General features: G+C 62.8%; 114 protein-coding genes, 3 tRNA genes, 2 pseudogenes and 1 riboswitch (1 of these 120 running past the window's edge). Of the genes and pseudogenes, 55 read left to right on the forward strand and 64 right to left on the reverse strand.

Annotated elements, in window-relative coordinates:
- The 5 genes from gluQRS to JJJ17_RS15150 form a co-directional block, all read right to left on the reverse strand.
- A protein-coding gene (gene gluQRS, locus JJJ17_RS15130) for a tRNA glutamyl-Q(34) synthetase GluQRS (RefSeq protein ID WP_200687877.1) crosses the window boundary here: on the reverse strand, window positions 1-423 show its 5' portion. The gene continues 429 nt to the left of window position 1, outside the view; only the first 423 of its 852 coding nucleotides appear in the window; the start codon lies at window positions 421-423; its stop codon lies beyond the left edge, outside the window.
- The gene (gene trmFO / locus JJJ17_RS15135) at window positions 405-1742 is read right to left on the reverse strand and encodes a methylenetetrahydrofolate--tRNA-(uracil(54)-C(5))-methyltransferase (FADH(2)-oxidizing) TrmFO (protein WP_200687879.1); all 1338 of its coding nucleotides are present in this window, start codon (window positions 1740-1742) and stop codon (window positions 405-407) included. The genes gluQRS and trmFO overlap by 19 nt, the downstream gene beginning before the upstream one ends.
- A gap of 99 nt (window positions 1743-1841) precedes the next feature.
- The gene (locus JJJ17_RS15140) at window positions 1842-2471 is read right to left on the reverse strand and encodes a 50S ribosomal protein L25/general stress protein Ctc (protein ID WP_200687881.1); all 630 of its coding nucleotides are present in this window, start codon (window positions 2469-2471) and stop codon (window positions 1842-1844) included.
- A gap of 126 nt (window positions 2472-2597) precedes the next feature.
- The gene (locus JJJ17_RS15145; protein ID WP_200687883.1) at window positions 2598-3764 is read right to left on the reverse strand and encodes an alpha-hydroxy acid oxidase; all 1167 of its coding nucleotides are present in this window, start codon (window positions 3762-3764) and stop codon (window positions 2598-2600) included.
- Window positions 3765-3820: 56 nt separating this feature from the next.
- On the reverse strand, window positions 3821-4087 hold the full coding sequence (locus JJJ17_RS15150) for a hypothetical protein (protein ID WP_200687885.1): 267 nt from the start codon (window positions 4085-4087) through the stop codon (window positions 3821-3823).
- Window positions 4088-4161: 74 nt separating this feature from the next.
- On the opposite strand from JJJ17_RS15150, the gene JJJ17_RS15155 reads away from it, so the two are divergent.
- From JJJ17_RS15155 to JJJ17_RS15180, 6 genes are all read left to right on the forward strand, one after another.
- The gene (locus JJJ17_RS15155; protein ID WP_200687887.1) at window positions 4162-4746 is read left to right on the forward strand and encodes a TetR/AcrR family transcriptional regulator; all 585 of its coding nucleotides are present in this window, start codon (window positions 4162-4164) and stop codon (window positions 4744-4746) included.
- 256 nt (window positions 4747-5002) lie between these two features.
- Window positions 5003-6919 carry a DNA primase gene (dnaG, locus tag JJJ17_RS15160; RefSeq protein WP_200687889.1) on the forward strand — a complete coding sequence of 639 codons (1917 nt, stop codon included), beginning with the start codon at window positions 5003-5005 and terminating at the stop codon, window positions 6917-6919.
- A 155-nt stretch (window positions 6920-7074) separates the two neighbouring features.
- Complete coding sequence (rpoD, locus tag JJJ17_RS15165) at window positions 7075-9048, forward strand: RNA polymerase sigma factor RpoD (RefSeq protein WP_200687891.1); 1974 nt, start codon at window positions 7075-7077, stop codon at window positions 9046-9048.
- A complete protein-coding gene (locus JJJ17_RS15170) occupies window positions 9038-9460 on the forward strand; it encodes a BLUF domain-containing protein (protein WP_200687893.1) in 423 nt (140 codons plus the stop codon). The genes rpoD and JJJ17_RS15170 overlap by 11 nt, the downstream gene beginning before the upstream one ends.
- A 117-nt stretch (window positions 9461-9577) precedes the next feature.
- The gene (gene rmuC / locus JJJ17_RS15175) at window positions 9578-11029 is read left to right on the forward strand and encodes a DNA recombination protein RmuC (RefSeq protein ID WP_200687895.1); all 1452 of its coding nucleotides are present in this window, start codon (window positions 9578-9580) and stop codon (window positions 11027-11029) included.
- A complete protein-coding gene (locus JJJ17_RS15180) occupies window positions 11026-11454 on the forward strand; it encodes a secondary thiamine-phosphate synthase enzyme YjbQ (RefSeq protein ID WP_200687897.1) in 429 nt (142 codons plus the stop codon). Before rmuC ends, JJJ17_RS15180 begins: the two co-directional genes overlap by 4 nt.
- Window positions 11455-11504: 50 nt before the next feature.
- On the opposite strand, the gene JJJ17_RS15185 is transcribed toward JJJ17_RS15180, so the two are convergent.
- On the reverse strand, window positions 11505-11708 hold the full coding sequence (locus tag JJJ17_RS15185; protein WP_200687899.1) for a dodecin family protein: 204 nt from the start codon (window positions 11706-11708) through the stop codon (window positions 11505-11507).
- A 197-nt stretch (window positions 11709-11905) separates the two neighbouring features.
- On the opposite strand from JJJ17_RS15185, the gene nrdR reads away from it, so the two are divergent.
- Window positions 11906-12370 (forward strand): transcriptional regulator NrdR, encoded by a 465-nt coding sequence (gene nrdR / locus JJJ17_RS15190; protein WP_200687901.1) that lies wholly within the window; start codon window positions 11906-11908, stop codon window positions 12368-12370.
- Between the two features lie 30 nt (window positions 12371-12400).
- On the forward strand, window positions 12401-13399 hold the full coding sequence (gene ribD / locus JJJ17_RS15195) for a bifunctional diaminohydroxyphosphoribosylaminopyrimidine deaminase/5-amino-6-(5-phosphoribosylamino)uracil reductase RibD (protein ID WP_200688077.1): 999 nt from the start codon (window positions 12401-12403) through the stop codon (window positions 13397-13399).
- Here the strand turns inward: ribD and JJJ17_RS15200 are convergent.
- The 3 genes from JJJ17_RS15200 to JJJ17_RS15210 form a co-directional block, all read right to left on the reverse strand.
- On the reverse strand, window positions 13370-15376 hold the full coding sequence (locus JJJ17_RS15200; protein WP_325168823.1) for a capsular polysaccharide biosynthesis protein: 2007 nt from the start codon (window positions 15374-15376) through the stop codon (window positions 13370-13372). The genes ribD and JJJ17_RS15200 overlap by 30 nt on opposite strands.
- Before the next feature lie 4 nt (window positions 15377-15380).
- Complete coding sequence (locus tag JJJ17_RS15205) at window positions 15381-16472, reverse strand: polysaccharide biosynthesis/export family protein (RefSeq protein ID WP_407673372.1); 1092 nt, start codon at window positions 16470-16472, stop codon at window positions 15381-15383.
- 131 nt (window positions 16473-16603) lie between these two features.
- Window positions 16604-17953, reverse strand: coding sequence for a capsule biosynthesis protein (locus JJJ17_RS15210; RefSeq protein ID WP_200687906.1), 1350 nt, complete (start codon window positions 17951-17953; stop codon window positions 16604-16606).
- A 155-nt stretch (window positions 17954-18108) separates the two neighbouring features.
- On the opposite strand from JJJ17_RS15210, the gene JJJ17_RS15215 reads away from it, so the two are divergent.
- The 5 genes from JJJ17_RS15215 to JJJ17_RS15235 all read left to right on the forward strand — a co-directional run bounded on the left by JJJ17_RS15215 (window position 18109) and on the right by JJJ17_RS15235 (window position 22376).
- Complete coding sequence (locus JJJ17_RS15215; protein WP_200687908.1) at window positions 18109-18711, forward strand: riboflavin synthase; 603 nt, start codon at window positions 18109-18111, stop codon at window positions 18709-18711.
- The gene (locus JJJ17_RS15220) at window positions 18708-19277 is read left to right on the forward strand and encodes a hypothetical protein (protein WP_325168825.1); all 570 of its coding nucleotides are present in this window, start codon (window positions 18708-18710) and stop codon (window positions 19275-19277) included. The genes JJJ17_RS15215 and JJJ17_RS15220 overlap by 4 nt, the downstream gene beginning before the upstream one ends.
- Window positions 19278-19434: 157 nt before the next feature.
- Window positions 19435-19923, forward strand: coding sequence for a transcription antitermination factor NusB (gene nusB / locus JJJ17_RS15225; protein ID WP_200687910.1), 489 nt, complete (start codon window positions 19435-19437; stop codon window positions 19921-19923).
- Window positions 19924-20568: 645 nt separating this feature from the next.
- The gene (locus tag JJJ17_RS15230) at window positions 20569-21516 is read left to right on the forward strand and encodes a DUF481 domain-containing protein (RefSeq protein WP_200687912.1); all 948 of its coding nucleotides are present in this window, start codon (window positions 20569-20571) and stop codon (window positions 21514-21516) included.
- Window positions 21517-21911: 395 nt separating this feature from the next.
- The gene (locus JJJ17_RS15235) at window positions 21912-22376 is read left to right on the forward strand and encodes an MmcB family DNA repair protein (protein ID WP_234464140.1); all 465 of its coding nucleotides are present in this window, start codon (window positions 21912-21914) and stop codon (window positions 22374-22376) included.
- On the opposite strand, the gene JJJ17_RS15240 is transcribed toward JJJ17_RS15235, so the two are convergent.
- Window positions 22357-22584: a DUF6324 family protein gene (locus JJJ17_RS15240; RefSeq protein WP_200687914.1), complete on the reverse strand. Its 228-nt coding sequence runs from the start codon at window positions 22582-22584 to the stop codon at window positions 22357-22359. The two genes, JJJ17_RS15235 and JJJ17_RS15240, sit on opposite strands and share 20 nt — an antisense overlap.
- A 103-nt stretch (window positions 22585-22687) precedes the next feature.
- Here JJJ17_RS15240 and JJJ17_RS15245 point away from each other — a divergent pair.
- Window positions 22688-22764 (forward strand) — tRNA-His (locus JJJ17_RS15245).
- Between the two features lie 40 nt (window positions 22765-22804).
- Here JJJ17_RS15245 and JJJ17_RS20710 read toward each other — a convergent pair.
- Complete coding sequence (locus JJJ17_RS20710) at window positions 22805-23362, reverse strand: excalibur calcium-binding domain-containing protein (protein WP_200687916.1); 558 nt, start codon at window positions 23360-23362, stop codon at window positions 22805-22807.
- Window positions 23363-23562: 200 nt separating this feature from the next.
- Here JJJ17_RS20710 and JJJ17_RS15255 point away from each other — a divergent pair, with 200 nt between their 5' ends.
- Together JJJ17_RS15255 and JJJ17_RS15260 are read left to right on the forward strand one after the other, a co-directional pair.
- The gene (locus JJJ17_RS15255; protein WP_200687918.1) at window positions 23563-23997 is read left to right on the forward strand and encodes a DUF883 family protein; all 435 of its coding nucleotides are present in this window, start codon (window positions 23563-23565) and stop codon (window positions 23995-23997) included.
- Between the two features lie 7 nt (window positions 23998-24004).
- Window positions 24005-24646: a phage holin family protein gene (locus JJJ17_RS15260; protein WP_200687920.1), complete on the forward strand. Its 642-nt coding sequence runs from the start codon at window positions 24005-24007 to the stop codon at window positions 24644-24646.
- A gap of 71 nt (window positions 24647-24717) precedes the next feature.
- On the opposite strand, the gene grxD is transcribed toward JJJ17_RS15260, so the two are convergent.
- The 3 genes from grxD to JJJ17_RS15275 form a co-directional block, all read right to left on the reverse strand.
- Window positions 24718-25089, reverse strand: coding sequence for a Grx4 family monothiol glutaredoxin (gene grxD / locus JJJ17_RS15265; protein WP_200687922.1), 372 nt, complete (start codon window positions 25087-25089; stop codon window positions 24718-24720).
- A gap of 68 nt (window positions 25090-25157) precedes the next feature.
- Entirely contained in the window at window positions 25158-25400 is a 243-nt protein-coding gene (locus JJJ17_RS15270) for a BolA/IbaG family iron-sulfur metabolism protein (RefSeq protein WP_200687924.1), read from the reverse strand.
- Window positions 25401-25518: 118 nt separating this feature from the next.
- Complete coding sequence (locus JJJ17_RS15275) at window positions 25519-25686, reverse strand: hypothetical protein (RefSeq protein WP_200687926.1); 168 nt, start codon at window positions 25684-25686, stop codon at window positions 25519-25521.
- A 280-nt stretch (window positions 25687-25966) separates the two neighbouring features.
- Between JJJ17_RS15275 and JJJ17_RS15280 the strand changes: the two genes are divergently transcribed.
- From JJJ17_RS15280 to JJJ17_RS15295, 4 genes are all read left to right on the forward strand, one after another.
- Window positions 25967-26935, forward strand: coding sequence for an MBL fold metallo-hydrolase (locus JJJ17_RS15280; protein WP_200687928.1), 969 nt, complete (start codon window positions 25967-25969; stop codon window positions 26933-26935).
- Between the two features lie 207 nt (window positions 26936-27142).
- Window positions 27143-27697: a thioredoxin family protein gene (locus JJJ17_RS15285; protein WP_200687930.1), complete on the forward strand. Its 555-nt coding sequence runs from the start codon at window positions 27143-27145 to the stop codon at window positions 27695-27697.
- Window positions 27694-28374: a phosphoglycolate phosphatase gene (gene gph / locus JJJ17_RS15290; protein WP_200687932.1), complete on the forward strand. Its 681-nt coding sequence runs from the start codon at window positions 27694-27696 to the stop codon at window positions 28372-28374. The genes JJJ17_RS15285 and gph overlap by 4 nt, the downstream gene beginning before the upstream one ends.
- A gap of 107 nt (window positions 28375-28481) precedes the next feature.
- Window positions 28482-28907 carry a TIGR01244 family sulfur transferase gene (locus JJJ17_RS15295; protein WP_200687934.1) on the forward strand — a complete coding sequence of 142 codons (426 nt, stop codon included), beginning with the start codon at window positions 28482-28484 and terminating at the stop codon, window positions 28905-28907.
- Between the two features lie 3 nt (window positions 28908-28910).
- On the opposite strand, the gene JJJ17_RS15300 is transcribed toward JJJ17_RS15295, so the two are convergent.
- The 7 genes from JJJ17_RS15300 to JJJ17_RS15330 form a co-directional block, all read right to left on the reverse strand.
- Window positions 28911-29255, reverse strand: a complete 345-nt coding sequence (locus tag JJJ17_RS15300) for an arsenate reductase family protein (protein WP_234464141.1) — start codon at window positions 29253-29255, stop codon at window positions 28911-28913.
- A gap of 155 nt (window positions 29256-29410) precedes the next feature.
- Window positions 29411-30718: a DUF3422 family protein gene (locus JJJ17_RS15305; protein ID WP_200687936.1), complete on the reverse strand. Its 1308-nt coding sequence runs from the start codon at window positions 30716-30718 to the stop codon at window positions 29411-29413.
- 12 nt (window positions 30719-30730) lie between these two features.
- Window positions 30731-32170, reverse strand: coding sequence for an NCS1 family nucleobase:cation symporter-1 (locus JJJ17_RS15310; protein ID WP_200687938.1), 1440 nt, complete (start codon window positions 32168-32170; stop codon window positions 30731-30733).
- 159 nt (window positions 32171-32329) lie between these two features.
- On the reverse strand, window positions 32330-33307 hold the full coding sequence (locus tag JJJ17_RS15315; protein ID WP_200687940.1) for a hypothetical protein: 978 nt from the start codon (window positions 33305-33307) through the stop codon (window positions 32330-32332).
- Between the two features lie 87 nt (window positions 33308-33394).
- Entirely contained in the window at window positions 33395-34837 is a 1443-nt protein-coding gene (locus JJJ17_RS15320) for an NAD(P)(+) transhydrogenase (Re/Si-specific) subunit beta (protein WP_200687942.1), read from the reverse strand.
- Window positions 34838-34850: 13 nt separating this feature from the next.
- A complete protein-coding gene (locus JJJ17_RS15325) occupies window positions 34851-36425 on the reverse strand; it encodes a Re/Si-specific NAD(P)(+) transhydrogenase subunit alpha (RefSeq protein WP_200687945.1) in 1575 nt (524 codons plus the stop codon).
- A 187-nt stretch (window positions 36426-36612) separates the two neighbouring features.
- On the reverse strand, window positions 36613-37365 hold the full coding sequence (locus JJJ17_RS15330) for a hypothetical protein (RefSeq protein WP_200687947.1): 753 nt from the start codon (window positions 37363-37365) through the stop codon (window positions 36613-36615).
- A 191-nt stretch (window positions 37366-37556) separates the two neighbouring features.
- Here JJJ17_RS15330 and pepN point away from each other — a divergent pair, with 191 nt between their 5' ends.
- A complete protein-coding gene (gene pepN / locus JJJ17_RS15335; RefSeq protein ID WP_200687949.1) occupies window positions 37557-40148 on the forward strand; it encodes an aminopeptidase N in 2592 nt (863 codons plus the stop codon).
- A 42-nt stretch (window positions 40149-40190) separates the two neighbouring features.
- Window positions 40191-41102 (forward strand): 1-acyl-sn-glycerol-3-phosphate acyltransferase, encoded by a 912-nt coding sequence (locus JJJ17_RS15340; RefSeq protein ID WP_234464142.1) that lies wholly within the window; start codon window positions 40191-40193, stop codon window positions 41100-41102.
- An 81-nt stretch (window positions 41103-41183) separates the two neighbouring features.
- On the opposite strand, the gene JJJ17_RS15345 is transcribed toward JJJ17_RS15340, so the two are convergent.
- Window positions 41184-42206, reverse strand: a complete 1023-nt coding sequence (locus JJJ17_RS15345; RefSeq protein ID WP_200687951.1) for a hypothetical protein — start codon at window positions 42204-42206, stop codon at window positions 41184-41186.
- Window positions 42207-42348: 142 nt separating this feature from the next.
- On the opposite strand from JJJ17_RS15345, the gene JJJ17_RS15350 reads away from it, so the two are divergent.
- The 5 genes from JJJ17_RS15350 (at window position 42349) to preA (ending at window position 47488) form a co-directional block, all read left to right on the forward strand.
- Entirely contained in the window at window positions 42349-42744 is a 396-nt protein-coding gene (locus JJJ17_RS15350) for a PepSY domain-containing protein (protein WP_200687953.1), read from the forward strand.
- A gap of 18 nt (window positions 42745-42762) precedes the next feature.
- Complete coding sequence (locus tag JJJ17_RS15355) at window positions 42763-43425, forward strand: response regulator transcription factor (RefSeq protein WP_200687955.1); 663 nt, start codon at window positions 42763-42765, stop codon at window positions 43423-43425.
- On the forward strand, window positions 43425-44720 hold the full coding sequence (locus JJJ17_RS15360; protein WP_200687957.1) for a sensor histidine kinase: 1296 nt from the start codon (window positions 43425-43427) through the stop codon (window positions 44718-44720). The genes JJJ17_RS15355 and JJJ17_RS15360 overlap by 1 nt, the downstream gene beginning before the upstream one ends.
- 100 nt (window positions 44721-44820) lie before the next feature.
- Complete coding sequence (locus tag JJJ17_RS15365; protein ID WP_200687959.1) at window positions 44821-46176, forward strand: NAD(P)-dependent oxidoreductase; 1356 nt, start codon at window positions 44821-44823, stop codon at window positions 46174-46176.
- A 13-nt stretch (window positions 46177-46189) separates the two neighbouring features.
- Window positions 46190-47488, forward strand: coding sequence for an NAD-dependent dihydropyrimidine dehydrogenase subunit PreA (gene preA, locus JJJ17_RS15370; protein ID WP_200687961.1), 1299 nt, complete (start codon window positions 46190-46192; stop codon window positions 47486-47488).
- A gap of 223 nt (window positions 47489-47711) precedes the next feature.
- Here the strand turns inward: preA and JJJ17_RS15375 are convergent, their stop codons facing one another.
- From JJJ17_RS15375 to JJJ17_RS15385, 3 genes are read right to left on the reverse strand one after another with little or no spacing between them, the layout of a single operon-like run.
- A complete protein-coding gene (locus tag JJJ17_RS15375; protein ID WP_200687963.1) occupies window positions 47712-49184 on the reverse strand; it encodes a carboxypeptidase M32 in 1473 nt (490 codons plus the stop codon).
- Window positions 49181-50329, reverse strand: coding sequence for a heme A synthase (ctaA, locus tag JJJ17_RS15380; RefSeq protein ID WP_200687965.1), 1149 nt, complete (start codon window positions 50327-50329; stop codon window positions 49181-49183). The genes JJJ17_RS15375 and ctaA overlap by 4 nt, the downstream gene beginning before the upstream one ends.
- Before the next feature lie 38 nt (window positions 50330-50367).
- Window positions 50368-51099: an RNA methyltransferase gene (locus JJJ17_RS15385; RefSeq protein ID WP_200688088.1), complete on the reverse strand. Its 732-nt coding sequence runs from the start codon at window positions 51097-51099 to the stop codon at window positions 50368-50370.
- A 57-nt stretch (window positions 51100-51156) separates the two neighbouring features.
- Here JJJ17_RS15385 and JJJ17_RS15390 point away from each other — a divergent pair, with 57 nt between their 5' ends.
- From JJJ17_RS15390 to JJJ17_RS15405, 4 genes are all read left to right on the forward strand, one after another.
- On the forward strand, window positions 51157-51771 hold the full coding sequence (locus tag JJJ17_RS15390; protein WP_200687967.1) for a thiamine phosphate synthase: 615 nt from the start codon (window positions 51157-51159) through the stop codon (window positions 51769-51771).
- A gap of 104 nt (window positions 51772-51875) precedes the next feature.
- Window positions 51876-53066 carry a hypothetical protein gene (locus tag JJJ17_RS15395; RefSeq protein WP_200687969.1) on the forward strand — a complete coding sequence of 397 codons (1191 nt, stop codon included), beginning with the start codon at window positions 51876-51878 and terminating at the stop codon, window positions 53064-53066.
- On the forward strand, window positions 53063-54397 hold the full coding sequence (locus tag JJJ17_RS15400) for a cytochrome P450 (protein WP_200687971.1): 1335 nt from the start codon (window positions 53063-53065) through the stop codon (window positions 54395-54397). The genes JJJ17_RS15395 and JJJ17_RS15400 overlap by 4 nt, the downstream gene beginning before the upstream one ends.
- Window positions 54394-54735 carry an MmcQ/YjbR family DNA-binding protein gene (locus JJJ17_RS15405; protein WP_200687973.1) on the forward strand — a complete coding sequence of 114 codons (342 nt, stop codon included), beginning with the start codon at window positions 54394-54396 and terminating at the stop codon, window positions 54733-54735. Before JJJ17_RS15400 ends, JJJ17_RS15405 begins: the two co-directional genes overlap by 4 nt.
- 150 nt (window positions 54736-54885) lie before the next feature.
- Here the strand turns inward: JJJ17_RS15405 and trmB are convergent, their stop codons facing one another.
- Together trmB and prpB are read right to left on the reverse strand one after the other, a co-directional pair.
- Window positions 54886-55605 (reverse strand): tRNA (guanine(46)-N(7))-methyltransferase TrmB, encoded by a 720-nt coding sequence (trmB, locus tag JJJ17_RS15410; protein WP_200688089.1) that lies wholly within the window; start codon window positions 55603-55605, stop codon window positions 54886-54888.
- A gap of 75 nt (window positions 55606-55680) precedes the next feature.
- The gene (prpB, locus tag JJJ17_RS15415) at window positions 55681-56592 is read right to left on the reverse strand and encodes a methylisocitrate lyase (protein WP_200687975.1); all 912 of its coding nucleotides are present in this window, start codon (window positions 56590-56592) and stop codon (window positions 55681-55683) included.
- Window positions 56593-56765: 173 nt separating this feature from the next.
- Here prpB and JJJ17_RS15420 point away from each other — a divergent pair, with 173 nt between their 5' ends.
- Window positions 56766-57413 (forward strand): GntR family transcriptional regulator, encoded by a 648-nt coding sequence (locus JJJ17_RS15420; RefSeq protein ID WP_200687977.1) that lies wholly within the window; start codon window positions 56766-56768, stop codon window positions 57411-57413.
- A 48-nt stretch (window positions 57414-57461) separates the two neighbouring features.
- Here JJJ17_RS15420 and JJJ17_RS15425 read toward each other — a convergent pair whose 3' ends face one another.
- The 8 genes from JJJ17_RS15425 to queA form a co-directional block, all read right to left on the reverse strand.
- Window positions 57462-58985 carry an MmgE/PrpD family protein gene (locus tag JJJ17_RS15425; protein ID WP_200687979.1) on the reverse strand — a complete coding sequence of 508 codons (1524 nt, stop codon included), beginning with the start codon at window positions 58983-58985 and terminating at the stop codon, window positions 57462-57464.
- A 36-nt stretch (window positions 58986-59021) separates the two neighbouring features.
- Window positions 59022-60506, reverse strand: a complete 1485-nt coding sequence (locus tag JJJ17_RS15430; RefSeq protein WP_200687981.1) for a tripartite tricarboxylate transporter permease — start codon at window positions 60504-60506, stop codon at window positions 59022-59024.
- Window position 60507: 1 nt separating this feature from the next.
- Window positions 60508-60993 carry a tripartite tricarboxylate transporter TctB family protein gene (locus JJJ17_RS15435; protein ID WP_200687982.1) on the reverse strand — a complete coding sequence of 162 codons (486 nt, stop codon included), beginning with the start codon at window positions 60991-60993 and terminating at the stop codon, window positions 60508-60510.
- A 60-nt stretch (window positions 60994-61053) separates the two neighbouring features.
- A complete protein-coding gene (locus JJJ17_RS15440) occupies window positions 61054-62004 on the reverse strand; it encodes a tripartite tricarboxylate transporter substrate binding protein (RefSeq protein WP_200687983.1) in 951 nt (316 codons plus the stop codon).
- Between the two features lie 278 nt (window positions 62005-62282).
- Window positions 62283-63716: a mannose-1-phosphate guanylyltransferase/mannose-6-phosphate isomerase gene (locus JJJ17_RS15445; protein ID WP_200687984.1), complete on the reverse strand. Its 1434-nt coding sequence runs from the start codon at window positions 63714-63716 to the stop codon at window positions 62283-62285.
- Between the two features lie 256 nt (window positions 63717-63972).
- The gene (lpdA, locus tag JJJ17_RS15450) at window positions 63973-65364 is read right to left on the reverse strand and encodes a dihydrolipoyl dehydrogenase (RefSeq protein WP_200687985.1); all 1392 of its coding nucleotides are present in this window, start codon (window positions 65362-65364) and stop codon (window positions 63973-63975) included.
- A gap of 109 nt (window positions 65365-65473) precedes the next feature.
- Window positions 65474-66799 (reverse strand): MFS transporter, encoded by a 1326-nt coding sequence (locus JJJ17_RS15455; protein ID WP_200687986.1) that lies wholly within the window; start codon window positions 66797-66799, stop codon window positions 65474-65476.
- Window positions 66800-66881: 82 nt separating this feature from the next.
- Window positions 66882-67931 carry a tRNA preQ1(34) S-adenosylmethionine ribosyltransferase-isomerase QueA gene (queA, locus tag JJJ17_RS15460; RefSeq protein ID WP_200687987.1) on the reverse strand — a complete coding sequence of 350 codons (1050 nt, stop codon included), beginning with the start codon at window positions 67929-67931 and terminating at the stop codon, window positions 66882-66884.
- A gap of 126 nt (window positions 67932-68057) precedes the next feature.
- Between queA and JJJ17_RS15465 the strand changes: the two genes are divergently transcribed.
- Window positions 68058-68333, forward strand: a complete 276-nt coding sequence (locus tag JJJ17_RS15465; protein ID WP_200687988.1) for a (2Fe-2S)-binding protein — start codon at window positions 68058-68060, stop codon at window positions 68331-68333.
- Complete coding sequence (bfr, locus tag JJJ17_RS15470; RefSeq protein WP_200687989.1) at window positions 68299-68784, forward strand: bacterioferritin; 486 nt, start codon at window positions 68299-68301, stop codon at window positions 68782-68784. The genes JJJ17_RS15465 and bfr overlap by 35 nt, the downstream gene beginning before the upstream one ends.
- A 259-nt stretch (window positions 68785-69043) precedes the next feature.
- On the opposite strand, the gene pheT is transcribed toward bfr, so the two are convergent.
- Window positions 69044-71431, reverse strand: coding sequence for a phenylalanine--tRNA ligase subunit beta (pheT, locus tag JJJ17_RS15475; RefSeq protein WP_200688090.1), 2388 nt, complete (start codon window positions 71429-71431; stop codon window positions 69044-69046).
- A 219-nt stretch (window positions 71432-71650) separates the two neighbouring features.
- On the opposite strand from pheT, the gene JJJ17_RS15480 reads away from it, so the two are divergent.
- Together JJJ17_RS15480 and JJJ17_RS15485 are read left to right on the forward strand one after the other, a co-directional pair.
- Complete coding sequence (locus JJJ17_RS15480; protein WP_200687990.1) at window positions 71651-73000, forward strand: DVUA0089 family protein; 1350 nt, start codon at window positions 71651-71653, stop codon at window positions 72998-73000.
- Window positions 73001-73153: 153 nt separating this feature from the next.
- Window positions 73154-73474, forward strand: a complete 321-nt coding sequence (locus JJJ17_RS15485; RefSeq protein WP_200687992.1) for a TM2 domain-containing protein — start codon at window positions 73154-73156, stop codon at window positions 73472-73474.
- A gap of 41 nt (window positions 73475-73515) precedes the next feature.
- Here the strand turns inward: JJJ17_RS15485 and JJJ17_RS15490 are convergent, their stop codons facing one another.
- From JJJ17_RS15490 to JJJ17_RS15515, 6 genes are all read right to left on the reverse strand, one after another.
- Window positions 73516-74028, reverse strand: a complete 513-nt coding sequence (locus JJJ17_RS15490) for a hypothetical protein (protein ID WP_200687994.1) — start codon at window positions 74026-74028, stop codon at window positions 73516-73518.
- A 34-nt stretch (window positions 74029-74062) separates the two neighbouring features.
- Window positions 74063-74410: a hypothetical protein gene (locus JJJ17_RS15495; RefSeq protein WP_200687996.1), complete on the reverse strand. Its 348-nt coding sequence runs from the start codon at window positions 74408-74410 to the stop codon at window positions 74063-74065.
- A gap of 82 nt (window positions 74411-74492) precedes the next feature.
- Window positions 74493-74939, reverse strand: a complete 447-nt coding sequence (locus JJJ17_RS15500; RefSeq protein ID WP_200687998.1) for an NUDIX domain-containing protein — start codon at window positions 74937-74939, stop codon at window positions 74493-74495.
- A 2-nt stretch (window positions 74940-74941) separates the two neighbouring features.
- On the reverse strand, window positions 74942-75979 hold the full coding sequence (locus JJJ17_RS15505) for a 5-(carboxyamino)imidazole ribonucleotide synthase (protein ID WP_200688000.1): 1038 nt from the start codon (window positions 75977-75979) through the stop codon (window positions 74942-74944).
- Window positions 75972-76457 (reverse strand): 5-(carboxyamino)imidazole ribonucleotide mutase, encoded by a 486-nt coding sequence (gene purE / locus JJJ17_RS15510; RefSeq protein ID WP_200688002.1) that lies wholly within the window; start codon window positions 76455-76457, stop codon window positions 75972-75974. The genes JJJ17_RS15505 and purE overlap by 8 nt, the downstream gene beginning before the upstream one ends.
- 55 nt (window positions 76458-76512) lie before the next feature.
- Window positions 76513-76731 (reverse strand): YdcH family protein, encoded by a 219-nt coding sequence (locus JJJ17_RS15515; RefSeq protein ID WP_200688004.1) that lies wholly within the window; start codon window positions 76729-76731, stop codon window positions 76513-76515.
- A gap of 169 nt (window positions 76732-76900) precedes the next feature.
- On the opposite strand from JJJ17_RS15515, the gene JJJ17_RS15520 reads away from it, so the two are divergent.
- The 3 genes from JJJ17_RS15520 to JJJ17_RS15530 all read left to right on the forward strand — a co-directional run bounded on the left by JJJ17_RS15520 (window position 76901) and on the right by JJJ17_RS15530 (window position 78387).
- Entirely contained in the window at window positions 76901-77515 is a 615-nt protein-coding gene (locus JJJ17_RS15520) for a hypothetical protein (protein WP_200688006.1), read from the forward strand.
- A 222-nt stretch (window positions 77516-77737) separates the two neighbouring features.
- Window positions 77738-78148 carry an Hsp20 family protein gene (locus JJJ17_RS15525; protein WP_200688008.1) on the forward strand — a complete coding sequence of 137 codons (411 nt, stop codon included), beginning with the start codon at window positions 77738-77740 and terminating at the stop codon, window positions 78146-78148.
- An 11-nt stretch (window positions 78149-78159) separates the two neighbouring features.
- Window positions 78160-78387, forward strand: a complete 228-nt coding sequence (locus tag JJJ17_RS15530; RefSeq protein WP_200688010.1) for a DUF1150 family protein — start codon at window positions 78160-78162, stop codon at window positions 78385-78387.
- 87 nt (window positions 78388-78474) lie between these two features.
- On the opposite strand, the gene JJJ17_RS15535 is transcribed toward JJJ17_RS15530, so the two are convergent.
- The 3 genes from JJJ17_RS15535 to JJJ17_RS15545 form a co-directional block, all read right to left on the reverse strand.
- Window positions 78475-78720 (reverse strand): hypothetical protein, encoded by a 246-nt coding sequence (locus JJJ17_RS15535; protein WP_200688012.1) that lies wholly within the window; start codon window positions 78718-78720, stop codon window positions 78475-78477.
- Between the two features lie 71 nt (window positions 78721-78791).
- The gene (locus JJJ17_RS15540) at window positions 78792-80231 is read right to left on the reverse strand and encodes an MFS transporter (RefSeq protein ID WP_200688013.1); all 1440 of its coding nucleotides are present in this window, start codon (window positions 80229-80231) and stop codon (window positions 78792-78794) included.
- A gap of 157 nt (window positions 80232-80388) precedes the next feature.
- Window positions 80389-82098: a bifunctional sulfate adenylyltransferase/adenylylsulfate kinase gene (locus JJJ17_RS15545; protein WP_200688014.1), complete on the reverse strand. Its 1710-nt coding sequence runs from the start codon at window positions 82096-82098 to the stop codon at window positions 80389-80391.
- Window positions 82099-82507: 409 nt separating this feature from the next.
- Here JJJ17_RS15545 and JJJ17_RS15550 point away from each other — a divergent pair, with 409 nt between their 5' ends.
- Window positions 82508-83407 carry a LysR substrate-binding domain-containing protein gene (locus JJJ17_RS15550; protein WP_200688015.1) on the forward strand — a complete coding sequence of 300 codons (900 nt, stop codon included), beginning with the start codon at window positions 82508-82510 and terminating at the stop codon, window positions 83405-83407.
- A gap of 65 nt (window positions 83408-83472) precedes the next feature.
- Here JJJ17_RS15550 and trxB read toward each other — a convergent pair whose 3' ends face one another.
- Window positions 83473-84471 carry a thioredoxin-disulfide reductase gene (gene trxB, locus JJJ17_RS15555; protein WP_200688016.1) on the reverse strand — a complete coding sequence of 333 codons (999 nt, stop codon included), beginning with the start codon at window positions 84469-84471 and terminating at the stop codon, window positions 83473-83475.
- A gap of 168 nt (window positions 84472-84639) precedes the next feature.
- Here trxB and JJJ17_RS15560 point away from each other — a divergent pair, with 168 nt between their 5' ends.
- Complete coding sequence (locus JJJ17_RS15560) at window positions 84640-85140, forward strand: Lrp/AsnC family transcriptional regulator (RefSeq protein ID WP_200688017.1); 501 nt, start codon at window positions 84640-84642, stop codon at window positions 85138-85140.
- A gap of 29 nt (window positions 85141-85169) precedes the next feature.
- On the opposite strand, the pseudogene JJJ17_RS15565 reads toward JJJ17_RS15560, so the two are convergent.
- From JJJ17_RS15565 to JJJ17_RS15620, 12 genes and pseudogenes are all read right to left on the reverse strand, one after another.
- A pseudogene (locus JJJ17_RS15565) lies at window positions 85170-85921 on the reverse strand (IS5 family transposase).
- 308 nt (window positions 85922-86229) lie between these two features.
- Window positions 86230-86305, reverse strand: a tRNA-Phe gene (locus JJJ17_RS15570).
- A gap of 69 nt (window positions 86306-86374) precedes the next feature.
- Window positions 86375-86551, reverse strand: a complete 177-nt coding sequence (locus JJJ17_RS15575; protein WP_200688018.1) for a DNA gyrase inhibitor YacG — start codon at window positions 86549-86551, stop codon at window positions 86375-86377.
- Window positions 86551-87606 (reverse strand): ribonuclease E/G, encoded by a 1056-nt coding sequence (locus tag JJJ17_RS15580; protein WP_200688019.1) that lies wholly within the window; start codon window positions 87604-87606, stop codon window positions 86551-86553. Before JJJ17_RS15580 ends, JJJ17_RS15575 begins: the two co-directional genes overlap by 1 nt.
- Window positions 87603-88181: a Maf family protein gene (locus JJJ17_RS15585; protein ID WP_200688020.1), complete on the reverse strand. Its 579-nt coding sequence runs from the start codon at window positions 88179-88181 to the stop codon at window positions 87603-87605. The genes JJJ17_RS15580 and JJJ17_RS15585 overlap by 4 nt, the downstream gene beginning before the upstream one ends.
- Before the next feature lie 49 nt (window positions 88182-88230).
- Window positions 88231-88449, reverse strand: coding sequence for a translation initiation factor IF-1 (infA, locus tag JJJ17_RS15590; protein ID WP_010397442.1), 219 nt, complete (start codon window positions 88447-88449; stop codon window positions 88231-88233).
- A gap of 88 nt (window positions 88450-88537) precedes the next feature.
- Window positions 88538-89674 carry a FliM/FliN family flagellar motor switch protein gene (locus JJJ17_RS15595; RefSeq protein ID WP_200688022.1) on the reverse strand — a complete coding sequence of 379 codons (1137 nt, stop codon included), beginning with the start codon at window positions 89672-89674 and terminating at the stop codon, window positions 88538-88540.
- An 85-nt stretch (window positions 89675-89759) separates the two neighbouring features.
- Window positions 89760-90116, reverse strand: coding sequence for a response regulator (locus JJJ17_RS15600; protein WP_234464146.1), 357 nt, complete (start codon window positions 90114-90116; stop codon window positions 89760-89762).
- Between the two features lie 136 nt (window positions 90117-90252).
- Window positions 90253-91110, reverse strand: a complete 858-nt coding sequence (locus tag JJJ17_RS15605; protein ID WP_407673370.1) for an ATP-binding protein — start codon at window positions 91108-91110, stop codon at window positions 90253-90255.
- Entirely contained in the window at window positions 91107-91988 is an 882-nt protein-coding gene (gene tatC, locus JJJ17_RS15610; RefSeq protein WP_200688026.1) for a twin-arginine translocase subunit TatC, read from the reverse strand. The genes JJJ17_RS15605 and tatC overlap by 4 nt, the downstream gene beginning before the upstream one ends.
- A gap of 1 nt (window position 91989) precedes the next feature.
- Complete coding sequence (tatB, locus tag JJJ17_RS15615) at window positions 91990-92505, reverse strand: Sec-independent protein translocase protein TatB (RefSeq protein WP_200688028.1); 516 nt, start codon at window positions 92503-92505, stop codon at window positions 91990-91992.
- Between the two features lie 9 nt (window positions 92506-92514).
- Window positions 92515-92772 carry a twin-arginine translocase TatA/TatE family subunit gene (locus JJJ17_RS15620; RefSeq protein ID WP_200688030.1) on the reverse strand — a complete coding sequence of 86 codons (258 nt, stop codon included), beginning with the start codon at window positions 92770-92772 and terminating at the stop codon, window positions 92515-92517.
- A gap of 184 nt (window positions 92773-92956) precedes the next feature.
- Here JJJ17_RS15620 and JJJ17_RS15625 point away from each other — a divergent pair, with 184 nt between their 5' ends.
- Complete coding sequence (locus JJJ17_RS15625) at window positions 92957-93574, forward strand: MarC family protein (RefSeq protein ID WP_200688032.1); 618 nt, start codon at window positions 92957-92959, stop codon at window positions 93572-93574.
- A complete protein-coding gene (locus JJJ17_RS15630) occupies window positions 93574-94140 on the forward strand; it encodes a retropepsin-like aspartic protease family protein (RefSeq protein ID WP_200688034.1) in 567 nt (188 codons plus the stop codon). The genes JJJ17_RS15625 and JJJ17_RS15630 overlap by 1 nt, the downstream gene beginning before the upstream one ends.
- A 7-nt stretch (window positions 94141-94147) precedes the next feature.
- On the opposite strand, the gene JJJ17_RS15635 is transcribed toward JJJ17_RS15630, so the two are convergent.
- Entirely contained in the window at window positions 94148-94777 is a 630-nt protein-coding gene (locus tag JJJ17_RS15635; RefSeq protein ID WP_200688036.1) for an FMN-binding negative transcriptional regulator, read from the reverse strand.
- A 304-nt stretch (window positions 94778-95081) separates the two neighbouring features.
- Window positions 95082-95184, forward strand: a riboswitch (TPP riboswitch).
- 55 nt (window positions 95185-95239) lie between these two features.
- Here JJJ17_RS15635 and thiD point away from each other — a divergent pair.
- The 6 genes from thiD to JJJ17_RS15665 are packed head-to-tail and all read left to right on the forward strand — an operon-like array spanning window position 95240 to window position 99506.
- A complete protein-coding gene (gene thiD, locus JJJ17_RS15640; RefSeq protein WP_200688038.1) occupies window positions 95240-96043 on the forward strand; it encodes a bifunctional hydroxymethylpyrimidine kinase/phosphomethylpyrimidine kinase in 804 nt (267 codons plus the stop codon).
- On the forward strand, window positions 96040-97029 hold the full coding sequence (locus JJJ17_RS15645; protein WP_200688040.1) for an FAD-dependent oxidoreductase: 990 nt from the start codon (window positions 96040-96042) through the stop codon (window positions 97027-97029). The genes thiD and JJJ17_RS15645 overlap by 4 nt, the downstream gene beginning before the upstream one ends.
- Window positions 96998-97195 (forward strand): sulfur carrier protein ThiS, encoded by a 198-nt coding sequence (gene thiS / locus JJJ17_RS15650; protein WP_200688042.1) that lies wholly within the window; start codon window positions 96998-97000, stop codon window positions 97193-97195. Before JJJ17_RS15645 ends, thiS begins: the two co-directional genes overlap by 32 nt.
- A gap of 3 nt (window positions 97196-97198) precedes the next feature.
- Entirely contained in the window at window positions 97199-97969 is a 771-nt protein-coding gene (locus JJJ17_RS15655) for a thiazole synthase (protein WP_200688044.1), read from the forward strand.
- A complete protein-coding gene (locus JJJ17_RS15660; RefSeq protein WP_200688046.1) occupies window positions 97966-98562 on the forward strand; it encodes a thiamine phosphate synthase in 597 nt (198 codons plus the stop codon). The genes JJJ17_RS15655 and JJJ17_RS15660 overlap by 4 nt, the downstream gene beginning before the upstream one ends.
- A complete protein-coding gene (locus JJJ17_RS15665; RefSeq protein WP_200688047.1) occupies window positions 98559-99506 on the forward strand; it encodes a HesA/MoeB/ThiF family protein in 948 nt (315 codons plus the stop codon). The genes JJJ17_RS15660 and JJJ17_RS15665 overlap by 4 nt, the downstream gene beginning before the upstream one ends.
- 8 nt (window positions 99507-99514) lie before the next feature.
- On the opposite strand, the gene JJJ17_RS15670 is transcribed toward JJJ17_RS15665, so the two are convergent.
- Together JJJ17_RS15670 and JJJ17_RS15675 are read right to left on the reverse strand one after the other, a co-directional pair.
- A complete protein-coding gene (locus JJJ17_RS15670) occupies window positions 99515-100414 on the reverse strand; it encodes a DMT family transporter (RefSeq protein WP_200688049.1) in 900 nt (299 codons plus the stop codon).
- A gap of 1 nt (window position 100415) precedes the next feature.
- A complete protein-coding gene (locus JJJ17_RS15675) occupies window positions 100416-102011 on the reverse strand; it encodes a peptide chain release factor 3 (protein WP_200688051.1) in 1596 nt (531 codons plus the stop codon).
- 199 nt (window positions 102012-102210) lie between these two features.
- Here JJJ17_RS15675 and JJJ17_RS15680 point away from each other — a divergent pair, with 199 nt between their 5' ends.
- Window positions 102211-103077, forward strand: coding sequence for a hypothetical protein (locus JJJ17_RS15680; RefSeq protein ID WP_200688053.1), 867 nt, complete (start codon window positions 102211-102213; stop codon window positions 103075-103077).
- On the opposite strand, the gene JJJ17_RS15685 is transcribed toward JJJ17_RS15680, so the two are convergent.
- Entirely contained in the window at window positions 103063-103638 is a 576-nt protein-coding gene (locus JJJ17_RS15685) for a uracil-DNA glycosylase family protein (protein WP_200688055.1), read from the reverse strand. The genes JJJ17_RS15680 and JJJ17_RS15685 overlap by 15 nt on opposite strands.
- A gap of 164 nt (window positions 103639-103802) precedes the next feature.
- Here JJJ17_RS15685 and JJJ17_RS15690 point away from each other — a divergent pair, with 164 nt between their 5' ends.
- From JJJ17_RS15690 to kdsA, 3 genes are read left to right on the forward strand one after another with little or no spacing between them, the layout of a single operon-like run.
- Window positions 103803-104456 carry an ABC transporter ATP-binding protein gene (locus tag JJJ17_RS15690; RefSeq protein WP_200688057.1) on the forward strand — a complete coding sequence of 218 codons (654 nt, stop codon included), beginning with the start codon at window positions 103803-103805 and terminating at the stop codon, window positions 104454-104456.
- Window positions 104440-106218 carry a capsule biosynthesis protein gene (locus tag JJJ17_RS15695; RefSeq protein WP_200688059.1) on the forward strand — a complete coding sequence of 593 codons (1779 nt, stop codon included), beginning with the start codon at window positions 104440-104442 and terminating at the stop codon, window positions 106216-106218. The genes JJJ17_RS15690 and JJJ17_RS15695 overlap by 17 nt, the downstream gene beginning before the upstream one ends.
- The gene (kdsA, locus tag JJJ17_RS15700; RefSeq protein WP_200688061.1) at window positions 106215-107057 is read left to right on the forward strand and encodes a 3-deoxy-8-phosphooctulonate synthase; all 843 of its coding nucleotides are present in this window, start codon (window positions 106215-106217) and stop codon (window positions 107055-107057) included. Before JJJ17_RS15695 ends, kdsA begins: the two co-directional genes overlap by 4 nt.
- 21 nt (window positions 107058-107078) lie before the next feature.
- Here the strand turns inward: kdsA and JJJ17_RS15705 are convergent, their stop codons facing one another.
- A complete protein-coding gene (locus JJJ17_RS15705; protein WP_200688063.1) occupies window positions 107079-108254 on the reverse strand; it encodes a BaiN/RdsA family NAD(P)/FAD-dependent oxidoreductase in 1176 nt (391 codons plus the stop codon).
- 94 nt (window positions 108255-108348) lie between these two features.
- On the opposite strand from JJJ17_RS15705, the gene JJJ17_RS15710 reads away from it, so the two are divergent.
- Window positions 108349-108423: transfer RNA gene (locus JJJ17_RS15710), tRNA-Gln, on the forward strand.
- Window positions 108424-108614: 191 nt separating this feature from the next.
- Complete coding sequence (locus JJJ17_RS15715; protein ID WP_200688065.1) at window positions 108615-110015, forward strand: site-specific integrase; 1401 nt, start codon at window positions 108615-108617, stop codon at window positions 110013-110015.
- A 1-nt stretch (window position 110016) separates the two neighbouring features.
- Here JJJ17_RS15715 and JJJ17_RS15720 read toward each other — a convergent pair.
- A pseudogene (locus JJJ17_RS15720) lies at window positions 110017-110132 on the reverse strand (IS5/IS1182 family transposase); the annotation flags it as partial.

Genomic DNA, 110132 nt, shown 5'->3' on the forward strand with positions numbered 1-110132 from the left:
ATCCGGGCCGGTCTCGTCCATTGGCCGATGGCGGCAGGTTCCGGGATAGATGAGGCCATCAGGACCGGCGGGCAGGGCGCCTTCCTGCGGGGCCGACAAGGCCGCGCGGATATCGCCGCGTCGGCAGGAACAGGGATAGCAAAGCGGGGCGAGTTGGGTCAGCGCGTCCTGATAGGCATCCATCCGGTCGGTCTGGCGCATGACCGGGTGCTGCCAATCGAGGCCCAGCCAGAGCAGGTCGTCATAGATCGCGGCCTCGTATTCCGGTTTGCAGCGGTCGCGGTCGATATCCTCGATCCGCAGCAGGAACTGGCCGGGACTGGCCTCTTGCGCCGCGATCAGCGCCGCATAGGCATGGCCCAGATGTAAAAGCCCGGTAGGCGAGGGCGCAAAGCGCGTGCGTCTTATTGCGTCGCCAGCCATGCCGCGAAATCGTCTTTGGCGCGTTGCGTATAGGCGGGGTAGCGGTCTTTTCGGCCTTTGCGGCCGCTGCGGGCTTCGTCCAGCGGCGGGAAAAGCCCGAAATTCACGTTCATCGGCTGGAAGGTTTTCGCCTCGGCCCCGCCGGTGATGTGGTTGACCAGCGCGCCCATCGCCGTCGTATAGGCCGGGGGGGCAAGGTCATGGCCCTTGGCCGCTGCCGCTGCCATTCGCCCCGCCAGAAGACCCATGGCGGCGCTTTCGACATAGCCTTCGACGCCCGTGACCTGACCGGCGAAGCGCAGGTTCGGACGCAGGCGCATCCGCATCCGGTCGTCCAGCAGCGTCGGCGAATTCAGGAAGGAATTGCGGTGGATGCCGCCCAGACGCGCGAAGCTGGCATTCTCCAGCGCCGGGATCATGCGGAATACCTCGGTCTGGGCGCCGTATTTCATCTTGGTCTGGAAGCCGACGATATTATAAAGCGTTCCCAAGGCATTATCACGGCGAAGCTGGACGACCGCATAGGCCTTTTCGGTGGGATTATGGGAATTGGTCAGGCCCACCGGCTTCATCGGGCCGTGGCGCAACGTCTCGCGACCGCGTTCGGCCATCACCTCGATCGGCAGGCAGCCGTCGAAATAGCCCGCCGTTTCACCCTCGCGGAATTCGGTCTTGTCGGCGGCCAACAGCGCGTCGATGAAGGCCTCATATTGATCGCGGTTCATCGGGCAGTTGATATAGGCGCGCTGTTCGGCCTCGGTCTCGCCCTTGTCGTAGCGGCTTTGTTCCCAGGCGACCGACATGTCGATGGTTTCGGCATGAACGATGGGCGCGATGGCGTCGAAGAAGGCCAAGGCCTCGGTTCCCGTCACCTTGCGGATCGCAGAAGCCAGCGCGTCAGAGGTCAGCGGCCCGGTCGCGACGATCCAGTTGCCGTCGGTCGGCAGATCGGTGATTTCGGCATCGCGGATCTCGATCAGCGGCTCGGCCCGCAGCGCCGCCGTGACCGCCTGCGAAAACGCCTCGCGGTCCACGGCCAGCGCGCCGCCTGCGGGAAGGCGGTGCTTGTCGGCCATCGCCATGATCAGCCCGCCCGCCGCGCGCATTTCCCAATGCAACTGCCCGACCGCATTCATCACATCGTCATCCGAGCGGAACGAGTTCGAACAGACCATTTCGGCGCAATCGCCGGTCTTGTGGGCGAAGGTTTCGACCTTGGGCCGCATTTCGTGAAGGATCACCGGAACGCCTGCGCGGGCGATCTGCCACGCGGCCTCGGAACCGGCCAGACCTGCGCCGATGATATTGACGGGCTGCATGAAACCTCCTCGGTGATCAGCGGTCAGATAAGTCGGCGGACCGCAAAAGGAAAGGGCGGCGCCAGCGGCACCGCCCCGGATCGTGTCAGCGGATGAAGATCACTCTTCGGTGGCTTCTGCCGCTTCTTCTTCGCTGTCGCCGTCATCGCTGGACCGCAGCGCCGAGGGGGCGGCGATGTTGGCGATGACGAAGTTGCGGTCGATGGTGGTTTTGCTGCCTTTGGGCAGGGTCACCTGATCGATATGGATCGAATCGCCGACTTCGTGGCCTTCCAGATCGACGGTGATGTGATCGGGGATGTCACCCGCGGTCACGATCAGTTCGACCTCGGCACGAACGGTCACCAGCGTGCCGCCCTTTTTCAGGCCGGGGCACTTGTCCTGATTGATGAATTCAACCGGGATGAACAGGTTCACCTTCGAGTTGCGACGCAGGCGCATGAAGTCGATATGGATCGGCAGATCCTTCACGACGTCTTTCTGAACGCCGCGGCAGATGACGCGAACGTCTTCCTGACCTTCGACCTTCAGGTTCCACAGCGTGGACATGAAGCGACCGGCGCGCAGCGTGGTCAGCAGTTTGTTGAAGTCAAACTGGATGGAGACCGGGTCTTTGTGGTCACCATAAACAATGCCGGGCACTTTGCCTTCGCGGCGAGCTTGGCGGGCGGCCCCCTTGCCTGTCCCCGCGCGTGCCTCGGCCACCAGATCTGGGATCTCTTTGGCCATGATATTATTCCTAATCGTTGGTTGGCGCCGCCATCCTCCAAGGGTGAGTAGCGGCAGAGCCGGGCCTATAGCCCAAGGCGGGCGATTTGTGAAGGGCGAATATGGACAAGGCGCTGTGAAGCGCGGTCAGGCGCCATATTCGGTCAGGAAATCCTGTGGCACCAGCAGATTGTGGAGGCCGAGATTCTTCACATCCCGTTCGCCGCACAGCGCCATGCTGATGTCCAGTTCCTTGCGGATCACCTCAAGCGCGGCGGTGACGCCAGCCTCGCCCATCGCACCCAGACCGTAGATATAGGCCCGCCCGATCCATGCCGCATGCGCCCCATAGGCCAGCGCCTTCAGCACGTCCTGACCGCTGCGGATACCGCTGTCCATGTGGACCTCGACCCGGTCGCCAACTGCCTCGACGATATGCGGCAGCATGCGGATCGAGGACAGCGCGCCATCAAGCTGCCGCCCGCCATGGTTCGACACGATGATCGCATCGGCGCCGAAATTGGCGGCAATGCGGGCATCTTCGGGGTCAAGAATGCCCTTCAGGATCAGTTTGCCACCCCACATATCGCGGATGCGCGCGATCTTGTCCCAGTCCAGCCGCTCATCGAATTGCTGCGAGGTCCAGCTCATCAGCGAGGACGGATCGGCGACGCCCTTGGCGTGGCCGACGATATTGCCGAAGAACCGCCGCTTCGTCTGCAGCATACCCATACCCCACCGCCACCGCGTCGCCAGATCCAGCAGTGTCGGCAGGGTCAGTTTTGGCGGGGCGGAAAGACCGTTTTTCAGATCCTTGTGCCGCTGCCCAAGGATTTGCAGATCAAGGGTCAGCACCAGCGCGCTGCAATTTACGGCCTTCGCACGCTCGATGATCGCGGCCAGAAAGTCCTGATCCTTCATGACGTAAAGCTGGAACATGAAGGGTTTTGTCGTGTTCTCGGCCACATCCTCGATCGAGCAGATCGACATGGTGGAGAGGGTATAGGGAACGCCGAACTTCTCGGCCGCGCGGGCGGCGTGGATTTCGCCATCGGCATGCTGCATTCCGGTCAGCCCGACCGGGGCAAGCCCCACCGGCATACTGGCGGGCAGGCCCGCGATGGTCGTCGCGGTATTGCGGTTCGACATATCCACCGCAACCTTCTGGCGCAGCTTCAGACGGGCGAAATCGCTGCTGTTCTCGGCGAAGGTCTGGCCGGTATAGCTGCCCGATTCCGCGTAATCGTAGAACATTTTCGGCGTGCGGGCGCGGTAAAGCTGCTTCAGATCGTCGATGCAGGTAATGACTGGCATGGTCCCCTCGTCCAGCTTGGTAAAAATTACTTACCAAATCTCGCGGGGCAGCACAATCACTGCGTCGGCTGCATCCTGCTGCGCGTGTCGGGTTCGATCACCGGGGCTTGCAGCGCGGCGGCACGGCGGCGCAGGGCTTCGGCGCGGGCGGTGGTTTCGGCATCGACGGCGGCGGGGGAGTTTGCGGCGGTCGTGGCGTGATCCGGCAATTGCGGATCGGCCAGAATTTCGTTTGTCGGCAATAGCTTGGGATATGACGCCTGATCGCGGTCGCAGGCGCTAAGCGGGATCAGGGCAAGGGCGAGCAGCGGAAGATGTTTCATGTCGCAAAGTTACGGCCTGTCCCGATCCTGGGCAACGGGCTTTTCGCCGGGCGCTTTGGCCGGTATCAAGCGGCATGGCGCGCACGCAGGGATCACGATCAGACGTTACCGGCCCGCTGCTGCGGCAGAAGGCGCTGAAGCTGTTTGCGCGGCAGGGATATGCGGCGGTCTCGATGCGGCAGATCGCGGCGGCGGTGGGCGTGCAGGTGGGCGCGCTTTACGCCTATACGCCCGACAAACAGGCGCTTCTGTTCGATCTGCTTTGCGATCACATGCAGCAACTTCTGGATGCGTGGCAAGATGAGCCTGCTGCCGATGCTTTGAAAAGGCTGGAAAATTTCGTCCGGTTTCATATCGGCTTCAGTCTGGACCACTCGGATCAGGTCTTCCTGTCCTATATGGAACTGCGCAATCTGACGCCCGAGAACTTTACCACCATCGCCGGGATGCGCGGGCAATATGAGTCCTCGCTAGAGACGATCTTGCGCGACGGTATGGCCGGCGGAACGATGCATATCGACGATCCGAAGCTGGCGACGCTGGCGCTGATCGCGATGCTGACCGGCGTTACGAACTGGTATCGCGAGGGTGGTCGGCTGGATCGGCAGCGGATCGGGGATGTTTATTGGGAACTGGCCCGCGGCGCCGTCGGGGCGTGAAGCAACACCTGCGGGCGTTGCAATGGGCGTTTGTGCAACGGAAAAGCCGGATGGGCCGGAAAGCCAGCGATTGCTGGGGTTCCGGGGGCACAGGGCGTGCACCGGGCATGCACTGGATGTGCACCGCCTGTACACAGCTTGCGAACGGTGGGTGTTGCGTGGACGGGAATGCGGCTGATCGGGCAATGGCTGGCCGGGGCGTGAGGCCCTGTTTCCCGCGCTTGCCCCGGCGCGGTTGCTGGCCGATAATCGCGCCATGAGTCTGCCCCCCGGTTTCCTTGACGAGCTTCGCAATCGTGTCCCGATCTCTCGTGTGATCGGAAGGAAGGTGGTTTGGGATCAGCGCAAGTCCAATCAGGCGCGGGGCGATTGGTGGGCGCCGTGCCCTTTCCATCAGGAAAAATCCGCCAGCTTCCATTGCGACGATCAGAAGGGCTTCTATTACTGCTTCGGCTGCCATGCCAAAGGCGATGCGCTGACCTTTCTGCGCGAGGCTGACGGGCTGGAATTCATGGAAGCGGTGAAGGTTTTGGCGGCCGAGGCCGGGTTGGCGATGCCCGAGCCTGATCCCCGTCAGCGAGAGCGGACCGACCGGCGCACCAAGCTGCTGGAAGTGACCGAGGCCGCCTGCCGCTGGTTCCGGCTGCAACTTCAAACCGGCGCTGCGGCAGAGGCGCGGGATTATCTGGCCCGACGCGGCCTTGATCGTGCCGCCGAGGATCGGTTCGAGATCGGCTTTGCACCAGATAACCGCACCGCTTTGACGCAGGCCCTGAAGGAAAAGGGCTTTGACGAGGCGATGATAGTCGAAGCCGGGATGTCGGCCAAGCCTGATGGCGGCGGCGCAGCCTATGACCGTTTCCGCGGTCGGATCATTTTCCCGATCCGGGACGGGCAGGGGCGGTGTATCGGCTTTGGCGGGCGCTCGATGGACCCGAATGCGCGGGCGAAATATCTCAACAGTCCGGAGACGCCCTTGTTCGACAAGGGGCGCAATCTTTACCACGTCGCGCCGGCGCGGGCGGCGGTGGCGAAGGGTCAGCCGCTGATCGTGGCCGAGGGCTATATGGACGTGATCGCGCTGGCCCGCGCCGGGTTCGAGGGCGCGGTCGCGCCGCTTGGCACCGCCATTACCGAGGATCAGTTGCGGCTGATGTGGCGGATCAACCCCGAGCCGGTGATCGCGCTGGACGGCGATGCGGCGGGGCAGCGGGCGGCACAGCGGCTGATCGATCTGGCGCTGCCGATGACCGGGCCGGGGCAGGCGCTGCGCTTTGTCATCCTGCCTGCCGGGCAAGACCCGGACGATCTGATCAAGGCGGCGGGGCGGGGCGCGATGCAGGCGCTGCTGGATCAGGCGCGGCCCTTGGTCGATCTGCTCTGGGCGCGCGAGATCGAGGGGCAGGTTTTCGACAGCCCCGAACGCAAGGCGGCGCTGGACAAGCGGCTGCTGGACGCGATCGGGCGCATTCCCGATGAACTGACCCGCCGCCACTATGCCGATGAGATCAAGCGCAAGACCTGGGAACTTCTGAACCGCTCGGGCCGCAATCAGTCTGCCCGCCCGAAACAGGGTGGGTCGGGGCGCAGCACCGACCGGCGCGGCGGCCCCTCGACGGGGTCGCGCGCGCCGCGCCCGGCCATCCATGTCGATACGACGCTGGCCGGGGAAACGCTTCTGGAAGGCGCAAGTCTGCTGATCTGCGCGCTGCGCCCGGAACTGGTCGCGGCGGTCGAGACGCGGCTGGAACGGCTGATCCCCCGCGATGCCGACCGCGCCGCGCTGTTGCATGATCTTCTGTCGCATGATGACAGCCCCGCTGGTCGCGAGGGCCTTGAAAGGCTGCGGAAGGACGCCCATCTGGGCCTGACCCCAAGCGTCATCTGTTCGCAAGAAGCCGACTCCGTCGCCGCGATCCTCAGCAATCTTCTGGATCGGCTGGAAGCGCAGCGGGCGGCAGGCGCGGAACTGGCCCGCGCCGAGGCCGAAATTCAGGGTGAGGCCGATGAGGGTCTGACCTGGCGGATGCAGCAAATTGCCCGCGCCCGGCACCGGGCCGAGCGTCCCGAACTGGAAACCACCGGCGATCTGAACGAGGATCGCGATGCCCTTTCGGCACAGCTTCAGGACTGGCTTAGCGGCGAAATCTGGCGCAAGCCGCCGCGACGGTGACGCGCAAAGGGGCAGGACATGGCGAATCACCCTATGGGTGGTCGCGAATCATCAGCTTTACCTGCCGTTTGACGCCACGGCTGGGAAGGTTACAAACAGGAAGATTTGCGGCGATTCGCTGATTCGCGAATCACCGACCCGAGAAGGAGCCCTGGATGGCCACCAAGGACGACGATACCGACAAGACGGACAAGGACGACAACGCCCATACGCTCGACATGAGCCAGGCGGCGGTCAAGCGCATGATCGCCGACGCACGCGAGCGTGGCTACATCACCTATGATCAGTTGAACGCCGTCCTGCCTCCTGAACAGGTCAGCAGCGAACAGATCGAAGACGTGATGTCGATGCTGTCCGAAATGGGCATCAATGTCATCGAGGACGAGGATGAGGCCGAAGAGGCCGAGGGCGGGGCCGTGGCCACGACCGGTTCCGGCTCGCGCGAGATTGCGGTTGCGACGACCGAAACCGAAAAGCTGGACCGCACCGATGACCCGGTGCGGATGTATCTGCGCGAGATGGGCTCGGTCGAGCTTTTGTCCCGCGAAGGCGAAATCGCCATCGCCAAGCGGATCGAGGCTGGTCGGAACACGATGATCGCGGGGCTTTGCGAAAGCCCGCTGACCTTCAAGGCCATTATCATGTGGCGCGAGGAGCTTCTGGAAGAAGAGATCCTGCTGCGCGACGTGATCGATCTGGAAACCACCTTCGGCCAGTCGCTTGACGACGAAGAGGGCGAAGAAGAAGAGCTGACCACCGAAGACAGCAGCTCCGAGACCTCGCAGCAGCGCGAAGAACTGGATGCCGACGGCAATCCGATGCGTTCCGAGGACGACGACGAGGATGATGACGGCAGCAACCTGTCGCTTGCCGCGATGGAAGCCAGCCTCAAGCCCAAGGTTCTGGAGACGCTGGAAACCATCGCCCATGGCTATGAGCAGCTTGCTCATATGCAGGATCAGCGGATGTCGGCGACGCTGAACGAGGATAGCAGCTTCTCGGTCTCGGCAGAGGCAGATTATCAGAAACTGCGCAGCCATATCGTCGGTCTGGTGAACGAGCTTCACCTGAACAACAGCCGGATCGAAGCGCTGGTCGATCAGCTTTACGGCATCAACCGCCGGATCGTGACCATCGACAGCGGCATGGTGAAGCTGGCCGACGCCGCCCGCATCAACCGCCGTGAATTCATCGACGCCTATCGCGGCAGCGAGCTGGACCCGTCCTGGGTGGACCGCATGTCCGATCAGGCTGGCCGTGGCTGGCAGGCTTTGTTCGAACGCTCGCGCGACAAGGTCGAGGAACTGCGCAGCGAAATGGCGCAGGTCGGCCAATATGTCGGCGTCGATATCGAGGAATTCCGCCGCATCGTGTCTCAGGTCCAGCGCGGCGAAAAGGAAGCCCGTCAGGCCAAGAAGGAAATGGTCGAGGCGAACCTGCGTCTGGTGATCTCGATCGCCAAGAAATACACGAACCGTGGCCTGCAATTCCTTGATCTTATTCAGGAAGGCAATATCGGCCTGATGAAGGCCGTGGACAAGTTCGAGTATCGCCGGGGCTATAAATTCTCGACCTATGCGACTTGGTGGATCCGTCAGGCGATCACCCGCTCGATCGCCGATCAGGCCCGCACGATCCGTATTCCGGTCCACATGATCGAGACGATCAACAAGCTGGTGCGGACCGGCCGCCAGATGCTGCATGAAATCGGTCGCGAACCGACGCCGGAAGAACTGGCCGAAAAGCTGCAAATGCCGCTGGAAAAGGTTCGCAAGGTGATGAAAATCGCCAAGGAACCGATCAGCCTTGAAACCCCCATCGGGGATGAAGAGGACAGCCAGCTTGGCGATTTCATCGAGGACAAGAACGCCGTTCTGCCGCTCGACAGTGCCATTCAGGAGAACCTGAAGGAAACGACGACCCGTGTTCTGGCCAGCCTGACCCCGCGCGAAGAACGGGTTCTGCGGATGCGTTTCGGCATCGGCATGAACACCGATCACACGCTGGAAGAGGTTGGTCAGCAGTTCAGTGTGACCCGCGAACGGATCCGTCAGATCGAGGCCAAGGCGCTTCGGAAACTGAAGCATCCGTCGCGCAGCAGAAAGTTGCGGTCCTTCCTTGACCAATGATCTTGATTTCGACGGCCTGGCCTTTCTGGTCTATCGCAGCTCGGCCGTCGATCGCCTGACCGAAACCGATCTGGACGACATCCTGCATGCCGCCCGCGACCGGAATCAGGCCTTGTCTGTGACTGGCTGCCTGCATTTTGAAGATGGTCTTTTCTTTCAATGGATTGAAGGACCGGCGCAGGCAGTTGGTGAGGTCTTTCAACTGATCGATGATGATCCGCGTCACAGCGATCTGACCGTTCTGGGGCAGGGGCCGCTGGACGCGCGGCGCTTTCAGAACTGGCGGATGCGTTATTCCGACCGTGAACACGGTTCGCTGATGGACTGGTTCGCCAATAGCGAGGTGGCAACGGTCGATCGCAAGGATTACGCGGGCGGCGTCGTCGCCTTCCTGACCGCAATCGCCGTCTGACGTCGTTCTTATTTTAGCGATTTTCCGGGCCCGGACCGCAGGAAATGGCGGCATCCGGGCTTGCATTTATAGCACAAAAAGTGAACACTTGGACCTGCGACCGGGATCGGAGACTTTATGCCGCAACAACTTGCCGAATGGCTTGGCGATGTGCAGAGCCTCAGGTTCCTGCTGATCTTCGCAGCGGCTGTGTCGCTGCTGCTGCTCTTTCTGTTTATCGGCCAAAGACGGGCGTGGCGTGACGCCGATGCGACCGTGGCTGCTGCGATGGCGCGCGAACATCAGCTTCTGGCCGATGCCCGCGCGCTGGAACTGCGCGCCGGTCAGCAAGAGGTCAGGTTGGACGGGCAGGGCGCAAGGCTGGCCGAACTGGCCGAGGAACGCGACGGTCTGACCGACGCTTTGCATCAATCGCGCCAAAGCCTGTCGCAGATGCAGACCGAACTGGCCCAGTCGCGGCTGCGTGCCGAAAAGGACGCCGAAGCGGCGGCGAAGGAAATAGCCACCTTGCGAGAACTGCGTGAGGAAATGACCGGCCAATTCAAGCTATTGGCGTCCGAGATCTTGCGCGTGCAGCAGGGCGACATGCAAAAGGCGCAGGGCGAGCAGTTGACGGCTTTGCTGAACCCGTTTCGCGATCAGGTTCATCGTTTTCAGACCGAATTGCAGGCCCGCAACAAGGTTCTGGACGAAGAAGGTGCGCGGCTGCGCGAGCATATCCAATATCTGCATCAACGCTCGGAGGATATTTCGCGCGAGGCGGTGAACCTGACGCGGGCGCTGAAAGGCGAAAAACAGCGGCAAGGTGCATGGGGCGAAATGGTGCTGGAACGGCTGCTGGAGGAATCCGGGCTGAACGCCGGCACCCATTACGACATGCAGCACAGTTGGACCGATGAGGACGGCAAGCGCTGGCGGCCTGACGTAGTGGTCAAGATGCCGCGCGGCAAGGTCATGGTGATCGACAGCAAGGTCTCGCTGAACGATTACGAAGCGGCGGTGAATGCCGATGACCCGGTCGAGGCGCAGGCGGCCCTGCGGCGGCATGTGGCGGCGATCCGCGCGCATGTCTCGACGCTGGCCGAAAAGGGCTATCACAGAATGGACGACGCCTCGGTCGATTACGTCCTGATGTTCATCCCGATCGAAGGCGCATTTTCCGAGGCGTTGCGCGCCGATCCCGGTCTTGCCAGTTTCGCGATGGAAGCGCGGGTCGGCCTGACCACGCCGACGACGCTGATGCTGACATTGCGGACGGTCGATCACATCTGGGCCGTTGAGCGCCGCGAAAGCAACGCCGCCGACATCGCCAAACGCGCCGGGCAGCTTTACGACAAAGTTGCGGGTTTCGTCGACTCGATGGACGCAGTGGGCCGCGCGCTGGATCAGGCCAGTCGGGCCCATGGACAGGCGGTTGATCGTCTCAGCCGCGGATCGGGCAATGTCATCCGGCAGGTCGAAATTCTGCGGGAACTTGGCGCCCGGAACCAGAAGCGCATCGCGATGGAGCATGATGGCGGCGACGTGCCGACGCTGGAGGCGCCGGACAGTTCAGAGGCCGCCGAATGATCAATACCTTCACCATTCGGACCGAAGGCCCTGCCTGCCACGACTTTACCCACGATGTTGCTGGATGGCTGGAAGGGATCGGCGCAGAGGACGGGTTGCTGACGCTGATGGTGCGCCACACCTCCTGTTCGCTACTGATACAGGAAAATGCCGACCCCGATGTGCAGGTTGATCTGCTGAACTGGCTGAACCGGATCGCTCCGCGCTCTGATCATCCGTCGATGGGCTGGATCACGCATCGCTACGAAGGCCCGGATGATATGCCCGCGCACCTGAAGGCTGCGGTATTGCCAGTAAGCCTGCAAATCCCGGTTCAGCGCGGACGGATGATGCTGGGGCGATGGCAGGGGATTTATCTGGTCGAACATCGCGACAGGCCGCATGATCGCGAGGTCGCTGGGCTATTTCAGCACACTGCATTGTAGTTAAAGGGGAATGCTGCGCGGCGGGCAGGGCCCGGCAGCGCAGCATCAGGTCAATCGTCAAGCACGAATGTGACCATCATATTGACACGATAGCCGGTGATCTTACCTTCGTCGCATTCGACGATCTGTTCCTTGATCCACGCGCCTTTAACGTGGCGCAGCGTCTCATTAGCGCGTTGCAGGCCATTCACCACGGCGTCTTCAAAACCCTTCTGGGACGTGGCGGAAATCTCGGTCACGCGGGCAATGCTCATCCTTTCCTCCATCGGTTTATGAACAGATGGCCAACGCCCCGCGCCTGTTTCAGTTCATTCCGTCTGGCCAAGCGGCGAAAGCGGCATTCGCGCCACATTTTAGCCCTATCACATCTTGTAGCCTGTGGATAACACTACCCAAACTGTGCCGCGCTACCTATAGTGGCTGTGAGTTTGGGGATCAGAGGGACAAGTGAATGCGCTGCCCGTTTTGCGGAAATGTCGATACGCAGGTCAAGGATTCTCGCCCGGCCGAGGATAACGTCGCCATCCGCCGCCGCCGCTTCTGCCCGGCCTGCGGTGGTCGCTTTACCACCTATGAACGGGTCCAGTTGCGCGATCTGGTCGTGGTCAAATCGAACGGCAAGCGCGAGGATTTTGATCGTGACAAGATGTCCCGCTCGATCCGGATCGCGATGCAGAAACGCCCGGTCGAGCCCGAACGGATTGAGCAGATGATCAGCGGTATCGTTCGCAGGCTGGAAAGCACGGGCGAAACCGACATTCCCTCGAAGATGATCGGTGAGATCGTCATGGAGGCTTTGTCGCGGATCGACAATGTCGGTTATGTGCGTTTTGCGAGCGTTTACAAGAACTTCCAGGACGCCGACGATTTCGATAAATTCGTCGCGGAACTGCGCCCCGGCGCCGCCAACGACTGAGCCGTGTCGAAGGCAGACGATTTTCGGCACATGGCCCACGCGCTGCGATTGGCGCGCCGCGGACTTGGGAATGTCTGGCCCAATCCGGCTGTCGGCTGCGTGCTGATCCGTGACGGGCGTGTTGTCGGTCGCGGTTGGACGCAACCCGGCGGACGCCCGCATGCTGAGCGGATGGCGCTGGATCAGGCGGGCGAATTGGCGCGCGGCGCGACCGCCTATGTGACGCTCGAGCCCTGCGCCCATCACGGCAAAACACCGCCCTGCGCGCTTGGTCTGGTTCAGTCGGGCGTGGCGCGGGTGGTCAGCGCGTTTACCGATCCCGATCCGCGCGTTGCCGGTCGCGGTCATGCGATCCTGCGTGAGGCGGGGATCGAGGTCCGCGAAGGGGTGATGGAGGCCGAGGCGCGAGAGTTACAGGCCGGATTCCTGTCGCGGATCACGCGCGGGCGGCCCTTTGTTACGTTGAAACTGGCCAGCAGTTTCGATGGCAGGATTGCTACCGCGAGCGGTGAAAGCCAATGGATCACCGGGCCTGCTGCGCGCGCGCATGTCCATGCGATGCGGGCGATCCATGACGCGATCATGGTTGGCGGAGGGACGGCGCGGGCCGACCTTCCGTCGCTGAATGTGCGCGGATTCAATCTGCCGTCTCAGCCGGTTCGGGTGGTGGTGTCGTCGCAGCCGCTGCCGGAATTGCCCGCCGAGGGACCGGATTTCGGGCCGCTTTGGCAAGTCTCGAGCGAGCCCTTGGTGATGCTCAAGGAGTTGGCAGAGCGTGGTTTGACAAGGGTATTCTGCGAAGGCGGCGGCGTTCTGGCGGCCGCGCTGTTACAAGCTAGGCTGGTCGATCAGGTGATCGGATATACGGCGGGCTTGGTTCTGGGTGCGGATGGTCGTGCCTCGGTTGGCACGCTGAATCTGTCCCACCTGACCGATGCGCCGCGCTTCGATCTGGTTGAGACGCGGCGGATCGGGCCGGATCTGTTTCATCGCTGGCGGCTAACGTCGCCAAATCCAGCTATGGCCTGACAGCGCGCCCTGCAGTTTCGCGAGCGCCCGCAGGCCGGGGCTTTGATCGGGCGGTCCTTCGATCAGCCGCTGGACGGCAATTTCTGGCGGGCAGGGCAAGCCGCTTTTCGGATCGTGATAACGCGGATAGGCTATGAGGCAGGCATAGGCCAGCGCGGCGAGGCTGGGCCGGGCGGTGCGGCGCGCCGGGATCGGGCCCAGATCGCGGGTCAGGCCCCAACCCGCATAAAAAGGCGCGCCCAAGGTCACCACATGAATGCCGCGCAGAAGCGCCTCGAAACCCAGGGTCGAGGTGATGGTCCAGACCTCATCGATCCGTGGCAGCAGCGTGACCGGGTTCGCGTTGCGGGCGACGTGATCGGCAAGTCGGGCCAGATCGGCGGGGGCGATGAGGCCGGGGCGCAGGCCGGCCTCGACATCGGGATGCGGCTTGTAGATCAGGATCGCGTTCGGATTGTCGCGGCGCACCCGTTCCAGCAGCGCCAGATTGGTCCGCTCGGCGCCGCCGCCCAGCAGGATCGAGGCGTCATCCTCGACCTGACCGGGGATCAGGATGCGCCTGCGCCCGTCGCGTTCGGGCAGCGGCATCGGATTGGTGCCGAGGTTGTATTTCGTCAGGCCCGCCTTGCTAATCGTCGCCAGAAGCCGCAGGGCGCGCGTTTCAGCCGCAGGACGAATCGGGCTGGAGATCAGCCGCTCGAGCCTGCTTTCGCGGGTCGGGTCGTAGTAGATGCCCAGATCGTCGGCGATCAGCGACAGCGGCGGGGTCAGCGCCGCGCCAAGCCCGCGCGAGCGCAGGAAACCGTCTTCGACGCGGATCGCCTGCGGCACCTCGGCCGCGCGTGAGGCCCATGTCAGCGTCACCTTCGGCGAGGGGTTGGCGGTGAAACGCAGATGGTTGCCGCCGAACGTGTCGGCGATGAAGCGGCGTTTCCACAGGCGCATGCCATAGGCCAGATGACCGTGGCGGTCCTGCTGCCACGCCCGCATCTCGGCCAGCATCTGGTTCGCGGCACCGTCGAAATCGGTCAGGCGGTCGTTGCAGGGATCATACCAGACCGGGGCGAGCAGGTGGCTGGCTGCGAAAATATCCTCGACGCTTGCCGGGCCGCGACGATCCGGGGGCAGGGGGTGCTGATCCTCGGTCAGGCCCCAGCCAGCATAGAAGGGCTGGCCGAAGATGCGGGGTTTATGACCGGCCAGAACAGCCTCGTATCCAAGCTGCGAGGTCATTGCATAGACCGCGGCGGCACCGTCCAAAAGCGGCCAGGGCGAGATGTTCGAGGTGCAGAATTCGTCGCCGGGGCGAAGATCGCTGGCGTCGAAATGGCCGGGACGCAGGCCCGCCGTGGTTTCCGGGTGGCTGCGGATGACGATGCGCTGGCCGGGATGGTCGGCGCGTGCGACATTCAGCATCGTCAGGAATGCGTCCCGCCCCGCGCCCATCAGCGAAGCATCGCAACGTGTCTGGTCGATCACCAGCACATAGCCGGGATCGGGCGGCGCGATGTCGCGGTCATGGGCGTTGTATTTGGAGAGGTCCAGCGCCTTGAGCCGCTTGATGCCGTCACGCGCGCGTTGATGCAGATCGGCGGTTGCGCCGGAACTCACCAGTTCCTCGATCAGCGAGGGGCGCGAAGGGTCAAAATGGACACCGACCGGATCGATGATCAGCCCGATCGGGCCACGTCTTGCCACCCGGCCCTTGGCGCGACCCGGCAGGACCGAGCGCAGGAAGGCATCCTCGATCGTGACCAGCGGATTGCCCCTGCGGGCGGCGACGGCGCGGCCGCGCCATGCGGTCGGGCTGGCGCCCCAGATGCCGACGGAATCGCCGGTGTCGGGCAGGCCGGTGCGGATCTGCCAACCGGCCAGTTCGACGATCCGCCGCAGCCGCGGTTGCAGCCAGAAGCCGCCGTTATAAACAAAAAGCCGCCGGAGATCGGCTCCGGCGGCTTCGGTATCTTTAGACGGCACGATGTCAGTTGCCGATGGTGGCCAGCGAATCTGCCGATGCCGCGCTGCCGGTGATTGCCTGCAGAACCTTCTGCCAACGGACATAGGGCGCCTCGGTCACATAGACGGAATCGCCGTCGCGGATCAGAAAGTCGCGGGCAAGGAACAGCCCGTTCGGGCGGGTCAGATCCAGCACATAGGCCATGCGCTGCGTGCCATAAACCTGCTTGCCCAGAACCCGGCTTGCCACCGCTTCCGGTTCATCGCGCAGCACGAAAACGCCGGTCGGGTCGGCGAGGTTCGAGTTGAGACCGCCAACCATGGCAATCGCCTCGACCGCGTTGATCATTTCGTTGCCAAGCGGCACCCGCGTCTGGCCGCCAAGCGCGCCAAGTGCGGTGAAGCTGCGCTGATCTTCCTCGACAAGGATGATGTCGCCGGGGCGCAGCGCGATGTCGTTCTGACCGGCGTAAAGATCGGTCAGCCAGACCTTGCCCATCTCGTTCCCGCGCTTGACGGTGACGACCGCAACTTCGGGTTCGACCGAGACGCCACCGGCGCGGGCCAGCATCGCCGAGAGCGAGCGGGTGGGCCGCTCGATCGGGAAGACACCCTGACCGTTCACCTTGCCCATCACCGAAACGGTGGCGCCGTCACCGGCGACGCGGGCGACGGTCACCTGCGGGTCCGGGGTCTGTGCGCTCAGCCGGTCGGTGATGATATTGCGCAGCTGTTCGGGGGTATTGCCGGCAGCCATGATGCGGCCCGCATAGGGCACGAAGATATAGCCGCCGCTATCGACCTGAATTTCCTGCAAATTGGTCGAGCTGTTGCCAAGCGAGGTCAATAGCCCGTCATCGACGTTTTCCCAGATCGACAGGCCCAGCACGTCACCGGGCCGGATCTCATCCGCGCCGACCTGTCCTGCGCGCTGAAAGCTGCTGGAGAACCCGTAAGAGGGGGCGAAATTCGCGGTGCGGGTCACATGGTCGTTGACGTAGATCACATGGGCATTGCCGCCCTTTTCGACGGCGCCCGAATAGATCTCGTTCTTGCTGGGGCCGGATCGTGGCAGGGCGCAGGCCGACAGCAGGGTCATCGCTGCAAGCACGGCCATCCGGGCCAGAGCGGCCCTGGGGGGGAAGACTGTCACCTCTCGAAACTCCTGTTTCTGGATTCCGGGCTTTGCCGCCCGGTTTGCACGTAATCTAGCGTCAGTAGCCCCCGGTTGCCACAACTTACTGGGGGTCATTCGATCCTATCGTCAATTTGCTGCCGATAGGTAACCCGGCCCGCTGCAAGCGATTCATACGGGTCTTCGCCCGCAAGGATCAGGTCGGCGACCAGCCGCAGGGCATGGGCGCGGGAACGGCGGGAATAGAAGCCGCCGGGAATCTGGCTGGTTTGCAGCAGATAATCGCGGAAAATCCGGTAGGAGGCGGGATCTGGTGGCTGTGGATCGGCCAGAAAGGACGCCAGATTCTGATCCGAGACGAGGCCCGGTTTGCTATAGACCGCGCGCCCCATGGCCTTGACCGGCAGCCCCCGCCACAGCGCCTGCTGCGCCGCGGTTGAGTTCACGGTCACGATGGAACGGGCATTGGCCAGCATATCGGCCAGTTTGCCGCCCCTGAAATAGTGGACACGACCGGCGATTCCATGCGTCTCGGCGCTTTTGCGGATGGCGAGACGATTGCGTGCGCGGCCATCCTCTAGCGGGTGGGCCTTGAACAGCAGGTGATGATGACGCGGGGCCGAGCGGGCAAATTCCGCGATCACTTCGTCCACGAACTGCGCATTCTTTGTATAATGCGAATGGCCCAGAAAGCTTGCGTCATGTTCAAGCTGCATCAGCACCAGCGAATAGGGATCGCCCGACAGCTTGAAACGGTGCCACTGGATCGCGCGGCGCAGGTTCGTCGGTGGCGACAGCAGGAAACGTCGCAGGTTCAGGCGAAACTCTTCCAGGACCGGGATGGCGCGGTGGCCGCGATATTCGCGATAGCGGCCATTCGCGATCAGGACCAGAAAGTGATACAGCGCGCCGTAGAATTTGTGGTGGCGCATGTCGCCCCAATGGGCCGGGGGACGGCGGATTTCGTTCGAGGTCTCCCGCAGCGTTGCCCGCATTTCGGGCAGGCCGATGCGCAGCAGCGCCGAATGGCCGTTAGAGCCGCCACGTTCGTAGCTGATCCAGTAGGGGCGCAGATACCCTTCTTCAAAGACATGCAGCCGCAGACCGTTATCACTGCAGATTTTGCGGGCGGCGGCGTGGATCGGGCGGAAATCGCCGTAAAGCACGATATCGGTGATGCCCTTTTCGGCGACGATGCTGCGCAGATGTTCAGGCCAGTCGGCGGCACTGCCGGTATGGGCCAGAAAGTTGCCCTTGTCCGACCAGAAGAATTCATCCCCGGCATTGAACCCGCAGCGCCACACCTTTGCTCCGGCATTGCGCAGCAAACGGCCAAGCCGGTCGAAGAATGGCCCATGCGGTCCCTGCAGCAGCAGAAACACCTTCCGTTCGGCGCGATCACCGGCTGTTCGGATATCTGTAGCCTCGACCGGATCGGGCTTGGGCCAATGGACCTGATTCATGATGAGGTGATCTAAAGGAACGAAGCTAAGATCTTATTAATCGCATGAATTACCCCTGATATCTACAAATACATTCGGGGCTGCTGCAGGTGGTGGCACGTCTTGCAGGATGGCGGGTGATCGCCTACCTGACCAGAAGACACAGGAGGTTTGGCATGTTCACCGGGATCATCACCGATATTGGCATCGTTCGCGCGGTCGAGATGCGCGGCGACATGCGGGCGCGGATCGGTTGCGGCTATGATATGGCGGGGGTCGATATGGGCGCCTCGATCTCTTGTGACGGCGTCTGTCTGACGGTTGTTGCCAAAGGCGATGACTGGTTCGATGTCGATATATCGGCCGAGACCCTGTCAAAGACGAATATCGGTGCGAATGGCTGGCAGAACGGCAAACGGCTGAACCTTGAACGCGCGTTGCGTGTCGGGGATGAGCTTGGCGGCCATATTGTCAGCGGCCATGTCGATGGCGTGGCGCGGGTGACCGAATTGCGCGATGAGGGCGACAGCCTGCGTCTGGTCTTCGAGGCTCCGGCGGATCTGGCGCGGTTCGTGGCCCCCAAGGGCTCGGTCGCGCTGAACGGCACCTCGCTGACGGTGAACGAGGTCGAGGGCAACCGTTTCGGCGTCAACCTGATCCCGCATACGCAAGAGGTCACCACCTGGGGCGATGTGGAGCTTGGCGACAGCATCAATCTGGAAATCGACACGCTGGCGCGTTACGTCGCCCGGCTGGCCGAGGCGCAGGCACAGGCATGATGGCCGGGATCGGGCATAATAACGGACCGCAGATCGAGGGCGCAGGCTGGCGGGCGCATTGCTGGCGGCAGGCGCGCGCCGCTTTGTTGCCGGTGTTGCCGGTCGAAGTGGTGCGGCTGCGGGTCAGGCGCGCGCAGGCGCTTGGGCTGGAATACAAGACCTATGCCGGTATCCGGGCCACCACGGGCCGCGATCTGATTGCCTTTCTGTTCTCGTCCAACGCGCTTGGCGTCTTTCGCGACGGCGCGCCGCTGGCAGCCGGACGTCCCGACCGGCTGGCTGCAAGCGCTGCCGATCTGCATCTGGCATCCGGGCCGGGGCTGAACCCTGCGGTGCTGGCGCAGCGGATCGGGGCAATCTCGGCACTGGAGATGCCGGGCTTCGGGACAAGCTGGTCGGTGATGCGGCGGGACGTAAAGGACTGGCTACGCGGGCAGGGGCTTAGCGGCGATGCAGTGCTGATGATCGGCGAGACCGCGCATGAGCAGGAACTGATGGCGGCGGGCGGTTTGGCCGGGTTCGTTTCGGGCGCGCGCTATTTCGGCGACAGCGTTCGGGCGTTGTGAACCGCCGGGCAGGGCTTGACGCGCGGCGCTTTTGCGGCCATTGCCGACGGCCTGTTTCAGCGAATGAGCCACGTTCACCGATGGCATCGTTTTGCGCTATGATCTACGAGACCGAATGGCCGGATATGGCCACGGATCAGGACGGAAGGGACCGGGCATGAGTGCCACGGATGACAAGGCCAAGGCAAAGAAGGATAACCGTCGCGCATTGAGCAGCGGCGCGCGCCTTTACGCGGTGCAGGCCCTGTTCCAGATGGAGGCGATGGGCCAGTCGGCTGATCGCGTCACCCGCGAGTTTCAAACCTGGCGCATCGGCGCCGAGGACGAAGAAGGCCAGTATGTCGAGGCGGATGATGCGTTGTTCAATCGCATTGTCGGCGATGCCGTGACCTGGCAGTCGAAGATCGATCAGGCGACGGATCGCGGGCTGGTGGCGAAATGGCCGATTGCACGCATCGATCCGGTGTTGCGCGCGCTGTTCCGCGCCGCGGGGGCAGAGTTGGTGATGCCGAAGACGCCACCGAAAGTGGTCATCACCGAATATGTCCGGCTGGCCGAAGCCTTCTTCCCGGAAGGAAAAGAGCCGAAATTCGTGAATGCGGTTCTGGATCACGTCGCCCGCGAATTGCGCCCGGACGCCTTCTGACCGCCAAGACCGCTTTCCTAAATATGAAAGGCCCTGCCGCAAGGCAGGGCCTTTGTCTTGGACGCGTCGGATAATCCCGCATTCCACGGAGCGTCGGATCGGCGGGATCATGGGCCACACACATTCCAGCGCGAAACGACTCGCGCTTCCCCTGAGGTATCTTAGCACGCCATATCGGCAGGGAACCGACATGACTTTTTAGACAATTGATGAACTGGCGGGTTTGCTAGATACCTTAAGCTGTGGTCGGAGACGGCCCGAACATCATCATGTCGTGTCTAATGTGCAACAATCAGGCCGGCGTGAATGTGTCATATTTCTGCCTATTAATTAATCAAACACGGGAATATTTCACAAATATCAAGAACGGAAAGCGAACTCTATAGTTTTGCGTTAACCATTTCATTCGCGTTATGAGTGCGTTCCAAGATCGCCTGATCGGTTCCGTTTTCAATCTTCACGCTCTTATGTCGGCATGATTCAGCGCATTCACGAACGGCGGGGAAACGCTCACTTTTTCGGGACTTTTTGCTATTAGGCCCCCCCCTTTGAACCCAAGGGGAGGCTGAATTATTTCCTCTGCAGCAGAGATGCTCTGGTGCCAGCAAGTGCCAGACAACTGAAACTCAGCTTCGTGAGGATAAAATGAAAAAAGTTACGCTGCTGACCGGCACCGCTCTCGTCTTGGCACTGTCGGCTCCGGCATTTGCACAAACCGAAATCGCGGCAGGCGCCGATGCGACCGGCATTTCGGCCATCAACGACCGCATCATCGATGTGGAAGACGCTGTTCAGGACGATTTCGACCGTGACGCAGACGCCGAGCGCTTTGGCCCGGCCGACCGTCGTCAGGGTCTGTTTGGTTCGGTCGCGCTGACCTATGCAGGCAGCACCGGCAACACCGACAGCCAGGACTTCTCGCTGGCCGGTCGTGTGTCGCACAACCAGGGCCCCTGGGCTCAGTCGGTTGGCATGCTGATCGAATTCGGTGAAGACGATCGTGGCAACAAGGACAAAGAAGAAGTGTCGGCCATCTATGACGGTCAATACTACTTCAACGACCAGTTCTACGCCTTCCTGTTGGGCCGCTTCACCGTTGACGGTCTTGCCAATGGCACCGCCGACTATGACGGTCAGCCGGACAGCGAAATCGCAGAGAAACTGGGCGATTACGCACGTGATGGCTTCATCGGCGTTGGTCCGGGTTACCGCGTAATCAACAACGAATCCACCACCTGGCGCGTCCAGGCTGGTATCGGCTACCGCTACACCCAAACGGGTGCGCAGAAGTCGGGCTGGACCTTTGACGAAAACGGCAACCGTGTTGATGTGACCGACTCGTCGGATAGCGGCGTCGGCTATATCGTGTCGTCGCGTCTGTACCATCGCTTCAACGACACGGTGTTCATCACCAATGACACCGACTACCTGTCGTCGAAAGACTCGGATGACGTAATCACCAACCAATTCGGTGTGAACTTCCAGATGTCGGACCAACTGGCCACTCGCGTCAGCTACACGACCGAATATCAGGAAAACCGTCCGATCCGTACCGACAACACGCTGGGCGTCTCGGTGGTTTACGGCTTCTGATCCAATCCCTCGGATCTCAAGTCTCTCTGGAAGGGCGGCCGCAAGGTCGCCCTTTTCCGTTTTTCCCGGCAGATCAGCGCATGAAAAAACCGCCGCTGCCATAGGGCAGGGCGGTTCTATCTTGTGGCGGGAACCGCAGCGACCGCGGCGGCGCGAAATTTCCCGAAAGCCTGGATTACCAGGTGGGCGCCAGGTAACGTAACCAGGGTCACGTCAGAGCCAGCCCCCTCGGAAAAGTTATAGGCCAGTGGAAAAATGGCCACGCGCGGGAAGAGCAGAAGCCCGCCTGCACCCAGAGATAAGCGGCAATCGGCGCCGTTTCAAGCAAGCATCATCGCAAGTCTCTCCGGGCAGGGCACTTGCAGGATGTTTCGTTTTCGTTCTATCCTTGGCGAATGGAACCGACCCTGCCACCCATGCCCGCCTTGCCGGGACAACGCCTTCAGCGCGGCGTGGCGCGGCTGCTGCGCAGTCTGGATCATGCGGTCCTGACCGAGTTTGTGCCGTCGCGCGGGCTGCGCGTCGATGTGATCAGCCTCAGCCCCAAGGGCGAGGTCTGGGTGATCGAATGCAAAAGCTGCCGTGCGGATTTTGCCAGTGACCGGAAATGGCAGAGCTATCTTGACTGGTGCGACCGCTATTTCTGGGCGATCGACTGCGATTTCCCGGTCGATCTGCTGCCCGAGGATGCGGGCCTGATCCTGGCCGACCCCTATGGCGGAGAAATTCAGCGCATGGCGCCCGAGGCAAAACTGGCTGGAGCACGCCGAAACAAAGTGCTGCGCGACTTTGCCCGCGCGGCGGCGTTGCGTTTGCAGGGGCTGACCGATCCCGAATCGATCAGCGCCGGGGTTTATTAGGCTTACCGCCCGACTTGCCTTTGCCGCCCATGCTGCGGGCGGCCTCGGCTGCGGCAAGCAGTTCCTCGGCAATCTCGGTCGCTTCTTCGGGGTCGAAATCCAGCGGCAAGTCGATGCCGTTGCCCTCGACATAGATACGCACCATGCCCTGATCGGTCGGCCCAACCTGCAGATTGGCGGCGGTATCGCTTTGGCTGTTGATGCTCACGGGCTTATCCTCATTCTCGCTGACGCTTTCTCTAGCGCGACGACGATTTCGCGGCAAGTCGGGCTTGCAACCACACCGATCCGGCGTTAGAGAACGCATCCGTGCCGCCTTAGCTCAGCCGGTTAGAGCGCTAGATTGTGGATCTAGAGGTCCCCCGTTCGAGCCGGGGAGGCGGTACCATCAAAACTCTCCCGCCCGAACTTTCTCCAAACGGTATCACTTAGCATCCGTATCTCTTATTTCCGCTCGCCGTGATGGTGTAGCGTCCGCCGCGTGGTCCGACATAGCAGCGTCTGGACGATCTCGGGGCAGGAGTGGCTCGTGTCGGTGCCGCCTGCACCGCGCGAGACCGTCTGTAGTTGCTCACGCTTGTTCGTAGAGTAGTGCCCCATTCACAAGCATTGCCGTCGCCGTCGCGGTCCAGCCCGTGCGGATCGGACACCGGCCCTCCCTCGTTCAGGAAAAAGCGCTGCGCCGCTGCCGAACTTGCAAAGTCGGAGCAGTTCTTGTCACCCGTCCGCGCTTCTGCTCTTGCATAGATAGCGCTGCCAACAGTGCCTCCGGTTCTACGCCCGATGTATTCATCGGCCAAAGGCGATTGGGTTGCGCCACGCACGCCGAGCTCGGCCTCGATCTCCATGATTTTTCGAGTGTCGTTCGTCCGCGATAGCTCGGCCCACAAAGTCGGTGTGGATAGATACTGAAAGCCGTCGGGTGCGGGCGGGCTGCCACACGCTGCCAACCCCGTAAGCGTCAAAGCAGCAAAGAATATTCTCATTGTTAACACTCCCCCAACAGAACTTCTGCACTATGGATTGCATTAACGATTCGTTAACTATTAATTCAAACGAATAGCCTGAAGGCAATTTCTTCACATATCAGTGCGACCTACTTCGTTTTTTTCTGTGCTGCGGAACAATGACCGATTGCGGGTGTTGAGGTCCCGAAGGTGAAGTTGACACCAGAAAGGACAAGAAAATGGCAAACCCCAAGGACACGGCAGAAAACCTGAAACGCGATGCCCGCGAAGTGGTGCGCGAGACCAAGGACGAGCTGCGCGACGGTGCGCGCCGTGTGGCCGATGACGTGCGTGAGACCGCAGATCGCCTGAGCAGCAATGCCAATGTGGATCGCCTGAAAGAGCGCGGTGCCGAACTGGCGCAAAGCGTGCGTGATACGGGTCGCGAATATGCCGAACATGCCCGTGAGGTCGGCGAGGAATATGCCGGTCGCGCCCGCGCCGAGGCAGAGCGTCTTTATGAGACCGGCCAGAAAAAGGCTCGCGATGTCGCGCATTATGCCGAAGATCGCTATGACGAGGTCTCGGATCTGGTGCGTCGTCATCCCGCTCAGGCGCTTGGCATCGCGGCGGGGGTCGGCTTTCTGGTCGGCCTGATTCTGGCTCGCCGCTGAGCAAGCAATGTTTGACTATGCGCAGAGACTGAAACTCGCACTGGGCGACACCGCCCGGCGCACCGGCCTGAAGGTCGGGGCAGGAGCGGTGCTGGTCGTCGGTCTGGGTTTTCTGCTGGCGGCTTTGTGGTCCTGGCTTGCGCATGATCTGGACTGGGGCCCAACGTTTGCCTCGCTGACGGTCGGCGGGGGCTTCATCCTGATCGCGCTGATCCTGCTTTTGATGGCGCGTAAGCCGAAGCATGTGATGCCCACCTCGGACGATCTGAAGCGAGAGGTCGAGGCAAGGGTGACACTGGCCAAGGAAGCTGCCGTCGAACGGGTCCGGGGCGAGGCGAACCGCGTTCTGGATATGGCCGGGAACAAGGCCACGTCGCTGATGGACGATGCCAGCTATCGGGCCAACAAGCTTGCCAGTGATGCCGAGCGTAAGGTCATGGGCGTGGCGCAGTCTGTCGGACTGACCTCGGACCGGCTGTCAGCGGCGGGCGACAAGGTCGCGCGCGCCAGTGACAGCAATGCCGGAAGCATGGCGAAGCTGCTTGGGGCTTTTGCGGTAGGCGTCACGCTGGCCGCCAAACTTCAAGAAAGGCGGCGTTCGCCGGGTCGCACACGTCGCGAGGATTATGACGAGGATGACTTCGTCTGATTGCCGATCAGAAACAGAAAGGGCCGCGTTTCGCACGCGGCCCTTTTTCTATGCACCGATCTGGAAGTTGTTCAGGCGTTGGCTTCGCGGATCTTTTCGGCGGCTTCCTTGTTATAGGCGACGCCTTTCTGATCGAACAGTTGATCCAGTTCGCCCGACAGCGTCATCTCGGTCACGATATCGCAGCCGCCGACGAATTCGCCCTTCACATAGAGCTGCGGAATGGTCGGCCAGTCCGAGAAATCCTTGATGCCCTGACGGATACCGTCATCGGCCAGCACGTTCACGTCCTGAAAATCGACGCCCATATAGTTGAGCACACCGGCCACGCGGCTGGAAAACCCGCATTGCGGCATTTCCTTGGTGCCTTTCATGAACAGAACCACGTCGCTGGTATCGACGATGTTCTGGATTTGCGTGTTCACCTCGGTCACTTCGCTCATCGCGTCAGTCCTTTGTTGTCTCTGCGGCCCGGTCTTGTGGGCTTGAATCGGTCTCGTAGGGCAGGGGTTCAGTCAGGCGCCTTGGTGGTCAGTGCCAAGGCGTGCAATTCGCCCGCCTTGCCGTCCATCTTGCCCTGCAGCGCGGCATAGACGGCCCGCTGCTGCTGAACCCGGTTTTGACCACGGAAGCTTTCATCGATCACCTCTGCCGAATAGTGGTTTCCGTCCCCGGCAAGATCGGTGATGGTGATCTGTGCATCGGGAAAGGCCGCGCGAATGAGGGTTTCGATGTCGTGGGCTTCCATCGCCATGGCTGAATCCTTGTTGCCGTTACGAATGATGTAGGGGATGCGCTCAGTGCTCGCAAGTCTGCGGCAAAACGGCCGCGCAGATTCTGCACGGCCGTTCGTCTTTATTGCCTGATCGGGGTCACTGTGCGGTGGCCGCACCAACTGTCCCGCCGACCACGGCGCCAACCGGCCCGGCCACAACCGCACCGCCAACGCCGCCGGTCGCCGCACGTTCGGTCGCGTTATCGCCGCAAGCCGCAAGCGTCAGGAACAAAACCCCCAGAACAGCCGTCGCATATCGTTTCATCCTCGTTATCCTTTCTGACAGCAAAGTGAAAATAGCTTCAGAAAGATGACGCCCGAAGCCGCCCGGAAGTTCCGCAGGGCAGGGTGGGCAGACAGCCCCGCGACATCGCATAAAAAATCTGATGGTTATGTTTTTTACAGAATATGTCTATATTAAAGTCAATTTTTGGACTATATATATACTATAGGTTATGAAAACAACTCTTAATTGTATGACCCATGTTCAGCATCCCGTGTTACATCCGGCCCATCGAAACAGGGTCATGCCCGGGAGGAGAAAGATGACGCTCACAAAGAAAACAGTCCGCACGATGTTGGCCGGGGCGATGCTGCTGATGTCGGCGGCGGCGGTCTCGGCGCAGGATTTCAAGGTGACGTTGCTGGGCACCGCAACCCCGGCGCCACGACCCGACCGCTTCGGACCTTCGACGCTGATCGAGGCAGGGGATCAGAAGGTTCTGATCGATGCAGGGCGCGGCGCGACGATCCGGCTGTGGCAGATGCGTATCCCGATCGGATCGCTGGACGCGGTTCTGCTGACGCATTTCCACTCGGACCACACCGGCGGCATGCCCGATCTGTGGCTGACCGGCTGGATCGGCACGCCCTATGGTGGCCGAAGCGAGCCGTTCAACGTGATCGGACCGGCCGGGACGCAGCAATTGATGGACGGCCTGAAGACCGCCTATGACGACGACGTTCAGATCCGTCTGGTGGATGAGGGCAACCCGGTCGAGGGGATCGAGATCGCGGTCGAAGAATTCACCGAAGAAGGCGTCGTCTATGATCGCGGCGGCCTGAAGGTGCGGGCGATTGAAGTCGATCACGGTGACCATATCTCGCCGAATTACGGCTATGTCGCCGAATATGGTGGCCGCAAGGTGGTGATCTCGGGCGACACCAAGTTCGATCCAAACACCATCGAGAATGGCAGGGGGGCCGACCTGATCATCAACACCGTCGCCACCGCCCATCCCGAAGTCCGCAAGCAAGAGCATGCAGGCCGCGTTCTGGCGCACCACATCTCGCCACAGGAAGCAGGCACGGTTTTTAACGAGATTCAGCCCAAGCTGGCCGTCTATACGCATATCGTGCGCCTGTCGGACAAAGAGCATCCCGAACCGACCATCGCCGATATCGTGAACGACACCCGCGAAACCTATACGGGTCCGCTGACGGTTGGCGAGGATTTGATGACCTTCGACATCCGCGCCGACGGCATCGCGACCTATATGGCCGCTGCGCGCTAAGGCTCGACCGAAAGAATTACGCGCCCGGTTCTCTGCTGTCGGAGAGCCGGGCGTTTGCATCCGCGTGGCAGAGCAGGCTGCACAACCGGCAGTATCAGTTATCTTGATAATCTGTATTATGGAATATAAATCTTAACATCGCAACTGGCCCGCCGGTTCTTGTCGCGTTAGGATCGCGCGGCATTGATGCTTCACCAGGAGGTTCTGATGGCGGTCTCACCACCAATCTGCGACTTTGGAGCGCCCTGGCACGATTTCTCGTTGCCCGGTGTCGATGGCACGATATGGACGCTGGATGACGTCAAAGGTCAGAACGGCACGTTGGTCATGTTCATCTGCAATCATTGCCCTTACGTCCAGTCGATCTTGGATCGCGTCGTCCGCGACGCCAAAGAGATGCAGAATGCCGGGATCGGCGTCGTTGCGATTTCGGCCAATGATGTCGCAGAATATCCGCAGGACGGCCCAGAGGAAATGCGCAGCGAGGCGCGACGGCGCGGCTTTACCTTTCCGTATCTTTATGATGAATCTCAAGAAGTTGCGCGGTCTTATGGAGCCGAATGCACACCGGATTTCTTTGGCTACAACGCTGAAGGTCAACTGAACTACCGTGGCAGGTTCGATTCCTCGACCCGAAAGGCCGGTCCAGAGGATGCGCGCAAGGAATTGCTAGAGGCGATGTTGTTGATTGCCCGAACCGGAACGGGGCCGGAAGATCAAATCCCATCAATGGGTTGCTCGATAAAGTGGAAAACTGCATGAATGTCTGTATGGCACCCTGCCCGGTCGTCTTCGATCTTGATGGAACGCTGATTGACAGCGCGCCGGATATCCATGCCAGCGTCAATGCGACCCTGCAGCAGTTTCAGTTGGACCCGCTGACGCTTGATCAGGTGCGCAGTTTCATTGGTGGCGGCGTCGAGGTGCTGTGGCAGAAGATCATCGCGGCGTTGCAGCTTCAACCATCGATGCAGGCGGATCTGATTGCCGCATTCATGAACCGCTACCACGACGCGACCGGGCTGACCCGGCTTTATCCCGGCGTTCGCGAAGCTCTGAGCGTGCTGGCCGATCGGGGTCATCCGCTGGGCATCTGCACCAATAAACCGGCGGCGGTGACAGCAACGATCCTTGATCATTTCGGCATCCGCGATCTGTTCGGGGTGATCGTCGGTGGCGACACGCTGCCACAAAAGAAGCCCGATCCGGCGCCGCTGCGGAAGGCCTTGCAGGATCTGGGCGCGCATCCGACCGCGCCGCAGGCGATCTATGTCGGCGACAGCGAATTTGACGCGGCCTGCGCCGAGGCAGTTCCGGTACCGTTTCTGCTGTTCCGGCTGGGCTATCGACAGACACCTGAAGAGCAACTGACCCACCGTGCCGCCTTCAACGAGTTCTCCGAATTGCCGGAATTGATCGCGACATTCGCCGAGGCGTGAATCCCTCTTGTCCAAGGCTTCCGCCTTGCGGCATGTTGCGCCCGGCGCGCTTGACATTCAAAGGCGCTTCGCCTCATTCGGAACAGCTTGCCAGCGGAAGGCTTCACATGGATCTTCGTCAACTCAGCCCCGATCTTGCGGTTTCGCCCCAAATCCAGCCCGAGGATGTGCCGGTTCTGGCGCAGTCAGGCTTCAAGGTTTTGGTGAACAATCGCCCCGATGACGAAATCGGCGCCATCGACCACGAGGTGATGGCCGAGGCGGCGCGCGCGGCGGGGATGGAATATCACTACCTGCCCTTCCATCCGGGCCAGATCACCCCCGACCTGATCGAAGGTTTCGGCGAAGCGACATCCGGCAAAGGCCCGGTCATCGCCTTCTGCCGGTCGGGCAATCGCTGCACGGTTCTATGGGCGCTCAATCAGGCGGGCAAACTGCCCGAAGCCGAACTTCTTCAAACAGCCGCCGATGCCGGCTACGATCTGACCGGAGTGATGCCGCTGGTCGCCTCGCTTGCCGGTAAAAACGCCTGAGGGTCAGGCTGGCACGTCCAGCGCGCGTTTTACATTCGCGGTCCAGCCCAGCAGCCGAAGATCGCCCGCAACAATCGCCGGGCGTTTCATCACGCTGGGCTTTTCGCCCATCATCGTCACCGGATCGGCGGCGCGCTGATCCTCGGACATGCCGCGCCATGTCAGGCTGGCGCGGTTGATGATCTTGTCGCTGAAATCATCGGCCAGGCTTTGGCGTTCGGCCTGCGACAGCGGCTCTTTCTGGACATCGCGAAACGCCACATTCCAGCCATGTGCCTCCAGCTCTGCCTGCGCCTTCTGGCAGGTCGAGCAATGGGCAAGTCCGAACATTTTCAAAGTCTTGGTCATGATATCCTCAGATCAGGGGAACAAGAGGAACGCCGCAGGCCGACAGGGCAAACAGGCTGGCAAGGGCGAAGAACAGGCGCATTCACGGCTCCGAAAAGAAGGTTTCGGGCTTTATGCGCGCCCTGCCCCGCCCCCACAAGTCACAAAGCCGCAGATTACAGATCCGCCCGGTCATGGCTGCTGTGCAGACCGCGTTTGACCCGGCGCATCCCCCACCACGCGAACAGCACCACCAGCGGCGTCAGCCCGGCGATCAGATAGGCCTTGTCGATCCCGCTGCGATGGGCCAGCGGATAAAGCGCATAGCCCAGCAGCCCGACCGCGTAATAGCTGATCGCCACGACCGACAGCCCCTCGACCGTGTGCTGTAGCCGCAATTGCAGATCGGCGCGGCGGTCCATCCGTTCCAGCAGTGACTGGTTCTGCGCCGATCGTTCGACATCAACCCGCGTGCGCAGCAATTCCCCGGCCCGCGTGGCGCGTTCCAGCATGGTTTTCAGCCGCGCCTCGGCCGATTTGACCGTCCGCATGGCGGGTTGATAGCGGCGGCGCATGAATTCGGTCAGCATCTGCCGGTCAAGGAAACGCTCTTCGCGCAATGCCTCGATCCGGTCCATCACGATGGCCTCATAGGCGGTATTGGCCCCGAAGCGGAAGGAATGCTGCACGGCCTGCGCCTCAAGCTCGCCGGACACGGCCAGCAATTCATGCAGCAGTTTATCGGCGGGCTGGTTGTCGTCGGTCATCGCATCGACAATCGCCGACAGGCGCGGATCAAGCTCGTTCAGGAGACGCGACAGCGACCGGGCGCGGCCCAGTCCCAGCATCGACATGGCGCGATAGGTTTCAAGCTCCAGCAGCCGGTGAACGATGCGTCCGATCCGGCCCTCGCCTGTATCCGGGCGGACAAAGACCGCGAAACGCATCCAGCCATCGGCATCGATGCGGAAATCCCCGGCGATCAGCGCCGCGCCTTCCAGCACCCAGACGACGGTCAGGCTTTCGCGGGCGAACCAGTCGCCGATCCGGGCCATCACCTCTGCCGGATCTTCGGGCAGAAGATCGATCTGCACCATCACCGCAGCGACCCGTTTGCCCGGCGCATTGGCCTGCCATTCCTCGGAAAAGATCGAGGCGGCGCTTGGGTCGAAAGGCCGGATCGGCAGACCGGGATTGGTGGCCATATAGGTCACGAATTCGGTATGGCTTTCCCATTTCAGATCATGGCGACCCACCCGCCCTTGATAGTGATGCTCTTCGGGGTCGGGACGCGGGCCGCCATGCCGGTTGGTCAGTTCGCTCAGATGCGCCATATCCAGCGAGCGGTCGCGGTTGGCGGCATCGTGCAGTTCCTTAAAGGCCACGAAAACTGCCGTGGCCGGAGCTTTGAAGCGCGGAGAGGGCCGGGCGTGAAGTTCATTGACCAGCGCGTAACGCAGGGGGTGTTCTGTAGCCGGGCCCAATCCATGCTCCTGTCATTCGCGGCGGGTCAGCACGATATACAGCACCCCGCCCAGCACCGCACCAATCAGCCAGCCGATGCCGGAAAGCGCGGCAAGAGCGGGCAGCCACACCGTTCCGATAGAGAACAGCGCCGCGATTCCCACTGCCACAATCGCCCGCGTGTTCCAACCCTGATCATAGTAGCAACTGCCCGACGGATCGGTGGTGAACAACTCGTCCATCGGCACCTTCTGTTTCCTGAGCACATAGAAATCGGCGATCAGGATGCCGTAGAGCGGGGCAAGGATCGCGCCCAGCGTCTCGACGAACATGGCGATCCCGATTTTCGAGATCAGCGCCACCCACAGCCCCCCGATAATGAAGGCAATCGCCGCAGTAATCAGCCCGCCCGTCCGGGCGCTGATTTTCGAGGGTGACAGGTTGGCGATGTCATAGGCCGCCGGGACGAAGTTCGCGACAAGGTTGATGCCGACGGTTGCGATGAAGAAGGTGAAGGCGGCAACCAGCGTCAGCGTCAGGTTGTCGACCCGCGCGACCAGTTCGGTCGGATCGGTCAGCCGTTCACCGAACAGCACGACGCCGCCAGCCGTGATGAACAGTGCGATGAAGGAAAAGAATGCCATCGACACCGGCAGGCCCCAGAAATTGCCGATCCGCATTTCCCGCTCGGTCTTCACGAAGCGAGAGAAATCGCCGAAATTGATCACCACGGCGGCGAAATAGGCGACCATCGTGCCAACCACCGCAATGAAGCCGAGGATCTGGTTCCGTCCGCCCTCTTCCGCCTGGAAGATGGTGCCGATCTCGGCCCAGATGCCATTGCCGACCTGCCACCAGATCATCAGCGCCAGCACGATCATCACCACATAGACGAACGGGCCGGCCCAGTTCAGGAACCGCCCGACCCAGTTGATCCCCATCAGGAACAACCCGATCTGGAACACCGCGACGATGACATAGGCGATCCAGTCCACCCCGCTCATCCCAAGGAAGCCCCCTGCCCCGGCGCCCGGCTCGATCCCGAACAACGCGCGGATCGCCAGCGCCACAGCGGTCGAGGCGAAATAGGTCTGCACCCCATACCAGAAGATCGCGACGATCCCCCGGATCAGCGCCGGAAACCGCGCGCCCTTCACCCCCATCGACAGCCGCGCCATCACCGCATAGGGCACCCCGTAGCGAACCGAGGGCCGGCCTGAGAGGTTCACCAGCCACATCACCAGAAAGCCCGAGAAAACGATCGCCGCAAAGGTCAGCCAGCCGTTCAGCCCGTAGCTGAGAAACAGCGACGCGGCGAGCGTATAGCCAAAAAGGCTTTGAATATCATTGTTCCAGACGTTGAAGATCTCGAACCAGCCCCAGCTTCGTTTTGCGTGGGGGACCGGGGCCAGATCGTCATTATAGAGCGACGGATCACCGCTCTGGATATGGGTGAAGTCCTGATGATCCATCTTGCGCGCTCCTGTTTCCTGATCGGAACAGTTCAGCGCGCATCGCCCGACCGATCAAGTATCACTGAAGCGTGATAACCGCTAAAGCAGAAGAAACAGTTTCTCTGCATCTTTCCTTGACTGGATGCTTTCGGACCGGGCTATGGGCGAATCGCGGGCCTATCCTGCCGGATCAAAGGCGCTTCGTCCAAAGCCCGCAGCCTCGAACCGTGCCCAGATCTGACTGTGCAGGTCGGGACTGTGGAGATCAAGGCAATGTTTTGTAAAATACCAGTAAAGATAGCGGGAAAAATCGTGATCCCCGGCAAGCTGCGCCTGCAGGGTCGGCCCGAAATCTTCCGGCGCGGTGATGGTTCCGGCCTGATGATGAAAGTCCGACCGCGCGAACAGGATCGCCGGGATGCCGCACATGAACCCCTCCAGCGCGACGGTAGAGTTCTGCGAGATCGTCACCGCCGAGGCTTGCAGGATGTCATAGACATTCGCCTCGGCGATCAGAATGCGCCGGTCACGCCGCGCCATGTCGCGCAGCAGCGCCAGATCATAGGCATCGCTGGCCAAGGGATGCGGTTTGACGATGACGCGCCGGTCGCCAGCCTGATCCATGACGATGGACAGCATCTCGAAATCGTCCATCCGCGCGGCCCCCGAGGATTGCGGATAGCTACCCTGCATGAACACCGCCAGCGCGCCCGCCGGAAAGCTGCGCCGATCCCCCGGCTGATCGTATTTCGAGCGGCGCTTGCGTGCGTATCGGTCTCGCAGCGTCTCGACAAAATCGCGCGCCTGATCCGGGTCGATCGCGTCCGGGTCAAAGGCCTGATCTCCAATCGAGGAGAAGGCTTTCACCCCCATCGGGTCCAGATGCCAGTATTCCCAGAAATAGGCGACACCGGCATTCAGCACGCCGGGTGCGGAAACAGATCTGTCGTCGATGATATGCAGGTTGCCATCCGCGAAACGGTCATCGGCTATGGTCCGCGTGCCCACGCGAATATCCCGGTCGCGTTGGCGAAGGGTCAGCGTAATCCCCTGACGCCGGGCCAGATCGTCGATCACGCGGTAGAGGCTCAGATGCCAGCCGTCCAATGCGCGGCCAAGATCGCTCTCTTTCAGATGAATGACGATCTGGGTCATGCACGCTCCGGCGTCGAGGCGATGTGGAAGTGACGATATGAAAACGGGCACGCGCGATGCGTGCCCGTTTCCTGAATTTGCGCCACCTTAGTCGATCATCGGCAGCAGCTTGTTGATCGAATCCTTGGCGTCGCCATAGAACATCCGGGTGTTCTCTTTGTAGAACAACGGGTTCTCGATCCCGGAATAGCCGGTCCCCTGCCCGCGTTTGCTGACAAAGACCTGCTTTGCCTTCCAGACTTCCAGCACCGGCATCCCGGCAATCGGGCTGTTCGGATCGTCCTGCGCCGCCGGGTTCACGATGTCGTTCGAGCCGATGATGATCACCACGTCGGTCGAGGGGAAATCGTCGTTGATCTCATCCATCTCCAGCACGATGTCATAAGGCACCTTCGCCTCGGCCAGCAGCACGTTCATATGGCCGGGCAGACGCCCCGCGACCGGGTGGATGGCGAAACGCACCTCTTTCCCTGCCGCGCGCAGCTTGCGGGTCAACTCGCTGACTGCGCCCTGCGCCTGCGCCACCGCCATGCCGTAACCCGGCACGATGACCACGCTGTCCGCCTCGTTCAGGGCTGCGGCGACGCCGTCTGCATCGATGGCGATCTGCTCGCCCTCGATCTCTGCCGCCGGGCCGGTCTCGCCGCCGAAGCCGCCAAGGATCACGCTGACGAAGTTGCGGTTCATCGCCTTGCACATGATGTAGCTGAGGATCGCACCGGACGAGCCGACCAGCGCGCCGGTCACGATCAGCAGGTCATTGCCCAGCGTGAAGCCGATGGCAGCGGCGGCCCAGCCGGAATAACTGTTCAGCATCGACACCACGACCGGCATATCGGCGCCGCCGATGCCCATGATCAGGTGCCAGCCGATGAAGAAGGCCAGAAGCGTGATCAGGATCAGCCAGAACACCGCCGGGCCGACGCCGGTAAAGTAAAGCACGCCCAACAGGATCGACAAAGCCAGCGCGGCGGCGTTCAGCATATGCCCGCCCGACAGCTTCTTCGGTTTGCCATCGACACGGCCCGACAGCTTGCCAAAAGCCACGACCGAGCCGGTAAAGGTCACTGCGCCGATGAAGATGCCCAGAAACACCTCGATCTTCAGCATGGCGATTTCGGCGGGGGTCTTGTGGGCCAGAACGGCGGCGAAGCCGTGGAAGTCAACGACCACGCCTTCGGCCTTGGCGCGCAGCACGCGACCCAGCTCGATCTGGGCGTTGAAGCCGACAAAGACCGCCGCCAGACCGACCAGCGAATGCATTGCCGCGACCAGTTGCGGCATCTCGGTCATCTGCACGCGCTGTGCCACGACCCAACCGATGCCGCCGCCGATGGCGATCATGATCAGCGACAGGAACCAATTGCCCGCGCCGGGCCCGAACAACGTGGCGGCAACCGCCAGCGCCATCCCGGCGATCCCGTACCAGATGGCGCGCTTGGCGCTTTCCTGACCCGACAACCCGCCCAGCGAGAGGATGAACAACACGGCGGCAATGACATAGGCCGCGGTGGTAAACCCGTATTCCATAGGTCCCTCTCCCTTACGATCTCTGGAACATTGCCAGCATGCGGCGGGTGACCATGAAGCCACCGAAGATATTGACGCCCGCCATCAGCACCGCCAGCGCCCCCAGCAACACCACCCACCAAGAGCCGGAACCGATCTGCATCAGCGCGCCCAGAATGATGATCGAGGAAATCGCATTGGTGACGGCCATCAGCGGCGTATGCAGCGAATGGGCCACGTTCCAGATGACCTTGAAGCCGATGAAACAGGCCAGCACGAAGACGATGAAATGCTGCATGAAGCTGAACGGCGCGACCAGCCCGATCAGCAACAGAACCACGGCGCCCCCGGCCAGCAACCCGACCTGACTGCGGGTTTCGGCCTGAAACGCGGCCAGTTCGGCGGCCTTGCGCTGTTCGACCGTCAGTTCCTTCTTCTTCTCTTTCGGCTTCTGTGCCGCAATCGCCGCGATCTTTGGCGGGGGTGGCGGCCAGGTCACGTCATGATCGTGGGTCACGGTCGCGCCCCGGATCACGTCGTCTTCCATGTTGTGATCGATCACGCCATCTTTCTTTGGCGTAAGATCAGTCATGAAGTGCCTGATATTGTTTCCATAAAGCTCGGACGCCTGCGTGCCCATCCGCGACGGGAAATCGGTATAGCCGATGATGGTCACGCCATTTTCGGTCACGAAACGCTCGTCCGGGATGGTCAGCTCGCAATTGCCGCCCTTTTCGGCGGCAAGGTCCACGATGACGCTGCCGGGCTTCATCGCCTCGACCATGTCGCGGGTCCACAGCTTCGGAGCGTCGCGACCGGGGATCAGCGCGGTGGTGATGACCACATCCATCTGCGGCGCAAGCTCGCGGAATTTGGCAAGCTGCTTTTCACGGAATTCCGGGCTGGACGGCGCGGCATAGCCGCCTGTCGCGGCCCCGTCCTGCGCCTGTTCTTCGAAATCAAGGAACACGAATTCGGCGCCCATCGATTCGATCTGCTCGGCCACTTCCGGGCGCACATCGAAGGCATAGACCTGCGCGCCAAGGCTGACCGAGGTGCCGATGGCCGCCAGACCCGCAACCCCTGCCCCGACGACCAGCACCTTGGCCGGCGGCACCTTGCCCGCCGCCGTCACCTGCCCGGTGAAGAAGCGGCCAAAGTTATTCGCGGCCTCGATCACCGAACGGTAACCGGCGATATTCGCCATCGAAGAAAGCGCATCCATCTTCTGCGCCCGGCTGATCCGGGGGACCATGTCCATGGCGATAGCGGTGACGCCCTTATCCTTGGCAAGCGCAAGCAATTCGGGGTTCTGGCCGGGATAGAAGAAGGAAATCAGCGTCTGGCCGTCCTTCATCTGATGCAATTCTTCTTCGGTCGGCTGACGCACCTTGGCGACCACATCGACCGCACCGATCAGCGCGGCGGCACCCGGTTCGACCGTCACCCCTGCTGCGCGATAATCATCGTCCGAAAAACCGGACCGGACGCCCGCGCCTCCTTCGACGAAAACCTCATGCCCCAGCTTTTGCAGGTGCGCGGCCGAAGATGGCGTAATCGCCACCCTTGCCTCACCCTCAAAAACCTCCGTCAACGCGCCTATCTTCATGGTCTGCGCCCTCGCTGGTTCCGATGTCGCAGATGCATAGCACTGCGCAACAAAGTTTCACAAGTGTGTGTTCGACCTATTCAGAGATTATAATGGAGTGATTGCTCTGCCTCAGGCAGCGCAACAAAAAACCGCCCGCAGATAGCTGCGGACGGTCTTGTCGCCGGGCCTTGCGGCCTTTGGCGGATCAGTTGGCCGGAGCCGGGGTCGTGGTGCTGTCAGCATCCGGTGCCGGAGTGGCCGGGGGCGTGGTGGCGGCGGGCTCTTCGACCGAGATCGCATCATCCACGGCATCGGCTGCATCGCTTGCAGCGTCCTGCGCGGCGTCTGCGGCATTGCCCGCTGCATCGGCAGCAGCGTCGGCGGCATTACCAGCAGCTTCAGCGGCGTTATCGACCGCCTCGCCTGCCGAAGTTGCCGCGTCATCGGCGGCAGCGCCTGCCGCATCGACGGCATTGTCGGCTGCGGTTGCAGCGTCGTCAGCGGCGGCACCAGCAGCGTCGGCGGCACTGTCAGCCGCAGCAGCAGCGTCATCCGCAGCAGCATCGGTCGCAGCGGCTGCATCATCAGCGGCAGCGTCGGTTGCGGCAGCGGCGTCATCGGCAGCGGCATCAGCTTCCGAGGCAGCGCTGTCAGCAGCGGCTTCCGCATCATCCGCAGCAGCTTCTGCATCGGCGGCGGCTTCTGCGTCGTCGGCTGCAGCCTCGGCGGGTGCGTCGGTGGTGGTCACGGTGGTGGTGTCGCCTTCGACGGCCACATCATCGTTGCCCATGAAGCGCTGCAGGACGAAATAGGCCAGGGCCAGCGCCAGAAGCACGCCGATGATCAGCGGCAAAGGCGAGGACCGACGCTCGACCGGCTCGACATAGGTTTCCTTGGAAACTGCCGGTTCATCGACCGGCGGAATGGGACGGTTCGGATCGTTCGGGTCTTGGGTCATTGCTGGCCTCCAGTTTTTCTCTTTGCAGACACCGGTTTAGCGTCTCTGTCGGTCTGCTTTAGCAAATGTGTCATGTCAATCATTCGCATATGCAGAACCACCCGACTTGCGACCCGGCTCTCAGGCGATTAACACCTTGCGAAAGCTCGGGTTCCGCCAAAGCGAACAGCTTTTTTCAGTTGGAGGATGCGATGAACCGCCCCGAAGGCCAGAATGCGCGATATCTTGCCGATTATCAGCCTTATCCCTTCATCCTGTCGCATACCGCGCTGGATTTCACGCTTGTCCCTGATGCGACGATTGTCAGGGCGACTTTAAGCCTTGCCCCGCGCGATGCTGCGACCGGTGTGGATCTGGTGCTGGATGGCGGCAAGGATGTGCAGCTTCTGCGCCTGACCATCAACGGCGCCGAGGCCGATCCGGCCCATGTGACCCGCGACGATGAGGCGTTGACCATCGCCGCCGCCGCCCTGCCCTCTGGTCCTTTCACCCTGGAAACAGAGGTGCAGATCGACCCGTCGGCCAATACCGCTTTCGAGGGGCTTTATATCTCGGGCGGCATGTTCTGCACCCAATGCGAGGCCGAGGGTTTCCGCCACATCACCTTCTGTCCCGACCGCCCCGATGTCATGGCGACCTTCGATGTGACCATCCACAGCGACAAGCCGGTTCTCTTGTCGAACGGCAACCCGGTCAGCCAGACCGAAGGTCACGCCGAATGGCACGACCCCTGGCCCAAGCCCGCTTATCTTTTCGCGCTGGTCGCGGGCGATCTGGTGGCGATCAGCGACAGTTTCACCACCCTTTCGGGTCGCAATGTCGCGCTGAATGTCTGGGTCCGTCCGGGGGATGAGGATCGCGCCGGGTTCGCCATGGAATCGCTGATCAAGTCGATGAAATGGGACGAGGATGTCTATGGTCGCGAATATGACCTTGATGTCTTTAACATCGTCGCCGTCGATGATTTCAACATGGGCGCGATGGAGAACAAGGGGCTGAACATCTTCAACTCGAAGCTGGTTCTTGCCTCGCCCGAGACTGCCACCGATCTGGATTACGAACGGATCGAAGGCGTCATCGCCCATGAATATTTCCACAACTGGACCGGCAACCGCATCACCTGCCGCGACTGGTTCCAGCTTTGCCTGAAGGAAGGGCTGACCGTCTTCCGCGATCAGCAATTCACCAGTGATATGCGCTCGGCGGCGGTGAAGCGGATCGAGGATGTCCGCACCCTCCGCGCCCGCCAGTTCCGCGAGGATCAGGGACCGCTGGCCCATCCCCCGCGCCCCGATCATTACGAAGAGATCAACAATTTCTACACCGCCACCGTCTATGAAAAAGGCGCCGAGGTGATCGGCATGCTGAAGCGGCTGGTTGGCGATGACGGCTACCGGGCGGCGCTGGACCTTTATTTCGACCGCCACGATGGTGACGCGGCCACGATCGAGGATTGGCTGAAGGTGTTCGAAGACGCCACCGGCCGCGATCTGGCGCAGTTCAAGCGCTGGTACACGGATGCGGGCACGCCGCGCCTGACCATGCGCGAGGACTGGGCCGAGGGCACCGCAGGCGGCACGCTGACGCTGACCTTCACCCAGGAAACCCCGCCGACGCCCGGCCAGTCCGACAAACAGCCACGGGTGATCCCGATTGCCGTGGGGCTGATCGGTCCGAACGGTGACGAGGTCGCACCGACCCGCGTGCTGGAGATGACGGAAACCGAGCAATCGTTCGCCTTCGACAATCTCGGCGCGCGCCCGGTGGTTTCGGCGCTTCGCGGCTTCTCGGCCCCGGTGGTGCTGGACCGCCAGATCGACGATCCGACCCGCGCCTTCCTTCTGGCCCATGACACCGACCCCTTTGCCCGGTGGGAAGCGGGCCGCGATCTGGCCCTGTCGGCGCTGGTCGCGCTGTCCCAAGGTCAGCCGGGCGGTGACGATTATATCGACGCCATTGGCCGCCTGATCGCCGATCAGGATGCCGATCCCGCCTTCCGCGCCCTTTGCCTTGCGCTGCCGGGCGAGGAAGAGGTGGCGACCCGCCTTTACGATCTGGGCGCGACACCCGATCCCGATGCCATCCACGCCGCCCGCGAAGGTCTTGCCCGCCGCGTGGCCGAGGCGCATCAGGATCTGCTGTCAGAGATCTATGACCGCATGGTCGTCTCGGGCAGCTATTCGCCCGATGCCGAAGCGGCGGCGAAACGGTCGCTGCGTATCGCGGCGCTGCAACTCTTGAACCGGATCGACAATGGCGAGCGGGCCGAGATCCTGTTCGGCATCGCCGGCAATATGACCGAGCGGATGGCGGCCTTGGCCTGCCTGATCGCACGCGGCCGCGGCCAGACCGCGCTTCAGGTGCTGGAAGAGGAATTCGGCGATAACCGGCTGGTCATGGATAAATGGTTCACTGTTCAGCCGATGGCCGCCCCGCCCGCCGATGCTGCGGCGATTGCGGCCAAGCTGGCGAAACTGCCCGGCTTCGACTGGAAGAACCCGAACCGCTTCCGCGCGCTGATCGGCGGGCTGACTGCCAATCATGCAGGTTTTCACGCGGCGGACGGCGCGGGATATGACTTCGTCGCCGACTGGCTGATGAAGATGGACAAGGTCAATCCGCAGATCGCCGCCCGCATGTCCACCGCCTTCGAGACATGGCCGCGCTATGATGAAACCAGACGCGCCAAGGCATTGGCGGCACTGGAACAAATCGCCGCGATCGAGGGTTTGAGTCGTAATACCCGCGAGATGGTCTCGCGGATGATCGCCGCCGGTCAATAGCGCCGCTTGTGGTCAGGAAATGGTCAAGGCAGAATATCCCTGATGGAAGACCGATACGCCGAGGCAAGGGCCGATATGCAGGCCCGACTTGACCCGCTGATCGCAGAGCGGGCCCCGTGGCTTTTTTCCGGCAAGGCCCATCACCGCGCCGCGCAATGGCTGATGATGCGCCTGCTGCGCTATCCGCGCACCCTGCAACTGGGGGCCGAGGTCCGCGATCTGCCGACCGCTGAAATCATGCGCCGCGTGGCGGATCTGATGGTGCGCGACGTGCAGGTGGAAGGGATGGAACATATCCCGACGACCGGCCCGGCGCTGATCGTTTCGAACCACCCGACCGGGATTGCCGACGGCATTGTCATGCATGCGCTGATCTCGCAGATCCGCGACGATCTCTTCGTCTATGCCAATCACGACATGATCCGCGTCTTGCCGCAGATGGTGGACCTGATCGCGGGCGTCGAATGGCGCGTAGAAAAGCGCAGCCATGCCAAGACCAAGGCGACGATGGATTACACCCGAGAGGCTTTGGGCGCAGGCCGGATCGGGCTGATCTTCCCCTCTGGCCGTCTGGCCAAGCGCACCGGCCTGACCTTGCACGAACGCCCATGGATGGCCAGCGCGGCAATGATCGCGCGCAAATTCGACGTTCCGGTGATCCCGCTGCGGATCCGGGCGCGCAATTCGCTGCTGTTCTATGCGCTGGACGCGATCCATCCGACCTTGCGCGATGTGACGCTGTTCAACGAGGTGCTGAACAAGGCCCGCCAGCCCTACCGGGTGACCGTCGGTGCGCCGCTTGATCCGTCAACCCTGCCGAAAGGCAGCGAGGATGCGATTGCGGTGATGCGTGATGCGGTGCTGGCCCTGCCCGCCCCCGGTCCCGACGCGGCGCGGCTGATGCAAGAGCGAGGCCGGGTGCGTCTGGTCAGAGGGTCGCAGAAGATCGCCTGAACCGCAGCGGCAGGTCATCCTGGCCTACATATTCAAAAGGGGCGGTTTCCCGCCCCTTTTTCTTCCGCACACGGGCCACATTCAGCGCGCGGATTCGCGGATGACCTCACCTTGCGGATCAAGCTCCAGCAGGACGGGTTCGCCATCCGGGTTGGTTGCCTCGAGAACGATGCGCGGACCCTGCGGACGCAGGAAACCGAAATCGCTGTAACCTGCCTCGGTCAGGGTCCGGTTCACATCGACCGGATCAAAGCTGGGCTCTGCCATCCGGCGATGCTCGCCGCGGCGACCTTCGCCCCGAGGCCCATCCCCGCGACGCCCTTCGCCACGATGACCATCCGGCCCGCCGCGTCCTTCGCGGTGCCAGCCATCGCCACCGCGCGGACCGTGATCGCCATACCGCCGGTCACCACGTTCGCGGTCACCCTCGCGGCCAAAGCGCAGAACCCGGCCCTCGGGATCGAAAACCGCGCCCATATCCTCGCCCTCGGCATCCTCGCCCTTGACCACGAACACGTCGCGCGCCTTGGCGACTTCCTCGATCAGCGAGAATTGCGAGAAGACATCGGAATCGCGAACCGCCTGCGGCAGGATCGAGCGGACCAGCTCATCCGGCACAGCGGCGTCCTCGAACTCGACGCCGATCAAGGCGTGGGACGGATCGAACTTGGCTTCCAGATCGTCGCCGCTTTCCAGCTTGCCCTTGACCTCGAAATGGTCGGGCCGGAATTCGATCTCTTCGAATTCGGCGAACAGAGCCATGATCTCATGGTTCCGAACCGCCTCGGGCAAAAGCTGGTCCAGCACCGATTGCGGCAGCGGACCACCTTCGGCCTCGATATCGATCACATTGCCCTGAAGGTCGATCTTTGCCTCGATCTCGACCCCGTCAGATGTGCGCCCCTCGACCTCGCGGATGCCGTGGCGTTTGGTCTTCACCTCCAGATCGGTCAGGTTCAGCCCGGTCAGCACTGCTGGCAAAGCGTCGGCGGGGGCCGTCGCATCCGGTGCCGGGGGTGGCGTCTCTTGTGCATATACAGCGCCGCCGGTCGCTGCGATCAGCGCCAGAACCGCCGCCGTGGTCGAGAGCTTGCCTGTCATCATTCCTTTACCCTTTCATCTTGCGGATACTGGCACTGCCAGACCCGGACGAATCGCTTTTACGCCACCCGACCCGAATGAAAGACAAACATGCCGTTTCGGTTCCGTTTGGTTTGTAACCCTTAGATTTCATCTCATGCGCCCGTTGATCCGCCCCATTTTGACCGTCCTGATGCTGGCATTGGCCGCCCCTGCAGCCCTGCCCGCCTTTGCGCAGCAATTGCCGCCGGAACCCGATGGCACCCTGCTGCCGCATAGCGACAGGTTCCGCCCGCTGCCCTTCCACGAGATCGCGACCCTGGTCGGCGAACGTTATGCAGGCCGGATGCTGGCCGCGCAGACCCGCCAGCCCAGCCCGGAAGAACGTGCATCGGGGGCGCAACTGGTCTATGAATTCCGCCTTCTGACGCCGCAGCGCAATCTGCTGATCATCCGCCTTGACGCCCGCACCGGACGGTTTCTGGATGTCGCCGGGCGCGGACAGATCAAGGCGCGGATCAGACCCGGTATCGGTGCTGGTGCAGTGGCGCGGGACAGATAGTGATAGGAATGGATCAGAATGCGGGCTTTGATCGTCGAGGATGATCCGGTGCTGGCCGGACAGATCGCGGGGGCGATGCAGGATGCGGGCTTTGTCACCGATCACGCGCTGACTGGCGATGACGGCGAATATCTTGGCTCGACCGAAACCTATGACGTGGCGGTCCTTGATCTGGGCCTGCCCGGCATGTCGGGGATCGAGGTGCTGACCACATGGCGCGATCAGGGCATCGCCATGCCGGTGCTGATCCTGACCGCACGGGGCGACTGGACCGACAAGGTCGCGGGTTTTCGTGCAGGGGCCGATGATTACGCCGTGAAACCCTTTCGGCTGGATGAGGTGGTCCTGCGCTGCCAGACCCTGATCCGCCGCGCCGCCGGGCATACCCGTCCGGTCATTCAGGCCGGAACGCTGCAACTGGACGGCCAGCTTGGCGTCATCACCCGCGACGGCGTCGCGCTGAAGCTGACCGCCTTCGAGACGCGCATTCTCAGCTACCTGATCCACCACAAGAACCGGATCGTCAGCCGCACCGAACTGGCCGAACATCTCTATGAGGCCGAAACCGACCGCGATTTCAAATCGATCGAGGTGGTGATCGGTCGCTTGCGCCGCAAAATCGGCGACGGCGTGATCGAGACGCGGCGCGGCGAGGGTTACGTGCTCCGGGACGCAGGCTGATGCGTTCGATCCGGGGGCGGCTGCTGCTTCTGGCGGCGGTCTGGATCACGGCGGCGCTGCTGGCCGCGTTCCTGTTCATCTCGGCCCTGCTGGAGGATTTCGTCACCGACCGTTTCGACGCCGAAGCCGGGGGGATCGCCGACGGCCTGATCGCGATGATCGAGGTCGATGATGATGGCCGGGTCGAACTGGACGACCGCCCTGCCGATCCGCGTTTCGATCTGCCCTTTACCGGCTGGTATTGGCAGATCGCGGCGGATGGGCGGGTGGTGGCACGCTCGGATTCGCTGCTCGACGGTCGGCTTGACGGCCCGGAGGGCGAGTTTCTGGGCGGTCACGGGCTTGGCGCGGATGGCGGTGTGCTGCGGGTGCTGCGGCGGGAACTGACGATCCCCGACAGCGATGCCCGCATCAGTGTGACAGTCACCGCGCCTCAGGATCAGATCGATGCAAGCCTTGGCCATATCAGCCGACCGCTGGCCATTGCGCTGGCGGTGCTGGGCATCGGCCTTGCCATTGCCAGCGTGTTGCAGGTGACCCTTGGCCTGCAAAGCCTTGACCATCTGCGCAACGATCTGGCCCGTGTCCGCGCAGGTAAGGCCGAACGCCTGACCCTGCCCGATGTCAGCGAATTGCGCCCCCTGACGACCGAGATCAATGCAAGCCTTGACCAGAATATCACCCTTCTGGCGCGATCTCGCCAGCATCTGGGCAATCTGGCCCATTCGCTGAAAACGCCGCTGGCGGCGCTGGCGAATGAATTGCCCGGCGATCACCACGGCCAGAACCTGATCACCCGCATGGATCGCCTGATCGGCTGGCACCTGCGCCGCGCCCGTTCCGCCGGGCCGCGCCTTTTGGGGCAAAGGACCGAAATCCGCCCGGTGATCGACGACATCCTTCTGGTTCTGCGCTGGCCAATGCAAGACAAGGGAATGACCGCCAGTGTCACCTGCCCGCCCGACGCCGTCTTCGCGGGCGAGCGGCAGGATCTGGAAGAGATGATCGGCAATCTCTGCGAAAACGCGGTGAAATGGGGCGAGACGCGGCTGCTGATCCGTGTCCGGCAAGACGACCGGCTGGAACTGCGGATCGAGGATGACGGCCCCGGCATGTCCGATACCGACGCCCCCCGCGCGCTGATCCGCGGCGGCAGGCTGGACGAACATGGCGCGTCAGGTTCGGGCCTTGGCCTTGCCATTGTGGCGGATCTGGCGGCGCTTCATGGCGGCGAATTGCGGCTGGAACGTGCGGATGCAGGCGGGCTTGCCGCAATTCTGGACTTGCCTGCCTGAAATCGCGGCCATCCTCGTCCCGAATAATTTTACCATTTGATAAAAAATTGAACCTGTGTCAGCCTGATTCTTACCAACAGGTGAGCCAGGAGACAGAAAAATGTCCCAAGCCCGACTGGCGCCCGGAGTAACCCCCGGACGTCTGACACCCGAAGAACTGGCGCTGAATTTCGTCGATGTCGCGCCGCCGCTTGATCCGCACGAGGCACGGGTCGCAGCCGACCGCTGCTACTTCTGCCACGATGCACCTTGCATCACGGCCTGCCCGACCTCGATCGACATTCCGCTGTTCATCCGCCAGATCGCAACCGGCACCCCCGATGCGGCGGCGATGACGATCTTTCACGCCAATATCCTTGGCGGCATGTGCGCCCGCGTCTGCCCGACCGAGAACCTTTGCGAAGGCTCCTGCGTCCGTATGGATGCCGAAGGCCAGCCGGTCGAGATCGGCGCACTGCAACGCTATGCCACTGACGGGCTGATGGCGAAACCCGGCCATCCCTTCCGCCGGGCCGAACCGACCGGCAAACGGATCGCCGTGGTCGGTGCGGGGCCAGCCGGGCTTGCCGCGGCGCATCGTCTGGCCGCGAAAGGTCATGACGTGGTGATCTTCGAGGCGCGACCGAAACCCGGCGGCCTCAACGAATACGGCATCGCCAGCTACAAGGCGGTGGACGGTTTCGCGCAGGCCGAGGTTGACTGGCTGATGGGCATCGGCGGGATCGAGTTCCGCCACGATCAGCGCCTTGGCCGCGACATCACCCTGAACGGGCTGCGCGGCGAATATGATGCGGTGTTTCTTGGCATGGGCCTTGGCGGCGTCAACGCACTGCGCACCGATGGCGAGGATCGTCAGCATGTCAGCGACGCGGTGGCCTTCATCCGCGATCTGCGGCAGGCCGACGACCTGACCGCCCTGCCCGTTGGCCGCGACGTGGTGGTGATCGGCGGCGGCATGACGGCGGTTGACGCGGCGGTGCAGTCGAAGCTGCTGGGCGCGGAAAACGTCACCATCGTCTATCGCCGCGACCAGTCGCAGATGAGCGCCAGCAGCCATGAACAGGAACATGCGACCAGCTCTGGCGTGCGGATCATCTGCAATGCGGCGCCGGTGGCCGTCCACGGCAATGGCTCGGTCGTCGAGGTCGAGTTCGCCTATACTCAGGACGGACCGGACGGGTTGAAACTGACCGAAGAACGCTTCCGCCTGAAAGCCGATCAGCTTTTCCGCGCCATCGGCCAGCGGCTTGAGGACGCACCTGACGGCATCACGCTGGAAGGCGGCAAAATCGCGGTCGATGATTATGGCCGAACGTCACTGGACGGTGTCTGGGCAGGCGGCGACTGCGCCTCGGGCGGGGACGACCTGACCGTTACCGCCGTGGCCGAAGGCCGCGATGCGGCAGAAGACATCGACGCCACCCTGACCGGACGCCCGGTCGAGATCCCCGGCTAAGGGAGGAAAAGACATGGCAGATCTGCGCACGAATTTCGTCGGCATCAAGTCACCGAACCCGTTCTGGCTGGCCTCGGCCCCGCCGACCGACAAGGAAGTCAACGTCCGCCGCGCCTTTCAGGCCGGTTGGGGCGGGGTCGTCTGGAAGACCTTGGGCAGCGAAGGCCCCCCCGTGGTCAATGTCAACGGCCCCCGCTACGGCGTCGTCTATGGCGCCGACCGCCGGGTGCTGGGCATCAACAATATCGAATTGATCACCGACCGCCCGCTGGAGGTGAACCTGCGCGAGATCAAATCCGTCAAGCGCGACTATCCCGACCGGGCGCTAATCATCAGCCTGATGGTCCCCTGCGACGAGGATTCATGGCGCGACATCCTTGCCCGGATCGAGGATACCGGCGCCGACGGCGTCGAACTGAACTTCGGCTGCCCGCATGGCATGGCCGAACGCGGCATGGGCTCGGCTGTCGGTCAGGTGCCGGAATATATCGAGATGGTGACCCGTTGGGTAAAGCAATATTCACGCATGCCCTGCATCGTGAAGCTGACCCCGAACATCACCGATGTCCGCAAACCAGCAGAGGCCGCGATGCGCGGCGGCGCCGATGCGGTCAGCCTGATCAACACGGTCAACTCGATCACTTCGGTCGATCTGGACCTGTTCGCGCCGCAGCCGACCATCGACGGCAAAGGCAGCCATGGCGGCTATTGCGGCCCGGCGGTGAAGCCCATCGCGCTGAACATGGTGGCCGAAATCGCCCGCAACCCGGAAACCCGCGGCCTGCCGATCAGCGGTATCGGCGGCATCACCACATGGCGCGACGCGGCAGAGTTCATGGCGCTTGGCGCAGGCTCGGTTCAGGTCTGCACGGCAGCGATGACCTATGGGTTCAAGGTGGTGCAAGAGATGATCTCGGGCCTGCGCGACTATCTGGACAGCCACGAAATGGAAATGTCCGACCTGATCGGGCGCGCGGTTCCGAACGTCACCGATTGGCAATATCTGAACCTGAACTACGTGACCAAAGCGGTGATCGATCAGGATGCCTGTATCAAATGCGGCCGCTGCTACGCCGCCTGCGAGGATACCTCGCATCAGGCCATCGCGATGAACCCTGGCCGGGTTTTTGAGGTGGTCGAGGAAGAATGCGTCGCCTGCAATCTCTGCATCGATGTCTGCCCGGTCGAGGATTGCATCACCATGCGCGAGCTTGAGATCGGCGAGTTGGACAAGCGCACCGGCGAGAAGCGCCGCGAATATGCCAACTGGACCACGCATCCCAACAACCCGATGGCGAAAGCGGCCGAGTAGGCTTTCCGGTATTTTTACAACGAAGAAGCGGCGAGGTTAAGGTTTTCTCAACCTCGCCGCTTTATATCCGGCTTTGCGGTACAGGCTGCGGAGCCGATGACCGCCAACGGAGAAGTCGCCCCGGTCTCGGCTGGCAAGGCCTACCTGTCTCCCCCATGCAGGAGAGGCCGGGGCGCGCGCGCGCACCCTCTGCCGTTTCTTCGTTGTCCAAATACCGAAAACCCTAGAGGCCGTAGATACGGCTGAATTTATCTTCCAGATAGGCCAGCAACGGTTCGGGCGAGACGCTTTCGCCGATGGCCTGTTCGATCAACTGCTTTGGCGGCAACAGTCCACCATGGCGTTGGACATTTTCGCGCAGCCATTCGACGCCGGGCGCGGCATCGCCTGCGGCAAGCGAGGTATCAAGCTCTGGCACCGCCTCGCGCAGGGCGCGGTTCAGGCAGCCGGCAAAGACATTGCCAAGGGCATAGGTCGGGAAATAGCCGAACAGGCCCACCGCCCAGTGAACGTCCTGCAACACGCCATTGGCCGGGCGATCCACCGCCACGCCGAAATCCTTGAGGAAACGGGCATTCCACGCCTCGACCAGATCTTCCGTATTCAGGCGGCCGCTGATCAGGTCACGCTCGATGTCAAAGCGCAGCATGATGTGCAGATTGTATTGCACCTCGTCGGCCTCGGTGCGGATATAGCCGGGGGTGACCCGGTTCACCGTGGCGTAGAAGGCGTCGGGATCGGCGATGTTCAGATCGTCGAAGGCGTCCGACATGCGCTTGAACAGCCAGCCGGTAAAGGCGCGGCCCCGGCCCATCTGGTTTTCATAGATGCGGCTTTGGCTTTCATGCACCCCCATCGACACACCCCGGCCAAGCGGCGTAAAGGCATAGTCGGGATCGATGCCCAATTCATAGCTGGAATGGCCGACCTCGTGGATGGTCGAATAGATGCAGTTGAACGGATCAGGCTCGACCACCCGCGTGGTGATGCGGCTGTCCTGCCAACGACCGCTGCTGAACGGATGCACCGCCAGATCCAGCCGCCCGCGCGTCCAGTCATAACCAAAGGCCGTGGCGCAGGTGCGGGCCAGACGAAGCTGGGTTTCCTGCGGAAAATGGCCGGTCAGTGGCGCGGGCTGGTTCTCGACGCCAAGAATATCCTCGCGCAGGGCGACAAGGCGCGGGCGCATCTGATCGAACAAAGCGGCGATTTCGGTGCCGGTAATGCCCGGCTCGTAATCGTCCAGCAGCGCATCATAAAGATCGCCGCCTTCGGCGACCGCCGCAGCCTCTTCCCGCTTCAGCATCAGCACCTGATCAAGCGTGGGAAGAAACTCCTCCGGCGCGTCCTTGGCCCGTGCTTCAGCCCAGATCCCCTGCGACAGCGAGGTCAGCCGTGCCAGTTCCTGCGCCAGCCGTGCCGGGATTTTGCTGGCACGGTTGAAGTCGCGCGCGATCAGATCCATCGCCCGGGTCTCGGCCTCGGTCTGCGGTTCCGCCACTTCCAGCCATTCGCCGATCCGCTCATCGGTGCGACGCTCGTGCAGGACCGCCTCGATCGCGCCCATTTCCTCGGCCCGCTGTTCGGCGGCACCGCGCGGCATGACCGTTTCCTGATCCCAGCCAAGCCGCTCGGCGATCGAGGACAGCGCCTCGGTCTGCCGCTGAAACGCGAGTAGATCGTTGATCGCTGTCATCGGATGGTCCCCCTGACCGAGGTTTCATGCGGATAGGCCGCATTGTGGCGGGCGCGGATGATCAGGACGAACATCGCCATCGCCCCGATCTGATGGCTGAGCGCAAGCCCGAGGGGCGAGGCATGAAGCACGTTCATGATCCCCAGACCCACCTGCACCGCCACCATCGCGATCATAGCGTTAAACGCCCCGCGCGTCACCGGATGCGGGGATTTTCGCCCACGCAACCAGACCACGATGGCAAAGATGGTCAGCAGATAGCCGGTCATCCGATGCACGAATTGCACAAGCGCCGGGTTTTCAAAGAAATTCCGCCAGCCCAGCTCAGCGTCCCAGATATATTCGGGGATCCATTCGCCACCCATCGTCGGCCAGCCGGTATAGGTCCGCCCGGCATCGATCCCGGCGACCAGCGCGCCCAGCAGGATCTGCACCATCGCCAGATGCATCAGGCCAGTCGACATTGAAAACAGTTTCCGCTCTCCCGCCCTGCGCGCGCGCAGGAGCTGCGCCTCGCTGCGGCCCAGCATCAACACATACCAGGTGATCAGGCCAAGGATCAGGAAGGCCAGCCCCAGATGGATCGCCAGCCGGTAAGAGGCGACGCGCACCATCCCCTCGACCAGCCCGGAACTGACCATCCACCAGCCGATTGCGCCCTGCAATCCGCCAAGCGCGCCAACCGCAACCAATCGCGGGGTCCAGCCGACCGGGATTCGCTTCGTCGCAAGAAAGAACAGAAATCCCCCGGCCCAGATCAGCCCGACCAGACGGCCCAGCAGACGGTGCGACCATTCCCACCAATAGATCTGTTTGAACTCGGCCAGCGACATGCCCGCGTTCACCTCGATATATTGCGGGATCTGCTTGTAGGCGTCGAATTCCGATTGCCATGCCGTCTCGTTCATCGGCGGCAGCGCGCCCGTCACCGGCGCCCATTCGACAATGGACAGGCCCGAGCCGGTCAGCCGAGTGGCCCCGCCCAGCACGATCATCGCCGCGACCAGCGCGAACAACACCATCAGCCACATGCGGATCGCCCGGCGCGCGCCCTTAGGTGCGGCGTCGATCATGCCGGTCGTCGCGGTTGGGCGGCTGCTGGCAGTCGGATCCGAAACTTCCTCGAAAACGGGGCGTTTGGCCATTGCTTGCTCCTTCACGTCGCGCGGAACTTAGGCTGCGCTCACTTGCGGGTCAATTGGCGCAGAAGGCCATGCAGCACCCGCACGTCGCCCTGCGTCAGCGTCAGGCGCGACCACATGTTGCGCAGGTTCAGCTTCATACTTGACGCCTTGGCCTCGGGGAAGAAAAACCCAGCTTCGTCAAGGCGTTCCTCGTAATGATCGCCCAGTTTCTCAATCTCGATCCGGTCGGCCATCACCTCGCCCGCGGCGCGACCAAGATGCGGCGAGGGTTCTGGCGGCAAAGTGTCGCGGCCCCATTCGTAGCCCATCAACAGCACCGCCTGCGCCAGATTGAGCGAGGGGAAATCCGGGTTCACCGGCACCGTCACAATGGCATTGGCGCGGGCCACATCGTCGTTTTCCAGCCCGGCGCGTTCCGGCCCGAAGATAATCGCGACCCGGCCCGGCTGACTGCGCGCCTTTTCCATCGCCGTGGCGGGCGTATAGACCGGCTTTGACAGATCGCGCCCGCGCGCCGTGGTGGCAAAGGCGAACTCGATCCCCGTCATCGCTTCGGCCAGCGTCGGGAAAATCCGCGCATGATCCAGCACCCGCCCCGCCGCGCCTGAGGCCATCGCAATCGCCTTGGGATTGGGCCAGCCGTCACGCGGATCGACCAGCCGCATCTCGGTCAGGCCGAAATTCAGCATGGCGCGGGCGGCACCGCCGATATTCTCGCCCATTTGCGGGCGGACAAGGATGATGACGGGCTTTTCAGGCGCATGTTCCATGCCCGCCGCATAGTCCTTCTGGCAAGGCGCGGCAAGCTGCGCTATTGCGACAGAAAGATGGAGACGCATGTGACCGACGCCCCGCAGCTTTACCTGATGACCCCCGCAGGGGCGCAAGCCTCGACCCTGTCGCCGATGCTGGGCGAAGTGCTGGACCGCTTTCCCGTTGCCTGCCTGCGCATTCGCGGCGGTGCGGAAGAAGACGAACTGGGCCGGCTGGCCGATCTGGCCCGCGAGATCGCCCATGCCCGCGATGTGGCGGTGGTGATCGACGACCATGTGCGGCTGGCACAGCGGCACGGCCTTGACGGCGTGCATCTGACCGACGGCGCACGCGGCGTGCGCGATGCCCGCAAAGAGCTGGGCGCGGATGCGATTGTGGGCGCCTTCTGCGGCGTGTCGCGCCATGACGGGATCAATGCGGGCGAGGCCGGGGCGGATTACGTCAGCTTTGGCCCGGTTGGGGACACAGCACTTGGGCGCGGCGGGCCTGCGCCGCTGGATCTGTTCCAGTGGTGGTCCGAAATGATCGAGATTCCCGTGGTGGCCGAGGGTGCGATTACCCGCGAATTGATCACCGGCCTGTCGCCGATCACCGATTTCATCGCCATTGGCGCCGAAATCTGGGCCGAGAAAGATCCGGCGAAGGCGCTTGAGGGGCTTTGGGGCTGAACAGCCCCGGTTTCGGACGATCCGCCCTGCTCTTCTGCCGCAAATTCGTGGCGGTTCAATGCTTTGCGATTGCGCGACTCTGACAAGGTTGCCAATCTGCGGCCATGACCCGCCCCTTTCGCCGCCTTGTTCTTTACCTGCCGGGCTTCGACCCCTTCCCGCCCCGCCGCTACCGCGAGCTTTACCGACGCGAGGCGGCTGCGCAGGCGGGCGTCTCGGGCTATGGGATGACGGTTGCGGGGGCGAAGATCGCTTCGGGCTTTGGCTGGCGCAGTCGCGGCAGCTTCCCCGAGGGCGAGGCCGAGACGCTGTTCGAGGTGCTGGTCTGGTCCGATCTGGTGCAGGCCTCGATGCGGACGGCGATCGCCGGAACCTATCTGCAGCTTGCCCGAACCGCCGCCATCTATATCGGCTCGGGGGCTTTCGGGCGGCTGATGCGGCTCAGGCGCGGGCCGATGCTGGCGGCGCTTTATCCCTTTGCGATCCTGCTGCTGCAGCTTCTGGTCGCGCTGATTGTTGGTGCCGCCGCAGGGTGGCTTGCGGCATGGGCGTTCAACGGCTGGGCGGGGCTGATCGTCGCGGCGGCGATGGCGGTGGCCGTGCTGATGCTGGCCCGTGCGCAGGATCACCGGCTTTACGCCTATTATCTGATGAACGATTACGCCTTCACCGCCGCCCTGCGTGGCGCCTATCCCGAAGCGTTGGAGGAACGGATTCGGGGTTTCACCGCCCGGCTGGAACAGGCATTGCAGGACCCCGAGATTGATGAGGTGCTGGTCGTCGGCCATTCCTCGGGCGCCTATCTGGCGGTCTCGATCCTTGCCGATCTGATCCGGGGCGGCCTGCCCCCGTCCCGCGCGACCTTGTCGCTGCTGACGCTTGGCCATGTGGTGCCGATGGCCTCTTTCCTGCCGGATGCGACACGGCTGCGCGCCGATCTGGCCTACCTGTCCGAGCGGTCGGAACTCTTCTGGCTGGATGTCACCGCCCCCGGCGATGCTTGCAGCTTTGCTTTATGCGATCCGGTGGCGGTGACGGGCGTGGCAGGCGAAGGGCAGCTTTGGCCGCTGGTCATCTCGGCCAGCTTCACCAATACGCTGTCGCCGGAGAAACAGCGTGAGCTAAGGAAACGCTGGTTCCGGCTGCATTTTCAATATCTTTGCGCCTTCGACCGACCCGGAGATTACGACTATTTCGCCATTACCGGCGGTCCGCTGACGCTGGCGCAGCGCTTTGCCGGGCGCAAACCCTCGCCCGGCCGGATCACCCGCGCCGTCGGGCCGGGCCTGCCATGATCCCGCCCCGCCCGCCGACGAACGAGACCCGCAACACCCTGCTGCGGTTGATCCTCGGCTTCCGACGCGATCTTCTGTCGGCCCTGCCCGCCCGGCTCTACCGCGCACGCATGGCCGAGTTTCGTAGCCCGCTGATCCACAGCTTCGTCTGCAACGATCCGGCGCTGGTCCGGCTGATCCTGCAGGAAAAGCCCGGCGATTTTCCGAAATCGCGGCGGCTGCGCGCCGGTCTGTCGCCGCTGATGGGCAATTCGGTCTTCGTCAGCAATGGCGAGGACTGGGCCCGCCAACGCCGCATCATCGATCCGGCTTTCGAGGGCGGCAGACTGCGCGAAATCTACCCCGCCGTTCTGGCCGCCGCCCGTTCGGTCACCGCCGAACTGCCCGAGGGCGAAGTCGATATCGAGCCCTTCGCCAGCCTCGCCACTGCCGATGCGATCTTTCGGGCGATGTTTTCGCTGCCCATCGAACATGACATCGCCGCCCGCGTTTTTCGCGCCTTCCGCGCCCATCAGGATGCGCAGCCGCTGGTCAATCTGGCGGCGATCCTGCCATGGATGCCGCGCTGGCATTCGCGCGCAACCCGTCGCACGGCGGGGGAAATCCGCAGCCTGATCCGGCAACTGGTCGATCAGCGCCTTGACGCCATCGCGGAGGGCACCGCCCCCGACGATCTGGCAACGCGCATTCTGACGACGCCCGATCCTGTCACCGGCGCGCTCTTTTCCAGCGCGGAAATGGTCGATCAGGTCGCCACCTTCTTTCTGGCCGGGCATGAGACCAGCGCCTCGTCAATCGCATGGGCCTTGTGGCTGCTGGCCGCCAATCCCGACTGGCAGGATCGCGTCGCGTCCGAGGCTGCGCTGCTGAGCGATGACATGGCAACGCTGGGCAAGCTGAAGGCCACACGTGCCGTCTATCGCGAAACGCTGCGGCTTTATCCCCCGGTGCCGATGTTCGTGCGCGAAGCGGCTGTCGCGCAGCGCTTCCGTGACAGGACGGTGCCGAAAGGGGCGCAGGTCGTTGTCTCGCCATGGCATCTGCACCGGCATGAGCGGTTATGGGACCACCCCGACGCCTTCGATCCGGCGCGTTGGGACACCACCGAAGGCAAAGCCAGCGCCCGCGACGCCTTCGTGCCGTTTTCAGCCGGTCAGCGCGTCTGTCCGGGCGCGGGGCTTGCCATGATGGAGGGGGTGGTGATCCTTGCCACCATCGTCGCGGCGTTTCGGTTGCAGCCGACGGAACAAGAGCCGGTTCCGGTAGCACGGCTGACAGTGCGCGGAAGCGACGGGATCAGGATCAGACTGGAGCGGAGGGAGCAAGCATGAGCCGCAAGACCGTGAACGAGATTTGCGCCGCCTTGCCGGGCGCCGAGCATAGCGACCCGTGGGGCGGCGGGCACGACTGCTGGAAGGTCGGCGGCAAGATGTTCGCGGTGATTGGCGCGATGAACGAGGCGGTCTCGGTCAAGACCGACAGCGTCGAGCTGGCCGAAATGCTGATCGAGGCAGGCCGCGCGACCCGCGCCGCATATATGCACAGGACTTGGGTTGCGATGCCGGTCGATGGTGATCCCGAAGAGCTGCGGCACAGGCTGGAAGGAAGTTATCGCATCATTCGCAATGCCTTGCCGAAGAAGTTTCAGGCAACGCTGGAGGATTTCTAGCGCGTTTCCCTGTTTGGCCTAACGATTGAAACAGAGAGCGGTGCCCGCCCGTCCGGGCGGTCGGGCACTGCCCGGCGTCGCCCAAGGGCAACTTGATTCCGGGCGGGCGCCTCACCTGCACCCGCGATCAGTCACGACGACCTTCCCGCCTTACCCCTGCCGCTTGAAGGTCACGTAATGCGGCACCCGGCCCTCGCGCAGGGCTTTTTGCTCATAGCGGGTGCTGATCCAGTCCTCCCACGGCTCAGCGACCGAGGAGAGCAGATCGAACCCGGCCAGCGGCACCTCTTCCAGTGTTTGCCGGACGTAATCGGGAATGTCGGTCGCCACGCGGAAAATGCCGCCCGGTCGCATCACCCGGGCCAGAGGCAGCAGATGTTCGGGCGTGACGAAGCGGCGGCGATGGTGGCGCGCTTTGGGCCAGGGGTCGGGATACATGAGGAATGCGCGCTCGATACTGGCATCGGGCAGCACATCCATCAGATCGCGCGCATCTCCGGGATGCACGCTGACATTCTCAACCCCCGCTGCACGGATCTTGCCCAAAAGCATGGCGACACCGTTGATGAACGGCTCGCAGCCGATGACGCCGACCTGCGGATAGGTCGCCGCCATATGGACCATATGCTCGCCGCCGCCAAAGCCGATCTCCAGCCATAGCGGGCGTTCATCACCGAAGAAGGTCGCGGTCGGATCGATCCGTTGGCGGTCGGGATTGTCCTGCACGGTGATGCCGCGCGGGCGGAGTTCGCCCAGATCCTCGGACAGATAGCCCTTCTGGCTTTGCCGCAGGGTCTTGCCATGGCGCCGCCCATAGAAATTGCGGCGCGGCGGATTGGGATCGAAGGGGGATTGAGGCGTATCGGTCATGGCGGCGGGATGCACCGCCAGCGCGGAACGGTCAAGGGCGAGATGCGGGTGAAACCGCATTCCCGCCCCACCCCGTCAGTCAACCTGCGGCAGCACGCTTTGCGCGATCGAGGCATCCAGCGCCTCGAATTCGTTCAGCCCGATCAGATCGTAAAGCTCTGCCCGGGTCTGCATCTCGGGCAGCATCGCGGTCGTCGCACCGTCGCGGACCAGCGTGGCATAGAGCTTTTCCTGCGCCTTGTTTGCGACCCGCAGCGACGAGACCGGCCAGATCACCATGTCATAGCCCAGTTCCTCGAACTCCTTCGCGGTCAGGGCCGGGGTGCGACCGAATTCGGTCATATTGGCCAGCAGCTTCACGCCGGGCAGACGCGCGCGCACCTCGCGGAACATCTCGACGCTGGTCAGCGCCTCGGGGAAGATCGCATCGGCCCCAGCCTCGACATACATCTGCGCACGGGCGACCGCGCCGTCGATGCCTTCGCTGGCGGCGGCATCGGTGCGGGCGATGATGACCAGATCGCGGCGGGCGCGGGCGGCAGCGGCGACCTTGGCCGCCATATCCTGCGCGCCTGCCAGCTTCTTGTCGTTCAGGTGGCCGCATTTCTTCGGCAGCAACTGATCCTCAAGATGCACCGCCCCTGCCCCGGCATCCTCGAACACGCGGACCATATGCATGACGTTCAGCGCCTCGCCATAGCCGGTATCGCCATCGACCAGCAGGGGCAGGCCCGAGGCCCGCGCGATCTGGCGGATGAAGAACGCCACCTCGTCCACGGTGATGATCCCCAGATCCGGCAGGCCCATGCTGGCCGTCATTGCCGCCCCCGACAGGTAAAGCGCATCGAAACCCGCCGCTTTTGCCTGCAAGGCCGCCATACCATTCTGGGCACCGGGAAGCTGCAGAATACCCGGTCGATCAAGCGCCGCGCGAAAGCGCGAACCGGCGGAAGTCGTGGGCAGGTCACTGGCGGTCAGATAGGGCATGGCATTCCCGTTCGCTGGAGGGTTAAACGTGGCGTATTGTTCGGAATCGTGTCGACAACATATGTATATATTGCCGGAAGTAAACTGTCATTCGGCTTGTTGCAGTTGATTGTGTCGACAGAATGAGCGAATTTAGTGGGGCGGATCACTTCGAACCGCCAAGGAGAGACAGGATGTCGCAATCGGATACGGTCTATGACGCGCTCAATCAGGCGATCCTGTCAGGCCATTACCGGCCCGGCGCGAAGCTGAGCGAGCCGGTCATCGCCGAAGAGATGGGGCTGAGCCGCGCCCCCGTGCGCGAGGCGATCCGCAGGCTGCAAGAGCGTGGAATGGTCAGCCATGCGCCCAATCAGGGGGTGCGTGTCGCCTCTCCTACCCTTGACGACTATCTGTCGCTGCTCGAGGTGCGCGAGGGGCTGGAGGGGATGGCCACGGCCATGGCGGCGCATGCGATGACCGACCGGCAGCTTGAGGAACTGGCGGAACTGGTTGAAGAGCATGGACGGATGCTGAGGGACGATCCGCAAGGCCCCTATCTGCAGGCCAGCCGGGACGAGGATTTCCATGTGCAGATTGCCTGCGCCTCGGGCAATCCGGTCCTGATCCATCTGCTTTGCGAGGATTTCTACCCCCGGCTGAAGCTCTGCCGGTTGCAGCACCAGGGTGTGCCGGGCCGTGGGCTGGCGGCGTGGCAAGAGCATCGGCGCATTCTGGCGGCGCTTCAGGATCGCGATGCCGAGGTAGCGGAGTTAATGATGCGGCGGCATATCCGCGCAGCGCGGGCGGCGCTGCTGGCCGCGCGCAGCGGGCGGGCTTGAGACAGGCTCAAACCCGGCCACCGGACGCTCAGTCGTAGTGACAGGCGATCACCCTTCCAGACCGTGATCGAAGATGCCAAGGCCGGTCGGCGCATCGGGAACCACTGCCCCGGCAGGGAGCGACGGGATCAGCAGATCAAGCTGCCCAGCCGACAGATCCGGCAGGCGATGGGCGGCTTCGGTGAAGACACGCAGCGCCTCGGCCCCGAGCTGATCCCCCACAAGCGTCTGAAGTTTGCCGACATATTGCGGCCAGCCCCACGGTGCTTTACCGTTCGGATGGGCATCGGCCACGCCACGCTCGCCCGCGATCTCGGTGCCGTCCTTTAGGCGGATGACGATGCGACCACCGAACTGCCGCTTGTCGGGGTCTTCCTCGTGATAGCGGCGCGTCCATTCGGGATCTTCGATGGTGGTGATCTTCTGCCAGATGCCGCGCGCCGCCGCAGCCCGTGCCCGCTCTTTCGTGTAGCTGTCAACATGGTGCCAGCGCCCATCCTCCAGCGCGACGGCAAGGATATACATGATGGAGTGGTCCAGCGTCTCGCGGCTGGCCTCGGGGTCGGATTTTTGCGGATCCTGCGCGCCGGTGCCGATGACGTAATGGGTGTGGTGCGAGGTCTCGAGCAGGATCGAGGCGACCTGATCCAGATCGGGGATTTGCTGGCCCATCTCGATGCAAAGATCGATCAGCGCCTGCGCCTGATATTCGGCCGAATGCGCCTTGGTATAGGTTTCAAGGATCGCACGCGGGCTTTCCCCCGGCTCGGGCAAGGTCACCTTGTAAGCATCGTCCTTGCCGCCCAGCATCCATGCCAGCACGGAATCCTCGCCCTCATAGATCGGCGACGGCGAACCTTCGCCCCGCATGGCGCGGTCGATGCATTCGACGGCCAGCTTGCCGGTAAAGCCCGGCACATAGGCCTTCCAGCTTGAGATCTCGCCCTTGCGGCTTTGCCGGGTCGAGAAGGACAGATGCACCGCCTGCCCGACCGCCTGATAGATGATCTCGGCCGGCAGGTTCAGCATTGCGCCGATCCCTGCGGTGGTCGCCGGGGCAAGATGGCCCGCATGGTCCTTTTTGTATTTGTGCAACGAGATCGCCTTCACCAGCGCGACGTGGATTTCGTAATGCACGGCAATCCCCCGCGCCAGATCCGCGCCCGACAGGCCCATCTGCTGCGCCACCGCGATCAGCGGCGAAATCGCGTCGCCCGGATGCGAATATTCGGCGGCAAGGAAGGTGTCGTGAAAATCCAGTTCCCGCACGGCGGTCGCGTTGGCCCATGCCGCCCATTCCGCATCGAAGCGCTGCCCCGAAATGCCATAAAGCGTCGCCCCGCCCTTCCTCGGATGGCCAAGCGCCATTGCGCGGGCCGAGGCCACCGGGCGCCGATTGATCGCCGCCAGCGCCACCGAGGCATTATCGACGATCCGGCAGGCGATCATCTCGACCACATCGGCGTCCAGCGGACCGGGATTGGCGGCATATTCGGCGATATGCCAGGCCAGTTGGTCCTCTCGTTTCAGCCGCGCCGAGGAGGGATGGACGCGAATGTCGTAGGTCTTCATCTTGTCGCACTTTCGTATAGGGCAGTTTCGTAAGTTTCAGGCATTGGCACGCAGCCGCCGCAGCAATGCGGGCGCCAGAAAGATCAGCGCCGCGATGGCAAGGAAGGTGATCGAAATCGGCGTCTCTACCAAGGTCATCGGATTGCCCTGCGCCGAGGCCAGCGCCGTGCGAAGCTGATATTCGGCCATCGGGCCAAGGATCAGCCCGATCAGGACCGGCGCAATCGGGAAGTCATAGACGCGCATGACATAGCCCGCGATGCCGATGATCAGCATCACGATCAGATCGACCTCGGACCCGGAAACGCCCCAGATGCCGATCAGCGCGAAGATCAGGATGCCCGCATAAAGCTGTGGCTTCGGGATCGACAGCAGCTTCACCCACAGACCGACCAGCGGCAGGTTCAGCACCAGAAGCATGACATTGCCGATATAAAGCGAGGCGATCAGCCCCCAGACCAGATCGGGATTGCTGGTGAACAGGAACGGCCCCGGTTGCAGGCCATAGTTCTGAAACGCGGCCAGAAGCACCGCCGCCGTCGCCGAAGTCGGCAGGCCAAGCGTCAGAAGCGGCACCAGAATCCCCGCCGCCGCCGCGTTGTTCGCAGCCTCCGGCCCGGCCACGCCCTCGATCGCGCCATGGCCGAAATCCTCGGGCTTGGGGCTTAACTTCCGCTCCAAAGTATAGCTGAGCATGGTCGGAATTTCGGAACCGCCACCGGGCAGCGCGCCCATCGGAAAGCCGATCACCGTGCCGCGCAGCCACGGTTTCCAGCTTCGCGAAAAGTCCTCTCGCGTCATCCATTTGCCGCTGACCTTCAACGGCGTCTCTCGCGCCTGACTGTAGCGAGAGGCGACGAACAGGATCTCGCCAATGGCGAACAGCGAGACCAGCACCACGGTCAGTTCGATCCCGTCCAGAAGCTCGGCTACGCCATAGGTCAGCCGTGGTTGGCCGGTCAGCTTGTCGATGCCGACGACGCCAAGGCCCAGCCCGATGAACAACGAAATGAAACCCCGTATCCGTGAGGTGCCCATCACCACCGCGACCGAGCAGAAGGCCAGCACCGTCAGCGCGAAATAATCGGCAGGCTTGAAGATGAAGGCCAGTTCCGCGACCAGCGGCGCAACGAAGGTCAGCGTCAGCGTGGCAAGCGTGCCCGCGACAAAGGAACCGATGGCCGCCGTTGCCAGCGCCGCCGCGCCGCGCCCGCTGCGGGCCATGCGATTGCCTTCCAGCGCGGTCATCATCGATCCGGCCTCGCCCGGCGTATTGATCAGGATCGAGGTGGTCGAGCCGCCATACATCGCCCCGTAAAGCACGCCCGCGAACATGATGAAGGCGGCGGTCGGCGCGATGGAAACGGTGACGGGCAGCAACAGCGCGATGGTCAGAGCCGGGCCGATGCCTGGCAGAACGCCGATCATGGTGCCAAGGGCCGACCCGATCAGCGCCCAGAGCAGGTTCATCGGCTCCAGCGCGACGCCAAAGCCATGCAGCAGATATTCGAAGCTGTTCATCTCAGATCCCCGCCAGCGGTAGCAGCCCGCCAAGTTGCAGCCCCAGCCGGTCGAACAGGAACCATGACAGCAGCCCAAGGATCAGCCCGGTCAGCAGATCCCACCCCAGTCTGGTCGAACCGAATGACCGCGCCACTAACGCAAAGCTGACCATCGCCGCCAAGGGCAGACCAAAGCTTTTCAAGGTCAGGATCGGCAGCCCCGCCGCGACCAGCGCCAGCAGAAAGGCGCGCAGGTTCATTGGCAGGTTCGGATCGGCATTCTCGGTGCCCTGCGCCTCGAAAGGTTCGCCACGGTAAATCTGGATCGCCAGCAACAATCCCAGAACCACCAGCACCGCACCGATGAAAGTGGGCACCGCGCCGGGACCGATTCCGGCATAGCGACTGGCCGCAGGCAAGGACAAACCACCCCAAAGGCAGACCAGCCCAAGGCCGATCACGATCACTGACAGCCAATAGGGGCGCGAGATTGATTTGGACGACATGGCTTGCTCCTGAACAGCCGGGGCAGCGCGCAAGGTGGCGCTGCCCACGGGTTTTGCCGGTCACTCGACCAGTTCTGCGCCCCGCAGGATGTCGCCAATGCGGGCGTTTTCTTCGGCGATGAATTCACCGAAGGCGGGACCGGACTGATAGTAGCTGTCCCAACCCTGCGTCTGCATGACCTGCTGCCATTCGGCGCTGTCGTTCAACTGATCGAAGCGGGCGATCCATTCGGCGGCGTTGTCCTCGGGCATGCCCGGAGCGCCCAGAATGCCGCGCCAGTTGGCGATCTCGACATCAAATCCGGCCTCTTTGAAGGTCGGCACATCCAGCCCCTCGCGCCGTTCATCGGCAGTGATGGCCAAAATGCGGATGCGGCCCTGATCCTGAAACTGCTGGAACTCGGAAATGCCCGAGATACCGGCCTTCAGCGTCCCGTTGACGATGCCCGTCACCGTCTCGGCCCCGGCGGCCTGCGGGATATAGTTCAGATCGCCAACCGCGATCCCCGCCGCCTGTGCCAGCAGCGCCAGCGCGATGTGATCGACGCCCCCTGCCGAGCCGCCACCCACGGGCACCGCGCCCGGATCGGCCTTCATCTGTTCGACTAACTGCTCCAGCGTCTCGATATCAGAGCGGGCATCGACGGCGATGACCAGATGCTCGGCGGTCAGCCGGGCGATGGGCGTATAGGTGGACAGATCGATGGGCGAGCTGTTCAGCATGATCGCCCCGACCGTGATCGCCCCGAACACCGCCAGCGCATCGGGCTTGCCGCTCTGGCTGTTCTGGAACTCGGCCAGACCGATGGTGCCGCCTGCGCCGCCGGTATTGGTGAAGTTGACGCCTTCGGTATAAATCCCGGCCGCATTCATCGCGGCAAAGGCCTGACGCCCGGTGCCGTCCCAGCCTCCGCCCGGATTGGCCGGCAACATGACCGAGACATCGGCGATGGCCGCCGTAGAAAGACTTGCCGCGACGACCGTCGCCGCGAACAGATTCCTGACATGCATTGCAATTCCTCCCTAGCATCGCGATCTGCCGTTCTGTCGGCACTTTCACGATAGGGACACTGAATAACGCCAGGTTCGATCCGTCAAACAAAATTTCTGTCGACGGATCAAAGAGGAAGCTGTGACGCCCCGCCGCCGCCGCACCCGGCGTCAATAAAGGTTAACGCCGTCGATGTTGCCGCGACGGACCGAAATCAAGGAAAACCCGGCACCAGGGATGCCGGGGTCGGGTCATGCAAAAGCGTGATTTTCCGCGCTGTCAGACAGCCGCGTCAGGCTTAGTCCGAACTGTCGCGGGAATAGACATCCTCATAGCGGATGATGTCATCCTCACCCAGATAGGACCCGGTCTGCACCTCGATCAGGACCATCGGCACCTTGCCGGGATTCTCCATCCGGTGAACGGCGCCAAGCGGCACATAGATCGACTGGTTCTCGGTCACCAAGGTCACCTTGTCATCCACCGTCACCCGCGCCGTGCCGGATACGACGATCCAGTGCTCGGCCCGGTGGACATGGCTTTGCAGCGACAATGCCGCGCCCGGCTTGACCACGATCCGCTTCACCTGAAAACGGGCGGCCAGCGCCAGCGTCTCGAACCAGCCCCAGGGCCGATGATCGCGCGGGAAAGCCTCGGCCTGCTTCTTCCGCTTCTGCTTCAGCGCGCTGACGGCCAGCCGCACATCCTGCGCCCGGTCCTTGTCCGCGACCAGCACCGCATCGGGCGTCGCCACCACCATCAGATCGCTGAGGCCGATGCCCACCACCTCGACATCCTCGCTGTCCGAGCGGAGCAGCACGTCGCGACAATCAATCGCCGTCGCGTTCGGCCCGGTCACCACGCCGTCAGCAGCGGGGTTCTGCAACAACTCTTCGCGCCACAGCGCATCCCAGCCACCCAGATCCGACCACCTTCCCGAAAAACGCACGGCGCTGAGATTGCCTGCCTTTTCCATCACCGCATAGTCGATGGACAGATCCGGCAGCTTGTCCCACGGCCCCCGCGCCAGTCGCAGGAAGCCCAGATCGTTGCGCGCCTCGGTCAGCGCGGCCTGAACCGGGTCGATGAATTCGGGGGCATGGGTGCGGAAAGCGTCAATCATGGCGCGGGCGCTGAACAGGAAAATCCCGGCATTCCACAGGAAATTGCCCTGCGCCAGCATCGCCTCGGCCGTGGCAGCATCGGGTTTTTCGACAAAGCGGGCCAGCGGCTGCGGCCCCTCGCCCTGCCCGGCCAGTTCCAGATAGCCATAGCCCGTCTCGGGCCGGTCGGGCGTGATGCCGAAGGTCACGATCTGCCCCGCCTGCGCCGCCGGAATACCCTGCTCGACCGCGCGGGCGAAGGCATCGGCATCCGGGATGACATGGTCCGAGGGCGCGACCAGCAACAGCCGCTCAGGGTCGGTCTCGGCCACCATCAGCGCGGCGGCCAGCACCGCAGGCGCGGTATTGCGCCCCGAGGGTTCGATGACGATGGCACCGGGCTGAATGCCGATCTGGTCAAGCTGCTCGGCCACGATGAAGCGGAAATCGGCATTGGTCATCACGATCGGCTCGGCATAGGACGCCCCCGAAAGGCGCCGCGCCGAGGCCTGAAACAGCGTCTCATCGCCGATCAGCGGCGCGAACTGCTTCGGAAACCGTTTCCGCGACACCGGCCACAACCTCGTCCCCGAGCCGCCCGCCATCAGAACCGGCGCAATCTTGACCATGACCTTCTACCTCCAAGGAATTTCGCCGCCACCATATCGTCACGGCTGGCAGACGGGAAGTGATCGCTTGTGGGGCAGCAAGAAAGGGGTTGGCGAAGATCGTTCAAGCGATAGCTGAACATCTGCGATGCTTGCTGTCAGGGTGTCGTTCCGAGATCAATCTCGGCCAAAACCGGATCGTTTCACCTCCCCGCAACCAAAAGAAAAAGCCGGTCCCTTGCGGAACCGGCCTCATTCTCACCAGCGTCTCACCCGATCAGAAGTGAATCGCACGTCCGTAAGCGTCCAGCACCGATTCATGCATCATCTCGCTCAGCGTCGGATGCGGGAAGACGGTTTCCATCAGCTCTGCCTCGGTCGTCTCCAGCGTGCGGGCGACGACGTAGCCCTGGATCAGCTCGGTCACTTCCGCGCCGACCATGTGGGCGCCCAGCAATTCGCCGGTCTTGGCGTCGAAGATGGTCTTGATCAGGCCCTCGGGCTCGCCCAGGGCGATCGCCTTGCCGTTGCCGATGAAGGGGAAGCGGCCGACCTTGATGTCGTAGCCCGCCTCTTTCGCCTTGGCTTCGGTCAGACCGACGCTGGCGACCTGCGGTTGGCAATAGGTGCAGCCCGCGATGCTGGACGGCTTGACCGGATGCGGATGACCGCCTGCGATCAGTTCGGCCACCATGACGCCCTCGTGGCTGGCCTTGTGCGCAAGCCACGGCGCGCCTGCAACGTCGCCGATGGCATAGATGCCCTCGACCCCGGTGCGGCAATATTCGTCGGTCACGATATGGGTACGATCGACCTTGATCCCCAGCTTTTCGAGGCCCAGACCCTCGACATTGCCGACGATGCCGACGGCAGAGATCACCGTGTCGAAATCTTGTGTCTCGGTCTTGCCGTCCTTTTCGATATGGGCGGTGACGGTCGCGCCCTTGCGATCCAGCTTCTTGACCGAGGCTTTCTCGACGATCTTCATGCCCTGCTTGACGAATTGCTTCTTCGCGAAGGCGCTGATTTCGGCATCCTCGACCGGCAGAACGCGGTCCATCACCTCAACCACGGTCGTATCCGCGCCAAGCGTATTGAAGAAGCTGGCAAATTCGATGCCGATCGCGCCCGATCCGATCACCAGCAGCTTTTTCGGCATATGCGGCGGTTTCAGGGCGTGTTTGTAGTTCCAGACCAGCTTGCCATCAGGCTCCAGCCCCGGCAGTTCGCGGGCACGGGCGCCGGTGGCGATGATGATGTTCTTCGCGGTCACCTCTTCCGCGCCTTTGTCGGTTTTCACGCTGATCTTGCCGGGGGCGGTGATGTTCGCCTCGCCCATGATCGTGGTGACCTTGTTCTTCTTGAACAGGTGGCCGATGCCGCCCGAAAGCTGCTTTGCCACGCCGCGCGAGCGGTCCACGACCTTGTCCAGATCATAGCCGATCTTGTCGGCGGAAAGGCCGAAATCCTTGGCGCGTTCCATCAGGTGAAAGACTTCGGCGCTGCGCAGAAGCGCCTTGGTGGGGATACAGCCCCAGTTGAGGCAGATGCCGCCCAGATGCTCACGCTCGATACAGGCAACTTTAAGGCCAAGCTGCGCTGCGCGGATTGCGGCGACATATCCGCCGGGGCCTGCACCAATCACTACCAGGTCAAAATTCTGCGCCATTCTTCCCCCCTGAACTGAAGATAGTTCAGCGTTAAACCATTTCCGGTGGGGCAGCAAGACGCCGGGCCGGGGTGAGAACCAGCCCTGCGCCAGACGCAAAGGTGCTGATTCAGCGGGGATTTTCGGGATTTGGGGCGGTGTCGCTGGTAGCGGTAAGGCCTTCAGTTTCAGCGGCTTCCTGCGTCTCATCGGGGTTTGGCTGGCTGTCCGACTGCGCCTCGTCCAGCGACGCCTCGACCGCAATGGTGGTCGCTGATGGGGTAATGACGGCGAAATTCCCCTGCTCATCCGGCGTCAATGCGCGGCGGCGGGTGGTCCGCCAGGCGGCATATCCGGTCAGCAGCGCCAGCAGCACGCCCATATAGATCCAGTAGCCATCCGGCCCGACCAGATCCATCAGCGAGCCGGTCAGCATCGGTCCACCCATCGAGCCGACGCCATAGATGAACAGCAACCCGGCCGAGGCGGCGGCCATATCGCTTTGATCCAGATAGTCGTTGGTATAGGCCAGCAGCAGCGCATAGATCGGGTTGGCAACGCCGCCCATGATCGCGCCTGCGATGACCAGACCGACGGTGCCCGGTTGGATGATGATTACCATCAGCCCGCAGATCGTGCCCAAAGCGGCAAGGATCAAGACCAGCTTGCGGCGGTCATAGCGGTCCGAGATCCAGCCGATCGGATATTGCAGCACCAGCCCGCCCGCATAGATCGCCGCCACGAAAAGCGAGATCTGCGCCACCGACAACCCGATCTGCGCGCCCCAGACCGACGACATGCCCGCCAGAACCGAGAATACACCCCCCATCAGGAAGATCCCCACACAGCCCAGCGGCGAGGCGCGGTATAGCCTGATGAAGCTCATCCTCTTGATGGTCTGAAACTGCGGCGCGGGTTGCGCCGACAGCAGGATCGGCAAAAAGGCCAGCGAGACCAGAACCGAGGGGATGATGAACAGAAGATAGCCGTCGGCATCGGGGATGTTCAGCATCGCCTGCGCGGCCACGATCCCCAGAAGCTGCACGATCATATAGGCCGACAGGGTCTGCCCGCGCGTCTCGTTGGTCGAACCTTCGTTGAGCCAGCTTTCCGCCGTCACATAGACCCCGCAGAAGCAGAAGCCGATCAGCAGGCGCAGCAGCGACCACGAAATCCAGTTCGGCTCGACCGCGAACAGAACCAGTGCCGAGGAAATCAGCGTGCCAAGCGCCGCGAAGACACGGACATGGCCGACATTCTTGATACATGCTGGCACCGCAAGCGAGCCAAGCAGAAAGCCCGCGTAATAGCTGGCCATCACCACCGACATCTGGAAGGTCGGGATGCCCTCGCCCACGCCGCGGATGCCCAGAAGCGTGCCATGCATGCCGTTGCCGATCATCAGCAACAGGATACCCAGAAGCAGAGGCCAGGTGGTGCGCAGAACGGAAATCATCGCAGGTCTCGTCTCGTCAGGCGTGGCGGGAAACTCAGCTTACGGCCCTAGTCCGCGACGGGTGCAGAAACCAGTGGCAAAGTCACTTGGGAAGCAGCAACGATGCGTCACCATAACTGAAGAAACGATAGCCGTCACCGATGGCATGGGCATAGATTTCAAGGATCTTGTCGCGCCCGACAAGGGAGGAAACGAGCATCAGCAGCGTCGATTTCGGCAGGTGAAAATTGGTCATCAGCCCGTCGGTCACCCGGAATTGATAGCCGGGATAGATGAAGATGTCGGTGGTGCCCTGAAATGCCTGCATTTGCCCGTCAGCGCTGGCCGCCGATTCGATCAGCCGCAGCGCCGTGGTGCCGACCGGGATGATCCGCCGCCCCTCTGCCTTGGCGCGGTTGATACGCGCGGCGGCATCCGCGCTGACCTCGCCCCATTCGGCATGCATCCGGTGAGTGGTCACATCCTCGACCTTCACCGGCAGAAAGGTGCCTGCCCCGACATGCAGGGTGACATGGACGAATTCGACCCCCCGCTCGCGCAACGCATCCAGAAGCGGGCGGTCGAAATGCAGGCTGGCGGTCGGTGCGGCAACGGCACCCTGCCGCTCGGCCCAGACGGTCTGATAATCCTCGTGGTCCTGCGCATCGGGGGCGCGAAGCGCGGCGATATAGGGCGGCAGCGGCATCGCGCCCACCTCGGCCAGCGCGGCGTCAAAGGCGTCGCCCTCGGCATCGAAGATCAGGCGCAGACCGTCGCCGTCGATTTCGGCCACCTCTGCCGACAGCCGGTCGCCGAAGCGGATCACCTCTCCCACCTGCAGCTTGCGCATCGGCTTGGCCAGCGCGCGCCAGCCCTCGGCTGCGGGTTCAAGCAGTGTCACCTCGATCTTCGCCACCGCCTCGCCCTGCAGGGTCTGTCGGTGACGATGGCCGGTCAGGCGCGCGGGGATGACCTTGGTGTCGTTCAGCACCAGCACATCGCCCGGACGCAGAATCAGCGGCAGGTCGCTGACGTGCCGGTCTTCGATCCCGCCGCCCTCGGACAGCAGCAGACGGGCCGAGCTGCGCGGATGGGCAGGTCGGGTTGCGATCAGTTCGCGCGGCAGGTCGAAGTCGAAATCATCCAGTTTCATGAAGCGCTTCTGCGTCCGGCACCGGGTTTCGTCAAGCACGCTCGCCCTTCCGTGATGACCAAGCAAAAAACTTGGTCTTTACAAGTCCGACAGATTTGGTAAGTTTCGCAAGAACAGGAGCCATAGATGATCGTCTGCCACTGCACCCAGATCTCGGACCATGAGATCGTCGCCGCGATAAAATGGATGCGGGCCGCAGACCCCGAAACGATCATCACCCCGGGAAAGATATACCACGCCCTTGGGAAGCGTGCGGATTGTGGTGGCTGTATGCCACTCTTTCTGGACACCATGCGTCACTGCGCTAGTCTGGAGGTAGCCCCGCCTATTTTGCGGGCCAAAACAGACAGACAGAAAGGCATCCCAGATGAAGGGCGACGCAAAGGTCATCGAATATCTTAACGCAGCTCTGCGCTCCGAATTGACTGCGGTCAGCCAGTATTGGTTGCATTATCGCCTACAGGAAGATTGGGGATATGGTCGGATCGCCGCCAAGTCCCGCGCAGAATCCATCGAGGAAATGAACCACGCGGATCGGCTGATCCAGCGAATCATTTTCCTTGAGGGGCATCCCAACCTGCAGAAACTGGATCCGCTTCGCATCGGTCAGGATCTGAAAGAGACGCTGGAATCGGATCTGGCGGGCGAACATGATGCGCGCAACCTGTATATCGAGGCGCGCGACCACTGCGAAAGCGTTGGCGATTATGTCAGCAAGGCGCTGTTCGAGGATCTGATCGCGGATGAGGAAGGCCATATCGACTTCCTCGAAACCCAGATCCAACTGCACGACACGATCGGGCCGCAGAATTACGGCCATCTGAACGCTCTGCCGGCGAACGAAGCCGAATAAGCGATCCGCGCCCTGCCCGCCTGAAGGCTGGCGGGGCGCCTGATACGTATCCTTGCCGATTAAAGCCGAGGGCAGTGCCCGACCGCGGGTGAGCACCTGCGATAGTGGTTATACCCGCTTTATCGTGCAAACCCGTCGAACATCTCTGTTGCGCGCAACATCACCGAAGTGCCCGCCCATCCGGGCGGTCGGGCACTGCCCGGCGTCGCCCAAGGGCGACTTGATTCCGGGCGGGTGCCTTAGCTTCAGCGGGCTGGGCTTACGCTCGCAGCTTCCCGCCCGTCGCCTTTTCGACCTTCTCGATGATCTTCTGGCTTACCGCCTCGATCTCGGCATCGGTCAGGGTCTTGTCGCGCGGTTGCAGGCGGGCGGTGATGGCGATGGATTTCTGCCCACCTTCCAGCCCGGTGAACTGATCAAAGACCGCCACATGCTCGATCAGCGCCTTGTCGGCACCGGCGGCGGCATTGACCAGAGTCAGCGCCTCGACCTGCGGGCCGACGACGAAGGCAAAGTCACGCTCGACCGCTTGCAACTCGGAAATATCCAGCGCCGCGCGGGTCGCGGTTTTCACCTTCGGGAAGGGCACATTCGCCACCTGCACGGTGAAGGCCACTGCCGGTCCCTTCACGTCCAGCGCTTTCAGCACCTTCGGATGAACCTCGCCAAAGGTCGCCAGCACATTCGGCCCAAGCGCGATATTGCCCGCCCTACCCGGATGCCACCAGCCGTCCAGCTTGCGGTTGATCTGCGATTTCGCCGGCGCGCCGATGCTGGCCAGAACCGCCTCGGCATCGGCTTTGGCGTCGTAGAGATCCACCTTGCGACGGCTGCCATAGGGATCGCGCGGCGTGGTGGAGCCGACCAGAAGCCCGGTCAGTTGCACCGCCTGATCGCCCGGCTCACCGGCAGCGAAAACCGGCCCGATCTCGAACAGCGCGAGATCCGAAAAGCCGCGCGCCTGATTGCGCGACGCCGCAGCCAGCAGGCCCGGCAGCAGGTCGGGGCGCAGATGGGTCATCTCGCTGCTGATCGGGTTTTCGACGCGGACGGCATCCGCGCCGCCACCGAACAGCTTCGCCGCCTCTTCCGCGATGAAGCTGTAGGTGACGCATTCATTATAGCCAAGCGCCGCCGCCTGACGACGGGCCGCGCTTTCGCGGACCTGCAGCGGCGTCAGGATCGGCAGCGGCACACCGGCGCGCGGACGCGGCAGCGGCTTGCCCTCCAGCCCGGTCAGGCTGGCGATACGGGCGATTTCCTCGACCAGATCGGCCTCGCCCAGCACATCGGGACGCCATGTCGGCACCTGCGCCATGTCGCCTTCCATCCGAAAGCCAAGCGCTTCCAGCGTGGCGCGCTGCATGGCCTCGGGGATGTCCAGACCGACAAGGCTGGCGGTGCGCGCCGGATCAAGGCGATAGGCGCGCGAGGTATCGGGAACCGCGCCCGCCTCGACCACCTCGGACGGCTCACCGCCGCAGAGATCAAGGATAAGCTGCGTTGCCAGTTCCAGACCCGGACGGGTGAAGGTCGGATCGACGCCACGTTCGAACCGATAGCGGGCATCGCTGTTGATCTTCATCGCCCGGCCCGTCGCGGCAATCGCAATCGGGTCCCAATAGGCGCTTTCAAGGAACACATCGGTCGTCTCGTCCGAGCAGCCCGAATGTTCGCCCCCCATGATCCCGGCAATGCTTTCGGGACCGTTCTGATCGGCAATGACCATCGCACCTTCCGGCAGCGCATAGGTCTTGCCGTCCAGCGCAAGGATTTCCTCGCCCGGCGTCGCAGGACGCACCAGCAGATCGCCCGCAACCTTCGCCACGTCAAAGACATGCAGCGGGCGGTTCAGATCGTAGGTAAACAGGTTCGTCACATCGACCAGCGTATTGATCGGGCGCAGGCCGATGGCCTTCAGCCGTTTTTGCAGCCATTCCGGCGCGGGGCCGTTCTTCACGCCACGGATCACCCGGCCCGAGAAATAGGGCGCCTTGGCCGCGATCTCTGGCGCGATGGTCACATTGATCGGGCTGGCGAAGCGGCCTTCGACCGCCGACTGTGCCAGCGGCTTCAGCGTGCCCAGACCACGCGCCGCCAGATCGCGGGCGATGCCGCGAACGCCAAGCGCATCGGGGCGGTTGGGGGTGATCTTGATATAGATCATCGGATCGATCTTTTCGGGCGCATTGGCGGCCAGCCAGTCTACGAAACGCTGACCGACCTCGCCCGAGGGCAGTTCGATGATGCCGTCATGTTCTTCTGACAGTTCCAGTTCCCGCTCGGACGCCATCATGCCGTGGCTTTCGATGCCACGGATCTTGCCGATGCCCAGCGTGGTATCGATCCCCGGCACGTAATCGCCGGGCTTCGCCAGAACGCCGATCAGCCCGGCCCGCGCATTCGGCGCGCCGCAGACGACCTGCTTCTCGCCCTCATCCGTCACCACGCGCAGCACGCGCAGCCGGTCGGCATCGGGATGCTGCTCGGCATGTTCGATCTTGGCCAGCGTGAAACCACGCAACTTGGCGGCGGGATCGAAGACTTCTTCGACCTCAAGGCCAAGATCGGTCAGCGCCTCGGTGATCTCGTCAAGCGAGGCGGCGGTGTCGAGATGCTCCTTGAGCCAGGAGAGGGTGAATTTCATGGCGCGGCTTTCCAGTTCAGGGCCGACCCTGAACCGGGCCGGATCGTTCTGAGCCTTGAACCTGCCCTTCGCCCGCAGGTCAAGCGCCAACGGAGATTTTTGATCGCAACAGCGTGTCCTCTCTGCCGATTTAGACGATTGCCGAGGTCGTTTCGGGATGCCAAAGTCAGGCGTGATCACCACCACCGACCACCCGGTGCGTATTTGAGGATGCGATTGATGAACTACAGAAATTCGTTGCTTGGCAGCGTCGCGATCTGCGGCATGGTGCTGACCGGACCGGCATTCGCGCAAGACGCTGCGGCACCCGCAGAAGAACCCGGCGTGCAGACCCTTGATCCCCTTGGCGGCGAGGCGACCGAAGCCCAAAGTGGCGTCACGCCGTCTTGCGGCAATGTCGGTCAGGTTGTCTGGCTGGGCGGTGACGAAAGCACGTCCGAGATCGGGTCCGCCAACGCGCCTCTGCAACAGAACGTGCAGATCGCAGGCGGTCAGGTTACCGCCTTCGCCTTCTCGAATGCGGGCGCAAGCCAGCAGGTCAGGATCGAGGTTCAGGCCGATGGCAACGATCCGATGGTCACGCTGACCACCGCAGAAGGCGAATATATCGGCGAGAATGACGACGCGCCCGAAAGCCTCAATTCACGGCTCGAATCGAATGTCGGACCGGGTGTCTATTGCGCGCAGGTCGAAAGCATCCGCGGCGAGAATATGACCGCCACCGTGCAGGTCGGCCGTCAGGATCAACCGGCCCTGCTGAGCGACAGCTATTATGACGACAGCAGCACCAGCAGCGGCAACATGATCGCCTGCACCGCTGAAACCGACGCCGCACCGCTGGTCGAGGGGGCGCTGGATCAGAGCCTGCCGAATGGCGCGGCGACCGCCAGCGCCGATGGTATGGCGACCGGCTATTACCGCTTTACCTTGGGCGAGCCGACCGCATTGACGCTGCGCGCCAGCTCGAACGGCGATCTGGACCCCTATCTGGCGCTTTACGACGCCAATGGCGTTTCCATCGCCGAGAATGACGATGCCGATGGCCTGAACTCGCGTCTCGATTTCGTCGAGGAACTGGCGGCGGGCGATTACTGCATCGGGGTGATGCCGCTGAGCTATGGCCAAGGCCAGATCCAGCTTTCCGCCGAGGCGCTGGACCGCGACAGCTTCCTGCGTCAGGCCTATGACCGCGGCGAGATGGTGCCGCCCGCAGACAGCAACCACCCGGTTCAGGAATTCGATCTGGCGGGAACCCGTCACACCGTTCTTCTGAACAGCGGCAAGGCCCAGTGGCTGCGCTTTCAGGTAACCGAGCCTTCGGTCGTGGTCGTCTATGCCTATGGCTCGCTTTCCGGCGCGGACCCGAAACTGGCGATGTTCTCGCAGGCGGGGTCGGTGATCGGCCAGAATGACGACTGGAACGACGGCACCGACAGCAAACTTGGCCCGCTGGAACTGGCCCCCGGCACCTATCTGGTTGCCGTGTCGGATGTGAACTCGCAGGGCGGCACCGGCAGCGCGGTGCGGCCTCTGGGCGTGATGTTCGATCTTTACAACAAGGTGCAGTAACACCGTCCCCCGCCCGGCAGGAAACTTTGATTCTTGCCGGGCGGGGTGCTGCCCATGGCGGGCTGGCATTGCGAACAGGCTCTTGCCTGCCGGGCCTTCGTTCCTATCTCTGATATGCGGGCCGAAAGCGGCGCCGCGTGACAGGAGCGATGGATGAGAAACGACGTGAACCGGCAATTGCTGATCGAACAGCGTGTGACGAACGAGGCGAAATCGCCCTTGGTCGCCTATCTGCTGTTGTTCCTGCTATGGGGTTTCGGCGTTCACCGGATGTATCTGGGCCGTTGGGCCAGCGGCATCTTCATGCTGATCCTCTGGGGTTTGGGCCTCCTGACCGCGTGGATTCTGGTGGGCTGGATCCCGCTGGCGCTGGTTTCGGTCTGGGTGGTGATCGATATCTTCCTGATCCCCGGCATGATTCAGGATGACAATGCGGTCAACCGGCAACGGATGATGGCCGAAACGGCGCGGTAAGCCGCAGCCTAACGGGCGCGAAGACATTTCGCGCCCGGGACCTACGGGTCTCCCAGCAGGCGGATCAGCAAAGCGACTTGCGCGATGACCATCAGCACCACCGCAAGGACAACAATCGAAAATCCTCCGTCCGTGGCCCTAAAGGCCTGCGAGAAGAACACCATTAAACCGCTCGTCCATGGCAGTCCCATGGCGAAACGCGATCTGGTCGAACCCGTAAACGGTGATCGCCTGATCATCAGCGGGCCGTGAAAGGGCGCATGCAACCGTGGTTCGCCCGGACCGAACATTGCCCTTTCCCGCGCAATGATGACGACGTTCAGCCGCATCGAGGCGTAAAGCACCAGCGGCAGCAGCAGCACGAACCCGCAAACGGCATAGACGCTGATCTCGACCGGAACGCTGCTTTGGTGGATCACGCGGGACGCGACCTCGATCGTCAGCGGCAACGGCAGGCTAAGCAGAAAAATCACGCCAAGCTGTCGCAGATACTGCGGACGGTCCAGAACCTGCTCCATCGCTTCAGGCGTGGTGGGGTTGAGGATACCTTTCATTTGGGCCCCGGCGGGATCTGTCGCGGTCTGGCGATCACCACGCGCAAACCGATGCCCGCTCATTGACCCAGCAGGCATCCTGCTGCGTCAGCGTGCCCAGACCCGTATGGGCATGGTTCGCATATGGTTCCTCATTCCAGAAGCCGGTCGCCCGCCCCGGCTGATCGATGCTGACCATCGCGAAATACTGACCATTCCCCGACATGATCATGAACGATCCATCCCGCCCCTGCGGCGTGAAGCGGCATTGCGAGCCGATGAATTCCTGCCCGTCCACGACCAGCTTGCACTGAACCAGACGGCTACGATCCTGCGCCTTGGCATCCGTCGGGAAAATCGAGGTCAAAGACAGCGCAAGTCCAAGAAAGAGAATGTGTTTCAACGCAATGACTCCGTTCGAAAAGCTGATCTATTGAAGCATCTTTCGGGCGGTGCGGACAGATGAATGATCGCACCGGCACCGATCAGGTGACGATAGTTTCCAAAGGGTCATACCAGGCGGCATGATCGCTCCAGACGGCGCGGGCCAGCATCCGGGGGCGGTGGTGCAGCTTTGCAAGCTCGGCCCTCGTCGCCCAGCGGAAACGGTTCACCACGCCCTCGGGATCGTCCATCAGGATGCCCGTGTCATTCTGCACCGTCGCGCGGAAGATCAGATCGACCTGATGAAAGCCGGTGACCGGATCGTGAAATTCGTTCACAAGGATCATTGCGCCGACCTTGATCCTCAGCCCGGTTTCCTCGGCCACCTCGCGGACAAGGTTTTCGGGCAGCGACTGCCCCGGCTCGACCCCGCCACCCGGCAGGCACCAGAGGTCCGAGACCTGCCCCGGATAGGCATTGACCACCAGCAGCCGGTCATCGTTCAGGATCGCCGCCCGAACCGCCAGCCGGGGTCGTGCAAGTTTCATGATCAGCCGGTAATCCGATTCACATGGCCCATCTTGCGACCGGGACGCGCATCGCCCTTGCCGTAAAGATGCACCTGCACATTCGGCGTGGCCAACAGGTCCGGCACCCGGTCCATATCGTCGCCGATCAGATTTTCCATCACCACCTCGGCATAACGCTTGCCATCGCCCAGCGGCAGACCCGCCACGGCACGGATATGTTGTTCGAACTGATCGACGGCGCATCCCGCCTGCGTCCAGTGGCCGGAATTATGGACCCGAGGCGCGATCTCGTTCACCACCAGCCCTTGCGGGGTCACGAACAGCTCGACCCCCATGACGCCGACATAGTCCAGCGCATTGGCGATCTTCGCGGCCATCAGGACCGCATCGGTGGTGACGCGCGCGGGCTGGCCGCAAGGCACCGTCGTCGTACGCAGGATACCGCCCTCATGCAGGTTCAGGCCGGGATCAAAGGCCGCGACCTGACCATCGGCGCCGCGCGCAATGATCACGCTGATTTCGGCGCTGAAATCGACAAAGCCTTCAAGAACCGAAGCCGCGCCGGTCCATTCCAGCAGCGCGGCATCGGTAATCCGCACCTGCCCCTTGCCGTCATAGCCCATCCGCCGCGTCTTGAGGATCGAGGGCGGGCCGATCGCTGCCACCGCTGCCGCCAGATCGCTCTCGGTCGGGACATCGGCAAAGGGGGCGGTGCGCAGGCCGATCTCGTTCAGGAAGGTCTTTTCGGTTAGCCGGTCCTGCGACACGGCCAGCGCCCGCCGGTTCGGACGGATCGGCCGGATCGATTCCAGCAGATCAAGGGCCGAGGTCGGCACATTCTCGAATTCATAGGTGATGACATCGACAGATTCGGCGAAGGCGCGCAACGCCGTCTGATCCTCGTAAGAGGCGTTGGTCAGCGCATAGGCCACATCGGCAGCGGGCGAGGCGTCGGGTTCGTAGATATGGCAGCGCAGGCCCAGACGGCTGGCCGCGACCGACAGCATCCGGCCCAGTTGACCGCCGCCCAGAATGCCGATGGTGCGGATCTCATTCATCCTTCGGCTCCTCGGGGATCGAGGCCGACAATGCCTGCCGCCATGCATCCAACCGCGCCGCAAGCGCCGGATCACTGATCGCAAGGATGCCCGCCGCCATCAGCCCGGCATTGGCCGCACCGGCCGCGCCGATGGCCATGGTGGCGACCGGATAGCCCTTGGGCATTTGCAGGATCGAATACAGCGAATCCACGCCCGACAGCGCCTTGGTCTGCACCGGCACGCCGATCACCGGCACTCGGGTCTTGGATGCCATCATCCCCGGCAGATGGGCCGCGCCCCCTGCCCCGGCGATGATCACTTTCAGCCCACGCTCGACGGCGCTGATGCCATAGTCCCACAGCCGGTCCGGGGTGCGATGGGCGCTGACGATCTTCGCCTCGTAGCCGATGCCGAGTTCGTCCAGAATGGCCGCCGCCTCGCGCATGGTCGGCCAGTCGGACTGGCTGCCCATGATGATGCCCACCGGATTGTCCATCGCTGCCCCCTGATGTTGCTGTGCACGCAATAGCGTGCACGAGCTGCCATCGCAATCAGGCGATGATGTCGGGGGTGATCTCATCCTCAAGCCGGGCGATCTGGTCCTTCAGTACCAGCTTCTGCTTTTTCAGCCGCTGCAGCGCCACAGACGAGGTCAGTTGCTGCGAGGCAAGTGCGGAAATGGCCTCGTCGAGATCGCGATGTTCACAGCGAAGCGCGGTCAGCTTGCTGCGAATGATTTCGTCGTGAGACATTTCGTGGTGCATGTTCATCTGGCAGCCTTGCTGGACGCTTTATCGTCGTTTTGTCCGTTTATAGCGTCTTGTTTACGGCATGTTAACAGAATCGTTCCGGTTTTGGGAGCCTGTGCCAAACGACAGATTGCATGGCGTCGGTTTCGTCACGACAGTGAGATCTGGTAAATGGTTCAGGAGCAAGGTGATGATCTTCAAGGCAATTCGCGGCCTGCCGCTCGCCTGCGCGGCATTCGGCACGGCATTCATCGGCGCAGGTGTCGTTATGGCACAGGAATCGGCTGCCGAACGCGCGCAGATTTGCGTCAACCAGTGCCTCTATCATTTCGGCCCGGCCTCGAATCCTGCCTATCACGCCTGCGTCGCCGAGATGTGCGAAGCCCCCGCAGCCGACGAGGCAATGGAAGCCCCGAGGCAGGCTCCCGCGGCACCGCGCGCAACCTGGCAGAACCACGCGACCGCAGACGGTGGCGGGCAATCCGCAGCGGTCGATCTGGGAAGCCATTCGCTCAGCTATATTTGCCAGCGAGGTGGTCCGGCATTGCTTGCGGTGGCCGGGCTTGGCGGGTCGGCCAACGGGGTCTCGCTCAGCATCGACGGACGCGGTCTTGCGCTGCCGTTTATCGCGCGGAACGGCGTCCTCTATACGGCGGCGGATGCAGGATCGACGCTGCTGGCAGGGCTGATGGGTGGCAATTCGGTCGAGGTGACAGGCGCGAACGGGCTGCGCGTCAGCTTTCCGCTTTCGGGATCTGGCGCGGCGATACGCACAGCCATGCAACGCTGTGGAATCACAGGATAATCCGGGGGACGGCCCCGAAGGCAACCTGGCCGCTGACGCCGGGTCACTGACTTGAAAATGCCAGTAAAAACACCAATCTAACCCCTGAAACATGTGTTTTCGGTCAACTCATAGTAGAGCAGACTTGTTTCCAACCGGGCCGAGGCACATATTGAGAGCAAGCAGATTGCCGCCACGGGATTTGCTAACGATAGCAGTCGCTTCAACTGAAAAGGGCTGATGATGACCAAGATTTCGCTTGGGGCCAATCCATATCTGCTGGGCTTCGACCAACTTGAACGTCTGGCAGAGCGCGCGGCCAAGGGTGCCGAGGGTTACCCGCCCTATAATATCGAACATATCGCACCCGACGGGTTTCGCATCACGCTTGCGGTGGCCGGCTTTTCGGAAGCTGATCTTGGGGTAACGATCGAGGATCGACAACTTGTCGTTCGTGGTCGCCTTGCCGAACCGGAAGAAGACCGCGTGTTCCTGCATCGTGGTATCGCCGGGCGCGCGTTCCAGCGCAGTTTCGTTCTTGCCGACGGGGTCGAGGTCGTCTCGGCCGATATGGAGAACGGGCTGCTTCACATCGATCTGAAACGGCTCGCGCCGCAACAGGTTGTCCAAACCATTCCGATCAGCCGAAAGTGAAGGGGATCAACATGGATACGAAATTCGATTTTGGCGAAGATACCGCCACCAACACCGTATATATCCGGTCGGTCGCGACCCGCACCCTGCCGCATGAGATCCGCGAACAGGTTCCCGGTGTCGAGATCATGTATGCCGTCCATGACGCCGATGGCGAAAGGCTGGCTTTGGTTAAAGAACGGTCACTTGCCTTCATGCTGGCGCGTCAGAACGAACTGACGCCGGTCAGCGTGCATTGATCTGTTTCCCATTTACCAACATTTGAACGAATGACTGACTGCGCGGACGTGGCAGCACCATCGCCACGCCCGCCTTTGCGGCAAGCGCTATTCGATCACGAAGGCGCCGAGCATCCCCCCGATCACCGCAAAGAACAGCCCGAAGGTCAGCGCGTTGCGACGAAAGCCGCGATGCGGGCCGAATAGATCATCATCCGGATTTGGGCCTTTGCCATCTTCGTAGCGTTGCATGCGCTCTGCATGAAGACGGCAGTTTGCGGGCGACTGAAAGGCCAGCGCCACCGCTACGCCGCCAAGCACGCCAAAAATCAATGCCATGATAATGATCGTCATTCAGCCATATCCTATCCTTACCGCACCAGTTTGGCCGCTGTCGCCCAAATGCGCAAATCCCTGCAGTGCGATCAATCGGCGCTGATCGGTTTCGGCTCTGGCTGCCGGGCAAGAAACCAGCTTCGGACCGCAAGGATCGCCAGCACCGCCGTATAGGCGAAAAGCTGATAGGTCAGCGCATGGCCGAAGGCCGGGGCATAACCGTCGCCGGGCTGTTCGTGCAGCCTGACGAAGAACAGCCCCGAGACGATGGCGATACCCACCGCAACCCCCACCTGCTGAAACGCCTGCATCGCGCCGGTCCCCGCCCCCGCATCACGCCCCGGCACCGAAAGCAGCACAAGCTGGAACATTGGCGAGATCAGCAACCCGCCGCCCAGACCACAGAGGAACAAAGGCGGCATCACCGCCAGCATGTCGAACGGCTGTGGCGGGTGACCGCCCTGATAGCGCAGCAGCGCCATCCCGGCCAACAGCACCAGAACCCCGATCGCCATCCGCAACGCCAGACCGTTCGCGCCAAAACGCCCGGCGATGAAGCTGCCGATCATCACACCTATCGGAAACGGCGCGGTCGCGATGCCCGATTGCAGCGGATCAAGCCCGAAGCCGGTTTGCAGATAGATGGCAAGGATCAGGAACATCGACGGAATGGTCGAGAAATGCAGCATGACCATCGCCACGCCGGAAACATAGGCACCGCTTTTCAGAAGCTGCACCGGCAAAAGCTGTGCCCGCCCGGTGGCCTGCAGCCGGAACTGCCGCCACAGAAACAGCGCCGCCATCGGCACCGCGGCCAGCATCATCAGAATGCACCACAGCGGCCAACCCAGCAGCGCGCCCTCAATCAGCGGCAGCACGATCATCAGGATCACCAGCCCGAACAGCGCCACGCTGAACCAGTCGATCCGCATCCCGCGATCCGAGCCAAGCGCGGGGATCAGCCGCGACCCGACAAGGATCACGAAAATGCCGACCGGCAGGTTGACCAGAAAGATCGGCCGCCAATCCAGCCCGCCGATGTCCCATGTGATCAAAACGCCGCCCAGCAGCGGCCCGGTGACGGCGCCAAGGCTGATGACAAAGCCCGCCATCGCAAAGGCCCGCGCCTTCTGATCGGGCGGGAACATCACATGGATGATCGCCATGACCTGCGGCACCATCATCGCGCCGCCGATCCCCTGCAAGGCTCGCGCCGCGATCAGCGAATCCATATCCCACGCAAAGCCGCAAAGCGCCGAGGCCAGCGTGAACAGCGCCACGCCCCACAGAAACATCTTCTTGCGCCCCAGCTTGTCGCCGAAACGCCCCGAGGGCAGCAGCGCCACCGCAAAGGCCAGCACATAGGCCGCCGAGACCCATTCGATCTCGGTCGCGCTGGCGTTCAGGTTCCGCTGGATCGAGGGCAGGCCCACATTGACGATGCTGATATCGATCAGGTTCATGAAATTGCCAAGCAGCAGGACCGCCGTGGCGGCCCATGGATTCGGCGTGCTTTTCGCATCTGTCATGGCGGGATCCTTCTGCTCGCGCGGGTCAGGCCCGTCAGCAGGCCACACCGCATCCGCAATTTCCAATCCGCGCCATATCACCCGCCGCCGGAAACGAAAACGGCCCCACCCCGCAAAGATCCGGGGGTGAGGCCGCGATGCCGTGATCCTGCCGCGATCAGTTCAACCCGATCAGGCCCATGCTTTCCAATGTCAGCAGCACCTCATGCGCGGCGCTGTCCACGTCAATATCGCTGGTATCGATCCTGAGTTCGGGACGCAGCGGTTCCTCATAGGGGTCCGAGATGCCGGTGAATTCCTTGATCTTCCCTTCACGCGCCAGCTTATACAGACCCTTGCGGTCGCGGCGTTCGCACTCCTCCAACGAGGTCGCCACATGTACCTCGACAAAGGCGCCACCCGCTTCGACCATTTCACGCACGGCGCGGCGGGTCGCGGTATAGGGCGCGATCGGGGCGCAAATGGCGATGCCGCCATTCTTGGTGATCTCGGACGCGACATAGCCGATGCGCTTGATATTGATGTCGCGATGCTCTTTGGAAAAGCCAAGCTCGCTGGACAGATGCTTGCGCACCACATCACCGTCCAGCAGCGTGACCGGACGCCCGCCCATCTCCATCAGCTTGACCATCAGCGCATTGGCGACCGTCGATTTGCCGCTGCCCGAGAGGCCGGTGAAAAACACCGTAAACCCCTGCTGCGCACGCGGCGGCGAGGTGCGGCGAAGCTGTTTCACCACTTCCGGGAAGCTGAACCATTCCGGGATATCCAGCCCCTCGCGCAGACGGCGGCGCAGTTCGGTCCCCGAGATATTGAGGACGGTCACGCCGTCTTCGATCTCGTCCGCGGGTTCATACTGGGCGCGCTCCTGCACATAGACCATATGCTTGAAATCGACCATCTCGACGCCGATTTCGGCCTGATGCTGGCGATAGAGATCCTGTGCCTCATAGGGGCCGTAGAAATCCCGATCCTGGCTGTTCTTGCCCGGCCCGGCGTGATCGCGCCCGACGATGAAATGGGTCGCCCCGTGGTTCTTGCGGATCAGCCCGTGCCAGACCGCCTCACGCGGGCCCGCCATACGCATGGCAAGGTTCAAAAGCGACAGCGCGGTGGTGGCGGCCGGATATTTGTCCAGAACCGCCTCGTAACAGCGGACGCGGGTGAAGTGATCGACATCGCCCGGCTTGGTCATGCCGACGACCGGATGGATCAGCAGGTTCGCCTGCGCCTCGCGGGCGGCGCGGAAGGTCAGTTCCTGATGCGCCCGGTGCAGCGGATTGCGGGTCTGGAACACCACCACGCGCTGCCAGTTCAGCTTTTTGAACAGCGCCCGCAATTCGTTCGGCGTATCGCGGCGACCACGGAAATCGTAATGCGTCGGCGGTTGCAGCCCCTTCACGGGACCACCCAGATAGACCGGCCCGGCGCTGTGGTGCAGATAGTTGACCGAAGGATGCGCCAGATCATCGGCACCGAAAACCTTCTCGGCCTCGCGCGCCTTGTCGGGCGTCCATTTGTCGGTGACCGACATGACGGCAAGGATGACGCCCTCATGATCTCGCAGCGCGATATCGGTACCCGGCTCGATCCCGTCGGCGAAAGCCTGACTGACATCCAGCGTGATCGGCATCGGCCACAGCGCGCCCGAGGTCAGCCGCATGTTTTCCACGACGCCGTTGTAATCCGCCTCGGTCAGAAAGCCCTTCAGCGGGGTGAAGCCGCCATTCATCAGCAGTTCCAGATCGCAGATCTGTCGCGCGGTCAGATCCCAACCGGGCATGTTGCCGGCATCGTGTTTCAGGGCTTCGGCGGCCTCGCGCGAGACATAGAGTTCCGGGATACGGCTGTGGTTGTCAGGGCTCATGGGCGGATGCTCGGTCTTTCGTGGTTATCGCGGCATCGGTCCGGCCAGAGGGCCGCACCAGACATCCGCCGCGCATAGACCGCCAACCCGCGACAATCAACCGCACCCCCCGGCAAAACCGCCGGATTTAGCCGGTTTTGGCTTGAAAAGGCTCGATTTTAGGGGGCGGGGTCAGCCCGCGCAGTTGTGCAGAGCGTCAGGCCTTGGCATTGGCAGATCGTCCAGTTCGCGGGGTGTCCTGTTGCGAAGGGAAGGATGGTCCAGAGCGTCCTGAACCGGCAAGGGCGGGGCCAGAAGATCGCGAAGACGATCAAAGATATGGCGGGTTTGTTTTATCATGATCTGAATATAACCCATCAAACCGCAAGCCATTATTGAGAACTTCTGGATTTCAGTTTAGATTATCTGAATGCATCAGCTTAACCGAATCTCGCTGTCCGGTCTTCGCGCCATTGAAACCACCGCCCGTCTGGGCAGTCTTTCCGCTGCCGCGGAAGAGCTTGGCGTGACCCCCGGCGCGGTCAGCCAGCGCATCAGCCGGACCGAGGCGCAGCTTGGCCAGCCGGTTTTCCATCGCAGCGGCACCGGCCTGTTGCTGACCGATCTGGGCCGCGATGTGACGGCGGCTTTGTCGCGCGGCATGGCGGAACTGGCGGCGGCGGTGGCCTTGGCCGACCCGGCGGGCGACGATCTGCTGAATGTCTCGGTGGCGCCGCTTTTTGCAAGCCGCTGGCTGATCTGGCGGCTGCCGCGCTTCAATGCGCTCTACCCGGACATCCGCGTCAGGATCGAGCCGGTCAGCCGCATGGTCACCCCCGGCCCCGGCGGCATCGATCTGTGCATCCGGGTCGGAAAAGGCGACTGGCCCGATGTGCGGCTGGAGCGTCTTCTGGATCAACGCGTCTTGCCGGTCTGCGCGCCGACGCTGGCCGCGAAGATCGACACCCCGGCGGATCTGCTGCGACAGCCGGTGATCCGCGAGAACGACCGTCTGGCCGGTTGGCGCGAATGGCTAAGCCCGCATGGGCTTGCCCCCGACGCCATCCCCGGCGGTCCGGTGCTTGCCGATGGTGGGCTATGCCTTGATGCGGCAATCTCGGGTCAGGGGGTGTTCATGGCGTGGGAAACGCTGGCATCGGACGCGCTGTCTTTCGGGCAATTGGTTGCACCCCTGCCCGGCCGGATCGCAACCGGAGACAGCTATTGGTTCGTCACCGCCAAAACCGGCCGCCGCAAACCGGCCATCGTCCGGTTCCGCGACTGGCTGCGGGGCGAACTGGCCGAAACCTCGGGACACTGGCCCGAATAATCACGCTGAACGCAAAACGCCCGACCGCGTGGCCGGGCGCAATCCTGTTTATTCTTCAGCAGCCGTTACTCGACCGAGACTTCTTCCGGCAGTTCGCCATGCGCCGGATCAGGCTCACCGGCCTCATCGATCGAGGCCAGATAATGCTCTGCATCCAGCGCCGCCATGCAACCCATGCCCGCGCTGGTCACGGCCTGCCGATAGACGTGATCGGTCAGATCGCCCGCCGCGAACACGCCGGGGATCGAGGTCCGCGTGGACCCCGCCTCAACTTTCACATAGCCGCCATTGTGCAATTCCAGCTGATCCTTCACCAATTCGCTGGCAGGTGCGTGACCGATGGCCACGAAAACACCATCCGCCGGAACCTCACGGGTCGAGCCGTCCTTGGTCGATTTCAGCACCGCGCCATTCACGCCCATCGGCGAATCAACACCCGTTACCTCGGCCAGTTCGTGATCCCAGATCACCTCGACCTTCGGGTTCTTGAACAGACGATGCTGCAGGATCTTCTCGGCCCGCAGGCTGTCGCGGCGATGAACCAGCGTCACCTTGCTGGCGAATTTGGTCAGGAACAAAGCCTCCTCGACCGCGGTATTGCCGCCGCCGATCACCAGAACCTCGCGCCCACGATAGAAGAAGCCGTCGCAGGTCGCACAGGCGCTGACGCCGAAGCCCTTGAACTTCTCTTCGCTCGGCAGGCCCAGCCAGCGCGCCTGCGCCCCGGTCGCCAGAATGATCGCATCCGCCGTGACGATCCGACCGCTGTCACAGGTCGCGACGAAAGGCCGCACGCCAAGGTCCAGCTTCGTCACCGTATCGATGACGATGTCGGTGCCCATGGCGCGGGCATGTTCTTCCATCTTCACCATCAGTTCGGGGCCTTGGATCTCGGTCTCGCCCGGCCAGTTCTCGACCTCGGTGGTGATGGTCAGTTGCCCGCCCGGCTGGAGGCCCTGAATCAGCATCGGGTTCAGCATCGCCCGTGCGCCGTAAACGGCGGCGGTATAGCCAGCGGGACCGGATCCCACGATCAGAAGTTTGACATGCGTGCTGTCGGTCATCTTGCGTCCCAATCTCTGTTTGGGCATTAGGTAATCGTCCGGACCGCGCTTCGCAACGCGGCACATACCCGCTACGTCACTTTCGCCGGTTCCAGAAAGAATGTTGCGCAACTACGGCCTGTATTGTAGCTTCCGGCAACGCCAAGACCCCTTATAAGAAAGAGCAGCATGGCCGGCGCGAAACTCGACGACATCGACCGCAAGATTCTTGCAGAGTTGCAGGCCGATGGCAGGATGACCAATGTCGAACTGGCCCGCCGCGTCGGCATCTCGGCCCCGCCCTGCCTGCGCCGTGTCCGCGCGCTTGAGGAGCTTGGCTTCATCCGTGGCTATCACGCCGATATCGACGCCCGCGAACTGGGCTTCGAGGTGCAGGTCTTTGCCATGGTCCGCCTGCAATCGCAGTCCGAGCGTGATCTTTCCGCCTTCGAGGCGCTGGTCAAGGAATGGCCACTGGTCCGCGAATGTCACATGCTGAACGGCGAGATCGACTTCATCCTGAAATGCACCTCGCCCGACCTGCCGACCTTTCAGCGCTTCCTGACCAACTCACTAACCGCCGCCCCGAACGTCGCCAGCGTCAAGACCTCGCTGGTGATCCGCGGCGCGAAGGACGAACCCGGCGTGCCCTTCGAGATCGTGGAAGAACGGGTGCGCGAGGCGGGATAAACCGCATCTTAGGGTCAGGTTCATAGCCACTAGATTGCGGTTGCTGCGGGTGCGATGGCGGAGAGGAAGGCTATCGAGCGTCGGCCGTAGCGGGTCGCTACACGCCTGCAATCTTTGAGGCGTCCGAGCATGATCTCGATGCGGTTAGGCCGCTTTTCGTGGCGCTTGTCGTATTTCACGGTCTTCTGGCACTGTTTTCGCCCCGGAATGCAGGCACGTATTCCTTTGACTTGTAACGCTTCCCTGATCCCGTAGCGTCATAGCCCGGGTCCCCGAGCAACCTGTTTACCCTCGGCAGGCTGGACAGGAGCGACCGCGCACCGAAGTAGTAGCTGACCTGTCCGACGGTGACGAACAGGTGTCGAGCGGTCGGCCCTGGCTGTCACAGATGGCGTTGCAGCTAGGCATTCATGTCGCCGTCGAGCCGGCCGATCAGACGCCCACACCCCCTTTTTTCAGGCCCATACTGGTCGCGGTCCGATGGGCCTTGAGGTACCCTCGCCGTGACGCTCGAACCAATGGCGCTGCCACGGCTCGACATCGATCATCACGGTCATCTTCTCGCCGTGCTCGGCAGCCAGATCAGCCATCATACAGGCGAAAACACCCTTGCCGCTCCAGCGCTTCCAACGATTGTATAGCGTCTTGTGTGGCCCATAGGTCGGGCCGCCCCGCCAGCGCAACCGTTGCGATTGACGAAGATGATCCACTCAGTAAACCTCGATCATCAACGCGAGGCTTGCCGTATGACTTGTGAAAATAAGAGAGCGAGACGCGCCATCTGTGCATCCGTAAGTCAGAAAAGATCAGACACGGTCGTCCTTCGATTTTCGAGCCGTGGATCATGAAAGAACCGGAAATCAACGGGTCCTGACCATAGCGTGGGTATGATGCAATGACGACGAGTTTGCGGCATACAGCGGACATGCAACAACGGCTATGATCGCGAAATATGCTGGTGAAGATCGGCAGGAGATGCGGGCACGTCAGGTTGGCGAAAAGCAAAAATGAACGAATAAGCGCACAACGTTAATTGATACCCAGTGTGATACCAAAAAAGGGAGGGATATGTGTAAGCCTTCGAAAAGATGGTGCCCGGAGGCGGATTCGAACCACCGACACGCGGATTTTCAATCCGCTGCTCTACCAACTGAGCTATCCGGGCAACCTTGGCGACGTTTCCGTCGCTGGCGTGAAGCGCTGTTTACGGTCGGCTTACGCGACTGTCCAGCCCCTAAACGCCATTTTTTCTACCCCGTTCATCCTCGTCCGAACTGATGTCGTCCAGAGGCGTGCCCGGAATGACATAAGACCCCTTCAGCCAACGACCAAGATCGATATCCGCGCAGCGTTTCGAGCAGAAAGGCCGGTATTTCTCGGCGCCGGGCTTGCCGCAGATCGGGCAGGCCATCAGCCTTCCTCCGACAAAGCGGCCAGCCGCGCCAAGGGCACGCGATCGCGTTTGCGGTTGATTTCGTAAAGCCCCATCGTGGTCCAGCCGATCAGCGAGGTTTCCGCGCTTTCACCCTTGAAGGCGGCGCGCAGAATTTGGTCCAGCGTGGCCCGGTCGCGTTTCGGCATCGGCGCGAAATCCACCGCGATCTGGCCGCCAAGCCCGCGCAGCCGCAATTGACGCGGTAAATCGCGGGCCAGCGCGATATTGGCCTTCAGCGCGGCGGCAGGGCTGGTGTCCTGCCCGGTATTCACATCCACCGCGACCAGCGCGCGGGTCTGTTCGATATAGGCGCTGGCCCCGCCGGTCAGATCGACGCGCGGCGACAGAAGCTCGTCAATCGCGTCGCTGACCCCGCAGCGGTCGAAACTGTCTTCGCCGTCTTCCACGGCGTCCGGTTGCGGCTCTGCCCAGTCCATCCAGGCCTGTTCATGCGCATCTGCCGCGTCGAGCAGCAGCTCCGGCGCGCCCGCATCCTCGGCCAAGACCTGATCGGCAAGGGCGATCAACTGAATCAGTTCGTCGCCGATCTCATCCGGCTCGGCATCGGCGGCGGCGCTGCGCAGGATCAGACCGTGGGATCGATCCTCAAGCGCGTCCTGCCCCATAGCCTGCAATGCCTCGCGCGTCTCATCGTCGCGGATGCGGCGCGAGACGTTGATCCCCGGTGCACCCGGCGTCACCAGCGCATAACGGCCGCGAAACAGCAGCCGGGACGAGACCGGGATCGCCTTGCCATCCTCGGCAATTCCCGCCACCTGAACCAGCATCGGTTGCCCCTCGCGCATACCCGAGCGGTCGCGTAGATAGCCACGCTCACCTTCCGGCAGGCGAATGAAGGCGCCACCCTGCCCCTTCATCAGCCGCTCGACCACGCCGCGACAGATCGCGCCGGGCCGAAGCGGCGTCAGCGGACCGGGATCGAGGATCAGATCGGTCAGCCGACCATCCTCGATCAGCGCCGCAGCCTCTGAACCGAACGCCTGACCCAGAACGACCTGACGACCCTTCATGCCATCACCTTTTTTCCGTGAATGCCGACCGAGGCCAGCATGGATGCCGTCTCGGCCAATGGCAGGCCGACAACAGTGGTAAAAGAGCCCTGAATCCAGGGAATGAACGCCGCTGCCGCGCCCTGAATGGCATAGGCTCCGGCCTTGCCCTGCCAGTCGCCGACATCAAGATAGCGTTGCAACTCGACCTCGGGGATCGGGCGCATGCGGACCAGCGTTTCGACCAACCGCAGACGGCTTTTGCCGTCGTGATGCAGCACAACCGCCGTCAGCACGCGATGACGCCGCCCCGACATCAGCCGCATGAACCGCGCAGCCTCGTCCCGGTCCGCAGGCTTGCCAAGGATGCGGCGACCGACGGCGACGGTGGTGTCGGCGCATAGCAGCACCTCGCCCGCGCCCGCGCCAAGCGCACCGGCCTTGGCCAGCGCGATGCGGCGGACATAGTCGCGCGGCGCTTCGTTCTTCAGCGGGGATTCATCGATATCGGCGGCACGCAGGGCATCGGGCGTCACGCCGATCTGCGCCAGCAAGTCCAGACGGCGCGGGCTGGCCGAGCCGAGGATCAGCCGCAAAGGCGCGGATGTCGATGGTAGGTTGTCGTCGGCGACAGCAGCGCCGACGTCACTTGAAGCGGTAATTGATCCGCCCCTTGGTCAGGTCATAGGTGTTCATTTCCACCTGAACCTTGTCTCCGGCCAGAACACGGATGCGGTTCTTCCGCATCTTTCCTGCCATATGCGCGATAATCTCATGGCCGTTTTCAAGCTCGACCCTGAACGTCGCATTGGGCAGGAGTTCCTTCACGACGCCGGGGAATTCGAGCATTTCTTCCTTGGCCATGGTCACTCCATCAAGATCGTCCCGCAGGATTCGGGACGCCGAGTTAAATGCGCCCGAGACACATGGAATTCAAGTGAAAAGAGCCAATCTAGGCGGTCTGGCCGGGACGTGATGCCCTTTCTGTCACGTTTTGCAGATTTTCATCATCTGCAAGTTGGGGCTGACGAAAGATGTCAGGGTCGCTGACATCGACAGGAACCGGATCGACCCCGGCATAAATATCCTCGCCGAAACTGCGGTGCCCGGCACGGCCCGGTGGTGCCATGGCGGGCGCATCGGGTCGGGCCGCCTGTTCAGCATCGATCAGACGGATCGCGTGGCAGCCATCAGCCTCGCCGAATTTGCCGGTGGCCAGCAATTGCCCGTCAGCCGTCTCGATCCGCGCTTCGGCAAGATCGACACGCGGCAATCGCAAAAGCGCCCCCTGCTTCAGATCGCGCAATTCGCCAAGGCTGATCCGGCGACGACAAAGGATGCCGATCAGATCGACGGGCGCATCCTGCATGTTCCGGTCCAGCGTCGCGCCCGGCAGCTGTGGCGCGGGCATGTCTGCCGCCGGTGCGTCCTGTGCAGACCCGCGCGCCTCGGCGATATGCGGCAAGGCCACGAAAATCTGCGCACGGCGGGTCTGTCCGCTGCCCAGCTCTACCTCGAAATCGAGGCCCAGAAATCCCTGATCTTCCAGCATCAGGCCCAGCGGGCGCGGATCGTCCAGATAGCCCGCATAGCGATAGCCGCGTAGCTCGGCGATGCCGTCCAGCCCTGACAGATCCTCGCCGATCTCGGCCATGGTCGCGTCGATGAACTCGGCGCAAAGCAAGGCATCGCTGCGGGTCAATTTGCGCTGGTCCAGCGCGCGGTTGGTGATCCGTCCGACCGCCTGCATCTCGATCAGCGCCGCGACCGCCTGCGGACACAGCGCCATCACCCCCAGAAGATCGCCCGGCCCCTGCAACAGCGCCAGCAAAGCCCGTTCCGGCAGACGCTCGGTCAGGTCGGCCTGACTGATCGCGTCAACCCTGATCGAGACCGGACGCAGCGCCATCTGATACAGTCGCTGCGCCGCCCGACCTATGGCAAGACCTGCGGCGCGGATCGGTGTGAGGGGCTGCGGCACGGACGGATGGGCGAAGGTTCCGGCCTGACCGGCACCCTGCCCCTGCCTGCGCAGAAACTGCCGGATCATGCCGGATTGGCCGCCGCCCTCCTCCGAAAGATCATTCATCTGCCGCCGACCCGAATCACCCGTTCCAGATCCCGAAACTGGCAGAGGCATGTTGATGATGGGTTAATGCAGCCCGATCAAAGGCTCAGCGCAGCATCCGCCGGACTGCCGCCTGCAAATCACGCTCGGCCAAGGGCTTTGCCAGAATCGCATCGGCCTGGGTCACGCCCGCCCCTTCCTCGGGCGATCCGACCAGCACCAGAACCGGCGTCAGCGCCAGACTCGCATTCTCGTCCGCGCGCAATTCTGCAAGGATTTCAATGCCGGATCGGTTCGGCAGCGCCTTATTCAGGATCACCATGCGCGGCCTGATCTTGCGAATGGCGTCGATGCCGCCATAGCCGTCGCCATGCAGCGCCACGTGCCAGCCAGCACCCGCCAAGGCAGCACTGGCCCGCGCAGCCGGGCGGCCCTGATCCTCGATCATCAGAATGTCCATCATGGTCACGCGAGATGCCTCCCCCAAAGCGTTCTCGTGCAGGTCAACTCAATTGTGAGGCAGAATTTCGCAGCCGCAAAACGACTTATGCGGGAATCGGCCAGATGCGCGGATTATGGCGCATATGGCGCGGCCCGCCTTAGATGGCGATGCCGTGACGCCCAGCCAGATCGGTGAAGAATTGCCACGCCACCCGGCCCGAACGGCCGCCGCGCGTGGCCTGCCATTCGATCGCCTCGGCCCGCAACTGTTCGGCCGCGATCTCCAGCCCATAGGCGCTGCAATAGCCGTTCACCATCGCCAGATAATCGTCCTGCGAGCAGGAATGGAAACCCAGCCACAGCCCGAAACGGTCCGACAGCGAGACCTTTTCCTCGACCGCCTCGCCCGGATGGATCGCGGTTGCGCGTTCATTGTCGATCATGTCGCGCGGCATCAGATGCCGCCGGTTCGAAGTCGCATAAAGGATCACGTTCGAGGGGCGCCCGCTGATCCCGCCATCCAGAACCGCCTTCAGCGATTTGTATTGGGTATCGTCATGGCTGAAGGACAGATCGTCCGAGAACAGCAGAAAGCGGCGATCCTTCGCCCGGCCCAGAATGGCCAGCAGACGCCCGACCGTATCCAGATCCTCGCGCGAGATTTCGACCAGCACCAGCGGCAGGCCCTGCGCCACCGCCTCGGCATGGACGGCCTTCACCAGCGAGGATTTCCCCATCCCCCGCGCGCCCCACAACAGCGCATTATTCGCGCCAAAGCCGCGCGCGAATTGCAGCGTGTTGGCCAGCAGCGTTTCCTTGGACCGCTCGATCCCGATCAACTGGACCAGATCGACGCGGGACACGGTTTCGACAGGCTCCAGCCGGTCGGGATCGGGATGCCAGATATAGGCGCTGGCTTCGCCAAAGCTGGGCAAGGGTGCGGGCGCCGGGGCAAGCCGCTCTAGCGCCGCGGCGATCCGGTGCAGCGGATCGGCGCTTTCATCGGCCATGCTCATGCCTTCTCTTCTTCCTCAACATCCTCGACCCACAGACCCTGAGCTTTCAGCTCTTTCTCGCGCCGCCGTTCCATGCGGCGGATCAGGTGGATCGAGATCTCGTAAAGGCTGAAGATTGCCGCGAACAGCACCACCTGCGACATCACATCCGGGCCGGGTGTCACCACAGCGGCCATGATCAGGATGCCAACCACCGCATAGCGACGGACCGAGGCCAGACCGGCAGCCGTCACCAGCCCCGCCTTGCCCATCAGCGTCAGCAGCACCGGAAGCTGGAAGCTAAGCCCGAATGCGAGGATGAACTTGATGGTCAGCGACAGGTATTCATTGGCCGAACCCTGAAACACGATCCCGGCCATCGCATTGCGCGCTTCCTCGGCGGGAACGGTGGCATCGTCGGGCAGCGTCAGCGGGCCCTGCTGGAAGCCAAGGAAGAAATCATAGGCCAGCGGTAGGATCGCATAATAGGCAAAGGCCGCGCCCAGAAAGAACATCGCCGGAGAGGCCAAGAGGAACGGCAGAAACGCCTGTTTTTCACTGCGATACAGGCCCGGCGCCACGAAGCGCCACATCTGATAGGCGATGATCGGAAAAGAGATGATGAACCCGCCGAGGAACGAGATCCGGATCGTCATCAGAAACCCTTCCTGCAATTTCAGCAGGATCAGGCCACATTCCTGTCCCCGGCTGGCAAGCGCATCGCAGATCGGGTCGGTCAGGAAGTTGTAGATATGTTTCGCCGCCGGATAGCAGAGGATGGTGGCGATGACGAAGGCCAGCAGCGACCAGATCAACCGGGTCCGCAACTCGGCCAGATGCTCGATCAGCGGGGCAGAGCTGTCGTCGAGATCGTCTTGCTGTTTGGGCTTCGTGGCCAATTCAGTCGTCTTTCGTATCGCTGCGCCGAACCGCGTGCAGGCGTCTGGTGCCGGGCCGGGCCGGAGCGGTATCAGGTGCTGCGGCAGGATCGGATGCAGGCTCGGGTGCCGGGGTTTCGGCAACAGGCGTCGGCGTGACCTCGGCGGGCTTTGCCACAGGGGCCGGGCTGCCTGCGGCTGTCGCAGGGGCGGCAGGATCAGGGCGCGCGGCAGTGCGGGTATCGGGCAGTTTCGGGTCCCATTTCTCGAAACGGTCCGCCGCCCGGTCCAGCGCGTCAAGGCCCAGCGATTTCTTCGATGTCACCGATTTCAGGTCGCGCAGCGACTTGGCAGCATCGTCGATGCCGCTGTTTTTGGCGGCTTCGTCCATTGCCGAGCTGAATTCCCGCGCCATGCTGCGCGCCTTCGCCGTGAACCGGCCAAGGGCGTGGAACAGATGCGGCAGATCCTTGGGACCGACGACGATCAGTGCTACCACACCGATCAGCAAAAGCTCGGTCCAGCCCACGTCGAACATGGCGCGGCCTTAGCTGCGGTCGGTCGTCGGCGGGGTAACGTCGCGCGCCGCCTCGCCCGGAACGTCGCGCTTCACGTCGCGGGTCGCATCCTGCGTCGTGTCGGTGGCGTTCTCGATTTCCTTGTTGCCGTCATTCACGCCCTTCTTGAAGGCAGTGATTCCCTTGCCGACTTCGCCCATCAGCGACGACACCTTGCCCCTGCCGAACAGGACAAGCACGACGACCGCGATCAACAGAAGGCCGGGCAGGCCGATATTCTGAAACATGAGAGGCTCCCTTCTCGGACGGGAGTTCCGTCCGCGACAAGGTTTTATGCCGCCCCGCCGGTGAATGCAAAGCCCGAATCCGTGATCTTTTCGCCGGAACCGCATTCAAGATAACGTGCGCGGCGGAAAATCTTCTGCCGTCGCAAGCGCTTGGCAGCCGCAGCGGCCCGCGCCATAAGGGCTTATGGACCTTTCGCTCTACATCACCGCCTTCGTCACCCTGTTCGTGGTGATCGACCCGATCGGGCTGGCGCCGATCTTCATCGCCCTGACCCCGGGGATGAGCGCGGCGCAGCGCCGCCGGATCGGCTTTCGGGCGGTGGTGATCGCCGGGGTGTTGCTGCTGATCTTCGGCCTCGCGGGCGAGACGATCCTGTCGGCCATCGGCATCTCGATCCCCGCCTTCCGCATCGCCGGCGGGCTTTTGCTGTTCCTGACCGCGCTCGACATGCTGTTTGAACGCCGGACCGAGCGGCGCGAGGGTCAGGGTCATGGCGCCCCCGATGCCGAGGATCCTTCGGTCTTTCCGCTGGCAATGCCGCTGGTCGCGGGGCCGGGCGCGCTGGCGACGATGATCCTGCTGGTCGGACAGCAACCCGGCTGGGCCCATGCGCTGATCATCAATCTGGTGATGCTGGCGGTTCTGGTGATCGCCATGCTGCTGTTCGTGCTGGCGACACCTTTGGCCCATGCGCTTGGCCGCACCGGGATCATGGTGGTGACGCGCCTTTTGGGGATGCTGCTTGCGGCCCTTTCGGTGCAGTTCGTGATCGATGGAATGAAGGGTGCGGGGATCTTTTGATGGGCACGGATGACGGGATGCAGCTTGCCTATTACATCGTGCTGCTGGTGGTGATCGGCGGCGCGATGCTGTTCGAACTGTCGGGCCGGGGCGGTCAGGCAATCCGGCAGATGATGCTGTGGGTGGTGATCTTCGCCGGGGCCACGCTTGCGGCGACTTGGTGGACCGATAGCGGTGCCCGCCAGCAGGTGCTTGAAGGCGGCAGGATCGAGATCCCGGTGGGCCGGGACGGCCATTTCCACCTTGAGGCCGAACTGAACGGCGTCCCGATCCGCTTCATGGTCGATACCGGCGCGTCCAGCATCGCGCTTGGCCGCGACGATGCCCGCGCCATCGGCATCGACCTGGCCGATCTGGCCTATGTCGGCACCGCCATGACCGCCAATGGCGAGGTCAAGACCGCCCCCGTCACCATCGACGAAATCGCCATCGGCGATATCGTTGACCGCAATGTCCGGGCATGGGTGATCGGCGGCGAGATGGACGGCTCGCTTCTGGGCATGTCCTACCTGCGCACCTTCGCCCGCGTCAGCTTCGAGGGCGATCTCTTGGTCCTCGAACGCTGATCCAAAGCTAGACACCACCCTCGATCCGCGCCGCCATCCGCCCGGCCAGATCCTCGTGCCCGCTGTCGCGCAGCCCTTCGATGGCACCCAGATAATCCCGTGCCTCGCGGTTCTGGCTCAGCTTCGACTTCGCCAGAACCCGCACCGGCGCGATCCGCAGCGCCACGATCCCGGCCAGCATCTGCCCGATGAAATCCCCGGGCGCATCGGCCATTCGCCAGGCCCGGTCGCCGTTCAGCCGCCGCTCGTGATCACGGGTCAGCAGACCGACGGCGGCGCGTTTTGCCTTCTCGTCATGGCTGAAGCTGATCGTCCCATAGACATGCACGACCTGATAGTTCCAGGTCGGCACATGCCGGTGATGCTCGGACTTGGTCGGATAGAAATTCGGCGAGACATAGCCATCCTCGCCCCGAAAGATCACCAGCACCTGCTGCCCCTCGGCGATCAGCCTGTGCATGTCGTTGGCCAGGGCCGCATGCCCGATCAGCACCCCGTCCGGCCCGGCAAGCAGCGGCAGGTGATTGGCGATCAGCCCCTCTTCCGTCTCGGCCACGACCGAGGCAAGCGGAGCGTCCGCGATGATCCTTGCGATCTCGCCTGCGCGAAGCTCTTCGAAATGCGGCGGCAGATACATCGCAAAACTCCCTGATCCGATCCGACCCCGCGATGCTGCATCATCGCGCCCGGTCACGGCAATGGCGAAAGCGCCGCCGCAATCCTTGACGCTTCCCTAACCGACCGTGCGATAGCGGTGTACAGCCTGTGTACGCCCTGTGCCTCGCTGGTGCATACCCCGTGCAGCCAAATCCCCAGCATTTGCTGCCCCGCGCCGCGCGCCTCGTTTCTTCGTTGCAAAAATACCGATTGCAACGCCCGCACCCGTTGCACCACCCGGCCTCTGCCCTGTTGCAACCCGCCCCGCATCGCTCTAGGCTCTGCTCATTCCGTTGGGGTGCCCGTTCTGCGGGCTGAGAGGCGATCTGCCAACCCATCGAACCTGATCCGGGCAATACCGGCGGAGGGAACGGATATCTGGCGCCGCATTCCTGCGGCCCGGCCCCTTCCCTTCTCCGCCAAAGGCCCAAGCGGAGGATATATGCAAGGGGCGGCACGGCTTCTGATCATTGCAGGCTCGGACAGCGGCGGCGGTGCCGGGATACAGGCCGACCTGAAATCGGCCTCGGCGCGCGGCGTTTATGCGGCGACCGCGATCACGGCGATCACGGCGCAGAATACCCTTGGCGTTCAAGCGGTTGAGATGCTGCCCACCGCCATCGTCCGGGCGCAGATCGCCTCGGTTCTGGACGATATCGACGCCGATGCGATCAAGATCGGCATGCTTGGTTCCGCCGCGATCACCGTGGCCGTGGCCGAGGCATTGCAGGACTATCCCGGCCCGATCGTGCTGGACCCGGTGATGGTGGCGAAATCCGGCGATGCGCTTCTGGACGGCGATGCGATCCGCGCCATGCGCGAATTACTGCTGCCCCGCGCGACGTTGTTGACCCCGAACCTGCCAGAGGCGGCAAGCCTGCTTGGCGCCGCCCCCGCCACCACCCCCGACGAGGTGATGGAACAGGGACAGGCGCTGCTGTCCATGGGTCCGAAAGCCGTCTTGATGAAGGGCGGCCATGCCGAGGGCAGCACCTGCACCGACTGGCTGGTAACCCCTTGGAACAGCACCGGATTCACCGCACCGCGTATCGCCACGCAGAACACCCACGGCACCGGCTGCTCGCTCTCCTCGGCCATCGCGGCAGAACTTGCGAAGGGCGTCGAACTGCTGCAGGCGGTCGAGACGGCGCATGACTGGCTGCATCACGCCATCGCGCAGGCCGATCTTTTGCGCATCGGCACCGGCCACGGTCCTGTGCATCATTTCCACGGAATCTGGCCATGACCCTCACCATCCTCGGCGCAGGCGTCTGCGGCCTTGCGGTCGCCACCGAACTGACCCGCCGCGGCGCGTTGGTTGAGCTGATCGACCCCACCGGCGGTCCGGGCGAGCGGTCCTGTTCATGGTGGGCAGGCGGCATGCTGGCCCCCTTCTGCGAAAGCGAAACCGCCGAGGAACCCGTCACCCGCCTTGGCCTTGAAGCTGCCGACTGGTGGCAATCCGCCGGGGTCGAGGTGGCCCGTCGCGGCTCGCTGGTCGTGGCGCTGAACCGAGACCGGGGCGAATTGGATCGCTTCGCCCGCCGCACCACGCAGCACCGTTTGCTGAGTGGCGACGAGGTGAAGAAAACCGAGCAATCGCTCGCTTCCCGTTTCGACCGCGCATTGCTGTTCGAGACCGAAGCCCATATCGACCCGCGCCACGCACTGACCACGCTTCGCGACAATCTGGCGGCCCAAGGCACCCCGGTCCTGCGCGACGGCGAACCCGCTGGCATCATCATCGACTGCACCGGCCTCGCCGCCCGCGACCACCTGCCCGACCTGCGCGGCGTGCGCGGCGAAATGGCGATCCTGCGCGCGCCCGAGGTTTCGCTGACCCGCCCTGTTCGCCTGCTGCATCCGCGCCACCCGCTTTACATCGTGCCCCGCCGCGACGGGCATTTCATGCTGGGCGCGACCCAGATCGAAAGCGACAGCCGAGGCCCGGCCACCTTGCGCTCCACGGTGGAACTGCTCAGCGCCGCCTATGCCCTCGATCCGGGCTTTGCCGAGGCAGAGGTGGTCCAGATCGGCGCCGATGCGCGCCCCGCTTTCCCCGACAACCTGCCCCGTATCCGCAGACGCAACGGGCGCATTTTCGTCAACGGCTTGTTCCGCCACGGCTTTTTGCTGGCACCGGCAATGGCGCGGATGGTGGCGGAACTGGTTCTTGACGGCAGAAAACCGGAGGTGATGGATGAAGATCACGGTGAATGGCGCGCCGCATGAGATCGCGGCGGAAAGCTTGCATGACGCGCTGAACGAGCTTGGCTATGCCGAGGCGCGCGTGGCGACGGCGGTGAACGAAAACTTCGTGCCGTCCAGCCTGCGCGCCGATCATCGACTGGAGCCCGGCGACCGGCTGGAAATCCTTGCACCGATGCAGGGGGGCTAGACGATGCCGGTTTTCTACGGCCGCGAGGTCGCCTCGCCCCTGATGCTGGGGACGGCGCAATACCCCTCTCCCGCGATCCTGGCCGAGGCGTTTCGCCGCTCGGGCGCGGGCATCGCCACCGTCTCGCTGCGCCGCGAAGGTGCGGGCGGCGCGGGTGCGGCGTTCTGGCAGTTGATCCGCGATCTTGATGTGCCGGTTCTGCCCAATACTGCAGGCTGCCACTCGGTCCGCGAGGCGATCACCACCGCCCATATGGCACGCGAGGTGTTCGGCACCGACTGGATCAAGCTGGAGGTGATAGGCCATCCCGACACGCTTCAACCCGATCCGTTCGGGCTGGTCGAGGCCGCGCGGATCCTGACCGAAGACGGCTTCAAGGTGTTCCCCTACATGACCGAGGACGGCATTCTTGCCGGTCGCTTGCTGGATGCCGGTTGCGAGGTGCTGATGCCATGGGGCGCGCCCATCGGCACCGGCATCGGGCTGATGAACCCCTACGCGCTGCGCACCCTTCGCGCGCAATTTCCCGATGTGCCGATGGTGATCGATGCCGGACTTGGCCTGCCCAGTCATGCGGCGGCGGCGATGGAGATGGGGTTTGACGCCGTGCTGCTGAACACCGCCGTCGCCAAGGCGGGCGATCCCGCCGCGATGGCCGAGGCTTTCGCGCTGGCCCTGCGCGCCGGGCAAATGGCCCGCAAGGCCGATCCGATGCCGCCGCGCGAAATGGCCTCACCCTCGACCCCGCAGATCGGGCTGGCGGTGCTGGCATGACCCTGCCCCGCTTCTACCCGATCTTCGACCACCCCGACTGGCTGCGCCGCGCGCTGCCGCTGGGCGTGACGCTGGTGCAGATGCGGATCAAGGACCGGCCTGAGGCCGAGACCCGCGACTTGCTGGCCGAAAGTCTGCGTCTTTGTCGTGATGCGGGCGCGGTGATGGTGGTCAACGACCACTGGCAGGCGGCAATCGATCTGGGCTGCGACTGGCTGCATCTGGGACAGGAGGATCTGGACGATGCCGACCTGCCCGCCATTCGCCGCGCCGGGCTGCGGCTGGGCGTTTCGACCCATGATCACGCCGAACTGGACCGGGCTTTGGCGCTGGAACCTGATTACGTGGCGCTTGGGCCGGTCTGGCCGACCATCCTGAAAAAGATGAAATGGCACCAGCAAGGTGTTGAAAAGCTGACGGAATGGAAGCGGTTGATCGGGGACATTCCGCTGGTCGCCATTGGCGGGCTGTCCATCGACCGCGCCGCCCCGGCTTTCGCGGCGGGTGCGGATATCGTCTCGGTCGTGACCGACATCACCCTGAACGCCGACCCCGAAACCCGCATCCGCGATTGGCTTGAGACGGTGCGATGAGCAGATATGCCCGACAATTGAAACTGATCGGAGAGAAAGGTCAGAACCGGCTTGCCGATGCCCGAGTGCTGATCGTCGGCGCGGGCGCATTGACGGCGGCGGCGATGCCCTATCTTGCGGGCGCTGGCGTGGGCAGGCTGCGCCTTGTCGATCCCGACCTGATTGAGGCCAGCAACCTGCATCGCCAGACCCTGTTTCGGATGCAGGATCTGGGTAAGCCCAAGGCGCAGATCTCGGCAGACGCCCTTCGGAACCTCAACGACCAATGCGAGATCGAGCCGATCATTGCCCGCCTTGATCCGTCGAATGTCGAAGTACTGTCAGAAGGTTGCAACCTAATCCTCGATTGCGCTGACAGTTTCGCCGCCAGCTATACCTTGTCGGACCATGCCTATCAGGCGAAGATTCCGCTGATCTCTGCCTCGGTCCTTGGTCGCAGCGGCTATGCGGGCGGTTTTTGCGGCGGTGCGCCCTCGATGCGTGCGGTTTTTCCCGACCTGCCGCGCCGCGCGGGAAGCTGTGCGACAGATGGTGTCCTTGGCCCGGTGGTCGGCATTATCGGCGCGATGCAGGCGGAAATGGCGCTGGCGCATCTGGCCGGGCTTCGCCCCTCGCCCCTGGGCCGCATCGTCAGCTATGACGCCGCCAACCACCGCCTCGGCGGTTTCGGGTTCGCCAATGCGCCAGAGCCGGATCACCGCCCCCGCTTCATTGCCGCCACCGATCTGCGCCCTGAGGATCTGCTGATCGACCTGCGCGCGCCCGAGGAAGGCCCGCCACTTCGCGACAGCCTCATCCGCATGACGGTTGACGACATCGGCCCCGGCCTGCCCGAAGCCGACCGCGCCGTAATGTGCTGCAAATCCGGTCTGCGCGCATGGGCCGCCGCCGAGCGGCTCAGACCGCATTGGTCGGGAGAGATTGTGCTGGTCGCGACCGGCTGACGCCGCGCCTAGCGCAGGAAAAGCAGCGCCATCCCGGCACAGGCGATGACCGCGCCAAGGCAGCTTGCGCGCGTCGGCCTTTGCCCGGTTCGCAGCCATAGAAGCGGCAGGATCAGCACCGGCGAGGTGGCCGACAGGGTCGAGACGATCCCGACCTTGCCGCCCGACAATGCGAACATGAGCAGCGTCATACCAAGACCAAGCCCGAAGATCGCGGTCAGCAGGGCCATCGCGATCGCCTCGGTCGTCATCGGGCGCATCGGTTTTGCCGAGGTCACGCCGCTGGCCATGACGCTTGCCAGAACGCCAAAGCACAGCCCCGAGGCCGAGACGCGCAAGAGAGAGGCGACATAGGGATCGACGCCCGCCTCCATCACCGGCCGCGCGACCAGTGACCCAAGCGCCTGCGTCAAGGCCGCGCCAAGGCCGAAGAGGATGCCGGTGAGGATGATCCCCTCGGTCTGCTCGAACCGATGGGCATTGGCGGGCGGGCGGCCCGCGATGGCGATGGCGACGCCCGCAGCGGTGACGCAGATGCCCAGCACCGCCTGCGAATTCAGCGTCTCGCCCAGCACCAGCCAGCCCATGATCGCCGCCATCGGCGCGTTCAGGGCAAAAAGAGCCCCCGCCCGCCGCGCGCCAAGCCGTCCCACGGCGGCAAAATTCAGCGTGTCGCCGATGAAGATGCCGATGATGCCGGAGGCGATCAGGATTGCCGCCTCGTGTCGGCCCAGATGGCCCTGCGGCACCAGAAATCCCACCACCACGCTGAGCATCAGGATGACGAAGATATGCCGCAGCAGATTGAACCAGAACGGACCGATGGCGCGCACCGCGCCGGTCACCAACGATCCCGTCAGTGCCCAGCAGGCCGCAGCGCCCAGAGCCGCCAGTTCATAGATCGGCATCCTAGACCATCATTTCCTTGGTGCCCGACAGCTTCAGTTCGGGGTAATCACGCTCGATCCGGTCGATGTCCCATTGCAGGCGGGTCAGATAGACCAGATCGCCGTCATGATCCTGCGCCAGATGGCCCTTGTTGACATTGGCGAAGGCCTCGACCTTGTCCTTGGGGCCGCTCACCCAACGGGCGCTGGTGAATTGCGAGCCCTCGAAACGGACCGGGATGCCGTATTCGATCTCGATCCGGCTGGCCAGAACTTCGAATTGCAGGGCGCCGACGACGCCGACGATGAAGCCTGAACCGATCATCGGCTTGAAGACCTTGGCCGCGCCTTCTTCGGCGAATTGCATCAGCGCCTTTTCCAGATGTTTGGCCTTCATCGGATCGGTCGCCCGAACCGATTGCAGCAGTTCCGGCGCGAATGACGGGATGCCGGTGAAGCGCAGCCCCTCGCCCTCGGTCAGGGCATCGCCGATCCGCAACTGGCCGTGGTTCGGAATGCCGATGATGTCGCCCGCCCATGCCTCATCCGCCAGTTCACGGTCTGCGGCGAGGAACAGCACCGGATTGGTCACCGCCATCGGCTTTTTCGACCGCACATGGGTCAGCTTCATCCCGCGTTCGAAATGGCCGCTGGCAAGGCGCACAAAGGCCACCCGGTCGCGGTGCTTGGGGTCCATATTCGCCTGGACCTTGAAGACGAAGCCGGTGACGGCCTTTTCCTCGGGCGCGATTTCACGGTCGGCGCTGTTTTGCGGCTGCGGGGTCGGGCCATATTCGCTGATCCCCTGCATCAGTTCCTGCACGCCAAAGCTGTTGATGGCGCTGCCGAACCAGATCGGCGTCATGTGACCTTCAAGGAAGGACTGACGGTCAAAGGCGGGCAGCAATTCGCGGGCCATCTCGACCTCTTCGCGCAGCTTCAACAGCAGATCGGCGGGGATGTGTTCAGCCAGTTTCGGATCGTCCAGCCCCTCGATCTTGATCGATTCCGCCACCTTGTTGCGGTCGGCGCGGTCCATCAGTTCCAGCCGGTCATGCAGCATGTCGTAGCAGCCGATGAATTCGCGCCCGACCCCGATAGGCCAGCTTGCGGGCGACACGTCGATAGCCAGATTTTCCTGAATTTCGTCGATGATCTCGAACGTATCGCGGCTTTCGCGGTCCATCTTGTTACAGAAGGTCAGGATCGGCAGATCGCGCAGGCGGCAGACCTCGAACAGTTTGCGGGTCTGGCTTTCGACGCCCTTGGCGCCGTCGATCACCATGATCGCCGCATCCACCGCCGTCAGCGTGCGGTAGGTGTCTTCCGAAAAGTCGCTGTGACCCGGCGTATCGACCAGATTGAAGCGGTAGCCCGCGAAGTCGAAGGACATCGCCGAGGCCGAGACCGAAATCCCGCGATCCTGCTCCATCTTCATGAAGTCAGAGCGGGTGCGGCGCGCCTCGCCCTTGGCGCGGACCTGCCCGGCCATCTGGATCGCACCACCATAAAGCAGAAACTTTTCAGTAAGTGTGGTCTTGCCGGCGTCGGGATGCGAGATGATCGCAAAGGTCCGGCGGCGGGCGATTTCGGGCGGTAATTCGGGGCGATTGCTCATGCCCGCGCATGTATAGTTGAACGCGGCTTTGTGCAATTGCCGATAGTCGCGACACAGGGTAGCCTGATCGGCGCAGACTTGCCGTATGGTAAACCTTGCCCTATAATTATTCGCGTAGATTTGTTCTTTTCCAGAAGTTGCTAGTCCATTTGGTGTTCGGTTTTACTGCAAGCCATTAAACGACTGAACCGGATTGGTAATGCCCCACGACGCTTCCTACCGACAATTGCTGCAATTGCTGGCCAGCCGCGCACAGGTTTGGCTTCGAATGCAGGTGCAGATGCTGCCGGACCCACTGCCCGATGATCACCCCGAACTGCTGCGCCTTGCCGCTGCGGTTCCCATTGCGCGCGCCTGCAGCGTGCTGCGCGGCTGCCGCATCCCGCTTGAGGGGTTTCTTGAGGAACGGCTGACAGCGGATCTGATCGAACGCGCCTTGAGGGCGCCAGAGCCGCGACAGGTCGGCACGCTTCTGCTGGCGGGGCGGCATCTGGATCTGGATCTTGCCCGCGATCCCCGTTTCCTTGCGACACTTCGGACGCTGCCCGACCTTGATCCGGGCGACAGGCTGGTCCTTGGCGGCGATAGCAGCGTCATCGGCGAGATCGAGCAGATCCTGCGCACCCCGATCCCGGCCGAGCGTCTTGACGATCATATGGTCGACCGCTTCGCCCATTTGCTGATGCTGATCTACGATTTCGGCGCAATCCGGCCGCGCCTGTCCAGCGCAAGCGCCTATGGCGATATTTTCGCCAATTGCCTTCGCTTTGCCGACTGGGCGCAGGCCAAACGCAGATTGTCGCCGCTGGCGCAGATGATCTTCTGCCTGTCGCTGATCGACCCCGATCACGATGTCGCGCCGCTTCTGGGCGAGACGATCTCGTGTCAGCGGCCCGACGGCTCGTTCCCGAAATGGATCGGCTACGGCAATGTCGATCAGGATCTGCAGATGGGGCTGACGCCAACGCTGGCTGCAATCGCCGCGCTGTTCATCGTGGCGCATCGCAACTGGGACGACCCGAACAGCGCCTCCGCCTTGCCCGGCTATGCCCTACAGCATTGCTGAGACCGCCGCGCGCAGATCGGGCAGCAGGTCCGTCTCGAACCACGGATTGCGCTTCAGCCAGCCGGTATTGCGCCACGAGGGATGCGGCAACGGAAAGACCCGCGGCGCATGATCCCGCCATGACGCAACGGTCTGGGTCAGATTGCGGGTGCCGAGATGCCATTCCTGCGCACGCCCGCCGACAAGCAGGGTCAGTTCCGGGCGTAGCATCTCCATCACTTCCGTGCGCCATGTGGCGGCGCAAAGCCGTGGCGGCGGCAGATCGGCGCCCTTGGCGTCATAGCCCGGAAAGCAGAAGGCCATCGGCACGATTGCGATCCGGTCGCGGTCATAGAAGGTCGCATCGTCCACCCCCATCCACTGCCGCAGCCGCTGCCCCGAGCGGTCGGTGAATGGCCTGCCGCTTTCATGCACCCGCAGCCCCGGAGCCTGCCCGACGATCAGGATTCGCGCGCCTTTTCGGAACCACGCCACCGGACGCGGCGCGTGATGTGTCGCCGTCGCGGCGAAACGGCCCGCACACAGACGGCATGCGGTGATCTGGTCCTGAAGACTGCCCATCGTTCACATCTAGTGAAAATGCCTCGCGAAAGAAGGGTGACAGGCTTATGTTTTGTCTGGCATCACAGCCTGAGGCCAAAGTTTTCCGCTTTGACTTCAGGAAAGATTAACCCCCGCCATGCAATGCTGGCCGGATAAGATGAAACGGATGGTCGCCGCAGCCGATGTTGGAATTTGACAACGTCTCGAAATCGTTCTGGACGGGAACACAGCGCAAGGTGATCCTCGACCGCGCCTCATTCCGGGTCGAACTGGGAACCTCGCTGGGCATTCTTGCGCCCAATGGCACGGGCAAGACCACCTTGGTCAACATGATGTGCGGTCTGGAAAAACCCGATGAAGGGCAAATCCGCCGGACCAGCCGGATATCGTTTCCGCTGGGCTTCATGGGCGGTCTGGTCGGGCGGCTGTCGGCCAATGAAAATGCCCGCTACATCGCCCGAATCTACGGGCTGGACCCGGATTACGTTTCGGCCTTCGCCCGCTGGCTGACCGATATTGGCGAATATTTCGACATGCCAGTGGGCACCCATTCAGCGGGCATGCGGCAGCGGTTCAACTTTGCGCTGCTGCTGGCGCTGGAATTCGACATGTATCTGATCGACGAAGGCATGCCGCAGACGACCGATGCGGAATTCAACCGCAAGGCGGGCGCTGTGCTGTTCGACCGGCTGCGCAGCGCGACCGTGGTGATCGTGTCGCACCAGCCGCAAACGATCGAGAAATTCTGTCGCGCGGCGGCAATCCTGCGTGACGGACGGCTATACATGTTCGAATCCCTTGATGAGGCGAAACAATACTATGACTACACCGCCTAAGGCCCGCCGTTTCCACGCCTCGGCGGAAGAGGCTGTCCGCCCCGGTGCCGTGTCAGAGCCTGTCTCCGCCCAAGATCGTCCAAGGCCGGATGCGGGGATCAGGCTGGAATTGCGCAAGAAGGCGGAACCGCAGGATGTTGGTGGTGTAATGAGCGATGCAGATGCGCAAAGAGAACGGTTGATGCGGACCGAACCCGTCGATGACGGGCTTGGCGGTCTGCGCGCTGCGGCGGATGAGGCCGCCGGGGGCACGACGCCCGCAACCAGCCCCGAAAGTCCGCAGGAGCTTGAGGCCAAACTAGCGGCGATCCGCGCCGAAAATCTGTCGGAACGGCAGCTTCGCATCGCCCGGCGTATCGCCGCGATGCATCAGATCACGGTCAATTCCGATGAAGAGGCGGTTCTTCGACTGCGCGAACGCGGCATTGATCCATCGCAGCGTGCGGCGCTTGGACAGATCCTGTCGTCGGAAGGCAGCCGGGCGCAAGCCCAGCCGTCGCAGACCTCGCCCGTCGTCGTCCCAAGAACCGCCCCGCCTCCGGTTCCCGCCGTCGCACCGGGAACCGAGGTAGCATTACCCCGCCCGGGATTGCCGACACGCGAGGCCCTGACCGAAGAGAAACGGGCCGAGGAAATCTACAGGATCCAACGCGACATCGCCCGCCGCCGCCGTCGCCGGATGGCGATGCTCAGCATGCGGTTGCTGATCTTCGTGATGCTGCCCACCTTTCTCTGCGGGCTCTATTATTTCCGCTACGCGACGCCGCTTTATGCGACCGTCTCGCAGTTCCAGATCCAGTTCGCCGATACCGCCGGAATGGCGACACAGGGCAATGCGCTTGCCGGGCTTCAGGCCAATTCCGACGCGGTCGGCGTGCAAAGCTATCTGTCCTCGCGCGATGCAATGCTGCGGCTGGATGCGGACAAGGGTTTCAAGGCCGCCTTCCAGCAACAAGACATCGATCCAATCAAACGCCTGCCCGCCGATGCCACGAACGAGGCGACCTACCGGCTGTATCAGAACTCGGTCAAGATCGGCTACGACCCTACCGAGGGGATGCTGGACATGGAAGTCGTCGCCCCCAATCCGCAGCTTAGTCAGGAATTTTCGCTGGCGCTGATCGCCTATGCCGAGGAACAGGTGGACCGCCTGACCGCGCGCCTGCGCTCGGACCAGATGCAGGGCGCGATAGACGTTTATAACGACGCGGAACAGAAGGTCGTGGCGGCGCAGCAACGTGTGCAGGAGTTGCAGCAATCACTGGGCGTTCTGGACCCTGTGGCCGAGGGCACGGTGGTCATGAACCAGATCTCGATGCTGGAAGGGCAACTCAGCGAGAAGCGACTTGAGCTGGGCCAGCTTCTGGTGAATGCCCGGCCACAGCAAAGCCGTGTCGATGGCGTCCGCGGCGACATCTCGCGTCTCGAAGAATTGATCGCCCAGACCCGCACGCAACTGACGCAAGGAAATGAGACGCGCAATTCGCTGGCCGCGATTACGGGCAAATTGCGGATTGCGGAAAGCGACCTTCTCACACGGCAGGAATTGCTAGCGGCGGCGGCAGCGCAGATGGAAACGGCGCGGATCGAGGCGAACAAGCAGGTGCGTTATCTGTCGCTGTCGATCAATCCGGTCGCCCCGGACGAGGCCACCTATCCAAAGGCGTTTCAGAACACGCTGGTGGCATTCCTGATCTTTTCGGGTATCTATCTGATGCTGTCGCTGACGGCCTCCATTCTCCGCGAACAGGTATCCACATGACCCAACAAAAACATATCCCCATCGGCAATCTCACCTGCGGCAACGACCTGCCGTTGACGGTGATCGCCGGCCCCTGCCAACTGGAATCGCTGGATCACGCGCTGATGATCGGCGAAACCATGGCCGAGGCCTGCGCAAAGGCCGGTGCGGGCTATGTCTTCAAAGCCAGCTACGACAAGGCTAACCGGACCTCTTTATCCGGGCGTCGTGGTCTTGGGATCGAGGAAGGTCTCGAAATCCTCGCGACCGTGAAACAGCGGCTGGGCTGCCCGGTCCTGACCGATATCCACGACATCGATCAGGCGATCCGCGCGGCGGAATTTGTCGATGTGATCCAGATCCCCGCATTCCTGTCGCGTCAGACCGATCTGCTGCTGGCTGCTGGCAAAACCGGCGCGGTTGTGAACATCAAGAAGGGTCAGTTCCTGGCACCCTGGGACATGCCGAATGTGGCGGCGAAGGTCGCCTCGACCGGAAACGACAATATCCTTTTGACCGAACGCGGCGCCAGTTTCGGCTATAATACGTTGGTTACCGACATGCGTTCGCTGCCAATCATGGAGCGGACCGGCTATCCGGTAATCATGGACGCGACCCATTCGGTGCAGCAACCCGGCGGCCAGGGCGGCTCTTCGGGCGGGCAGCGCGAATTTGCGCCGCTGATGGCGCGGGCGGCGGTCTCGGTCGGCGTCGCCGGGGTGTTTATTGAAACGCACGAAGATCCCGACAACGCGCCCTCTGACGGCCCGAACATGGTTTATCTGGACCGGATGCCTGCGCTGGTCGCCTCGTTGATGGAATTCGACCGGCTGGCAAAGGCCGATCCGGTCATGGGCTGACCACGTGTCGGGGCGGGCGGATCAGACCGCCTGCCCCGCCGCTTCACCCGAAGCCCAAGCCCACTGAAAGTTATACCCGCCAAGCCAGCCGGTCACATCGACGCATTCACCGATGAAGTAGAGCCCCGGCGCCTTCCGCGCCTGCATGGTCCGGGCATCCAGATCGCGGGTATCCACGCCGCCAAGCGTCACCTCGGCAGTGCGATAACCCTCGGTCCCAACCGGTTTTACCTGCCAGCGCTGCACTCGCGCCCCAAGCTGATCCAGCCGCGCGTTCGGCTGATCCGCCAGTCGTGCATCCGCCAACCCCTGCTCAGCCGCAATCGCCGTCGCCAAACGCTCTGGCAGCAGTTGCGCCAAAGCGGTGGCCACCGCCACCTTGCCGCCCTGCCCCTTCCGCTGTTTCATCGCGGTGGCTACGTCAATCCCCGGCGCAAGATCGATCGAAAGCACCTCCCCCGGCGCCCAGAAGCTGGAGATCTGCAGAATCACCGGGCCGCTCAGGCCGCGATGCGTAAACAGCAGGCCATCTCGAAAATTGCCGCCACCATGCGCAATCTGCGCCTCGACCGCGATCCCCGCCAATGGTCGGCTCAGCGCCAGATCCTGCTCGGCAAACGTCAACGGCACTAGTCCGGCCTGCGTCGGGACGATACGCAACCCGAATTGTGCTGCGATTTCATAGGCCAGCCCGGTCGCCCCCATTTTCGGAATCGACTTACCCCCGCAAGCGACCACCACCCTATCGGCGCGCAACCTTTCGCCCGAGATCGTGGCGACAAAAGCATCGCCATCACGTTGCAGATCGGTCAACGAACTGTTCAACCGAAGCTCGGCACCGCGCATCCGGTGCAGCAGCAGATCGATAATCTGCGTTGACTTGCCGTCGCAGAACAACTGACCCTGCGTCTTCTCATGCCACGCGATTCCCGCGTGATCGACCAGCGCAACGAAATCCTGAGGCAAAAATCGCGCCAGCGCACTGGCCGCGAACCGAGGGTTCTGCGACAGAAACCGATAAGGCGTCGCCGCAAGATTTGTGAAGTTGCAGCGCCCGCCGCCAGAGATGCGAATCTTCTCGCCGGGATGTGCGGCATGATCAATCACGGCCACCCGTTTGCCACGCCTGACCGCCGTCCCTGCACAGAACAATCCTGCGGCTCCGGCACCGATGATAAGAACGTCTGTCTGCTTCATTACCGCCGCATATCGACCCGCGAAAGCTCGCGCAAGTTTTCCTATTTTTCGACTTGCACCCCCCCCCTGTCTTGGCTATCTACCCTCGCACAGTTGGGGCGTGGCCAAGTGGTAAGGCATCGGTTTTTGGTACCGTGTACCGTAGGTTCGAATCCTACCGCCCCAGCCAATTCAATGATTTCAATATCTTAGACGGCGCATTTCGCAGTCGTGCGAGGTGTGCGGACCTTCGCATCTTGTGCCTGAAACGAAGGCACAACATCTTGTATCACATCTTCCGAAGAGGGCGCCGTTACGTCTGAAGACGACAGATTCGCGGGCAGTCGATCCAGATAGCCCTAAAAACCGATGATCCGGCCGTTGCCCGAGCCGCAGGTGCGGCAGCCACCTTCTGCGTTGCGGCCTGCCGCTGCCCGCACCATCGTCCCCCCGGAAGAGCGGCCCGAGGGGCAGCAGGTTCGGGAGGGGGGCACTATAGCCCCCGTCATCATCCACAACCATATCGTCATGTCCGCGCCACCGGCTCCTGCCCCCGTCGCCCTCCTTCCACAAACCCTCCCGCCCGTCGCCGAGCCGCGACGTGATCCCCCCGTCGTGCAGCGGCTCCATCCCGCGCCCGTCGTCATCGACCTTACCGAACCGGAGCCCGACGCGATCATCCCCGCCGCCGAGCCGAAACCGAAAGATCCGAAGGCGGAACGCGCCGCCAAGGCCGCCGAAGTGGTTCCGGAAGGAACGGAGATTCTCTCGATCGTGCCCCGGATCAATGCCGAGGACATGAAGCGGGGCAAGGTGAACGATGGGTCCGCGCGCGATCTGGAAAGGACGCTGCAGCTCTTCGTCGAAATGACCGGCGTCGGCATGGTTGAAGCAATGACGCAAGCCCATCTTTCCGAGTTCGTCGACCTGTGCGCGATGCTGCCGAAAAACTACCGCAAGAGCGAGGCGGAGCGGAACAAGCCGATCGGCGACATCATCGAGGCGGCGCAGGAAGATCCGCACGTGACGTTCATCAGCGCGGCCACGATCAATAAGTCTCTGACGAATATCACAAAGCTGATCAAGAAGGCGCGGTCTTACGGAATCTCGGTCTCTGGCACGCTCGACCCCGGACTGCTGCGGATATCAGAAAAGGGCGCAGCAAAGGATCAGCGCAAGGCGTTCACGCTCGACGATATCCGGTCGATCTTCGGCCACGCGTCGCTGACTCCCGGCGTCAATCGGGCGAGACCGGAAGCGGCGTTGTTCTGGGTCGCCCATATTGCGGCGCTAACCGGCGCGCGGCGCGAGGAGATATGTGGGCTGGCGGCGGAAGATTTAGAGGTCCGCGACGGCATCCACGTCCTGTTCATCCGGCCTAACCGCTATCGCCGCCTCAAGACCGAGCAGTCGGAAAGGGTCGTTCCGCTGCACCGCGACCTGATCGCGCTCGGCTTTGTGGGATACGCGGCCAAGCGCGAACCCGGTGGAATGATGTTCGACCTCCGGAAGAAGGCAAAGGGCGCGTCGTATGGCGACTCGATCGACTACCGCTGGCGACAAGCGCAGTCGGAAACGGTCGGAACTGGCCAGCGTAAGTCCTTCCACTCGTTCCGGCACTCCGCGATCGATGCGCTGATAAAGGCGAAGGTGGGTAAGCAGACGCGGGCGCAGCTCTTCGGCCATCTGGTTGGAGATATCGAGGGTGACCGCTACGTCGGCGAGCCGGACCTCCGAGAGCTGTGTGATGCGATCGAGCTCCTGCCGTCTGTCAGAGCTTAGGTCATGTTGACGAATGGCGGAGCCATAGCCTGATGCAGGCGACGTCTACGAAGCCGAGGAAACTGTCTGCAGTTTTGTCGTAGCGGTTTGCCAGCCGGCGGCTGTTTTTCAGCTTGT

Origin of the sequence: Paracoccus caeni, from assembly GCF_016629665.1 — a bacterium.
Classification (GTDB): domain Bacteria; phylum Pseudomonadota; class Alphaproteobacteria; order Rhodobacterales; family Rhodobacteraceae; genus Paracoccus; species Paracoccus caeni.

Bases quoted from the DNA above. Each gene is read 5' to 3' on its own strand.
- trmFO (WP_200687879.1), bottom strand. From the start codon at position 1,742: ATGCAGCCCGTCAATATCATCGGCGCAGGTCTGGCCGGTTCCGAGGCC.
- JJJ17_RS15140 (WP_200687881.1), bottom strand. From the start codon at position 2,471: ATGGCCAAAGAGATCCCAGATCTGGTGGCCGAGGCACGCGCGGGGACA.
- JJJ17_RS15145 (WP_200687883.1), bottom strand. From the start codon at position 3,764: ATGCCAGTCATTACCTGCATCGACGATCTGAAGCAGCTTTACCGCGCC.
- JJJ17_RS15150 (WP_200687885.1), bottom strand. From the start codon at position 4,087: ATGAAACATCTTCCGCTGCTCGCCCTTGCCCTGATCCCGCTTAGCGCC.
- JJJ17_RS15155 (WP_200687887.1), top strand. From the start codon at position 4,162: ATGGCGCGCACGCAGGGATCACGATCAGACGTTACCGGCCCGCTGCTG.
- dnaG (WP_200687889.1), top strand. From the start codon at position 5,003: ATGAGTCTGCCCCCCGGTTTCCTTGACGAGCTTCGCAATCGTGTCCCG.
- rpoD (WP_200687891.1), top strand. From the start codon at position 7,075: ATGGCCACCAAGGACGACGATACCGACAAGACGGACAAGGACGACAAC.
- rmuC (WP_200687895.1), top strand. From the start codon at position 9,578: ATGCCGCAACAACTTGCCGAATGGCTTGGCGATGTGCAGAGCCTCAGG.
- JJJ17_RS15180 (WP_200687897.1), top strand. From the start codon at position 11,026: ATGATCAATACCTTCACCATTCGGACCGAAGGCCCTGCCTGCCACGAC.
- JJJ17_RS15185 (WP_200687899.1), bottom strand. From the start codon at position 11,708: ATGAGCATTGCCCGCGTGACCGAGATTTCCGCCACGTCCCAGAAGGGT.
- nrdR (WP_200687901.1), top strand. From the start codon at position 11,906: ATGCGCTGCCCGTTTTGCGGAAATGTCGATACGCAGGTCAAGGATTCT.
- ribD (WP_200688077.1), top strand. From the start codon at position 12,401: ATGGCCCACGCGCTGCGATTGGCGCGCCGCGGACTTGGGAATGTCTGG.
- JJJ17_RS15205 (WP_407673372.1), bottom strand. From the start codon at position 16,472: ATGGCCGTGCTTGCAGCGATGACCCTGCTGTCGGCCTGCGCCCTGCCA.
- JJJ17_RS15210 (WP_200687906.1), bottom strand. From the start codon at position 17,953: ATGAATCAGGTCCATTGGCCCAAGCCCGATCCGGTCGAGGCTACAGAT.
- JJJ17_RS15215 (WP_200687908.1), top strand. From the start codon at position 18,109: ATGTTCACCGGGATCATCACCGATATTGGCATCGTTCGCGCGGTCGAG.
- JJJ17_RS15220 (WP_325168825.1), top strand. From the start codon at position 18,708: ATGATGGCCGGGATCGGGCATAATAACGGACCGCAGATCGAGGGCGCA.
- nusB (WP_200687910.1), top strand. From the start codon at position 19,435: ATGAGTGCCACGGATGACAAGGCCAAGGCAAAGAAGGATAACCGTCGC.
- JJJ17_RS15230 (WP_200687912.1), top strand. From the start codon at position 20,569: ATGAAAAAAGTTACGCTGCTGACCGGCACCGCTCTCGTCTTGGCACTG.
- JJJ17_RS15235 (WP_234464140.1), top strand. From the start codon at position 21,912: ATGGAACCGACCCTGCCACCCATGCCCGCCTTGCCGGGACAACGCCTT.
- JJJ17_RS20710 (WP_200687916.1), bottom strand. From the start codon at position 23,362: ATGAGAATATTCTTTGCTGCTTTGACGCTTACGGGGTTGGCAGCGTGT.
- JJJ17_RS15255 (WP_200687918.1), top strand. From the start codon at position 23,563: ATGGCAAACCCCAAGGACACGGCAGAAAACCTGAAACGCGATGCCCGC.
- JJJ17_RS15260 (WP_200687920.1), top strand. From the start codon at position 24,005: ATGTTTGACTATGCGCAGAGACTGAAACTCGCACTGGGCGACACCGCC.
- grxD (WP_200687922.1), bottom strand. From the start codon at position 25,089: ATGAGCGAAGTGACCGAGGTGAACACGCAAATCCAGAACATCGTCGAT.
- JJJ17_RS15270 (WP_200687924.1), bottom strand. From the start codon at position 25,400: ATGGCGATGGAAGCCCACGACATCGAAACCCTCATTCGCGCGGCCTTT.
- JJJ17_RS15275 (WP_200687926.1), bottom strand. From the start codon at position 25,686: ATGAAACGATATGCGACGGCTGTTCTGGGGGTTTTGTTCCTGACGCTT.
- JJJ17_RS15280 (WP_200687928.1), top strand. From the start codon at position 25,967: ATGACGCTCACAAAGAAAACAGTCCGCACGATGTTGGCCGGGGCGATG.
- JJJ17_RS15285 (WP_200687930.1), top strand. From the start codon at position 27,143: ATGGCGGTCTCACCACCAATCTGCGACTTTGGAGCGCCCTGGCACGAT.
- gph (WP_200687932.1), top strand. From the start codon at position 27,694: ATGAATGTCTGTATGGCACCCTGCCCGGTCGTCTTCGATCTTGATGGA.
- JJJ17_RS15295 (WP_200687934.1), top strand. From the start codon at position 28,482: ATGGATCTTCGTCAACTCAGCCCCGATCTTGCGGTTTCGCCCCAAATC.
- JJJ17_RS15300 (WP_234464141.1), bottom strand. From the start codon at position 29,255: ATGACCAAGACTTTGAAAATGTTCGGACTTGCCCATTGCTCGACCTGC.
- JJJ17_RS15310 (WP_200687938.1), bottom strand. From the start codon at position 32,170: ATGGATCATCAGGACTTCACCCATATCCAGAGCGGTGATCCGTCGCTC.
- JJJ17_RS15315 (WP_200687940.1), bottom strand. From the start codon at position 33,307: ATGACCCAGATCGTCATTCATCTGAAAGAGAGCGATCTTGGCCGCGCA.
- JJJ17_RS15320 (WP_200687942.1), bottom strand. From the start codon at position 34,837: ATGGAATACGGGTTTACCACCGCGGCCTATGTCATTGCCGCCGTGTTG.
- JJJ17_RS15325 (WP_200687945.1), bottom strand. From the start codon at position 36,425: ATGAAGATAGGCGCGTTGACGGAGGTTTTTGAGGGTGAGGCAAGGGTG.
- JJJ17_RS15330 (WP_200687947.1), bottom strand. From the start codon at position 37,365: ATGACCCAAGACCCGAACGATCCGAACCGTCCCATTCCGCCGGTCGAT.
- pepN (WP_200687949.1), top strand. From the start codon at position 37,557: ATGAACCGCCCCGAAGGCCAGAATGCGCGATATCTTGCCGATTATCAG.
- JJJ17_RS15340 (WP_234464142.1), top strand. From the start codon at position 40,191: ATGGAAGACCGATACGCCGAGGCAAGGGCCGATATGCAGGCCCGACTT.
- JJJ17_RS15345 (WP_200687951.1), bottom strand. From the start codon at position 42,206: ATGATGACAGGCAAGCTCTCGACCACGGCGGCGGTTCTGGCGCTGATC.
- JJJ17_RS15355 (WP_200687955.1), top strand. From the start codon at position 42,763: ATGCGGGCTTTGATCGTCGAGGATGATCCGGTGCTGGCCGGACAGATC.
- JJJ17_RS15360 (WP_200687957.1), top strand. From the start codon at position 43,425: ATGCGTTCGATCCGGGGGCGGCTGCTGCTTCTGGCGGCGGTCTGGATC.
- JJJ17_RS15365 (WP_200687959.1), top strand. From the start codon at position 44,821: ATGTCCCAAGCCCGACTGGCGCCCGGAGTAACCCCCGGACGTCTGACA.
- preA (WP_200687961.1), top strand. From the start codon at position 46,190: ATGGCAGATCTGCGCACGAATTTCGTCGGCATCAAGTCACCGAACCCG.
- JJJ17_RS15375 (WP_200687963.1), bottom strand. From the start codon at position 49,184: ATGACAGCGATCAACGATCTACTCGCGTTTCAGCGGCAGACCGAGGCG.
- ctaA (WP_200687965.1), bottom strand. From the start codon at position 50,329: ATGGCCAAACGCCCCGTTTTCGAGGAAGTTTCGGATCCGACTGCCAGC.
- JJJ17_RS15385 (WP_200688088.1), bottom strand. From the start codon at position 51,099: ATGGAACATGCGCCTGAAAAGCCCGTCATCATCCTTGTCCGCCCGCAA.
- JJJ17_RS15390 (WP_200687967.1), top strand. From the start codon at position 51,157: ATGGAGACGCATGTGACCGACGCCCCGCAGCTTTACCTGATGACCCCC.
- JJJ17_RS15395 (WP_200687969.1), top strand. From the start codon at position 51,876: ATGACCCGCCCCTTTCGCCGCCTTGTTCTTTACCTGCCGGGCTTCGAC.
- JJJ17_RS15400 (WP_200687971.1), top strand. From the start codon at position 53,063: ATGATCCCGCCCCGCCCGCCGACGAACGAGACCCGCAACACCCTGCTG.
- JJJ17_RS15405 (WP_200687973.1), top strand. From the start codon at position 54,394: ATGAGCCGCAAGACCGTGAACGAGATTTGCGCCGCCTTGCCGGGCGCC.
- trmB (WP_200688089.1), bottom strand. From the start codon at position 55,605: ATGACCGATACGCCTCAATCCCCCTTCGATCCCAATCCGCCGCGCCGC.
- prpB (WP_200687975.1), bottom strand. From the start codon at position 56,592: ATGCCCTATCTGACCGCCAGTGACCTGCCCACGACTTCCGCCGGTTCG.
- JJJ17_RS15420 (WP_200687977.1), top strand. From the start codon at position 56,766: ATGTCGCAATCGGATACGGTCTATGACGCGCTCAATCAGGCGATCCTG.
- JJJ17_RS15425 (WP_200687979.1), bottom strand. From the start codon at position 58,985: ATGAAGACCTACGACATTCGCGTCCATCCCTCCTCGGCGCGGCTGAAA.
- JJJ17_RS15430 (WP_200687981.1), bottom strand. From the start codon at position 60,506: ATGAACAGCTTCGAATATCTGCTGCATGGCTTTGGCGTCGCGCTGGAG.
- JJJ17_RS15435 (WP_200687982.1), bottom strand. From the start codon at position 60,993: ATGTCGTCCAAATCAATCTCGCGCCCCTATTGGCTGTCAGTGATCGTG.
- JJJ17_RS15440 (WP_200687983.1), bottom strand. From the start codon at position 62,004: ATGCATGTCAGGAATCTGTTCGCGGCGACGGTCGTCGCGGCAAGTCTT.
- JJJ17_RS15445 (WP_200687984.1), bottom strand. From the start codon at position 63,716: ATGGTCAAGATTGCGCCGGTTCTGATGGCGGGCGGCTCGGGGACGAGG.
- lpdA (WP_200687985.1), bottom strand. From the start codon at position 65,364: ATGGCGCAGAATTTTGACCTGGTAGTGATTGGTGCAGGCCCCGGCGGA.
- JJJ17_RS15455 (WP_200687986.1), bottom strand. From the start codon at position 66,799: ATGATTTCCGTTCTGCGCACCACCTGGCCTCTGCTTCTGGGTATCCTG.
- queA (WP_200687987.1), bottom strand. From the start codon at position 67,931: ATGAAACTGGATGATTTCGACTTCGACCTGCCGCGCGAACTGATCGCA.
- JJJ17_RS15465 (WP_200687988.1), top strand. From the start codon at position 68,058: ATGATCGTCTGCCACTGCACCCAGATCTCGGACCATGAGATCGTCGCC.
- bfr (WP_200687989.1), top strand. From the start codon at position 68,299: ATGAAGGGCGACGCAAAGGTCATCGAATATCTTAACGCAGCTCTGCGC.
- pheT (WP_200688090.1), bottom strand. From the start codon at position 71,431: ATGAAATTCACCCTCTCCTGGCTCAAGGAGCATCTCGACACCGCCGCC.
- JJJ17_RS15480 (WP_200687990.1), top strand. From the start codon at position 71,651: ATGAACTACAGAAATTCGTTGCTTGGCAGCGTCGCGATCTGCGGCATG.
- JJJ17_RS15485 (WP_200687992.1), top strand. From the start codon at position 73,154: ATGAGAAACGACGTGAACCGGCAATTGCTGATCGAACAGCGTGTGACG.
- JJJ17_RS15490 (WP_200687994.1), bottom strand. From the start codon at position 74,028: ATGAAAGGTATCCTCAACCCCACCACGCCTGAAGCGATGGAGCAGGTT.
- JJJ17_RS15500 (WP_200687998.1), bottom strand. From the start codon at position 74,939: ATGAAACTTGCACGACCCCGGCTGGCGGTTCGGGCGGCGATCCTGAAC.
- JJJ17_RS15505 (WP_200688000.1), bottom strand. From the start codon at position 75,979: ATGAATGAGATCCGCACCATCGGCATTCTGGGCGGCGGTCAACTGGGC.
- purE (WP_200688002.1), bottom strand. From the start codon at position 76,457: ATGGACAATCCGGTGGGCATCATCATGGGCAGCCAGTCCGACTGGCCG.
- JJJ17_RS15515 (WP_200688004.1), bottom strand. From the start codon at position 76,731: ATGAACATGCACCACGAAATGTCTCACGACGAAATCATTCGCAGCAAG.
- JJJ17_RS15520 (WP_200688006.1), top strand. From the start codon at position 76,901: ATGATCTTCAAGGCAATTCGCGGCCTGCCGCTCGCCTGCGCGGCATTC.
- JJJ17_RS15525 (WP_200688008.1), top strand. From the start codon at position 77,738: ATGACCAAGATTTCGCTTGGGGCCAATCCATATCTGCTGGGCTTCGAC.
- JJJ17_RS15530 (WP_200688010.1), top strand. From the start codon at position 78,160: ATGGATACGAAATTCGATTTTGGCGAAGATACCGCCACCAACACCGTA.
- JJJ17_RS15535 (WP_200688012.1), bottom strand. From the start codon at position 78,720: ATGACGATCATTATCATGGCATTGATTTTTGGCGTGCTTGGCGGCGTA.
- JJJ17_RS15540 (WP_200688013.1), bottom strand. From the start codon at position 80,231: ATGACAGATGCGAAAAGCACGCCGAATCCATGGGCCGCCACGGCGGTC.
- JJJ17_RS15545 (WP_200688014.1), bottom strand. From the start codon at position 82,098: ATGAGCCCTGACAACCACAGCCGTATCCCGGAACTCTATGTCTCGCGC.
- JJJ17_RS15550 (WP_200688015.1), top strand. From the start codon at position 82,508: ATGCATCAGCTTAACCGAATCTCGCTGTCCGGTCTTCGCGCCATTGAA.
- trxB (WP_200688016.1), bottom strand. From the start codon at position 84,471: ATGACCGACAGCACGCATGTCAAACTTCTGATCGTGGGATCCGGTCCC.
- JJJ17_RS15560 (WP_200688017.1), top strand. From the start codon at position 84,640: ATGGCCGGCGCGAAACTCGACGACATCGACCGCAAGATTCTTGCAGAG.
- JJJ17_RS15575 (WP_200688018.1), bottom strand. From the start codon at position 86,551: ATGGCCTGCCCGATCTGCGGCAAGCCCGGCGCCGAGAAATACCGGCCT.
- JJJ17_RS15580 (WP_200688019.1), bottom strand. From the start codon at position 87,606: ATGAAGGGTCGTCAGGTCGTTCTGGGTCAGGCGTTCGGTTCAGAGGCT.
- infA (WP_010397442.1), bottom strand. From the start codon at position 88,449: ATGGCCAAGGAAGAAATGCTCGAATTCCCCGGCGTCGTGAAGGAACTC.
- JJJ17_RS15595 (WP_200688022.1), bottom strand. From the start codon at position 89,674: ATGAATGATCTTTCGGAGGAGGGCGGCGGCCAATCCGGCATGATCCGG.
- JJJ17_RS15600 (WP_234464146.1), bottom strand. From the start codon at position 90,116: ATGATGGACATTCTGATGATCGAGGATCAGGGCCGCCCGGCTGCGCGG.
- JJJ17_RS15605 (WP_407673370.1), bottom strand. From the start codon at position 91,110: ATGAGCATGGCCGATGAAAGCGCCGATCCGCTGCACCGGATCGCCGCG.
- tatB (WP_200688028.1), bottom strand. From the start codon at position 92,505: ATGTTCGACGTGGGCTGGACCGAGCTTTTGCTGATCGGTGTGGTAGCA.
- JJJ17_RS15620 (WP_200688030.1), bottom strand. From the start codon at position 92,772: ATGTTTCAGAATATCGGCCTGCCCGGCCTTCTGTTGATCGCGGTCGTC.
- JJJ17_RS15625 (WP_200688032.1), top strand. From the start codon at position 92,957: ATGGACCTTTCGCTCTACATCACCGCCTTCGTCACCCTGTTCGTGGTG.
- JJJ17_RS15630 (WP_200688034.1), top strand. From the start codon at position 93,574: ATGGGCACGGATGACGGGATGCAGCTTGCCTATTACATCGTGCTGCTG.
- JJJ17_RS15635 (WP_200688036.1), bottom strand. From the start codon at position 94,777: ATGTATCTGCCGCCGCATTTCGAAGAGCTTCGCGCAGGCGAGATCGCA.
- thiD (WP_200688038.1), top strand. From the start codon at position 95,240: ATGCAAGGGGCGGCACGGCTTCTGATCATTGCAGGCTCGGACAGCGGC.
- JJJ17_RS15645 (WP_200688040.1), top strand. From the start codon at position 96,040: ATGACCCTCACCATCCTCGGCGCAGGCGTCTGCGGCCTTGCGGTCGCC.
- thiS (WP_200688042.1), top strand. From the start codon at position 96,998: ATGAAGATCACGGTGAATGGCGCGCCGCATGAGATCGCGGCGGAAAGC.
- JJJ17_RS15655 (WP_200688044.1), top strand. From the start codon at position 97,199: ATGCCGGTTTTCTACGGCCGCGAGGTCGCCTCGCCCCTGATGCTGGGG.
- JJJ17_RS15660 (WP_200688046.1), top strand. From the start codon at position 97,966: ATGACCCTGCCCCGCTTCTACCCGATCTTCGACCACCCCGACTGGCTG.
- JJJ17_RS15665 (WP_200688047.1), top strand. From the start codon at position 98,559: ATGAGCAGATATGCCCGACAATTGAAACTGATCGGAGAGAAAGGTCAG.
- JJJ17_RS15670 (WP_200688049.1), bottom strand. From the start codon at position 100,414: ATGCCGATCTATGAACTGGCGGCTCTGGGCGCTGCGGCCTGCTGGGCA.
- JJJ17_RS15675 (WP_200688051.1), bottom strand. From the start codon at position 102,011: ATGAGCAATCGCCCCGAATTACCGCCCGAAATCGCCCGCCGCCGGACC.
- JJJ17_RS15680 (WP_200688053.1), top strand. From the start codon at position 102,211: ATGCCCCACGACGCTTCCTACCGACAATTGCTGCAATTGCTGGCCAGC.
- JJJ17_RS15685 (WP_200688055.1), bottom strand. From the start codon at position 103,638: ATGGGCAGTCTTCAGGACCAGATCACCGCATGCCGTCTGTGTGCGGGC.
- JJJ17_RS15690 (WP_200688057.1), top strand. From the start codon at position 103,803: ATGTTGGAATTTGACAACGTCTCGAAATCGTTCTGGACGGGAACACAG.
- JJJ17_RS15695 (WP_200688059.1), top strand. From the start codon at position 104,440: ATGACTACACCGCCTAAGGCCCGCCGTTTCCACGCCTCGGCGGAAGAG.
- kdsA (WP_200688061.1), top strand. From the start codon at position 106,215: ATGACCCAACAAAAACATATCCCCATCGGCAATCTCACCTGCGGCAAC.
- JJJ17_RS15705 (WP_200688063.1), bottom strand. From the start codon at position 108,254: ATGAAGCAGACAGACGTTCTTATCATCGGTGCCGGAGCCGCAGGATTG.